General features: G+C 64.6%; 116 protein-coding genes, 2 pseudogenes and 2 riboswitches (1 of these 120 only partly in view). Of the genes and pseudogenes, 32 read left to right on the top strand and 86 right to left on the bottom strand.

Annotated features, from left to right (window positions below):
* The 16 genes from U1839_RS11780 to U1839_RS11705 form a co-directional block, all read right to left on the bottom strand.
* A protein-coding gene (locus U1839_RS11780) for a hydroxymethylglutaryl-CoA lyase-like TIM-barrel protein (protein WP_332803814.1) crosses the window boundary here: on the bottom strand, positions 1-981 show its 5' portion. 486 nt of this gene lie to the left of the window's left edge; 981 of the gene's 1,467 nt are visible here — the first part of the coding sequence; it begins with the start codon at positions 979-981; the stop codon falls past the left edge of the window.
* Positions 981-2,339 (bottom strand): acetyl-CoA carboxylase biotin carboxylase subunit, encoded by a 1,359-nt coding sequence (locus tag U1839_RS11775; protein WP_332803813.1) that lies wholly within the window; start codon positions 2,337-2,339, stop codon positions 981-983. The genes U1839_RS11780 and U1839_RS11775 overlap by 1 nt, the downstream gene beginning before the upstream one ends.
* Positions 2,340-2,343: 4 nt before the next feature.
* Complete coding sequence (locus U1839_RS11770; protein WP_332803812.1) at positions 2,344-2,808, bottom strand: acetyl-CoA carboxylase biotin carboxyl carrier protein; 465 nt, start codon at positions 2,806-2,808, stop codon at positions 2,344-2,346.
* Positions 2,805-3,845: a PEP/pyruvate-binding domain-containing protein gene (locus U1839_RS11765; RefSeq protein WP_332803811.1), complete on the bottom strand. Its 1,041-nt coding sequence runs from the start codon at positions 3,843-3,845 to the stop codon at positions 2,805-2,807. Before U1839_RS11765 ends, U1839_RS11770 begins: the two co-directional genes overlap by 4 nt.
* Positions 3,838-5,679 carry a PEP-utilizing enzyme gene (locus U1839_RS11760; protein WP_332803810.1) on the bottom strand — a complete coding sequence of 614 codons (1,842 nt, stop codon included), beginning with the start codon at positions 5,677-5,679 and terminating at the stop codon, positions 3,838-3,840. Before U1839_RS11760 ends, U1839_RS11765 begins: the two co-directional genes overlap by 8 nt.
* A 116-nt stretch (positions 5,680-5,795) precedes the next feature.
* Positions 5,796-6,761 carry an AraC-like ligand-binding domain-containing protein gene (locus U1839_RS11755; protein ID WP_332803809.1) on the bottom strand — a complete coding sequence of 322 codons (966 nt, stop codon included), beginning with the start codon at positions 6,759-6,761 and terminating at the stop codon, positions 5,796-5,798.
* Between the two features lie 49 nt (positions 6,762-6,810).
* Complete coding sequence (locus U1839_RS11750; protein ID WP_332803808.1) at positions 6,811-7,812, bottom strand: alcohol dehydrogenase catalytic domain-containing protein; 1,002 nt, start codon at positions 7,810-7,812, stop codon at positions 6,811-6,813.
* 51 nt (positions 7,813-7,863) lie between these two features.
* On the bottom strand, positions 7,864-8,712 hold the full coding sequence (locus U1839_RS11745; protein WP_332803807.1) for an SDR family NAD(P)-dependent oxidoreductase: 849 nt from the start codon (positions 8,710-8,712) through the stop codon (positions 7,864-7,866).
* Between the two features lie 7 nt (positions 8,713-8,719).
* Positions 8,720-9,253: a 2,4'-dihydroxyacetophenone dioxygenase family protein gene (locus tag U1839_RS11740; RefSeq protein WP_332803806.1), complete on the bottom strand. Its 534-nt coding sequence runs from the start codon at positions 9,251-9,253 to the stop codon at positions 8,720-8,722.
* An 11-nt stretch (positions 9,254-9,264) separates the two neighbouring features.
* Positions 9,265-9,804 (bottom strand): 2,4'-dihydroxyacetophenone dioxygenase family protein, encoded by a 540-nt coding sequence (locus tag U1839_RS11735; RefSeq protein WP_332803805.1) that lies wholly within the window; start codon positions 9,802-9,804, stop codon positions 9,265-9,267.
* Positions 9,805-9,817: 13 nt separating this feature from the next.
* Entirely contained in the window at positions 9,818-10,351 is a 534-nt protein-coding gene (locus U1839_RS11730; RefSeq protein WP_332803804.1) for a 2,4'-dihydroxyacetophenone dioxygenase family protein, read from the bottom strand.
* A 58-nt stretch (positions 10,352-10,409) separates the two neighbouring features.
* Complete coding sequence (locus tag U1839_RS11725) at positions 10,410-13,001, bottom strand: TonB-dependent receptor (protein ID WP_332803803.1); 2,592 nt, start codon at positions 12,999-13,001, stop codon at positions 10,410-10,412.
* Between the two features lie 187 nt (positions 13,002-13,188).
* A complete protein-coding gene (locus tag U1839_RS11720; protein WP_332803802.1) occupies positions 13,189-14,124 on the bottom strand; it encodes a helix-turn-helix domain-containing protein in 936 nt (311 codons plus the stop codon).
* The gene (locus U1839_RS11715; protein ID WP_332803801.1) at positions 14,121-15,371 is read right to left on the bottom strand and encodes an MFS transporter; all 1,251 of its coding nucleotides are present in this window, start codon (positions 15,369-15,371) and stop codon (positions 14,121-14,123) included. The genes U1839_RS11720 and U1839_RS11715 overlap by 4 nt, the downstream gene beginning before the upstream one ends.
* 102 nt (positions 15,372-15,473) lie before the next feature.
* Positions 15,474-16,037, bottom strand: coding sequence for a VOC family protein (locus U1839_RS11710; protein WP_332803800.1), 564 nt, complete (start codon positions 16,035-16,037; stop codon positions 15,474-15,476).
* Entirely contained in the window at positions 16,027-17,043 is a 1,017-nt protein-coding gene (locus tag U1839_RS11705; RefSeq protein WP_332803799.1) for a zinc-dependent alcohol dehydrogenase family protein, read from the bottom strand. Before U1839_RS11705 ends, U1839_RS11710 begins: the two co-directional genes overlap by 11 nt.
* 101 nt (positions 17,044-17,144) lie before the next feature.
* Here U1839_RS11705 and U1839_RS11700 point away from each other — a divergent pair, with 101 nt between their 5' ends.
* Complete coding sequence (locus U1839_RS11700; RefSeq protein WP_332803798.1) at positions 17,145-17,414, top strand: hypothetical protein; 270 nt, start codon at positions 17,145-17,147, stop codon at positions 17,412-17,414.
* 39 nt (positions 17,415-17,453) lie between these two features.
* On the opposite strand, the gene U1839_RS11695 is transcribed toward U1839_RS11700, so the two are convergent.
* On the bottom strand, positions 17,454-18,584 hold the full coding sequence (locus tag U1839_RS11695; protein WP_332803797.1) for a patatin-like phospholipase family protein: 1,131 nt from the start codon (positions 18,582-18,584) through the stop codon (positions 17,454-17,456).
* A gap of 288 nt (positions 18,585-18,872) precedes the next feature.
* Here U1839_RS11695 and U1839_RS11690 point away from each other — a divergent pair, with 288 nt between their 5' ends.
* The gene (locus U1839_RS11690; protein ID WP_332803796.1) at positions 18,873-19,550 is read left to right on the top strand and encodes an acyl-homoserine-lactone synthase; all 678 of its coding nucleotides are present in this window, start codon (positions 18,873-18,875) and stop codon (positions 19,548-19,550) included.
* Positions 19,551-19,675: 125 nt separating this feature from the next.
* Here the strand turns inward: U1839_RS11690 and U1839_RS11685 are convergent, their stop codons facing one another.
* The 4 genes from U1839_RS11685 to U1839_RS11670 are packed head-to-tail and all read right to left on the bottom strand — an operon-like array spanning position 19,676 to position 23,704.
* Positions 19,676-20,773, bottom strand: a complete 1,098-nt coding sequence (locus tag U1839_RS11685) for a hypothetical protein (RefSeq protein ID WP_332803795.1) — start codon at positions 20,771-20,773, stop codon at positions 19,676-19,678.
* A gap of 40 nt (positions 20,774-20,813) precedes the next feature.
* Positions 20,814-21,329: a hypothetical protein gene (locus tag U1839_RS11680; RefSeq protein WP_332803794.1), complete on the bottom strand. Its 516-nt coding sequence runs from the start codon at positions 21,327-21,329 to the stop codon at positions 20,814-20,816.
* A gap of 51 nt (positions 21,330-21,380) precedes the next feature.
* Entirely contained in the window at positions 21,381-22,301 is a 921-nt protein-coding gene (locus tag U1839_RS11675; RefSeq protein ID WP_332803793.1) for a trypsin-like serine peptidase, read from the bottom strand.
* On the bottom strand, positions 22,298-23,704 hold the full coding sequence (locus U1839_RS11670) for a Dyp-type peroxidase (RefSeq protein ID WP_332803792.1): 1,407 nt from the start codon (positions 23,702-23,704) through the stop codon (positions 22,298-22,300). The genes U1839_RS11675 and U1839_RS11670 overlap by 4 nt, the downstream gene beginning before the upstream one ends.
* A 210-nt stretch (positions 23,705-23,914) precedes the next feature.
* Here U1839_RS11670 and U1839_RS11665 point away from each other — a divergent pair, with 210 nt between their 5' ends.
* The 5 genes from U1839_RS11665 to U1839_RS11645 all read left to right on the top strand — a co-directional run bounded on the left by U1839_RS11665 (position 23,915) and on the right by U1839_RS11645 (position 33,448).
* Positions 23,915-25,588, top strand: a complete 1,674-nt coding sequence (locus U1839_RS11665; RefSeq protein WP_332803791.1) for a hypothetical protein — start codon at positions 23,915-23,917, stop codon at positions 25,586-25,588.
* 32 nt (positions 25,589-25,620) lie between these two features.
* Positions 25,621-30,126, top strand: coding sequence for a hypothetical protein (locus U1839_RS11660; RefSeq protein WP_332803790.1), 4,506 nt, complete (start codon positions 25,621-25,623; stop codon positions 30,124-30,126).
* Positions 30,127-31,073: 947 nt separating this feature from the next.
* Positions 31,074-31,532 carry a FixH family protein gene (locus U1839_RS11655; RefSeq protein WP_332803789.1) on the top strand — a complete coding sequence of 153 codons (459 nt, stop codon included), beginning with the start codon at positions 31,074-31,076 and terminating at the stop codon, positions 31,530-31,532.
* Positions 31,529-32,728 (top strand): cytochrome-c peroxidase, encoded by a 1,200-nt coding sequence (locus tag U1839_RS11650; RefSeq protein WP_332803788.1) that lies wholly within the window; start codon positions 31,529-31,531, stop codon positions 32,726-32,728. The genes U1839_RS11655 and U1839_RS11650 overlap by 4 nt, the downstream gene beginning before the upstream one ends.
* Positions 32,729-32,770: 42 nt before the next feature.
* A complete protein-coding gene (locus U1839_RS11645) occupies positions 32,771-33,448 on the top strand; it encodes a DJ-1/PfpI family protein (protein ID WP_332803787.1) in 678 nt (225 codons plus the stop codon).
* Here U1839_RS11645 and U1839_RS11640 read toward each other — a convergent pair.
* The gene (locus tag U1839_RS11640) at positions 33,445-34,458 is read right to left on the bottom strand and encodes a GlxA family transcriptional regulator (RefSeq protein ID WP_332803786.1); all 1,014 of its coding nucleotides are present in this window, start codon (positions 34,456-34,458) and stop codon (positions 33,445-33,447) included. The genes U1839_RS11645 and U1839_RS11640 overlap by 4 nt on opposite strands.
* A 284-nt stretch (positions 34,459-34,742) precedes the next feature.
* On the opposite strand from U1839_RS11640, the gene U1839_RS11635 reads away from it, so the two are divergent.
* The 6 genes and pseudogenes from U1839_RS11635 to U1839_RS11610 all read left to right on the top strand — a co-directional run.
* Positions 34,743-35,867: a DJ-1/PfpI family protein gene (locus U1839_RS11635; protein WP_332803785.1), complete on the top strand. Its 1,125-nt coding sequence runs from the start codon at positions 34,743-34,745 to the stop codon at positions 35,865-35,867.
* Between the two features lie 171 nt (positions 35,868-36,038).
* Positions 36,039-36,827 (top strand): DUF3703 domain-containing protein, encoded by a 789-nt coding sequence (locus U1839_RS11630; protein WP_332803784.1) that lies wholly within the window; start codon positions 36,039-36,041, stop codon positions 36,825-36,827.
* The gene (locus U1839_RS11625; protein ID WP_332803783.1) at positions 36,824-37,537 is read left to right on the top strand and encodes a phytochelatin synthase family protein; all 714 of its coding nucleotides are present in this window, start codon (positions 36,824-36,826) and stop codon (positions 37,535-37,537) included. Before U1839_RS11630 ends, U1839_RS11625 begins: the two co-directional genes overlap by 4 nt.
* 263 nt (positions 37,538-37,800) lie before the next feature.
* The gene (locus U1839_RS11620; RefSeq protein WP_332803782.1) at positions 37,801-38,418 is read left to right on the top strand and encodes a tyrosine-type recombinase/integrase; all 618 of its coding nucleotides are present in this window, start codon (positions 37,801-37,803) and stop codon (positions 38,416-38,418) included.
* A 343-nt stretch (positions 38,419-38,761) separates the two neighbouring features.
* Positions 38,762-39,328: a carboxymuconolactone decarboxylase family protein gene (locus U1839_RS11615; protein ID WP_332803781.1), complete on the top strand. Its 567-nt coding sequence runs from the start codon at positions 38,762-38,764 to the stop codon at positions 39,326-39,328.
* 62 nt (positions 39,329-39,390) lie between these two features.
* Positions 39,391-39,789, top strand: a pseudogene (locus U1839_RS11610) (MaoC/PaaZ C-terminal domain-containing protein); the annotation flags it as partial.
* Here the strand turns inward: U1839_RS11610 and U1839_RS11605 are convergent.
* From U1839_RS11605 to U1839_RS11595, 3 genes are read right to left on the bottom strand one after another with little or no spacing between them, the layout of a single operon-like run.
* Positions 39,759-40,409 carry an FMN-dependent NADH-azoreductase gene (locus U1839_RS11605; protein ID WP_332803780.1) on the bottom strand — a complete coding sequence of 217 codons (651 nt, stop codon included), beginning with the start codon at positions 40,407-40,409 and terminating at the stop codon, positions 39,759-39,761. The pseudogene U1839_RS11610 and the gene U1839_RS11605 overlap by 31 nt on opposite strands.
* Positions 40,406-40,720, bottom strand: coding sequence for a Rieske (2Fe-2S) protein (locus U1839_RS11600; RefSeq protein WP_332803779.1), 315 nt, complete (start codon positions 40,718-40,720; stop codon positions 40,406-40,408). Before U1839_RS11600 ends, U1839_RS11605 begins: the two co-directional genes overlap by 4 nt.
* 2 nt (positions 40,721-40,722) lie before the next feature.
* Positions 40,723-41,883, bottom strand: a complete 1,161-nt coding sequence (locus U1839_RS11595; RefSeq protein WP_332803778.1) for an acyl-CoA dehydrogenase family protein — start codon at positions 41,881-41,883, stop codon at positions 40,723-40,725.
* Between the two features lie 129 nt (positions 41,884-42,012).
* On the opposite strand from U1839_RS11595, the gene U1839_RS11590 reads away from it, so the two are divergent.
* Positions 42,013-43,227, top strand: a complete 1,215-nt coding sequence (locus U1839_RS11590; protein WP_332803777.1) for an aromatic ring-hydroxylating oxygenase subunit alpha — start codon at positions 42,013-42,015, stop codon at positions 43,225-43,227.
* Positions 43,224-44,123 (top strand): SDR family oxidoreductase, encoded by a 900-nt coding sequence (locus U1839_RS11585; protein ID WP_332803776.1) that lies wholly within the window; start codon positions 43,224-43,226, stop codon positions 44,121-44,123. The genes U1839_RS11590 and U1839_RS11585 overlap by 4 nt, the downstream gene beginning before the upstream one ends.
* 10 nt (positions 44,124-44,133) lie before the next feature.
* Here the strand turns inward: U1839_RS11585 and U1839_RS11580 are convergent, their stop codons facing one another.
* Both U1839_RS11580 and U1839_RS11575 read right to left on the bottom strand, forming a co-directional pair.
* Positions 44,134-45,936: an outer membrane protein assembly factor BamB family protein gene (locus U1839_RS11580; RefSeq protein ID WP_332803775.1), complete on the bottom strand. Its 1,803-nt coding sequence runs from the start codon at positions 45,934-45,936 to the stop codon at positions 44,134-44,136.
* A 113-nt stretch (positions 45,937-46,049) separates the two neighbouring features.
* Positions 46,050-48,464: a TonB-dependent receptor gene (locus tag U1839_RS11575; protein ID WP_332803774.1), complete on the bottom strand. Its 2,415-nt coding sequence runs from the start codon at positions 48,462-48,464 to the stop codon at positions 46,050-46,052.
* A 263-nt stretch (positions 48,465-48,727) separates the two neighbouring features.
* Between U1839_RS11575 and U1839_RS11570 the strand changes: the two genes are divergently transcribed.
* The 5 genes from U1839_RS11570 to U1839_RS11550 are packed head-to-tail and all read left to right on the top strand — an operon-like array spanning position 48,728 to position 52,859.
* Positions 48,728-50,086, top strand: a complete 1,359-nt coding sequence (locus U1839_RS11570) for an aromatic ring-hydroxylating oxygenase subunit alpha (protein ID WP_332803773.1) — start codon at positions 48,728-48,730, stop codon at positions 50,084-50,086.
* 6 nt (positions 50,087-50,092) lie between these two features.
* The gene (locus U1839_RS11565; RefSeq protein WP_332803772.1) at positions 50,093-50,377 is read left to right on the top strand and encodes a putative quinol monooxygenase; all 285 of its coding nucleotides are present in this window, start codon (positions 50,093-50,095) and stop codon (positions 50,375-50,377) included.
* Complete coding sequence (locus tag U1839_RS11560) at positions 50,374-52,017, top strand: class I adenylate-forming enzyme family protein (protein ID WP_332803771.1); 1,644 nt, start codon at positions 50,374-50,376, stop codon at positions 52,015-52,017. The genes U1839_RS11565 and U1839_RS11560 overlap by 4 nt, the downstream gene beginning before the upstream one ends.
* Complete coding sequence (locus tag U1839_RS11555) at positions 52,014-52,313, top strand: putative quinol monooxygenase (RefSeq protein ID WP_332803770.1); 300 nt, start codon at positions 52,014-52,016, stop codon at positions 52,311-52,313. Before U1839_RS11560 ends, U1839_RS11555 begins: the two co-directional genes overlap by 4 nt.
* Before the next feature lie 15 nt (positions 52,314-52,328).
* Positions 52,329-52,859 (top strand): nuclear transport factor 2 family protein, encoded by a 531-nt coding sequence (locus tag U1839_RS11550; RefSeq protein ID WP_332803769.1) that lies wholly within the window; start codon positions 52,329-52,331, stop codon positions 52,857-52,859.
* Between the two features lie 99 nt (positions 52,860-52,958).
* Here U1839_RS11550 and U1839_RS11545 read toward each other — a convergent pair whose 3' ends face one another.
* The 8 genes from U1839_RS11545 to U1839_RS11510 are packed head-to-tail and all read right to left on the bottom strand — an operon-like array spanning position 52,959 to position 60,502.
* Positions 52,959-53,480: a VOC family protein gene (locus U1839_RS11545; RefSeq protein ID WP_332803768.1), complete on the bottom strand. Its 522-nt coding sequence runs from the start codon at positions 53,478-53,480 to the stop codon at positions 52,959-52,961.
* Entirely contained in the window at positions 53,477-54,838 is a 1,362-nt protein-coding gene (locus U1839_RS11540; RefSeq protein WP_332803767.1) for a dihydrolipoamide acetyltransferase family protein, read from the bottom strand. Before U1839_RS11540 ends, U1839_RS11545 begins: the two co-directional genes overlap by 4 nt.
* Positions 54,839-54,847: 9 nt before the next feature.
* A complete protein-coding gene (locus U1839_RS11535; RefSeq protein WP_332803766.1) occupies positions 54,848-55,858 on the bottom strand; it encodes an alpha-ketoacid dehydrogenase subunit beta in 1,011 nt (336 codons plus the stop codon).
* Positions 55,859-55,871: 13 nt separating this feature from the next.
* Positions 55,872-56,843: a thiamine pyrophosphate-dependent dehydrogenase E1 component subunit alpha gene (locus tag U1839_RS11530; RefSeq protein WP_332803765.1), complete on the bottom strand. Its 972-nt coding sequence runs from the start codon at positions 56,841-56,843 to the stop codon at positions 55,872-55,874.
* A complete protein-coding gene (locus U1839_RS11525; RefSeq protein WP_332803764.1) occupies positions 56,843-58,174 on the bottom strand; it encodes an aromatic ring-hydroxylating oxygenase subunit alpha in 1,332 nt (443 codons plus the stop codon). The genes U1839_RS11530 and U1839_RS11525 overlap by 1 nt, the downstream gene beginning before the upstream one ends.
* A gap of 17 nt (positions 58,175-58,191) precedes the next feature.
* Positions 58,192-58,953, bottom strand: coding sequence for an SDR family NAD(P)-dependent oxidoreductase (locus tag U1839_RS11520; protein ID WP_332803763.1), 762 nt, complete (start codon positions 58,951-58,953; stop codon positions 58,192-58,194).
* 9 nt (positions 58,954-58,962) lie between these two features.
* On the bottom strand, positions 58,963-59,715 hold the full coding sequence (locus U1839_RS11515) for an SDR family NAD(P)-dependent oxidoreductase (RefSeq protein ID WP_332803762.1): 753 nt from the start codon (positions 59,713-59,715) through the stop codon (positions 58,963-58,965).
* Positions 59,716-59,773: 58 nt separating this feature from the next.
* Positions 59,774-60,502 carry an SDR family oxidoreductase gene (locus U1839_RS11510; RefSeq protein ID WP_332803874.1) on the bottom strand — a complete coding sequence of 243 codons (729 nt, stop codon included), beginning with the start codon at positions 60,500-60,502 and terminating at the stop codon, positions 59,774-59,776.
* A 117-nt stretch (positions 60,503-60,619) separates the two neighbouring features.
* On the opposite strand from U1839_RS11510, the gene U1839_RS11505 reads away from it, so the two are divergent.
* Positions 60,620-61,282, top strand: coding sequence for a TetR/AcrR family transcriptional regulator (locus tag U1839_RS11505; protein WP_332803761.1), 663 nt, complete (start codon positions 60,620-60,622; stop codon positions 61,280-61,282).
* Here U1839_RS11505 and U1839_RS11500 read toward each other — a convergent pair.
* On the bottom strand, positions 61,279-62,028 hold the full coding sequence (locus U1839_RS11500) for a ThuA domain-containing protein (RefSeq protein ID WP_332803760.1): 750 nt from the start codon (positions 62,026-62,028) through the stop codon (positions 61,279-61,281). The genes U1839_RS11505 and U1839_RS11500 overlap by 4 nt on opposite strands.
* Before the next feature lie 79 nt (positions 62,029-62,107).
* Between U1839_RS11500 and U1839_RS11495 the strand changes: the two genes are divergently transcribed.
* The gene (locus U1839_RS11495; protein ID WP_332803759.1) at positions 62,108-63,319 is read left to right on the top strand and encodes a CaiB/BaiF CoA transferase family protein; all 1,212 of its coding nucleotides are present in this window, start codon (positions 62,108-62,110) and stop codon (positions 63,317-63,319) included.
* Here U1839_RS11495 and U1839_RS11490 read toward each other — a convergent pair.
* Positions 63,316-63,684: a Zn-ribbon domain-containing OB-fold protein gene (locus U1839_RS11490; protein ID WP_332803758.1), complete on the bottom strand. Its 369-nt coding sequence runs from the start codon at positions 63,682-63,684 to the stop codon at positions 63,316-63,318. The genes U1839_RS11495 and U1839_RS11490 overlap by 4 nt on opposite strands.
* 29 nt (positions 63,685-63,713) lie before the next feature.
* Entirely contained in the window at positions 63,714-64,484 is a 771-nt protein-coding gene (locus tag U1839_RS11485) for an SDR family NAD(P)-dependent oxidoreductase (RefSeq protein ID WP_332803757.1), read from the bottom strand.
* A gap of 71 nt (positions 64,485-64,555) precedes the next feature.
* Here U1839_RS11485 and U1839_RS11480 point away from each other — a divergent pair, with 71 nt between their 5' ends.
* Both U1839_RS11480 and U1839_RS11475 read left to right on the top strand, forming a co-directional pair.
* On the top strand, positions 64,556-65,707 hold the full coding sequence (locus U1839_RS11480; RefSeq protein ID WP_332803756.1) for an acetyl-CoA acetyltransferase: 1,152 nt from the start codon (positions 64,556-64,558) through the stop codon (positions 65,705-65,707).
* 71 nt (positions 65,708-65,778) lie between these two features.
* Positions 65,779-66,456 (top strand): annotated as a pseudogene (locus U1839_RS11475) (IS256 family transposase); the annotation flags it as partial.
* A 160-nt stretch (positions 66,457-66,616) separates the two neighbouring features.
* Here the strand turns inward: U1839_RS11475 and istB are convergent.
* The 38 genes from istB to rpsL all read right to left on the bottom strand — a co-directional run bounded on the left by istB (position 66,617) and on the right by rpsL (position 95,608).
* Complete coding sequence (gene istB / locus U1839_RS11470) at positions 66,617-67,351, bottom strand: IS21-like element helper ATPase IstB (RefSeq protein ID WP_332803755.1); 735 nt, start codon at positions 67,349-67,351, stop codon at positions 66,617-66,619.
* Positions 67,284-68,849: an IS21 family transposase gene (gene istA, locus U1839_RS11465; RefSeq protein ID WP_332803754.1), complete on the bottom strand. Its 1,566-nt coding sequence runs from the start codon at positions 68,847-68,849 to the stop codon at positions 67,284-67,286. The genes istB and istA overlap by 68 nt, the downstream gene beginning before the upstream one ends.
* A gap of 459 nt (positions 68,850-69,308) precedes the next feature.
* Positions 69,309-70,865, bottom strand: a complete 1,557-nt coding sequence (gene guaA, locus U1839_RS11460; RefSeq protein WP_332803753.1) for a glutamine-hydrolyzing GMP synthase — start codon at positions 70,863-70,865, stop codon at positions 69,309-69,311.
* A gap of 42 nt (positions 70,866-70,907) precedes the next feature.
* Entirely contained in the window at positions 70,908-72,989 is a 2,082-nt protein-coding gene (locus U1839_RS11455) for a prolyl oligopeptidase family serine peptidase (RefSeq protein WP_332803752.1), read from the bottom strand.
* A 149-nt stretch (positions 72,990-73,138) separates the two neighbouring features.
* Complete coding sequence (gene rplQ / locus U1839_RS11450) at positions 73,139-73,561, bottom strand: 50S ribosomal protein L17 (protein ID WP_281125346.1); 423 nt, start codon at positions 73,559-73,561, stop codon at positions 73,139-73,141.
* A gap of 179 nt (positions 73,562-73,740) precedes the next feature.
* Complete coding sequence (locus tag U1839_RS11445; RefSeq protein ID WP_281125348.1) at positions 73,741-74,805, bottom strand: DNA-directed RNA polymerase subunit alpha; 1,065 nt, start codon at positions 74,803-74,805, stop codon at positions 73,741-73,743.
* 92 nt (positions 74,806-74,897) lie between these two features.
* Positions 74,898-75,287, bottom strand: coding sequence for a 30S ribosomal protein S11 (gene rpsK / locus U1839_RS11440; protein ID WP_281125350.1), 390 nt, complete (start codon positions 75,285-75,287; stop codon positions 74,898-74,900).
* Positions 75,288-75,344: 57 nt separating this feature from the next.
* Positions 75,345-75,713, bottom strand: a complete 369-nt coding sequence (rpsM, locus tag U1839_RS11435) for a 30S ribosomal protein S13 (protein ID WP_281125352.1) — start codon at positions 75,711-75,713, stop codon at positions 75,345-75,347.
* 447 nt (positions 75,714-76,160) lie between these two features.
* The gene (locus tag U1839_RS11430; protein WP_332803751.1) at positions 76,161-77,510 is read right to left on the bottom strand and encodes a sensor histidine kinase; all 1,350 of its coding nucleotides are present in this window, start codon (positions 77,508-77,510) and stop codon (positions 76,161-76,163) included.
* Positions 77,511-77,518: 8 nt separating this feature from the next.
* Entirely contained in the window at positions 77,519-78,211 is a 693-nt protein-coding gene (locus U1839_RS11425) for a winged helix-turn-helix domain-containing protein (protein ID WP_281125355.1), read from the bottom strand.
* Between the two features lie 222 nt (positions 78,212-78,433).
* Positions 78,434-78,973 carry an SRPBCC family protein gene (locus U1839_RS11420; RefSeq protein ID WP_332803750.1) on the bottom strand — a complete coding sequence of 180 codons (540 nt, stop codon included), beginning with the start codon at positions 78,971-78,973 and terminating at the stop codon, positions 78,434-78,436.
* 83 nt (positions 78,974-79,056) lie between these two features.
* Positions 79,057-79,710, bottom strand: a complete 654-nt coding sequence (locus U1839_RS11415) for an adenylate kinase (RefSeq protein WP_332803749.1) — start codon at positions 79,708-79,710, stop codon at positions 79,057-79,059.
* A 30-nt stretch (positions 79,711-79,740) separates the two neighbouring features.
* The gene (secY, locus tag U1839_RS11410) at positions 79,741-81,102 is read right to left on the bottom strand and encodes a preprotein translocase subunit SecY (RefSeq protein WP_332803748.1); all 1,362 of its coding nucleotides are present in this window, start codon (positions 81,100-81,102) and stop codon (positions 79,741-79,743) included.
* 117 nt (positions 81,103-81,219) lie between these two features.
* Positions 81,220-81,798 carry a 50S ribosomal protein L15 gene (gene rplO, locus U1839_RS11405; RefSeq protein ID WP_332803747.1) on the bottom strand — a complete coding sequence of 193 codons (579 nt, stop codon included), beginning with the start codon at positions 81,796-81,798 and terminating at the stop codon, positions 81,220-81,222.
* Between the two features lie 105 nt (positions 81,799-81,903).
* Positions 81,904-82,104, bottom strand: a complete 201-nt coding sequence (rpmD, locus tag U1839_RS11400; protein WP_281125362.1) for a 50S ribosomal protein L30 — start codon at positions 82,102-82,104, stop codon at positions 81,904-81,906.
* 5 nt (positions 82,105-82,109) lie between these two features.
* Positions 82,110-82,847, bottom strand: a complete 738-nt coding sequence (gene rpsE, locus U1839_RS11395; RefSeq protein WP_332803746.1) for a 30S ribosomal protein S5 — start codon at positions 82,845-82,847, stop codon at positions 82,110-82,112.
* Between the two features lie 2 nt (positions 82,848-82,849).
* The gene (rplR, locus tag U1839_RS11390; protein ID WP_281125364.1) at positions 82,850-83,206 is read right to left on the bottom strand and encodes a 50S ribosomal protein L18; all 357 of its coding nucleotides are present in this window, start codon (positions 83,204-83,206) and stop codon (positions 82,850-82,852) included.
* Positions 83,206-83,739 carry a 50S ribosomal protein L6 gene (rplF, locus tag U1839_RS11385; protein WP_332803745.1) on the bottom strand — a complete coding sequence of 178 codons (534 nt, stop codon included), beginning with the start codon at positions 83,737-83,739 and terminating at the stop codon, positions 83,206-83,208. The genes rplR and rplF overlap by 1 nt, the downstream gene beginning before the upstream one ends.
* The gene (gene rpsH, locus U1839_RS11380; RefSeq protein WP_281125366.1) at positions 83,739-84,134 is read right to left on the bottom strand and encodes a 30S ribosomal protein S8; all 396 of its coding nucleotides are present in this window, start codon (positions 84,132-84,134) and stop codon (positions 83,739-83,741) included. Before rpsH ends, rplF begins: the two co-directional genes overlap by 1 nt.
* Positions 84,135-84,144: 10 nt before the next feature.
* On the bottom strand, positions 84,145-84,450 hold the full coding sequence (rpsN, locus tag U1839_RS11375; protein ID WP_281125367.1) for a 30S ribosomal protein S14: 306 nt from the start codon (positions 84,448-84,450) through the stop codon (positions 84,145-84,147).
* 38 nt (positions 84,451-84,488) lie between these two features.
* Positions 84,489-85,082: a 50S ribosomal protein L5 gene (gene rplE, locus U1839_RS11370; protein ID WP_332803744.1), complete on the bottom strand. Its 594-nt coding sequence runs from the start codon at positions 85,080-85,082 to the stop codon at positions 84,489-84,491.
* Positions 85,075-85,395: a 50S ribosomal protein L24 gene (gene rplX / locus U1839_RS11365; protein ID WP_332803743.1), complete on the bottom strand. Its 321-nt coding sequence runs from the start codon at positions 85,393-85,395 to the stop codon at positions 85,075-85,077. Before rplX ends, rplE begins: the two co-directional genes overlap by 8 nt.
* Entirely contained in the window at positions 85,395-85,763 is a 369-nt protein-coding gene (gene rplN, locus U1839_RS11360) for a 50S ribosomal protein L14 (protein ID WP_281125370.1), read from the bottom strand. Before rplN ends, rplX begins: the two co-directional genes overlap by 1 nt.
* A 61-nt stretch (positions 85,764-85,824) precedes the next feature.
* Positions 85,825-86,097 (bottom strand): 30S ribosomal protein S17, encoded by a 273-nt coding sequence (gene rpsQ, locus U1839_RS11355; protein WP_281125371.1) that lies wholly within the window; start codon positions 86,095-86,097, stop codon positions 85,825-85,827.
* Between the two features lie 10 nt (positions 86,098-86,107).
* Entirely contained in the window at positions 86,108-86,311 is a 204-nt protein-coding gene (gene rpmC / locus U1839_RS11350) for a 50S ribosomal protein L29 (protein WP_332803742.1), read from the bottom strand.
* A complete protein-coding gene (gene rplP / locus U1839_RS11345; protein WP_281125374.1) occupies positions 86,311-86,745 on the bottom strand; it encodes a 50S ribosomal protein L16 in 435 nt (144 codons plus the stop codon). The genes rpmC and rplP overlap by 1 nt, the downstream gene beginning before the upstream one ends.
* 12 nt (positions 86,746-86,757) lie before the next feature.
* Entirely contained in the window at positions 86,758-87,453 is a 696-nt protein-coding gene (rpsC, locus tag U1839_RS11340; RefSeq protein WP_281125375.1) for a 30S ribosomal protein S3, read from the bottom strand.
* Positions 87,453-87,830 carry a 50S ribosomal protein L22 gene (rplV, locus tag U1839_RS11335; RefSeq protein ID WP_281125377.1) on the bottom strand — a complete coding sequence of 126 codons (378 nt, stop codon included), beginning with the start codon at positions 87,828-87,830 and terminating at the stop codon, positions 87,453-87,455. Before rplV ends, rpsC begins: the two co-directional genes overlap by 1 nt.
* Positions 87,830-88,105: a 30S ribosomal protein S19 gene (gene rpsS, locus U1839_RS11330; RefSeq protein WP_281125379.1), complete on the bottom strand. Its 276-nt coding sequence runs from the start codon at positions 88,103-88,105 to the stop codon at positions 87,830-87,832. The genes rplV and rpsS overlap by 1 nt, the downstream gene beginning before the upstream one ends.
* A 3-nt stretch (positions 88,106-88,108) precedes the next feature.
* Complete coding sequence (gene rplB / locus U1839_RS11325) at positions 88,109-88,945, bottom strand: 50S ribosomal protein L2 (RefSeq protein ID WP_281125380.1); 837 nt, start codon at positions 88,943-88,945, stop codon at positions 88,109-88,111.
* On the bottom strand, positions 88,945-89,262 hold the full coding sequence (locus U1839_RS11320) for a 50S ribosomal protein L23 (RefSeq protein WP_332803741.1): 318 nt from the start codon (positions 89,260-89,262) through the stop codon (positions 88,945-88,947). Before U1839_RS11320 ends, rplB begins: the two co-directional genes overlap by 1 nt.
* Positions 89,255-89,881, bottom strand: a complete 627-nt coding sequence (gene rplD / locus U1839_RS11315; RefSeq protein WP_332803740.1) for a 50S ribosomal protein L4 — start codon at positions 89,879-89,881, stop codon at positions 89,255-89,257. Before rplD ends, U1839_RS11320 begins: the two co-directional genes overlap by 8 nt.
* Before the next feature lie 2 nt (positions 89,882-89,883).
* Positions 89,884-90,639 carry a 50S ribosomal protein L3 gene (rplC, locus tag U1839_RS11310; protein WP_281125384.1) on the bottom strand — a complete coding sequence of 252 codons (756 nt, stop codon included), beginning with the start codon at positions 90,637-90,639 and terminating at the stop codon, positions 89,884-89,886.
* 206 nt (positions 90,640-90,845) lie between these two features.
* A complete protein-coding gene (gene rpsJ, locus U1839_RS11305; protein ID WP_034161642.1) occupies positions 90,846-91,157 on the bottom strand; it encodes a 30S ribosomal protein S10 in 312 nt (103 codons plus the stop codon).
* A gap of 108 nt (positions 91,158-91,265) precedes the next feature.
* Positions 91,266-92,459, bottom strand: a complete 1,194-nt coding sequence (tuf, locus tag U1839_RS11300; protein ID WP_332803739.1) for an elongation factor Tu — start codon at positions 92,457-92,459, stop codon at positions 91,266-91,268.
* 77 nt (positions 92,460-92,536) lie between these two features.
* Positions 92,537-94,612, bottom strand: coding sequence for an elongation factor G (fusA, locus tag U1839_RS11295; RefSeq protein ID WP_332803738.1), 2,076 nt, complete (start codon positions 94,610-94,612; stop codon positions 92,537-92,539).
* 96 nt (positions 94,613-94,708) lie between these two features.
* On the bottom strand, positions 94,709-95,179 hold the full coding sequence (rpsG, locus tag U1839_RS11290; RefSeq protein ID WP_281125388.1) for a 30S ribosomal protein S7: 471 nt from the start codon (positions 95,177-95,179) through the stop codon (positions 94,709-94,711).
* A gap of 57 nt (positions 95,180-95,236) precedes the next feature.
* Entirely contained in the window at positions 95,237-95,608 is a 372-nt protein-coding gene (gene rpsL / locus U1839_RS11285; protein ID WP_019516007.1) for a 30S ribosomal protein S12, read from the bottom strand.
* Positions 95,609-95,951: 343 nt separating this feature from the next.
* Here rpsL and U1839_RS11280 point away from each other — a divergent pair, with 343 nt between their 5' ends.
* The 4 genes from U1839_RS11280 to U1839_RS11265 all read left to right on the top strand — a co-directional run bounded on the left by U1839_RS11280 (position 95,952) and on the right by U1839_RS11265 (position 99,372).
* Positions 95,952-96,392, top strand: a complete 441-nt coding sequence (locus U1839_RS11280) for an NUDIX domain-containing protein (protein WP_332803737.1) — start codon at positions 95,952-95,954, stop codon at positions 96,390-96,392.
* Positions 96,393-96,455: 63 nt separating this feature from the next.
* On the top strand, positions 96,456-97,916 hold the full coding sequence (gene glpD / locus U1839_RS11275; protein WP_332803736.1) for a glycerol-3-phosphate dehydrogenase: 1,461 nt from the start codon (positions 96,456-96,458) through the stop codon (positions 97,914-97,916).
* Complete coding sequence (trhO, locus tag U1839_RS11270; protein ID WP_443030609.1) at positions 97,898-98,842, top strand: oxygen-dependent tRNA uridine(34) hydroxylase TrhO; 945 nt, start codon at positions 97,898-97,900, stop codon at positions 98,840-98,842. The genes glpD and trhO overlap by 19 nt, the downstream gene beginning before the upstream one ends.
* An 80-nt stretch (positions 98,843-98,922) precedes the next feature.
* Positions 98,923-99,372: a glycine zipper 2TM domain-containing protein gene (locus tag U1839_RS11265; RefSeq protein WP_332803735.1), complete on the top strand. Its 450-nt coding sequence runs from the start codon at positions 98,923-98,925 to the stop codon at positions 99,370-99,372.
* 48 nt (positions 99,373-99,420) lie between these two features.
* On the opposite strand, the gene U1839_RS11260 is transcribed toward U1839_RS11265, so the two are convergent.
* Positions 99,421-100,005 (bottom strand): hypothetical protein, encoded by a 585-nt coding sequence (locus U1839_RS11260; protein ID WP_332803734.1) that lies wholly within the window; start codon positions 100,003-100,005, stop codon positions 99,421-99,423.
* 7 nt (positions 100,006-100,012) lie between these two features.
* A complete protein-coding gene (gene proS, locus U1839_RS11255; protein ID WP_332803733.1) occupies positions 100,013-101,545 on the bottom strand; it encodes a proline--tRNA ligase in 1,533 nt (510 codons plus the stop codon).
* Positions 101,546-101,580: 35 nt separating this feature from the next.
* Between proS and U1839_RS11250 the strand changes: the two genes are divergently transcribed.
* Positions 101,581-102,495: a DMT family transporter gene (locus tag U1839_RS11250; RefSeq protein WP_332803732.1), complete on the top strand. Its 915-nt coding sequence runs from the start codon at positions 101,581-101,583 to the stop codon at positions 102,493-102,495.
* 3 nt (positions 102,496-102,498) lie between these two features.
* Here U1839_RS11250 and U1839_RS11245 read toward each other — a convergent pair whose 3' ends face one another.
* The 7 genes from U1839_RS11245 to U1839_RS11215 all read right to left on the bottom strand — a co-directional run bounded on the left by U1839_RS11245 (position 102,499) and on the right by U1839_RS11215 (position 108,707).
* On the bottom strand, positions 102,499-102,903 hold the full coding sequence (locus tag U1839_RS11245; protein WP_332803731.1) for a CcdC protein domain-containing protein: 405 nt from the start codon (positions 102,901-102,903) through the stop codon (positions 102,499-102,501).
* A 60-nt stretch (positions 102,904-102,963) separates the two neighbouring features.
* Positions 102,964-104,532 (bottom strand): aminomethyl-transferring glycine dehydrogenase subunit GcvPB, encoded by a 1,569-nt coding sequence (gene gcvPB / locus U1839_RS11240; RefSeq protein ID WP_332803730.1) that lies wholly within the window; start codon positions 104,530-104,532, stop codon positions 102,964-102,966.
* The gene (gcvPA, locus tag U1839_RS11235; protein ID WP_332803729.1) at positions 104,529-105,887 is read right to left on the bottom strand and encodes an aminomethyl-transferring glycine dehydrogenase subunit GcvPA; all 1,359 of its coding nucleotides are present in this window, start codon (positions 105,885-105,887) and stop codon (positions 104,529-104,531) included. The genes gcvPB and gcvPA overlap by 4 nt, the downstream gene beginning before the upstream one ends.
* 43 nt (positions 105,888-105,930) lie before the next feature.
* Positions 105,931-106,302 carry a glycine cleavage system protein GcvH gene (gene gcvH / locus U1839_RS11230; RefSeq protein ID WP_332803728.1) on the bottom strand — a complete coding sequence of 124 codons (372 nt, stop codon included), beginning with the start codon at positions 106,300-106,302 and terminating at the stop codon, positions 105,931-105,933.
* Positions 106,302-107,447, bottom strand: coding sequence for a glycine cleavage system aminomethyltransferase GcvT (gcvT, locus tag U1839_RS11225; RefSeq protein ID WP_332803727.1), 1,146 nt, complete (start codon positions 107,445-107,447; stop codon positions 106,302-106,304). Before gcvT ends, gcvH begins: the two co-directional genes overlap by 1 nt.
* A gap of 57 nt (positions 107,448-107,504) precedes the next feature.
* Positions 107,505-107,602: riboswitch (glycine riboswitch) on the bottom strand.
* Positions 107,603-107,697, bottom strand: a riboswitch (glycine riboswitch).
* A 130-nt stretch (positions 107,698-107,827) separates the two neighbouring features.
* The gene (locus U1839_RS11220; RefSeq protein WP_332803726.1) at positions 107,828-108,019 is read right to left on the bottom strand and encodes a hypothetical protein; all 192 of its coding nucleotides are present in this window, start codon (positions 108,017-108,019) and stop codon (positions 107,828-107,830) included.
* 46 nt (positions 108,020-108,065) lie between these two features.
* Positions 108,066-108,707 (bottom strand): hypothetical protein, encoded by a 642-nt coding sequence (locus tag U1839_RS11215; protein ID WP_443030608.1) that lies wholly within the window; start codon positions 108,705-108,707, stop codon positions 108,066-108,068.
* A gap of 120 nt (positions 108,708-108,827) precedes the next feature.
* Here U1839_RS11215 and ispH point away from each other — a divergent pair, with 120 nt between their 5' ends.
* From ispH to rnhA, 3 genes are read left to right on the top strand one after another with little or no spacing between them, the layout of a single operon-like run.
* Positions 108,828-109,784 (top strand): 4-hydroxy-3-methylbut-2-enyl diphosphate reductase, encoded by a 957-nt coding sequence (gene ispH / locus U1839_RS11210; RefSeq protein WP_332803725.1) that lies wholly within the window; start codon positions 108,828-108,830, stop codon positions 109,782-109,784.
* A 4-nt stretch (positions 109,785-109,788) separates the two neighbouring features.
* The gene (thrB, locus tag U1839_RS11205) at positions 109,789-110,745 is read left to right on the top strand and encodes a homoserine kinase (protein WP_332803724.1); all 957 of its coding nucleotides are present in this window, start codon (positions 109,789-109,791) and stop codon (positions 110,743-110,745) included.
* On the top strand, positions 110,742-111,188 hold the full coding sequence (gene rnhA, locus U1839_RS11200; protein ID WP_281125405.1) for a ribonuclease HI: 447 nt from the start codon (positions 110,742-110,744) through the stop codon (positions 111,186-111,188). The genes thrB and rnhA overlap by 4 nt, the downstream gene beginning before the upstream one ends.
* A gap of 179 nt (positions 111,189-111,367) precedes the next feature.
* Here rnhA and U1839_RS11195 read toward each other — a convergent pair whose 3' ends face one another.
* Positions 111,368-111,535 (bottom strand): YegP family protein, encoded by a 168-nt coding sequence (locus U1839_RS11195; protein ID WP_332803723.1) that lies wholly within the window; start codon positions 111,533-111,535, stop codon positions 111,368-111,370.
* Positions 111,536-111,660 lie beyond the last annotated feature (125 nt).

The following is a 111,660-nucleotide window of genomic DNA, read 5'->3' as shown; positions in this document are numbered from 1 at the left end:
TTCCTCGATCACCGCGCCTTCGAGATGCGAGACGCGGTGGTCGGCGAGATGCCGTCGCATCGTGCCGACCATGCCGCCGGGCAACTGATGACGGACATAGCCCGCATCATAGGCCATCGGCGAGCCGGTCGGCAGGCCGTCGGCTGCGGCCAGGTCGGAGAAGTAGCGGCCCACCGCGGCCAGCGCCGCGTCGTCGACATCGACGGTGTGGCCGAGCTCGCGCAGGTTGCGCACGACTCGCTCGATCGGCGGGTTCGAGGTGCCGTCGGCCGCGCCGCCGCTCGCGCATTGCAACGCCGAGACGCCAAGGTCGGCGCCCTCGAGATAGGTGCGGTCGGCCAGGCCGATCGTGCCATGGGCGTGCAGTTCGAGCGGCTTGTCACCGATCTCGGCAAGGATTGCCGGGATCAGCGTGCGCGCTCGCTCCGGGGTCAGCAGGCCGCCCGGATCCTTGATGTAGAGCGCGTCGATGTCGGGGCTCGCCGCCATCGTGCGCGCTGCATCGGCATAATGCGCATCGTCGTGGATCGGGCTCAGCGTGAAGACCAGTGCGCCGACGACCTGCTCGCCGCCAGCCTGCTTGACCATCCGCGCCGCAGCGGCATTGGCGACCGCGTCGTTCATCGGATCGGCGAGCGCAAAGCGACGGATGCCGTTGCGCGCCAGCGTCGCGAAGGCGAGCGCCATGAACTCGGCGCTCGCGGTTTCCCACGAGATGAAGCGGAAGCCGGTCGAGAGGAATTGCAGCGGCGTCGTCGGGCAAGCCTGCGCCATCAGCCGGATCCGCTCCCACGGATCCTGCTGCTTGAAGCGGACGGCCACGCCCATATGCGTCGAGGTCGTAAAGTCGATCGCGCTGTAGCCAACGCGCTCCATCATCGGCGCGATCGCCAGCGTCCGCGCGGTATCGACCCCGAGCGCCCCCCACAGGCACTGGTTGCCGTCGCGCAGCGAGGTTTCGACGAGGCGGATCGCGGCCATCAGGCGGCAACCGCGGCAGCGTCAAGGAACCGCGCGAGAAATCCCGTATCGACGCCACCCGCCGCGAACCCGGGATCGGCGAGAATGCCCGCCTGAAAGGCGCGATTGGTCGCGATTCCCTCGATCCGCGTTTCGGCCAGCGCGGCGCGCAGCGTGGCCAGCGCGCCTGCCCGATCCGCGCCGTGCGCGATGATCTTGGCGATCATCGAATCATAATAAGGCGGGATGCGCGCGCCATCGACGATGTGGGTGTCGACACGAATGCCATTTCCCTTCGGCCAGTGTGCCATGGTGACCGTACCCGGCGACGGCGCGAAGTCGCGCGCCGGGTCTTCGGCGTTGATGCGGCATTCGATCGCCGCGCCGTCGCAGACGACGTCCGACTGGGCGAGGCGCAGCCCCTGCCCTTCGGCGATCGCGATCTGCTCGGCGACGAGGTCGATCCCCGTGACCGCCTCGGTCACGGGGTGCTCGACCTGGATGCGCGCGTTCATCTCCAGGAAGTAAAAGGCGTCGCGCGGCACGTCGTAGAGGAACTCGACCGTCCCGGCGCCGCGGTAAGACAGCCGCGCGGCGAAGCGGACGGCGCTGTCGTGCATCGCCGCCCGTGTGGTCGCCGGCAGATTGGGCGCGGGCGTTTCCTCGATCAGCTTCTGGTAGCGACGTTGCACCGAGCAATCGCGCTCGCCGAGATGGACGACGCCCCCTGCCCCGTCGCCGAGCACCTGCACCTCGATATGCCGTCCGCTGGCGACATAACGTTCGAGATAGACCCGCGCGTCGCCGAAAGCCGCCTCCGCCTCCGCGCTAGCCATGTCCATCGTCGCGACGAGATCGTCTTCATGCTCGACCAGCTTCATTCCGCGTCCGCCGCCGCCGCCCGCCGCCTTGACGAGGATCGGTACCCCGATCGCCGCCGCCAGCGCGCGTGCTTCGTCGCGCGTTGCCGCCGCGCCGCCGGGGATCACTGGGACACCCGCCGCTTCGGCCGCGTCGCGCGCGCGCAACTTGTCGCCGACCGCCTCGATCTGGTCGGCGGTCGGACCAATGAAGATCACCCCTTCCTGCTCGCACAGCCGCGCCAGGTCGGCGCGCTCGGACAGGAAGCCATAACCGGGATGGATCGCGTCGCAGCCCGAGCCAAGCGCGGCCTGCACCACCGTCTCGACGCGCAGATAGCTCAGCGACGGTTGCGCCGGGCCGAGGCACAGCACGCGGTCCGCCAGCTGCGCGCCGAGCGAGCCGCGATCGGCCTCCGACACGCCGAGCACGGTTTCGATCCCGAGCGTCCGGCAGGTCCGCAGGATGCGCACCGCGATTTCGCCGCGATTGGCGATGAAGAGTCGACGGATCGCCATCGCGTCAGCGGTCCGGCCGCACGAGCATCAACAGCTCGCCATGCTCGACCAGTTCGCCGTTGGCGGCGAGGATTTCGACCACCTCGCCCGAGACGCCGGCGCGCGCGGTGTTCATCAGCTTCATGACCTCGACGATCCCAACGATCGTCTCCGCCTCGACGCGCGCGCCGACCTCGACGAACGGCGCCTCACCGGGTCGCGGCGCACGGTAATAGATGCCGAGCAGCGGCGACGTCACCTCGATCAGCCCGACTTCCCGCGCAGCAGCCGGCGGTGGGGGCGCGGGTGCCGGAATCGACGGCTCGGCCACGGGTACAGCAGACTGAAGGCGAACCGGAATCGGGGGTGAACCCGCGCCGGCACGTACCAACTCAAGCTTGAGCCCGTCCATTTCGAGACTGAGCCGGTCGAAGCGCGAGGCCTCGAGCAACGCGATGATGCGGTCGACTTCGGCGGTGGTAATGGTCATCGCCGAACTCCGAACACGCCCATCACATGCGCCAGGGGATTGGCAAGCGGCGTGGCGACGGGCGCGGTGCTTTTCGTCGACCACACGGTTTCCGGCCTGCTCTGCAACAAGAGCACATTCCCCTCATTATCGACCGCCCATTCGATGTCCTGCGCACTGCCGTAATGCCGCTCGACGGCACGACCGATCTCGCGGAGCTTCTGCAGCGTGGCGTCGTCGAGGCACGCCACGCGGCGGCGCTGGTCGACAATGGCGCGTTCCTCGACGCCACCCGTGGCAAGGGGAAGGTGTTCGATATGCTTGTCGGAAATGTCGCGCGTCGAAATCTCGCCGGTGATCTTGCCGATGACCCAGCGATCGGGCGTCACCTCGCCCGACACGACGGCGGAACCGAGCCCCCAGGCGCCCTCGATCGTGATGACCGACTTGTCCCCCGTCGTCGGGCTGCGCGTGAACATCACACCCGCGACCCGCGCGTCCACCATCCGCTGGACGACCACGGCCATCGCAACCCCGGTTTCGGGCAGGCCCTGACGCCGGCGATAGGTGATGCTCTCGACCGAGTAGAGACTGCCCCAGCATTCGCGGACGCGCGCCAGCAGGTCGGCCGGATCGATCACCCACAGGAAGGTATCCTGCAGGCCTGCAAAGCTCGCATCGGCCGCGTCTTCGGTGGTGGCCGAGGATCGCACCGCTACCGGCACGCCGGCGCCGTCGCACAACTCGCGATAAGCAGCGAGCAGCGCGTGTTCGACCTCGTCAGGCAGCGGTTCGGCCTCGACGCGGCCGCGCAACTCGCGCGACAGCGCGGTGACCGCGTCGAGATCGCCGGCATCGCAGGCGTCGATCCGGCTGCGGACGGGCGCGCGCGCTTCCAGCGTGGCGAGGAACAGCTCGAAGGCGCGCGTCGTCACGACGAAGCCCGCCGGCACCGCGATGCCGGCCCCGGTCAGTTCGCCGAGGCTGGCGCCCTTGCCACCGACGGTCGGCCGATCATCGATGCCGACATCGCGAAACCAGGCAATCGCGTCAGGCATTTTCGGGCACCTGCACATCGTCGAGGATCGTGACCACGCCGCGCCCGCCATCGACGCGGATCATCTGGCCGGTGCGGATGCGCTGGGTCGCCGAGCCGGTGCCGACAACCGCCGGCAGGCCATATTCGCGCGCGACGATCGCCATATGGCTCATCGATCCGCCGATATCCGACACCGCGGCGGCGATCTTCTGGAAGATCGGCGCCCAGCTCGGGTTGGTTACCTGGCAGACGAGAATCTCGCCCTGCCGCAGCGTGCCGATCTCGGCCGCCGACGTGACGACGCGCGCGGGCCCCTCGACGACGCCGGAGGATGCGGCGAACCCCTTGAGCTCGCGGCCGTCATCCTCGCCGTCATCGGACAGCCAGCGATCGAGATTGTCGCGCGTGATGCCCCACAGCATCACGATCGCGGGATCGTCGATGACGTCGGGCACGATGCCGAGCGCCGGCGGCACGCGGTGCTGCGCCCAGGTGGCGATCGCCGCCTTGCGCTCGGCGACAATGGCGGGCCAGCGCTTCGGCCCGAGCGGCGTCGATCCGCTCGACCAGGCGAGCGAGAGGTCGACGATCGCGCTTTCCAACTCGTAATGCGTGAGGTGGAACACATCGGCTTCCTCCGCGAAGAAGCCGTTTGCGACGAGCAATGCGCCGAACTCCCTGATCTTGTTGAAGAACAGGTTGGTGTACCAATGCTCGCAATAGAATTTGTGCCCCTCGACATAGGGGAAGACGCGGTGCGCGAGCGTGATCAGCTGATCGTAGGTGGCGCGATCCTCGTCGGTGTCGAGCAGTTCGCGATAGTCGGCGACGAGTTGCTCGCGCTCGCGCACCAGTTGTGCGACCGGCCGCGCAACCTCCTCGCCGGCGCGCAGCTTGGCGATATAGCCGGGCAGCGCCGAGAAGGGCAGCGACAGGTCGTCGTTCCACGACCGGTGATAATGGTAGAAGCCGTCGCCGACATTGACGTTGAACCATGGGTTGCGGCTCGTCTCCAGCTCATCGCGCCAGGCCGCGCCGCTATTGCCGAGCGAATCGAGCCCGGCGAACATCTCCTCGACGGTCATTCCCTCGACGAACGCCTCGTCGACGGACAGATCGAGCGCGCATCGCGCAAGCCGCTTCACTTCCTCGTCGGGGCGGAAGATCTCGGCTTCCATCCCCGCGACCATGCGGCTGACGGTCTGATCGGAGATTTCAGGGAAGGCGCGCTTGCAGAAATCGAAGAAGGTCAAATAGGCGCCATAACCGAGCAGCAGAAACTCGAAATGATGGTGCCACATCCGGTAATAGCCCTCGAGCTGTTTCCGGTAGATGTCGAGCAGGGCATGATTGGCCGCGACGCCCTTGCCGCTGTGCGTCGTCTCGATCGGTTCCCATTCGGGCAGCTCGACCTTGGGCAGCGCTAGCGCCTCCTCGATCAGCAGCTTCATCTTGACCTTCCACTGGTCGTAGAGCCGCTCCCAATGCTCGTAATAATAGAAGGCGCGCTGCTGGAAGAGCGCCTGGCGCTCGGCGATCTCTTCCGGGTCGGTCACCGCAACGCCGCCGATATAAACGCGGCCGTTGATGATCCGGTGGTCGATGCCCTTGGTCGTCGGCAGGACATGGACGCGCGTGTTGAACGCGCCGAGCGCGCAATAGGCGGCCTCCGCCGTCACCATGTCGAAATGGTGCATCGGCTCGGGAAAATGCATCGAATTGTAGAACCAGAAGCGGTCGTCGTCCTCGGGCACGAATTGCGTGTAATAGGGATAGGCGGCCTGCGCTGCTTCGGTCCCCGGCACGACCGCGATCGAACTCGGCAGCGGAAAGCTCTTGATGTCGTCTGCCATCGGTCCTCTTGCCTCACCCGGCGCAGTTTCGCGCTCTGAGCGATGGCTTTAGCGCCGGGGGTGCTCGCCCGAGTAGGATTCGCGCGCACGATCTGTGCGACGAATGCGCATGACGGTCAGGCGCTGGCGCGCCAGTCGCGCGGCGACACGCCGAAGCGCCGGCGGAAACGGCGAGCGAAATAGGCCGGATCGAGGAAGCCGCAGCGGAAGGCAATCTCGGCGATCGCGAGTTGCGCGGAGCGTCGGTCGCGCAGCAGGTCGCCCGCGCGATCGAGCCGCGCCAGCGTCAATTCCTGCACGAAACTCGTGCCCTGTGCGGCAAGCAACGCCTGGAGGTGCCGGGTCGAGATGCCCAAGCTGATCGCGACGTGCCGCGGAGACAGATCGGCATCTGCATAGTCACGGCGGATGCGGCGCAGGATGCGCATCGCCAGTTCGTCGCGATGCCGCGCAGGAACAGTCTCGTGCGGGTTACCGGCCAGCGTCAGCAAGGCGCCGATCCGCTCGGCGAGCAATGGCCGCATTGCCGGACTGTCGTCGAGATGGAGCGCCATCGCCTCGATCAGGCTGCCAAGCGGTGCACCCCAGCCGCTGCGTGCCGACAGCGGTCGCGCGAGTAGTGCATCCGGATCGGGCAGCCAGCGTTCGATCCACGCGCGCGGCATCATCAGGTCGAGCGCCTCATGCGGCTCGGCCATGTCCATCTGGTAGAAGCGGGTATTGTCGAGCAGGACGAATTCGCCGGGGCGCAAGGTAAAGGCGGTGCCGGCGATCTGCGTCTCGAGCGCGCCTCGCCTGGCATAGACCAGCTGGATCGCCGGCGCCGCACGCCCCGCGCTGCCGGTGCCGCGGTGAACGACACGCTGAGCCGGCGCCTGCAAATGGAGGAAGCGCAGTTCGCCCAGGCCGTAGCTGCGCCACCCTGCCTCGAAGCCGTCCGTGTCACTGATGCTGACGTCGATCGGCGCAATCGTTCGCGCTGCCCATTCCTGCCACTGGCCGATCGCGGCGCGACGGGCGAGGCCGCGCGAGGACCATCGCGTGTCGTTACACGGAACCAGGGATTCGGTCGCGGGCAGCATCACTTCTCCTGGCGACGATTGTGCCAGATTCCGCGCCCCAAGGCTAATGTCATGGCGCGATGAGCACCTTGCAGTCATGGCCGCGATGCCGGAGCGCTTCGAAGCGCCCGGGGGTGTCGTCCAGCGCGATCGTATCGGTGACGAGAAGCCGGGGTTCGGCCGCGCCGGCATCGAGTGCGTCGAGCGCCGCCTCATATTCCTGCCGGGTGAAAAAAGCCGAGGTGACGAGCCGGACCTCCTTCGACAGCATCGCGAAGCTGTTGAACGTATCAGGCCGCGTACATAGTCCGAGTAACAGGATGGTACCGCGATTGCGTACCTGCGCGACGGCCTGCGCGATCAACCCCGGTATTCCGACGCATTCGAACACCACGTCCGCCTGGCCGCCAAGCGCGCGCTCGGCCGAGGCGATCGGGTCGGCGGGGTCGACGACGAAGTCCGACGCCCCCATAGCGACCGCACGATCGCGCTGGAATGCGGCGATATCCTGCACCACGACCTTGGCCGCGCCACGCCGCCGCGCCCAGAAGGCGACCGCGAGGCCGATCGGCCCGGCACCCAGGATCAGCACGCGGTCGCCGGTCCGCATGCCGCTCATGTTGACGCCGTGGAGCGCGACCGCGAGCGGCTCGATGATCGCGCCGTCGGCAAGGCTGGCCGATTTCGGCAGTCGGACGCACTGGTTCGGGCGAGTCACGGCATATTCGGCATAGCCCCCGCCCTGGAGTCCGAATTGCGCGCACCACGCCGGCTCCCCCGCCAGGCAAGAGGCGCAATGGCCGCAACTGGCGAGCGGGATCACCGAGACGAGATCGCCGAGCGCCACGCCCTCGACGCCGCGCCCGAGCGCAACGACCTCGCCCGCGAATTCGTGGCCGAGCACGTCGCCGACGCCCTTACCATAGGCCGCGTCCTCGGTCATGTGGAGATCCGACCCGCAGATGCCGCACCGCGCAACGCACACGACGACCTCGCCTGCCTTGGGGGTAGGATCGGGAAGGGTTTCCACCTTCAGCGGCTGGTGCAGCCCCTGCATGACGACGGCGCGCATTGCGTCAGGCCTCCGAGACGAGACATGACAGCGCGCCTGCCGACCACGACATCAGTCGAGCGGCTTGACGGGACCGAGTTGCATCCCGCCGTCGATCATCACGTGGCTGCCGGTCATGTAGCTCGATGCGTCCGACGCCAGCAGCAGGGCTAGCGGCTTGATCTGGTGCGTTTCGGCGACGCGGCCGACCGGCACCAGTTCGTCCCATGCCTTGCGCGCATCGGGATTCTTCTTGAGCCAGCCGCCGCCGATATTGGTGACGAACGGCCCCGGCGCGATCGCGTTGACGCGGATGCCATAGGCGGCAAGTTCGTATGCGGCGTGGCGCATCAGGTGCTTCACCCCGGCCTTGGCCGGCATGTAGGGCAGGCCGACGATCGCCTCGTTGACTTCCGCCGCGTTCGACGAGGTGCAGATGATCGACCCGCCGCAGCGCCCGCTATTCTCCTCGTTGCGCTTCATCACGCGGGCCGCCTCGCGGATGGTGTGGAACACGCCGGTCAAGTTGATGCCGATCGATCGGTACCAGCGTTCGGGATCGTAGACGTCGATCTGCCCCGCCGGGTTGCGGTGGTTGTCGGGGGTCCAGAAACCTTCGCCGGCATCCCAGCCGGCATTGGCAAAGGCGATGTCGCACCCGCCAAAGGCCGCGACGTGACCGTCGAACGCCGCCGCAACCTGCGCGAGATCGGCGACGTCGCAGGCGACCGCGCGCGCCTCATGCCCCTCGGCGCGCAGACGTGCCGCCTCGCGTTCGGCGCCCGCGCTGTCGATGTCGGCCAGGGTCACGCTCGCCCCCGCTTCGGCCATGACCTCGGCATAAGCGAGGCCGATGCCCGAGGCCGCACCGGTGACGAGTGCCGAACGGCCGGCGATGTCGAACTGATCGAGCGTCTTCATCGCGCGCTCACAGATAGAGCTGCTTGTTGATCGCGAGGCCGTGCTCGGCGCAATAAGTCTCGTAGTGGTTCATGAACCACCACACATCGAGCGTCTCGACGTGGTTGCCGTCGGCGTCGTAGAATTCGTTCGCGCCCTGCATCCAGAACAGCGCCTTCATGCCGTTGGGGTCGTCGGTGACGAGCGTGTGCGCGGTGCCCGGCGTCTCGGTGATGAAATCGCCCGGGCGACACACCCAGTCATATTCGAGGTAGCGGAACGAGCCTTCGAGCCCGACCGCCCATACCGGCCCGCGATGCTTGTGCGTGCCGATGACACCGGGCGACTTGATCCACAGGATGTTGCAATAGATGTTCTGCCGCACGTCGAAGGCGAGATGCCGGATCGCGGCGTTGTCGCCGAACGGCACCCAGGGGCTCTCCAGCTCGGATGACCCGACATATGTCCCTTCCTGCCCGCGCGCGCGGATCAGGTTGAGATAGGGTTCGGCGATATCGACGATCTTGTACGCGCTCGACGGCGGCGCGGTCATGGTGGCCATGCTGCGCTTCCTCAGATGTAGAGTTTGGGATTGAGCGGGATGCCGTGCTCGCGGCAATGCGTCTCATAATGGTTGATGAACCACCAGACGTCAGCGGTTTCGATCAGTTTCGCGTTCTCGTCGTAGAATTCGATCGGCCCCTGCATCCAGCCGAACAGCTTGACGCCGTTCGGATGGTCGGTGACGAGCGTATGACTTTCGCCGGGCACCTCGAGGATCAGCCCACCGGGCGAGGCAACCCAGTCATATTCGAGATATTTCACGCTGCCTTCGAGGCAGACCATCATGATCGTGCCGCGGTGGAGATGCGTTCCGATCACCCCCGGCTGCTTGATCCACAGGATGTTCGAGAAGATTCCCTGCCGCACGTCGAACGCCATGTGCTTGATCGCCGCGTTGTCGCCAAAGGGAACCCACGGGCTGTCGTCGTCGGTCTGCGCGTCGATGTAGCGCCCGCCTGGGCTCAGGCGCTGGACGATCTCGCGATAGGCAAAGGGGACGTCGACAATCTCCGCCTTGCTCGACGGCGGGGCTTTCATAATGGTGGCCATGGGGAGATTCCTGTCAGCGGATGAGCGTATCGACGTAATCGGCGCCGATGCCGACCTTGTCGTAATGAGCGCGTGCGGCGGCGATGTAGTCGTAGACATCGTAGTGGCCGGTCGTATTGCCGTCCTCGTCGAGCCACATCAGCGGGCCCGACACGACGAAGAAGACCTTCATCGGATCGGCATGTTCGTAGCAGACCAGCGTGTGGCTCTCGCCCGGCGTTTCGTAGACGAAATCGCCCGCCGTGGCGGTCCAGTCGTGCTCGAGATACGCCCATTTGCCGCTGATCGTGTATGCCCAGATCGGGTGGGGGTGATAATGCCGGTTCACCAGCCCGGCGCTCTTCGACATCAGCACATCGGCCCACATGTTTTTCGAAGGGCTGATCCACACGGGCTTCGACGACACGGTCTCGCTAATCGGCACGCAGTAGCGTTCGTCACCCTCCGCGATCTTGGAGGCGTAGATCTCGGGAAGCCCCCCTTCGCGGAACACCTGCTTGATCGGTTTGATATCGCGCCAGAATTCGGCCTTCGCTTCCTCGGGCATGGAAACCTATTTCTCCGTAAAAAGTGGGGGAGCGGCGCGGAGCCGCTCCCCGCCGGTGTCAGAACTTCACGCCAAGCCGGGCGTACCATTCGGTCGGCCGATTATAGGTGCCGTAGATCTGGCCGCCGGCCAACTGGGCCTGACCGGTTGTGAGATACCGCCCATTGGTGAGGTTGGTCCCGCCCACGGTCAGCGTCCACTTCTCGCCCGGCTCCCGGTATGTCACGCTGCCGTTGAGCATCGTGGTGCTCGGACGATCGAGCAGGAAGGTCCCTTCGGTGTCGTTCTTCATGCTCGAGGTAAAGGTCACGTCACCCAGCAAGATCAGCGTGCCGTGGCTACCCAGGCCCGCCTCATAGCGCGGGCTGAGATTGACCTTCCACTTCGGTGTCTTGGGCAGCGTCGCCCCCTGGAAGACGCCTGCCTGCAATGCCGATGGAGCCACCTGCGCGCCGGTCAGCACGCTGGTATAGTAGGCGTCGGTGTAGCCAACCGAGCCGGTCAGCGTGAAGCCGCCACCCGGCGCGACGGTCGCCTCCAGTTCGAAGCCCTTGATCCTGGCGTTGCCCGCGTTCTGGATGGTCGGCGAGACGCCCTGCTGGAAGTTCAGCTGGATCCCATCATAGTTGGTCAGGAATGCCGCGCCGTTGATTTGCACGTGTCGGCCGAGAAACTGGGATTTGACGCCCGCTTCATAGGTCGTCGCATGCTCTGGCCCGAAGCCGGGGGCATAGGGCAGCGGGTTGGACAGGCGCGTCGTCCAACCGCCGGTTTTGTAGCCCTTCGAATAGCTCACATAGAGCATCACGTCATCCGTCGGATGGTATTGCAGACCTACCTTCGGGGAGAAATTGCTGAAGCTCTTATGCTGCTCCCCGGCAATGTAATAGCGCAGCGGCTGGCCTGCATTGGGGAAGCTGTTGTCGAGCCGACACTGATTGCTGATCGGATTGAGCGAGGCGCAATTCGGATCGCCGAAGAATTGCGCCAGCTTGTAATTCAACCCGTTCGCATCGGATTGGAAGCCCTCGAAGGTCTTGTCCTCATGCGTGTAGCGACCGCCCAGCGTGATGCCCAACTGCTCGGTGAGCGCGAAGTCGACCTGCCCGTAAAAGGCGTAATTCTTGGTCGCGAGATTGTTCGGACCATCGACCTGCAGCAAGCCTTCCGCGAACGTCACATAGTCGTGCAGGTCGCCCGATTCCTTGAAGTAATAGGCGCCGAGCACATACTTCAGGCGCTTGTCGATCGCGCTGCCGGTAAGCTGCAGTTCCTGGCTGAACTGCTTCTGGTTCATCGAGAAGCTGGTGTGCAGGAAGTCGAGCGGCGACCCATCGAGATCCGTCCCGACCTTCCAGTGCAGCTCGCGATGGGCGGTGATGGATTTGATCATGGCGTTGCTGCCCAGATCATATTCCAGTGTCAGCGACGCACCGCCCTGATTCAACTTGTTGAAATTATTACCATTGGCATAGCTGGTGTCGATGCTGTTGGTGACGAACCGGTTGTCATAGGGCAGACGATTGTTGTCGGGGTTGGCGTCGGCGTTGACACCGAAGATCGCCGGCAGGTCGAACAGGCCGGTCAAGCCGCCGCGCCGCGCCGTGAACGCCGCCGAAGGTGGGCCGCCGATGAAGGAATCGCACGGCCCGGTAACACCACCGACGGTCGTCGTCGGGTTGCCGGCAATGGCGCAGTTGTAAGTGCCGGCGAACACGGCAGGAAAAGTCGTAAGCAGCTTGTTGGCGATTTGCGACGTATCGGTGCGGCTATAATCACCGCTGATCGTCATCCGAAAAGCACCGCCATTGTTATAGCGAATCTTGCCGCGCAAATTGTAGGTTTTGTCGCCGCCCTCGGTGCCATAACCGACATTGTCATAGCCCGAGGCCTTCATCGCGGTGATCGGATCCTCGGCATAATTCGTGGCACCAGGATAGGGTACGCGATGGAGATAGCCGCTGCGATTATTGACCGAAAAGCTGAGCGACGACGACAGGCCCTGCGCGATCGGCATGTCGACCGTGCCCTTCACGTTGATCAGATTGTAGCTGCCCGTCATCACGCTGCCGACGAAGCGGAAATGGTCGCCCGGATCGTGAGTCACGATCGAGATCGCGCCGCCGATCGTGTTGCGACCGAACAGCGTGCCCTGCGGTCCCTTGAGGACCTCGACACGCTCCACGTCGGGCAGGTCCTGGTTCGCGCCGACAGACCGCGCAAGATAGACGCCATCGAGATAGATGCCGACACCCGGATCGATGTTGAACGCGAAGTCATTGGCGCCGATTCCGCGGATATAGGCGGACAGGACCTGGCTCGAACCCGAAAAGGGCGTGCCTGCATCGAGCGTCACGTTCGGCGAGATATTCGATAGCGCGGAGACACTGGTGACCGCGCGCTCTTCCAGGGCCACGGCGGTGAACGCCGAGATCGAGATCGGCACGTTCTGGACATTCTCGGAGCGCTTCTGCGCGGTCACGACGATGTCGGGAATACCCCCGGTGTCGGCCTGCTGCGCTGCCTGATCGGCCCCGGCGGCGGGCGCGGGCTTCGCCGCAGGCGTGCCCGCCTGGGCCTGGGCCACGACAGGTGTCAGCAATGCAACGGCAAGTGCCCCCAACGAAACGGTGATGCGCGGATCGACCATGTCGACTTCCTCCCCTAGCGGCCTCGCGGTTATCGCGATGGTCCGTCGCCATCCTGATTAGGTGTCGGGGAGCGCGCGGTCTTGCACTGGAGCGAAATAGGGCCGGACTGGTGCGCAATTGATGGAAGATGCGTAAAACAAGGCGCTTGCGGTCACCCGCGCAAATGCGCGGCGCGACACGGGCCGATCATGTGCCCGCGCGATAGCCGCTGGGTGTCATGCCGTAATGCTGGCGAAAACAACGCGAGAAATAGGCGCTGTCGTTGAACCCGAGATCGAACGCGATTTCGGTCACGCTGAGTTCGGGATTGTTGGCGAGCATCTCGGCGGCGCGTGCCAGCCGCTGTCCAAGGACGTGGCCGACGGGGGTGGTGCCCATCGCGGCGAAGACATTCTGGACGGTGCGCGCGCTGATGCCCAGTTCCTCGGCGATCGTCGCGGTGCGCAGATCGGGATCACCCAGCCGCGCATTGACCAGCGACAGGACGCGGGCACGCATCTGTCCACCCGCCGGCCGCGGCGGCGCCGACCGCGTGACGTTGACGGCGAGCGCTGTCAGGTCGGCAAAGACGGTTGCCACGCCAGCCTGCCAGTCGGGATCTGCCTCGCTGAGATCCGATTGATGCCACAGCGACAGCAGGAAATCGTGGAACACGCGCACGCCTGCACCGGCGCCCGAGATGGCGACGCCGATCCGGTCATCGAGCGCGGGCACCTTGCTCTCGATCAGTCGCCGCGGGAACTGGACGACCAGCATCTCATGCGCGGTCGGAAGATCGATGACATAGGGTCGCGCCGCCGAGAGCAGCACGAAGTCGCCTGGCATCAGCGTCGCCTCATTCCGGTCCTGGCGATGGATCGACGTGCCGCGCCGCTGGAGATGAAGGACGATCTGCTCCTCGTCGGTCGAGCGATCCGCCGCGCGCCCGACCTGCGACGGATCCGACCGCGGCCGGATCATGTTGAGTTCGCCGACCTTCCAGCGCCACATTTCGGCGGAAAAGTCGTCGGTCGCGGTATTGACCCAGGTGCCGGTATAGACCCGATCGACCAGGTCGTTCCAGAACGGCAGGCGTTCGACCGGAGCGAGGCCGAGCGTATCGAACTTCTGCGCCGCGCTCATGCGATCGCCTCCTGCAGCCCGCCCTTGCGGCGCGCGACGATACGCGGCGCCGTTTCGCGCAGGCCGGTCGCGACGAGGCCGGCGAGGATCGTCAGGCCGAGCATCATCCACAGTGGCGCGGCAAGGCTCGTGGCGTCCGCCCAGCGACCCGCGATCCACGGCGCGAGGACACCGCCAAGGACCTCGCCCGAGCCCATGCACAGGCCGAGCGCGGTGGCGGTGCGGCGCGGGTCGACGCTTTCCGACGGCACCGTGGCCATGAACAACGGGAAGATGCCATTGAGGCCCCAGCCGAAGAAGAAGATCACGGCCAGCCCCCAGGGCGAGCCGCCGAAGAACATCGCGCCGAGCGGCAGTATCGCACCGATCAGCGGCATGGCGATCATCACCGGGCGGCGGCCGATGCGGTCGGACAGGCCAGAGATCGCGAAGCTGCCGATCGTCGCGGAGATGCCGAGCGTGCCCATCAGCCATTGCATCGTGCCTGGGGAATAACCGCGCACCTCGGTCAAATAGAGCGGCATGAACACCCAGCAGGTCACCAGATAGGAAACCAGGATCACCGACAGCAGGCAGCACAGCAGGACGTTGCGCTCGCGCAGCACCGTCCAGGGCGATTCCTTGCCGGATGCCGGATCGACCACCGGCGCGGGGACGGCCGGCTCGCGGATCAGGAACCAGATCAGTCCGGCGCTGATCAGGCCGGGGATGCCGGCGAGGTAAAAGGCCTGACGCCAGCCAAAGGCGGCAGCGAAGGATACCAGCAGGACGGGGGCGACGAACGAGCCGAGCAGGTTCGAGCCGAAATTCTGCGCGATCCCTTGCGCCAGACCGCGTCGTTCCGCCGACACTTCGCTCGCGACCATCGCGTGGCTGATCGGCATTACGCCACCCTCCGCCGCACCCATCAGCAGCCGCGCGCCGAGCAGCAGCGCGAAGCCCTGGGCGAGCCCGGTGAGGAACGAACAGACCGAGAAGATCAGCGTCGCGCCGACGAGCAGGAGCTTGCGGTTGCCGGTCTTGTCGGACAGCCGGCCGATGCCGAACGCGGCGAGCGCCCAGGTCAGCGACAAGCCGCTCTGGAAGATGCCGACCTGTTCATTGGTGAGACCGAGTTCGGGCTTCACGAAGGGCATGAGAAAGTTGAGCGAGTTGCGGTCGAAGAAGACGATGCCGAAGTTCAGGCTGAGCAGCCCGACGAGCAGCACCTGGTACGGCGTGGATCGATTGCCGGCCTTGGTCGCCATACTGTCCCTCTCGTGGTTCGACTGTCATCCGGCCTGGGCCGACGCAGTATCTATTGTACGCATGACATACAATACCGACACTTTGCCGACAAGCCCATCGGATCAGATGAAGGATCGGATCGGATCGCGGCCATCCCACCCCACCGACGCCCGCCAGAAGGCGGTGAAGGCAGTGTCCATTCCCGACGTCGCCGGGATCAGCTCGACGAAATGCGGATGGCCTTCCCCGCCATCGAGATAAGCGACATGCCCGCCCGTCGGGACGCCCGCCGTGAAGGCAAGCGTATAACCTCGCGCCAGATAGGCTTCGGTCTCGGCGTCGACATCTTCGCAAGCGATCCCGACATGGTGGAAGCCATAGCCGCGCCGCTCGATCGTCTCGCGGTACACCGATGGGTGGCCGTCCTTGGGCTGGATCAGTTCGATCTGCATATGGCCGGCAAAGGCCATCGCGATGCGCACATCGGCGCGCGACGGGGTTCCGCGGTAGACGTGATCGGCGCCCGTGAAACTCTCGAGCAGGAACCACGGCCCGGTCCCCGTATCGCGCACCCAATGCGCGATCGCGGCCTCCATGTCCTCGACGACATAGGCCATCTGCGTGATGCCGCCGACGCGCTGCCCGAAACCGAGCAGCCGCCCGGGTTGGCGCGGTTCAATTGACACGGATCACGACCTTGCCGAACAGATCGGCCGAGGCCTGATATTCATAGGCCTGCCGCGCCTCATCGAATCCGAAGACGCGGCCGATGACCGGTTTGATCCCGGTCACGTCGATCGCGCGGTTGAGCGCGATCGCCATGGCTGCCGAGCCGACGAAGATGCCGCGCAGGCTGGCGCCCTTGAACATCAGGGCGTGCGGCCCGGTTTCGCCCTCGCGCGTCAGCACCCCGATCAGCGCGACCTCGCCGCCGAAGCCGACCGCCGCCATCGATTGCTGGAGCGTACCCGCGCCGCCGACCTCGACGACGTGATCGACCCCACCGCCGGCAAGCTCCGCCGCCGCGGCACCCCAGTTGGGGGTCGTACGATAGTTGATCGCCGCGTCGGCACCGAGCGCGCGAATGCGGGCGAGCTTCTCGTCGGACGACGAGGTGGCGATGACCCGCGCGCCGGCCGCCTTGGCGATCGCCAGCGCCAGTAGCGAGACACCGCCGGTACCGAGCAGCAGCACGCTGCGGCCCGGCCCAACGGCGCGCGGCCCCTCCATCAGCGCGTTCCACGCGGTGACGCCGGCGCACGGCAATGTCGCAGCTTCCTCGAACGACAGGCTTTCGGCGATCGGCACGATACCATGTTCGGGCAGGACGACATATTCGCTGAGCATGCCCGGCGCCGGCACGGCGCCCAGCGCCACACCGGGATTTGGCACGGGCGGCCCCGCTCGCCAGTTCTGGAAAAAGGTCCCGGCTACCCGATCGCCGGGCTTCGTGCCGACGACGCCCGACCCGACCGCCTCGACGATCCCGGCGCCATCGGACAAGGGCGTGATATCCCGATCGATCGAACCGCCGAAATAATGCCCCTGAACGATCATCTGGTCGCGGTAATTGAGCGAGCAGGCATGGACGCGAATCAGCACCTCGCCCGCGCCCGGGCTCGGCCTGTCCTGCTCGACCATCGTCAGATCATCGAGCGAGTGCGCGCCGGCGCGCAGTTGCCACATCCGCATATGCTCTCCCACTTTTTTGCTTTGTACGGGCCGAATTCTGTCGCTAGATTGTATGTAAAGCAAGCGGTTTGATCAACTGCGCAAAGGGGAAGAATGTCGCGATGAAGACCAATCCGCAGGCGACAGACCCCTCCCGCGATACCGACGAACGGGTGACGCTGCGTCTCGTCACGGACACGCTCGAGGCGCGGCTGGCCCAGGCAATCGCCGAGCTGCGCGCGTCCCCAGCGGACCCGGCAACCCGCGACGACGCCTTTCGCAAGGCTTGTCGCCGGGATGCCATTGCGACGATCGAACGCGCACGCGCGATCGGCCTGTTCCGCAGAACGGGGTCGATCACCAATGTCGCGGCGTGTCAGAAGCGCGCTTGAAGGCGTTGGCGCGGATTTCTTCCTCGGCCATGACACCTCTTAACGCTGTTCCAGTTCGTGGATGACGAGCCCGGCATGCGGCGGGACGGGCTTGAGCCAGGCCTTGTGCCGCAACGCGCGAGCGATATCGGCCTTGCCCGCCGCCCAGCGCGCGTTGACCGTCGCGCGCGTGAAATCGACGTCGCGGAACTGATCGTCCCCCTCGATCGCCTCCATGATGAGCCGGACGACATTCACCGTGCGGTCAGTGCCCTTGGCGGCAAGTTTCGCGATCTCGGGGTCGTCGCGCAGTGCCGCCGGCACTGCCTCGGACAGCAGACGAATGGCCTTTTGCAGATCCTCGATCCGCCTCCTGACCTGGATCTGCGCGGTCGTGCGGCCGGTATATTGGATCGACTTCATGCGATCCATCACCCCCGACATCGAGCTCGGCAGCAGTTCGGTCGGATCCCAGAGATCGACCATGAACACCAGCGCGTCGCGATTGCGCCCCTCGTTGAGCAAAACCTCAAGCGGCGTGTTGGAATAGATCCCACCGTCCCAATAAGCGCGGCTGTCAATCAGGATCGGCGGAAAAGCCGGCGGCAGCGCGCCGCTCGCCATGATATGCTCCGGCCCGATCCGACCATGCGATTTGTCGGTCGTATCGAACACGTGAAATTCGGCCGTCTCGATGTCGACGGCGCAGACGCTGAGGCGCACCGGACCGTCATTGAGATAGTCGAAATCGACATGTTTGAGCAGCGTCCGACGCAGCGGTACCGTATCGTAGAAGCCGGCCTGATTGAGCGGCACCGGCGCGGCGGGATCGAGGCTCGCGCCCGGCCGGGGTTGGAAGAAACCATCAATACCCTGGGTCATCGCCGAGATGATCGCCTGGTTCTTCGAGATCGACGCGAGCAGCGGCGCGAAGGGATTGAACACGCCCGCCCAGCCCCGCGGACCCCATGCGTCGAGCCAGGAGGGGGCGGGCGCCATCGATTGCCAGAAAGCTGTCAGCCGTTCGACACGACGCTCGGGCTCGTTGCCGGCGATGATCGCGCCGATCGAAGTGCCGATGATCCAATCGGGTACGATCTCATGCGCCGCAAGGTTCTCGAACACGCCGGCCTGATAGGCGCCAAGCGCCCCGCCGCCTTGCAAGATGATCGCGATCAACTGGTCGGCCATGGTTGGCCTTTTCGGGCAAAGATCCGCCGCGGGCGGCGCAGGAATGCCCGTGCCGATGCTTGTAGCAGTAATTTGTTGCATCGCAACACGGGCCGACAAAAGAAACGTGAAACGTGATCCTACCTGACGCGACCTGATGGACGCGGGCGAGGCTGCGTCGCGCACCGTCGGCGATCCGCGTCGCCCGCTATCAGCGACCGGTCCCGAGGTCAGCTTGCCTGTCATTGCGGCGGCCCCGGCCGAGGTCTTTCTTGCCGGATCGCGATGCGGCAATCGGCGCTCGAGCGGGTGTTCATCGACCTGCTCAAATGGGACCTCCCGGCGCTCGACGGCACATTTGAGATCGACGGGTTCGACGACGAACATGCCGATTACCTTATCCTGACCGATCGCGCCGGCACGCATCTCACCTCGGCCCGCCTCCTCCCGACGACGCGGTCGCACATCCTCGGCACCGTCTTTCCCGAGCTCTGCGCGGACGGCGTGCCGACGGGCGACACCATCTTCGAGATCACCCGCTTCTGCCTCGACCGCGACCTGAGCGCGGCCGAGCGGCGGACCGCGCGCAATCGCCTTATCACCGCGCTCGTCGAGCACGCGCTGGCGCACGGAATTGTGCGCTACACCGGCGTCGCCGGCATGGCCTGGCTGCAGCAAATCCTGCGCTTCGGCTGGGACTGCCGCCCGCTTGGCGCACCCGTCCGGCACGCCTCGGGCATGATCGGCGGTCTCGACATCCGCATTTCACCCGAGACACCCGGCCTGCTCGAAGCGGCCGGCATCTGGCTGCCCAGCACGATCAAGAGCAAATGCGGCGCCAATTCTTCAATACGCCGCTCGAATGGCAAATTTCGCATTGATAGCAAACACACAATCGCGGCTATAACTCTGTCCGGACATGGGCAGGCGGCCGTCTCGCAAAGGAGGCCCGATTCCTACCGTGTCGGCCAGACCAGAAGGACATGAGAACCTTGCACTTCCTCGAACGGCCGAATTCCCTAAGTCGAGTCGACGGCTCAGCCCTCCAACTTTGCCCGTGATCGGCGAGAAGCTGCTGATCGGATACCCACCTGCGACGTCGCCGCCTCGGCTCAGCAGGCCGTCGGGTCGGCGAGGCACTTGGCGCGGTGGTCCTGTGCCTTGCGCAGCGCGATTTCTGCCTCGATCGCCGCCGCTTGGTCCGCCGCGGTCGGCGGCTTAACCGCGTCGACGCCCGCCTGGCCGGTCGCGATGGCCGCGCCCGCGCCCGTCGACTTGCCATACTTGATCTTGGTGAGGCCCCCGCTTTCGTCGAGCTCCAGCTCGAATGTCTGCTTCCCGAACACGGCGGCACGCGGGATCGGAATCTGGTAGAGGGTACCCAACTGCCCGACGGCGAGCCTGCCCGCCCAGATGAAGCCCGGCCGGCCGTCCACCGGGCAGACGTCGGTGCTGGGGCTGACGGCGATGCGGAGCACGGCCGCGCGAGGCTGCCGGGCTGTGAGCGTCGCGTAGCCACCGGGAGCGACGAGCTCGGAGACCGGCGCCTTCGGCGCGTCCAGCGCATGGAAGCGGGCACATACGCTCCCGAGTAGCGCGGCGAAGCGCCTGCTCCGGTCGAGATCCTGCGGCACCGGCTGCAGCCTGAAGTCCATGCTGCGGTTCGCCGCGATCGCCGCGGCCGTCTTCCCGCTGGTCTCCGGCAGGTCGAGGGAGCCCGCATATGTAATGGTCATCGCTTCAGTGCCGAAGGTCCTGTTGAGGTCCGCGCACTGGCTCTTAATGTCCGCAGCCGTCGGCATGCCCGTCGGATCCGGCGCACGTTCGGAACCAGCCTTGGGGAAGAAGACCGACGATGCGAGCGAGATCGCCGACTTGAGGATGGCCTCGCCCTGCCCGATCGACTCCGTGTTCACTGTCTTCAGACGCTGATCTGCCGTGAAGCCGATGTCGAGGCTTGTGTCCGCGAAGACACCGTCAAGCTTCGAGGTGTTCAGCGTTCCTGTGGCGTTCGGATCGGCGGAGAACGTGACCGCGACCGTCGGGAGGTCGACGACATGCGGCACGTCGTCCTTGTCGCACTTGATCGTTCGGACGACCGAGATGGCCGCGTCGGTGCGGGCCAGCGGATAGCTGATCGTCGCGCGGGGCGTCTGCGCGCAACCCGCGACCACCAGGCTGGCAGCCGCTGCTAAAGGTGCAATCTTCATGCTCGTTCCCCTTTCAAAAACTGTTGCTGGTTTGAAGCGGTCAGTGGAGAAGCGTTATCGACCGTGCGAGCAGGCGCGCTTGGGTGTCCAGGTCACCGGATTCGGCGGTCAGTCCGGCCTTCGCGACATCCGCCTGGAAGGTCTTGATGTTGCCCTCAAGCCTGTCCGCCCGCGCCCTAGCCACGTCGCCCTCGGCCTTGGCGACCACGGCCTGCCCCGCGCTGACGTGCGCGCCGAGCAGCGCCCCTACCGCTGCCGCGACGATCGACTGCACGCTGTTGTAGAGCGCGACGTAGCGATCCCAGTCGTCGGAGGGGACGCCCGTCTTCAGCATGAAGGCGAAGAGCCATGCGAAGAGTCCCAGGATAACGACGGCCGTCACGATCGTCACGAAGTCGACCGGCGGCTTCGGCGTCGCTGCCGTTGTGGGCTGCCCGAGCTGCCCGTCGACCGGGTCGACCTTATCGATCGGATCGAACGCCTGCGCGGCCTCGGGCTGCGCCGGAGGAGGCGCCGCGACGGGCGGATCGTTCGATACGGATTGCAGGTTCCCCACCTCGCGTTCTCCTTTAGCCTCGCGATACCCGGATCGCGGGCGCGGTGAGCCTCACGGGTTCTCATCCACCCACTGCTGGATCAGCGCCTTCACGTCGCTCGTCATCCTGACCGCCCAGTTGCGGGCCTCCTCCTCGCTGCCACCCGTGTGGACGCCAACGACCGAGGGCTGCGTGACACCGGTCCCGCCAAGCCACACCGGCGCGCCGCTCTGGCCACCGAAGGTATCGATCATGTGGTAGAAGAAGGACGGCGACACATCGCCGATCTTGCCGGAACCGCTATACTGGATCTGCGCGTTGTCGCGGTCGGTCGGGTAACCGGAAATCGTCGCGAGCCGGCCGGCGAGCGCGGCGTCGCCGAAGCCGTTCAGGTCGAAGAACTTGGGGAAGTCGAACAGCGCCTCGCCGAGCTGGATGCAACCGATGTCGATCTGCGAGCGGCGCGAGGCTTCATCCGCGCCGCCGTCGACGAAATCCTTCCAGGCGTTTGTGACCCGGAACCGGGCCGAGTTCGCATGGCCGAGCGCCAGCCCCTCGCGGTAGCCGATCCACACGTCCGCCATCGCCCCCCACGCCGGCGTCGTCTCGACGCGCCCGGGCCAGTCGACGTCATACAGCACATGACCGGCGGTGATAATCGTCTTCGGACCGGCGAACCAACCGGTCCCGATGCACGCCGAGCTGACGGGCTGCCCATCTTGGTCGGGGCAGCGCAGGCGGAGGCGGCAGATCCTAACCCATGGATAAACGCTTGCCTCGAGAGCCCCCCGCGCGAAACGGTCGTCGTGCCCGATCAGCTTCTCCTCGTCCGGGGGCCCGAGCGAGCGCATGCCCGCCAGAACCTTGCCCAGCTCCTGCGCGCTCTGGTCGTCGTCGCCGACCACCTTCACCGGAGTGAGCGTCGAGTGCCGGAAATATTCCCGGGCACCTACGCCCAGGTCGCTAAGGACCTTGGACTCCTGCTTGGTCATTGCAACCCCGTGAGGAGGCTGATCGGCGGCGCGTAATAGTATTCGCCCCCGCGAAGGGTGACGAACTGGTCGAACTGAAACGCTACGGTCGCGCCCGCGGCATCGTCCCAGGCTGCCCGCCACTGCTGCGGCTCGCGCTGCCCCTGCCCGATGACGGGATCCAACCCGGGTCGACCGCGCCCGAATATGAAGTCAGGGTTGTCCACCCACGCGGTCTGGGTGAATTCAAACTGCCGTCCGATGTCGCGGTTGAACGCCATGAAGAGGAGGCCGACACCGCGATCAGGCTTGGTGTCGTCGTCGTCATCGGTCCAGTCATCCGAGCGCTCCCCGAACGGAATCCCACGGCGTGGCATCAGGTGGGGGCGCTCGCCAGCGCCATCGCCCGTATCGCCCCGCGGATTGGCCTTGCGGATGTGCGCCTGGAACGGACACTTCCGCCCATCGGGATCGCTCGCGCCCGCCGGCAGGGCGTAGTTGAAGTTGTTCGTGGCATTGGCGGGGGCATCGATGCCTGACAGCGCGACCGGCGTGCCGTTCTCGAACCGGCCCACGACCATCGCTCCCGCCCGCTCCCGCTGGTCGTCGTCGTCAGCGATGGCCAACGCCGTGGCGAGCGCGCGCTCGGCCTTCTTGAAACCGCGGACGTTCTGCTCGAGCTTGCGGTATACCAGGTAGCTGCCGAAGCTGTCTGGCGAGGCGCCGCCGGGATCGCGGACGAGCGCTGCGTCCAGAGGCCCGAAGGCCGGATCCCAACGGTCCGTCCCCATCTGCGCAGCCTCGCGCGCGACGTCGTCGGCGAGCAGTAGCGGCTGACTTATACCATCGACGTAGCCGAAATGCTCGTGTCCCACGCCGCCTGCGTCCTTCAGCGCGCGGCCGACGTCCCTGCCCACGACGACGATACCGCCCGCAGTCAGGATCGGCATGAAGTTGCTCTCCACCGCCGTCGCCTTGGTGTCGGTGGCGTCAGCAATTATCAGCAAAGCGTCCACCTCGGCGGCGTGGTGTTCTTCCCACGTCGCGGGTGGCGGGTCCGAGAGGTTGCCACGATTCCGCATGCCGGCGCGGAAGGCCGGATCGGCCGGAGGCGCTAGGCCGATCTTGGCATAGCCGGTCGCACTCAGATACAGGAACAGGGCGGTTCCGCCGTCCTGCGCGAGCGGCGACTTGTGCGCCTCGACCTGACGCAGCTGGTCGAGCGCGGAAAGGACGTGCTTGCCGATCCGAGCCACCGCAGTCCTCGTCTGCTGCGCGTTCCCTCCGAACCGGAGGAAAAGGTGGTTGGCGTGATCGCGTCCGTGGTGCTTGAGGATGTGCCCCTGCAGGTCCGACAGCATGGGATGGAAACGCGGATCGGTCCAATCGATCGGCGCGCTCAAGTCTGAGTCGGTCAACGGCATGGTGTGCTCCCCGGCCTAAATCGGTTCGCCCAGAAAGCGGACGACAAGGCCGATTACGACAGTCGTGTCCGCCGACCGTGAAAGTCCCGTTCGCCGTCGGTGAAAAATTGCGTGAATAGATCGGCGGCTCGGCTAGACCCCTATTGTTGCGAAGGGGATGACGTCATGGTGGCTCGAACAAACGTCCTGCGGCTTGAACTCATGGGGCCGTTGCGACTGTTTGACCCGAACGGGGTGCGGATCGAGATCAACAGTAGAAAGGGCACGGCACTGCTCGCATTGCTCGCCACGGCGCCGAGCGGCGAAAGATCGCGCAGCTGGCTCGAGGAGCGGCTGTGGGGATCGCGCGCGCCACAGCAGGCGAAAGGCAGCCTCCGGCGCGAGCTCGCCAACCTCCGCGAATCGCTAAGGTCGCACGGCGCGGTACCGATCACCGCCGACCGCGAACGGATCGCGCTCGATCTCACCCAGTTCTCGATCGACGTGCGCGAATGGGAACAATCCGGGCAGCCCTCGTCCTTCCTCGCGCCCGTCCAGTTCCTCGAAGGCCTCGACCTGGCGGGCGAGGACGGATTCGAGGAATGGCTGCGCTTGCAACGCACGCGCTTCTTCGCGCCTGGCATGCCGGCGAGGACGCCGTCGGCCGATCCGCTCCCGACGCGAATTCTCGACGTCTCCAAGCCCACGCCCGGCTTCGGCGGCAGGCCCGCCATCGCCGTCCTCCCGTTCGCGAACATCACCGGCAACGAGTCCACGGACATGTGGGCCGACGGCGTCACACACGACCTGGTCGACCGGCTGTCGCGACTGCGCTGGATTCCGGTCATCGCGATGTCCTCCAAAGGCGACGTCGACGTGGCACGGCTGACCTCGAGCGCCGTGGGTGAGCTTGTGGGAGCAAGCTACGTCGTGCGTGGCCAGCTGGCGAAACGCGACGGATCGCTGATCCTTCAGGTTTCCCTGTTCGACGCGAAGCGCGCACAGCTGCTCTGGTCGATGCAGCGCCCGTTGGAGGGAGGCGTGACCCACGAGGCGCTCGGCGGCCTGGCGCAGGACATCGTTGCGAACCTTGACGCCTACGTCGACACCGCGCAGCAATCGCTCGTCATCAACCGCGCCGTCGCCGATCTGGACATCGACGAGATGGTCTGGCGAGCGCGATGGCACCTGAGCCGCCTCACGCGCGCGGACGCGGCCATCGCGGACGAGCTGCTCGGCCGCTCGATCCAAGCCAAGCCGAACTCGGCGGAGGTGCTCATCCAGTCGGCCCTCGCCAAGGCCTGGTCGATCTGGTCCCGGCGCGAGCCGCCAGCCGCGATCGAAGTCATGCGCGCCCTCGCATTGCGCGCTGTCGCCGCCGACGGGTTCGACGCGCGAGGTTACATGCTGACGGGCATGGCCGAGATGTGGCTCCGCAACCATGCCAGGGCCCAAAGCCTTTTCGACGATGCGATCCACCTCAACCCGAGCCTGGCCTCCGCCTACGCGCAGTCGGGCAGCAACCACTACCTGGCCGGACGCCCGGCGGACGCGATCTTGCCACTGAAGACGGCGCTGCGGCTGAGCCCGCTCGACAACCAAGTGTTCTATATTCTCGGGGAGCTGGCGATCTCGCACTTCATGCTCGGCGCCTACGAACCGGCGCTCGACTTCACCGAGCTGTCGCTCGCCCGGCGGCCGGCATACTCCTTCGCGCACACGATCCGCATCAACTGCCTCGTCGCGGAAGGCAGGCGGCCGGAGGCGAAGCGCGCGCTCGCCGAACTCATGCGCGCGCGGCCGAGGTTCGACCCGTCCGAACTCGAATGGTTGCCGTTCGCAGATCGTGCGTGGATCGAGACGCTCAGGCGTGGCCTCGCCGATGCGGAGGATCCGTCCACGTAACGCCCTTCAAGATCAGAATCGGGGGACAGTCGATGTTCAAGTTTAAGTGGTTCGAGACGATCATCGCCGACCAACGCGCCGACCGCGCGGCACCGCCCCACCCCCTACCTCTCTTCGACTTCCAGAGCCTCGCGTTGAAGTCGCGCTCCGGCCAGTGGGTCTCGCGCCTCGTCTTCCGCCACGCGATGCCCGCGCTGTTCGCGCTGCTGCGGACGCTCTGCCCCAACTTACGCATCGGTCGGCTGGTGATCGTCACACGTGACGCCGACGTCCGCGCCGTCCTGAAAGACAATGAGACGTTCCCGAATGTCTACGCGCCCGAGATGACCGAATTGGGCGGAGACCAGAATTCCGTGCTCGGCATGGAGGGGGATGAGCATAGCGCGCTCCGGGCGGACCTGCACCGGCAAATCAAGGACGAGGACCTCGCGGAGATCGCCCGGCTGACCCGCGATCACGCGACCGCCCTGATCGAGGCGAGCGAGGGTCGCATCGACGTGATGCGCGACTTCGTCACCCGTTGCGCGACGGAGGTATGCTGTACCTACCTCGGCGTGTCGCCGAACGACCCTGACACCTTCGCTGAATGGACGATGGCGGTGTCGGCGATGCTGTTCGGCGACCCTTTCGGCGATCCCAACACGCGTCGCCAGGGCACCATCGCGGCGGCCCACCTGCGCGCCGTATTCGACGACGCGATCGCGAGGGTCGTCGCCAACAACGACGCGCACCCGGGCAGCAGCCGCGAGCATCGGACGCTGACGGACCGCTTCATCACGGTATCCAAGATGTCGCCGCCCCTGGCCCGGGCATCGCTGATCGGCCTCGCGACGGCGCTCATACCGACCAACACGCTCGCGTGCGGAAACATCCTCGAGCAGTTGCTGAGCGATCCGAGCATGATGGCTGCAGCGAAAAAGGCCGCGTCCAGTGGAGACAAGCCGGGACTTGAGAAAGTCCTGCTGCAAGCTGCGCGGCTCAACCCCGCGCTGTCACCTGGACAGTGGCGCAGGGCCGCACATGAGGGCGTGATCGCGAAGGGCGAGTGGCACGCCCGGCGCGTGCGAGAGGGAGACGTCATCCTCGTCGCAGTCATGTCGGCTTTGCGCGACGGACGGGTTGCAGCAAAGGTACGCAACGATCCGCGACAAGCCGCCTGGCTAATGTTCGGCGACGGTCCTCACGCCTGCCTGGGTGCCCGCGTCGCCATGACGCAACTGGTCGAGATCTTCGCCGTGCTGCTGCGTCTCCCGGGCTTGGCGACGGCGCCCGACGCGGATGGCGTGATGTTCCGCACCGGACCGTTCCCGACGCGTCTCGACATGACGTTCGACGATCCGAGCGCGGGGCAGTCGATGATCATCATCGCCTCGTACGTGCGCGACGGGACGAGCGTCGCCGACCTCACCAAACAGATCGATGCTCTCAGGAATCCTGCACGAGCCGATGTCGCGAAGACTCTCACCGACTGCTGCCTCGTCCACTTCGCCTCGCTGTCGGCGATCGAGGCGGGACCGGGTTCCGACGAGGCCATTCTCCTCTTCGAGATCAACGCCGACGGCCGACAGGACCGCGCCATCGCGTCAGTCGCCAAGGAGGGGTTCGAGTGGCTGGCGCCGATCTACGCGCACTGCGCGTCGGACGGCAGGCTGCCCGCCAATGACGGCGCCCTCGCGGACATCCTCCGGGGCGGTGCGCTCGACCTGCACACGTGGCCGTGGGGGGCGACCGGCCTGAATTTCAACGGCACTGCGGAATTCTCTGTCGCGGACATCTCGCGTCAGGAATGCCTCGCAGCCTTTGCGCGCGAGGCCCTCGCGCACTTTTTCGCGAGCAACCTGGGCAGCGCTACCCGGGCGATGGACGCACTGGTCCACGTCAGGCGCTTTCTCAAGCAGGACAGCTTCTACGCTTTGCGCGGCAGCGCGTGGAAGAGACTGTTCGATGAGGCGCGCCCGCTCCGGTACGCCATCGTCCGGCCGAGCAGGAAGCGTCTGAAGATCGCCGACTGGGTAGCACCCAAGTCGATCTGGTCGCCACTGTGGACGATGATAGCGTCGCCTGCGTTCAGACCGTTCCGGGTCGCTATGGCGACGCTGTTCATCGCCGTGGCCGCGTCGATCGTCTCGAACGAATGGCCGACAATCCGCCCCACTGCGCTCGGATGGTTCTGGGTGCTGACGGGCGCCGCAGCAGGCAGCCTTCTGACGATCGCGCTTGGCGGAGCGATCGTGCTCGCCTTGCTGATTGGGCTCCTGCGCTGGCATGAGGTGCACGACACCATCGACGAGCGCGCGCCCGACCTCGACCGCATACGACAGATCGCCGGCCGGGAGGATGAGTCGGGCTACGAGCAGAACCACATCATCGCAGTCATGCCGTTCAAGCCCGGACTCTTCCGTCGGCTCGTGTTCGCGTTCGCGATGTGGGGCATCAAGCAGAGCGTCACCTACTGGTTCCGGCCCGGCTTCGTCGTCACGATGGGGACCATACACAAGGCGAAGTGGTTCCGGGTGCGCGGCACGAACCAGTTCGTCTTTCTCTCCAACTACGACGGCAGCTGGGAGAGCTACCTGGAGGATTTCGTCACGCGAGCGCACCAAGGCCAGTCGGCGGCGTGGAGCAACGGCGTCGGCTTCCCGCGGACGCGCTTCCTGATCTTGGATGGCGCTGCGGACGGCGACCGGTTCAAGCGCTGGGTCCGGCGGCAGCAGCGCCCCACCTCATTCTGGTTCAGCAGATACCCGCACCTGACGACCAAGCGAATACGCAACAATGCGATGATCGAAGACGGCCTCGCGCGCGCCGCTAACGACACCGACGCCCGGCGCTGGCTCACCTGTTTCGGTTCCGCGCAGCGCGAAGACGGCGAACTGGAAGCACAGGAGGTCCAGTCAGTCCTCTTCACCGGCTTCGGAAGGCAGCAATACGCGACGAGCCTATTCATAAAGTTGCCCAAGGACCGCGATGCGCTTCGCACCTGGCTGCAGGCAGTCAGCGGAATCGCGTTCAGCGCGTCGCCCGGCCTGATCGGCCTACCGCCCCATTGGAGAATTCCCGACCAACGTCCGACGGACGCGGAGGGCTTGGCGGCGCTTACGCAATCGGACCGTCCGGACCGCTACCGTCTGCCGCCGGAGGCGCAAATTGTCTTCGGTGACCGGCCGGTCGACGTCGGCGGCCTTACCCTCGGCCTGACGAGTTACGGTCTGCAGCGGTGCGGCGTGAACCACGGTAGCGGCATGGAGTCGTTCCCTCCGGCGTTCCAGATCGGAATGGCCGGTCGGGAACGAATACTGAACGACGGTAGCAACGACGAATGGCCATGGAACGACGGTGGACCGCCCGAAAGGACCGTCGATGCGGCCGTCACCATCTACGGGAGCGAACCGCCCACCGCCGACGAGCCGGAAGGCAGCGATCAAGCCGAGCACCAACGGCTCGTCGCCAATCACAAGCTGTTGCTCGAAGTCCTTGGCGGCCGGCTCATCGAAGCCGTCCCCTGCACACCCATGCCCGGATCGGGCGACGCCGGGGTTGCACGCCGCGAGCATTTCGGCTTCCGCGACGGCGTCTCGCAGCCGGTGATCCGCGGGAGCCAGCGTTCCGGTGCGAAGACGGCTCCGCGGGACCTGATCGCAGCAGGCGAGTTCCTGCTCGGGTATCGCAACGACCAGGGATTCTTCTCACCGCCGATCGCCGTAGGTTCGGAACGCGACATCCACGACTCACTCCCGACGGTGACCGCCATCGATGCAACGCGCTTCCCGCGCTATGGCGACCAGTCCCCCGCGGCGGAGCTTCGCGACTTGGGTCGCAACGGCAGCTTCATGGTGATCCGCCAGCTCGATCAGGATGTCGCAGGATTCGAAAACGCCGTCGAGCGCCACGCGGACGATCTGGCAAGGAAGTATCGCGATCTCTCCGCATTCACCGGTGCGAAGGTCGATGCCGAATGGATCGCGGCCAAGATCATCGGTCGCTGGCGAAACGGTTCGCCACTCGTCGGCAATCCGACGGAGCCGGCGCAGCTGGCCGACGGGGACGTCCCGGAGAACGACTTCGCCTACGGGACGGACGATCCTCGCGGGCTGCAGTGTCCGCTCGGCGCGCACATCCGACGGACCAACCCGCGCGACAGCCTCGAACCCGGCGACGCCGAAGAGCAGCGAATCACAAACCGACATCGACTGCTGCGGCGCGGACGGAGTTACGACTACGCGCGAGAGGGGGGGAAGCTGCAGAAGGGCCTCCTTTTCATCGCGTTGTGCGCCGACATCGAGCGTCAGTTCGAGTTCGTGCAGCGCACCTGGTCGAACGCGACGTCATTCCACGGTCTCACCGGCGAACCGGACCCGCTCCTCGGAAGCCGGCTCATGCCGACAGGCAAATTCACGATCCCGACAGCACCCGGGCCGATACAGATCGATGGCATGAGTTCATATGTCAGGCTGCGCGCTGGCGGTTACTTCTTCCTGCCGAGCCGAGCGGCATTGCAATACCTGATCGGCACGGCTGCGGGACCGACAACGCGTTGAGGCAGGCGAGACTTCGATATCCAGTGCCCCAAGCTACCTGGCCGATCGTCCTCTCAAACGTGCCGCGCGGGCGTGAGCAGCGTTCACGACTCACATCGGCGGCGGCTGTGCCGTTGATGCAATTCCATTCCTTCGGTGAGCATCTTCCAACACCATTTGCGAACGCATCGCCGCCGGCCATCTTTGTTGAATGATAGACGACGCTAAAGGGACTGTGCCGAAAGACCGACGCACCGGCGGCAACTCTGCGCTTCTCTTCGGGCTCGACTGTCGGCGTCCGTCTCGATTTGATTGTGAGCCGCTGGTTCGGAGGGCGGCTGGCAGGATGGGCAGTGCAGCGGCCATTCTGTTCATGGCCGCTGCCATCAGACCGCTTTCAGGTGCGCGGCAAAAGGAGACGAACATCCATTTAGCTAGCGGCCTGACCCGAGGGGACCCAATCCCGGTCGCTCGATCCGGCTTCGCCGCTTCGCAACTACGGACGCCTGTTCATCCAGCCGACAGGCGATGTCTGGGTGTGGAGTATGGCCGATTGAATGACGCGCCATGGTATATCTCGGTCATCCACCACGCTTCGCAAGAACGGCGGCTCGATAACCAAGACCGGACATCCAGTCCGCAAGGAAGCGACGGCCCGGAACGGGAATGACTGGCCGTAAGCAGACGGTCGGCTCATGATGAAAGGCGCGACACCAGACATTAATCTGCTTGGCCGCGACGCATGAGGGCTACGCAACTCACGTTTAGTCGTGCGGTGAGTTTGTTGCGTTCGACATGCCCCTTCCCAGAGCATTCCGAGGCATTGGACGCGATAACGCGTTTCGTGATCCATCTGCTTGCGGCAATGCGCACCGCGAGAATGTGGCCGAGAATGCAATTCCTTTGACGTATCTGCCAACCAGCTTGTCCCCTATTTCGATGCCACAGAAATTTAGGGAATCTGAAAGATGGCTGAGACAAAATTCTTTGCGGGGAGGGCCGCTTCGGCGTGTGGCCTGATCATTGCCGGTATGCTGATTGCTGGCGGTCCGTTACTGGGCGCCGCCGGTGCCCGGCCACGAAATCTGGATCTATCGCTGGAGAGGGTCACCGACCACGGCGTGTTCCGGATCCAGTTGAAAAGCGGGGTTGAGCCGATCCAGACATCCAAAGTGCATCAATGGTCGGTGCATGTCGTCGGCGCGGACGGTGTCCCCGTCACCGGCGCCAGTCTCAAGGTCGACGGTGGCATGCCCGAGCACGGCCATGGCCTCCCGACTGCCCCGCGCGCTGAGCCTTCGAACGGGCCGGGCAATTACGTGATCAATGGGATGAAGTTTTCCATGACCGGGTGGTGGGTGCTGAAGCTTGACGTCAAAGCGCCCGATGGTCGGACGGACAATATCACCTTCAACGTCGTCTTATGATGTGGTGGACGGCGAGCTTCGCTCTGGCCGCCGTGCTGGCAACATGTTCCGCCAGCACGACGCCAGAATGGTCAGCGGAGGAGATCAAGGTTCTGCGAAGCCTGTGGATCGGTACGCTTCCGTCCGCCCCGGCCAATCCGTCCAATCGCTTTGCCGACGATCCGGCTGCCGCCGCACTTGGGCGCTCGCTGTTCTCGGATACGAGGCTGAGCGCCAATAAACAGGTTTCGTGCGCAACCTGCCACAACCCGTCGCGCGGGTTCACCGACGCCGTCCCGACCGGCAGGGGCGTTGGCGTCGGCATTCGGCGCACGATGCCGATTGCACAGGCCGTTTATTCCCCCTGGCAGTTCTGGGATGGCCGGGCCGACAGCCTTTGGTCGCAGGCGTTGGGGCCCGTCGAAAATCCACTCGAACATGGCTCGACGCGGACCCAGGTGGCTCGGCTTCTCGCGACCCATTATCGTGGTCCGTACGAACTGGTGTTCGGACCGTTGCCCGATCTCTCGGACCTGCGCCGCTTCCCGACGCGCGCCAGCCCGGTGGGCGATCGGCCCGCGAAGATAGCATGGGCTGGAATGGCGCTTGCGGACAGGAATGCGGTCGATCACATTTTTGCAAACTTCGGAAAATCGATCGAGGCCTTCGAGCGAACCCTGAAGGTTGGCCCAACGCGCTTCGATGGCTTCGTCGCCGGTGCCGTCGGGGCGCCTGGCCCTCGCGCATCGCTGTCATCCGCCGAGATTGCGGGCCTGCGTCTATTCATCGGCAAAGCGCACTGCTCCACCTGTCACAACGGACCGATGCTTTCGAATGAGGGATTTGCAAATACCGGCGTGCCGGCACGCCCCGGTTTGCCGCTCGATACCGGCCGCATTGCCGGCGCGCGCAGAGCACTTGCCGATCCATTCAATTGCAAAGGGGCATATAGCGATGCCCAGGGTCGCACATGTGATGAGCTTGAGTTCATGGTTGTCGATGATCCGAGCCAGGTTCGCGCGTTCAAGGTACCTTCGCTTCGCGGCGTCGGTCTGCGCGCGCCCTATATGCACGCTGGTCAATTTGCGTCGCTGGCGCAGGTGATCGACCACTATGATCGCGCACCGAAGGCCCCGCGCGGAACTTCAGAGCTGAAGCCGCTGCACCTGAGCGCGCGCGAGCGCCGCAATCTGTTGGCGTTCCTGTTGACGCTTTGATGATCGTCCGGCGCCGGGCATTTAATCACAAAGGAGGATATTTTGACCGCTGATCTGCAGCTTCGTCACTCGGATTCAGGAGCCGGCTCTCAAATTAGGCGGCCCCTGGTAGCGATATTGATTTTCGATGACGTCGAAGTCCTCGATTTCGCCGGCCCCTTCGAAGTGTTCGGGGTGGCGCGTGACGCGTCGGGCGACTTAGCATGCGAGGTTGTCACGGTAGCTTTGGCGGCGGGCGCGATCGTCGCACGCAACGGTCTCAAGCTCGTGCCCCATGGCACCGCCGCCGATCTGGGTGTCGCCGACATATTGGTCGTTCCCGGCGGCATGGGCACCCGGCGCGAATTGACCAATCCAGCGATGCTCGACTTTATCCGGTCCACAAGCAACGCGGCATCCCTGACCCTCTCGGTATGCACCGGCTCGCTCTTGTTAGGCGCCGCAGGCTTGCTGGCCGGTCTCTCGTCGACGACCCATCGGGACGCGATGGATGAGCTTCGCGGCCTCAACTGCGGCGTGAATATCTATCCCGACGCGCGCATTGTGGACAATGGTCGGATCGTAACATCGGCCGGGATCAGCGCCGGTATCGACGCGGCGCTCTACGTCATCGCACGCCTGTTCGGGGACCCGTCGGCTGCGGAAACCGCGCGCTACATGCAATATGACTGGAGCCACCGCAGCATCGACGGCACGTCGGTCATGAAGGTCGATCCCTAATCAGGTTGCTGCACTATCTCCGCTCCAAGCGAAACGTGGCCAAAGCGCTGTCGATATTCGCCGGGTGTGACGAGGACACGCTTGTTGAACGCCCGGTGGAGGGCCTCGACACTGCCGAAACCTGCGCGGTCGGCGACTTTGGCAAGCGGCCAGTCGGACGTCTCCAAGAGCGCCTTTGCCCGGTTCACGCGCGCAAACTCCACAAATGCAGCAGGACTGACCCCGGTTTCCTTCTGAAACACGCGTGAGAAGGTACGTTCGCTCATCATCGCTCGCTCGGCCAATCGCGGGACATTAAGCTCGCCCGACGGATCAGCGCTGATATCGGCAATCAGCTGACGCAAACGGGGAGTGGCGGCGGCCTGGACGTTGAGCCCCGCACTATATTGGGTCTGTCCACCGGGCCGCCGCATGAAGAGCACAAGATTGCGCGCCACGGCCAGCGCCAATTGCGGGCCGCAGTCGGCCTCGACGAACGACAGGCACAGGTCGATGCCTGCGGTCACGCCTGCGGAAGTGTAATAGGGCGGGTCCGCGACAAAGATGGCGTCGGGCTCGACTTGCACTGATGGCCTGAAACTCTGGAGTTCGGTGCAGACTTCCCAATGGGTCGTCGCTCGTCGGCCATCGAGGATTCCGGCAGCCGCCAGCACAAACGCGCCCGAGCACACACTGCCCACCCTGCGTGTGATCCCGGCACGACAATTGAGCCAATCCATCACGCTGGCGTCCCGCATGCCGAGCAGCCCGGCCTCGTCGCCACCGCCGATCAGGATCGTGTCGAGGCACGGCGGCAAATCGTCGAGGGCAACCGATCCGGCAAGCGTGACCCCCGAGTTGCAGACGATGTCCCCGCCTCGGGGCGAAGCTAGAATCACCTCGTAGAAGTGCTGACCGCCAAACCTGTTGGCCATCGAAAACACTTCCAGGGGGCCGACGACGTCGAGCGATTGCACGCCGGGATAACCCACCAAAGCAACCTTGCGCGGTACGGATCCCAGTTCGGACATTGGCGGATAGTGCAATACAAATGACATTTCTGCCACCCCCCACTGCGCCTAGATATCCAGCGTCCGATAGTCGGGCAGCAAAGGAAGAAACCGATGACCAAGCCATGTGAAAAGAAGCAGTGCGCGTGCCAGCCCTGCACCTGCGGCCCCAAGTGCGGCTGCGGCGAAATCTGCGCGTGCAGCGCGCCTGCGCGGAGCTGATGAACGGCGCAAAGCGCCGCTTGCCCCGACTGTCCGGAGCCGTTCTCCCCGGCTCCGGATAATCCTTTCTGAAGGGACTGCCAATGCGCGCCTTATTCGTAACCATCGGCGTGCTGACGCCGGTTTTCGTCGCTGTTTCACTCCTGAGCCCCGGTGCGCCGGTAGCCTCGCCCGCCTATGCGGCTGAGCCCGCGAACGATCACTTCACGCTGCCCGCGCCCAAAGCCGGCCGCAGCCGTCCGCTCGTCGTTATCGTCGCTGAGAATGGCGGTGCTGAGACGACCGATTTCGTGGTGCCCTATGGTGTGCTCAAGGATTCCGGCGTCGCCGATGTCCGCAGCCTTTCGACAGGTGCAGGGCCGATAAAGCTCACCCGTGGCCTCAGCATCATCGCCGATGAAACGATGGCGCAGTTCGATGCCCGAGAGGCGTCGGGAGCAGACATTGTCATAGTGCCTGCGCAAGCCGCGCCCAAGGACACGGCGCTCGGAAAATGGGTGCGCAGCCAGGCATCAAAGGGTGCGACGATCATATCGGTCTGTGAGGGCGCGCGTGTGCTGGCGCATGCCGGATTACTCTCCGGCAAGCGGGCAGTAACCCATTTTTCCGCGATCGAGGGCCTGAGCAAGGCGTACCCCGACACGATTTGGGTCCGGGACCGACGCTATCTGCAGGACGGCGCGATCATTTCCACGACAGGCGTTACCGCTTCGATCCCCATGTCGTTGGCGCTCGTGGAAGCCATTGGCGGACATAGCGTGGCGATGGCCACTGCGCGGAGATTTGGTGTCGAAACCTGGAGTTCGGCACACCGGACGGCAGACTTCGTGCTTGAGAAGACCGACTTCGCCGCTGCCATTCTCGCAATGGGCGAAGTCTGGACCCACGAGACGATAGAAGCGCCGCTCGACGACGGTGTCGACGAAGTGTCGCTCGCGCTCCAGACGGACGCCTGGGGCCGGACCTATCGAACCAAGGTTGTCACGACCCACCCCGGTCGCGCCGCGATCCGTTCGCGTCATGGGCTGGCAATCCTGCCCGACGCCGAGGCGCAAACTGGCCGGTTTCTCATTCGCAGCGGGAGCACGCCAGCCACCGTGCAGCTCAACGAGGCGCTCGCAGAAATGGGTCGTCGCTACGGCCCGAGCGCGACCCGCCTTGCGACGTTGGGAATGGAATATGACGCTCCGCGCTCGGCCGGTGAATGAGGCGCTCGGTTACCGTAGCCAGGTTCGCCCGGCTGAGTAATCGACGGAACGACGCCGACCGTTTTCGAGGATGGCCGGCGACCGCGTAGCCGCTCCGTTCAAGCGCGCCCCGTCGGGCCTGCCTAGATGTTCAGGATACGCAGCCTCCCTGGCTGAGAAAGGAAATTGCTGATGGAATATCTTTTTGGTGTCGCCCTGGCCTTGGGCGTCGGCATCGCAACCACACTCGCCGGGTTCGACCGCGATCGTTCGCTCTATCCGGCGATCCTTGTGGTAGTTGCATCCTATTACGATCTGTTCGCGGTCATGGGCGGCGGCGCGGCTCTGGGTTGGGAAACTGGCGTCACCTTTGCCTTTGCCCTCGCCGCAACCATAGGTTTCAGAACGAATCTCTGGATCGTGGTTGCTGCGTTGGCGGGGCATGGCCTGCTCGATTCGATTCATGGTCAATTGATTGGGAATGCGGGTGTACCGGCCTGGTGGCCGATGTTCTGCCTGACCTATGACGTAGTGGCCGCGGCGTATCTTGCGTGGCGACTCCTTTCCGGAAAGATCGAAGCGGCAAACACCAAGAGCTTCGATCGGCGTGCCCGTTCGCATGTCGATGCAGAGCTTGCCGCCGCGAGTGCCGCTGAGCTTGGCGGCGATCCATTGGCTGGCTTCCGTCGTCTGGAACGCGCGCATGTCTTGGGTCAGCGATCCACGGTGCAACACGTCCGCGTGCACCTGCGCATGTTGATGTGGGGGATCCGCCACCACGACCTGCGTGAAGTGGTGGGTCAGATCTTGCGCGTGATCGGTGCAGCCGCCGGAACATGGGTTGGGTTTGTTCCAGAAGGCAATACCGGTGGGGCCAATGTTGGTGCGTTCAAGTCGATGGCCATTCCCGAAGATCTCGTCCGCCCGATCAGGAGCGCGCGCGTTTCTGTTCCAAATACTCACGGGTTGGGCGCGCAATGAACAAGTCGTTTCACCGGCGCGTGCTGCCCGAATCCGCGATTGAATTCTCTTCGCTTGAAGGCAGATGCGTGTTCTCCGAGGCCTTGGCGACCGCCGGGTTGAACGGATACTTTCCGCTCGCGGAGCAGTTTCACACGCAATCCGATCCGGCATTCTGCGGACTAGGGTCGCTGGTCGTGGCGCTCAATGCGTTGTCGATTGACCCCGGGCGCCTGTGGAAAGGAACATGGCGATGGTATTCGGAGGAGCTGCTCGACTGCTGTGTCCCGCTCGCTGAAGTGCGCGAACGTGGGGTGGACGTCGATCAATTCGCCTGCCTCGCGCGGTGCAATGGCGCCAACGTTGAAGTCCACCGCGGCGACGTTTCAAGCCTGGAGGATTGGCGGGCGGCGCTCCAAATTGCAGCCAGCGGCGAAGCGGTGGTTGTCGCTTCCTACGACCGCGGCGCGATGGGTCAGACCGGGAGCGGCCACTTCTCGCCGGTCGGCGGCTATCACATGGCCAGGGACCTCGCTCTCATTCTCGATGTCGCGCGTTTCAAGTATCCGCCTCATTGGGTCTCGGCGGAACAGCTTTGGCTGGCGATGCAAGTGATAGACTTTGCCACCGGTCTAGCGCGCGGATGGCTGACCATTCGGCGCCAGTCGGGAACACGCCTAGTCGATTTCTCTAACTGTTGCGCTCACGGGGCCCCGGCGGAACTTCACTGACCCGAAGGTCACGAGGGACAGCCCTTGTCGATCAACGAACCTAGCGTCGAAGACGTCCTCCACATCTGCCCGCGGATGGCAGCTTCCGTCAGGACCGGAAGTTTCCCGGAGCGGAAATGAACGACCGGCTGTGGTCGAGATCGACCGGCGGTTCGAGCGGAACTCGGGCATGAACCACAAATGCCAACCATTGCTTCACCGAGCTCCCTTTATATTGGAGCGTTGACCCGGCTCCTTGGAGATGAGCAATGGGGCATTCCTCGATGGATCCCGCGTTCCACGAACTTCGTCCCTGGAACGAAGGCCGCCTGCTCGGCGCCAAGCGTCCGCTCAAACCGCAGCTGGTTTGGGCGATCCGTTTCTGGCTCGACCAGCATCGCCGATTGCGCGATCGGGCGCTCTTCGACTTCGCCATCGACAGCAAGCTTCGCGGCTGCGACGTGGTCAAGGTTCGGATCGGTGACATCGTCGCCGGTGGCCGCATCAGGGATCGCGCCGTCGTGGTGCAGCAGAAGACCAAGCGGCCCGCGCAGTTTGAGCTGGTTGACCCGGCTCGAAGGACCCTGCTCGCCTGGCTTGAGCGCCGTGGCGGCACGCTCAACGACTTCGTCTTCCCGAGCCGGAACGACTACATGGGACACATGAGCACGCGGCAATACGCTCGGTTAGTCCGGGAGTGGGTGGCCGGGATCGGGCTCCAGGCCGAGGACTACGGGACGCACTCGCTCAGGCGCACGAAGGCGTCGATCATCTACAAGGCGACCGGCAATCTGCGGGCCGTTCAGATCCTTCTTGGGCATGCCAAGATCGAGAGCACGGTCCCATACCTAGGCGTTGACGTCGAAGACGCCCTCGAGCTGTCGGAGCGCACGGAAATTTGATCGGTCAGACTCGACCCAAGTCCGGACATTCAAGCCGCCCTTTCCCCTTCCCGCAACTTGACGGTCATTCACCCGACGCAGTGGGATACCGCTATCCGACAAAGACAGCGATTTGGCGCTCCTACATTATACGGCGACAGAAGACGAAGGGACCGAAATATTTTTTAACATGCTGTAAAATATATAAAAAGCGCAACATTTTTTCGGAAGCCTCAAAAAATGCCCTGCAAAATCATTCTTTGATTCCCACCAGCTTGGGGAATAGGTTCGCGTTCGCGACTGTCAGCCGAACTCAGCTAATCGCATGCCAGGCGCTGACTGGTTCAAGAATGGGTGCACGCCAATGCCACGAGTCCATGTCCCCGACGATCATGCGCATGATCCATCGGCCTTTGTCTGGAGTCATTATGCGCCAGAGATCGCCAAAGGCGCAGCCGGCTATATTCAGGCGGTTTACACCAAATCGCTGATGTCGTTACGCGAGTTGGAAGCTGCCCGCATTCGGACCGCGCAGATCAATGGATGCGCGCTGTGCCTGGGCATGCGATCGGCGCGTGATCTTGGCGGCTATCTCCAGAATTCAGGCGTCGATCCGCAGCAGGCGGTAAGCGCGCGCGGCGATCCCGAGCCCGACGAAACATTCTATGCCGAGATCGGTGCGACGCCGACCTGGTCCGGCTTTTCGGCGCGCGAGCGTCTCATCATCGAATATGCCGGGCGAATGGGCGAGGCTCCGCAGGGCATCAAGCATGACGACGCTTTTTGGGAACAGATGCACGCCAGCTTCAGCGACGCCGAAATTGTCGACGTCACCTTCTGCATCGGCGCGTGGATGGCACTCGGCCGGTTGACGCATGTACTCGATCTCGACGGCGGGTGCATGGTGCCGGCCCGCGCCGAGGCCGCTTGATTCGCCCACCGCGATCGTTCGAGGACTTGCAGGTCGGCTAGCGCCGCCTTTCGTCGACGCGGACCGTCACCGAAGACGAGATCGTCGCCTTCGCGCGCCTCTACGATCCGCAATGGTTCCACAGCGACGCCGAGGCCGCGCGCCAATCGCATTTCGGGGAGGTCATCGCCAGCGGTATCCATGTGCTCGCGATCTGGCGACAGCTCGATCATGAGATCAACAACGACATCGACTACGTCTGCGGCGTGGGCTTCGACGACCTACGGCTGAAGAACGCCTTGCGCGCCGGCGACACCGTCTACGTCACGTCGGAAATCACCGCGCTCCAGGCTTCGCGCAGCGGCCATTCGCGCGGCACCGCGATGACGCGGTACGCGATGATCAACCAGGCCGGCGACGAAGTGGTAACCTTCACCAGCATCAACCTTGTCTATACGGTCGACGCGCGCGCCACGAGTTGAGCGACAACGGCATCGGCGTCGCCGGCCGCCTTCGCCATCGCGGCCGCAACCGCGTCATCGGCGCCAAAGGTACCGGCGACACGAACCGGGAAAATATCGGTCACGCCGACAAAGCCGAGCCATGCCTTCAGATAGGCGAGTTGAAAATCGAGCCCGTCGATCGCGGGCTCCGCGCCGAACGGCATGGCGCTCGCCGCCACGACAATCGCGGTGCGGCCGGCTGCCAGTCCCTCGACCCGACCATCGGCGTCGTTGGTGAAGGTCATGCCGGGATGCGTGATCAGATCGATATACTGCTTCAGCCGGTAGGGCAGGCCGAAATTCCACATCGGCACCGACATCAGCCAGGCATCAAAACTCAGGAAATGGTCCGAGATCGCGCGTAGCCGGGACCACGCGGCCGCCTGTTCCGGGTGAACGGGCTGACCGGCGAGCAGCCCGTAGCGCCCCTCGATCGCGTCATGATCGAAGCCCGGCAAGTCGACATCGAACAGGTCGATCGTTTCGACGGCAAGGTTAGGCAGCGCCGCGCGCAACCCATCGAGCATCCGATGGGCGATCATCCCCGAGCGCGACCGGTCGCGTCGCGGGCTAGCATTGATATGCAGCAGGCGCTTCATGTCGCGTCCAGTTCCAGCAGGATCTGACCATCGGCAAGGGTCACCGGCCAGGTCCGGATCGGCTTGTCGGTCAGCGTGCCGGTCGGACAGCCGTCACGCATGTCGAAGCGTACACCGTGCAGCGGGCAGAAGATGTGGACCGCCTTCATCTTGCCACCCTCCAGCGCCTGTTGCGCATGGCTGCAGCGGTTTTCGATCGCGAACAAACCAATATTGGTCCGCGCGACGAGGATCGATTGCCCCCCGACGTCGAACGCCCGGTTGCTGCCGATCGCGATCTCCTCGACCGCGGCGACCCGCACGGCAGGCATCGTCAGCGCCGCTGATCGAAGCGCCGGCCGAGCATGGCGGCGGCGATATTGGTCTTCTGGATGTCGATCGCACCGCCGGCAATGCCCCAGCCCCACGCATCGCGCAGGCGGCGCTCCATTGCGAAGGCCTTTGAATAGCCATAGGCGCCCATCAATTGCAGGGCATCGCCGGTGACTTCGCGCGCGATGCTGTTGGCGAAGCATTTCGCCACCGAGCTGTCGAGGATCGAGGGCAGCCCGTCCTCCGCATTCGAGGCGGCGCGCCAGATCAGCAGCCGTGCCGCTTCGACCTTCATCTGCATCTCGGCGAGCTTCATCTGCACCGCCTGGAACTCGATGATCGGCTTGCCGAACTGGATACGCTCCTGGACATAGGCGCTGACATCCTCGAGCGCGCCCGAGGCCTGGCCGAGCGCCATCGTCGCGTTGCCACAGCGTTCCAGGTCGAACGCCTCCATCAACTGGCGAAAGCCGCCAGCCGGAACGACGATATTGTCGAGCGACACCGCGCAGTCGTCGAAGTTGAGATCCGCCGACGGGATACCCCGAAAGCCCATCAGCTCCTCCGGCGGGCCGAAGCTCAGCCCCGGCGTGCCCTTTTCGACGAGCACCGCGCCGATCGCCTTGGCGCCGGGGTCGTCCGACAAGCGGCAATAGACGAGATAGGCATCGGCATGGCCACCGCCCGAGCACCAACGCTTCGTGCCGTTCAGGATGACGCGATCGCCGTCGATCGTGCCGCGCGCCTTGAGGTCGGTCAGTGCGCTGCCCGCGTCGGGTTCCGACATCGATACGGCAATGACCATGTCGCCGCGGCAAACTGCCGGCACGATCCGGTCGCGCAACGCGGCCGGTGCGAAATGTTCGATCGCGCGCACCGGGCCGACCGAGGATTCGAATACCGGGAAGGCAATTGCTGACGATATCTTGGCAAACTCTTCGAGCACGATCAGCGCATCGACATTGCCGAGCCCCATCCCGCCCAGCGCCTCGGGAACGTTTATGCCCAGAAAGCCGAGCTCCGCGAAACGCTTGATCAGCGCGTGGTCGGGCGGGCTATCGTCACGCTCGAGCCGCGCGGCAATGAGGGGGAGTTCGGCACGGGCAAAAGTGCGTGCCGCCTGTTGCAGGTCGCGTTGGTCGTCGCTCAAAGTGAAATTCATTGGCCCATCCCTGTCTTGCCCGATCGCCAATAGCGGCATTCACGGGTCGCAGCGATAAAAAAGTCAAACATGATTGTTTTTAGTTCGCGGGCTGCTAGACTGGCGGCGGGCCAGAAAAGGGACAGCGCTTTGGACGCCACGACAACCGAACGGATCAAGGCGGGTATGGCGTACGAAACCGCCCGCACCGCGCCACCGGAAGGTTTCCCGAAGCTCGCCGACATCCCCTCCGGTCGTTATATCGATCCCGCGTTTCTGCAGCTCGAGGACGAAAGGCTGTGGAAGCGCAGCTGGCTCTATGCCGGCCATGTCGATCAACTGCCCGAGCCCGGCAGTTGGTTCCTGAATCGCAACACCGGCACTCCGATCCTGATCGTGCGCGACCTGCAAGGCGAGGTTCGGGCCTTCTACAACAGCTGCCGGCATCGCGGCGGACCGCTCGTCAAGGAGGAGGCGGGGACGTCGCGCGGCTTTGTCTGCGGCTATCATGGCTGGAGCTACACGCTGGCGGGCGAACTTACCGCGATTCGCGACAAGCGTGATTTCGTCGAGTTCGACTTTGCCTGCCGCTCGCTGATTTCGGTTCGTTGCGAACGCCTCGGTGGCTGGATATTCATCAACGAGGATCCCGAAGCGGGCCCGCTGATCGACTCGCTCGGGCCGATCGCCGGTGAACTGGCGCAATTCCAGATCGACGACCTCATGCTCGTCGATTCACGCGGCTACGATGTGGCCTGCAACGTGAAGGTACTGCTCGACGCCTTTCTGGAGGTCTATCATCTGAAGTCGATCCACCAGTCGACGGTCAATCGGTTCCTCGATCATCGCGGCACGTCTATCACCCTGTGGCCGGGCGGACATTCGCGCATGACGACGCCCAACCGCCGCCCCGACTGGATCGATCCGGGGACCAAGGGCATGCCCGAGATTCCGACCGTGACCGAAATTCCCCGTGACAATAATGTCAGCTACAACATCTACCCCAACATCGTGATGCCCCCCGCGGCGACCGGCCTGCCGATGCTCGTGTTCTGGCCGCGCTCGGACCGAACGATGCGGATCGAATGCCATTGGTTCTCCCCCCGGGTCGGTAAGGACGACCTCAGTCCGTTGTGGGAGACGCGCGTCAGCAATTTCGAACGCATCTTGTATGAAGACCTTCAATTTGCGCCGCAAATCCAGGAATCGGTCGAAAGCCCCGGCTTCAGGGGTATCCCGTTGAATTACCAGGAACGGCGGATTTACCACTGGCACGAAGAATTGGATCGCCGGATTGGTCTGGATCGGGTGCCGGAACACCTGCGCGTGGTGCCGATGCTGGAAGATTGGATGGAGACGGAATGAACGCGCATGCCGATGTGGAACCCCATAACGAGGACCACCCCCGCTTCGGGTTCACCAATGCCGAACTGGCCGAACACCCGACCGTTTATCGCAATGATCTGCTTGACGGGCAAACCGTCATCATCTCGGGCGGCGGCACCGGCATGGGCAAGGCCATGGCGTTCCTCGCCAGCCGGCTCGGCGCCAACGTCGTGCTGTGCGGCCGTACCGTCGAAAAACTGGCCGCGACGCAGGACGCCATCGAACGTCTCGTCGGTCGGCGCCCGATGGCGGTGCCGATGTCGATCCGCGAACCCGACCAGGTCGAACAGATGCTCGATCAGGTCCTCGATCGTTTCGGTCGCATCGACACTCTGATCAACAATGCCGGCGGGCAATTTCCGCAGGACGCGATCGACTTCAGCCGTAAGGGTTGGCTGGCGGTCATGGATCTCAATCTCAACGGCACCTGGTGGATGATGCAGGAAGCCGCCAAGCGCTGGGTCGCCGCCGGCACAGCGGGCAATATCATCAATATTGTCGCCACGGTCGAGCGCGGCATGCCGCAAAGTGCGCATTGCTGCGCTGCGCGAGCGGGCGTGATCTATCTGTCGAAGACATTGTCCACCGAATGGGCGCCGCACCATATACGCGTCAATTGCGTCGCACCGGGTATCGTCGAGACCGAGGGCTTCGCGGTCTACCCCGATGAGGCACTGGCGCGTTTCCACCTCGCCAATCCGATGCAGAAGCGCGGAGACGCCTGGGACGTGGCGGAGGCGGTCGTCTATCTCGCCGCGCCGAGCGGGAAATTCATCACCGGCGAGGTGATCAATGTCGATGGCGGCCAGAATCAATGGGGCGTCAACTGGCCCGCTGGCATTCCGGACTATTTCAACATCAGCGGGGCAGCCTGATCGTCCGTGGTTATCGACCGTCGGGCGTGAACACCATCAACAGATTGCCGGGCATGTGGTAATATAGGCCGTAGCCGGAATTGACGATCACGTGGCCGCCGACGATCGTCGCGCCAGGCCCGCTCATCCCGCCGCCATTGCCCGTTGCACCACCGATCGCGGTGACCTTGCGGGTGGTGTCGACCGACCAGATGACCTTGCCGTTCAGGCCGTCATAGGCGCGGAAGCGGCCGTCGAGATGTCCGGCGAAAACCACACCCGGAATCGCGCTGACCGCCGAAGAGATGCCCGGATCGCAATTCGCACGGCCGTTGCAAACGTTTTCGGCGGGGGCGTTCCACAACACCCTCCCCGTCGCCGCATCGATGGCGTGCAGGCCGGCGCCGCGTTTTGCGACATCATAGACCCGGCCATCCCGGGTATCGGCCATATCGTTTACGGGAACATAAATGACGCGGCCTTCGGCAGCCATGCCGAAATGGACGCCGCCTTGCGTGCCGCCATGGCCCACCGGCGTGCGCCAGACGATATGACCATTGGCGGGATCCACGCCATAGACCGCTCCGGATTTCTGGCCAACGACCAGCATCGAACGGCCGCCACCGATCGGCACCAGCAGCGGCGATGCCGCGACGTCGAGATCGGGGCCCTTTTCGACCGGGCAGTTTTCGTTGCCCATCATGCAGCCGACATTCCAGGCGTCGCCCTTGGTCAACTGCGTCGTCCACAATCGCTTGCCGCTCGTCGCATCGACCGCGAGCACCGCGTCCGAATTGCCATCTGCCGGGGTCGAATAATTCTCGCCCGATCCGAAATAGAGCCGGTTGCTCGCCGCGTCATAGGTCGGGCTGTTCCACACCGGCGCACCTGACGGGCCCATGATCGGCGTGCCGAGACGGGTCTTGCCATGCACCGCCGGCATTTGGGTGACGGTGTTCTGCTTCCAGCGCTGTCGCCCGGTCGCGGGGTCAAGCGCGATGACCGATCCACGAAAGGTGCAGCATGCGTAGGTCGGGCTTGCCGCCGCCGTCACCTCGAGTGAGGATAGCGGGACAAACAATTGGCCACCCCCCAGTGTCGGCGTGCCGGTGATCGTCGCATTGGGATGCACATCGACCTTGGTCTGCCAGATCAATGTGCCGGTCATCGCATCCACGGCATAGGCGCGTGCCAGCACATCGCCGAAATAGAGCCGCTTGCTGGCGGCATCGGCGACAATCGCCGTGCGAATCTCAGCCGAGGCGCGAAACCGCCAGCGCGTGCATCCGCTATCGAGATCGAGCGCGTAGACAGTACCGTCCTGGCTGCCGACGAAGATCGCACCCCAGCCGACCGCCGGCTGCGACCGCGCGCGCTGTGCGGCGGGATAGGCGAGCGCCCATTTCAGTTTCAGCGTCGGCACCTGCGCCTTGCTCAGACCGGCAATACCGGCCGACGCAAAGCGCCGATTGTCATGCCCCCAGCCGATTGCCGGGGGCGACGCGGCGAGATCGAATCGTGCCTGCTGTGCGCCACACATCGGTGGCGGCGCGGGTGGGCGATAGTCGGCAAGCGGCATGCGCACCAGATATTCGGCAATCTCCCGACGCTGCTGGCCGGAAAGCCCGGCGGCCTGCTGGCTCATGATGCCGCCGTTCAATGCGGCGAGGATCGCGTCCGGTGCCATCATCTCGAGCCAGACCTGCTGCGGCGCCTTGGGTACGCCACCATTGTGGCAGCCGGCGCAGTTCGCTTCGAACAGCGCCTTGCCGGGATGGGTGGCGACATCGATGGTCGGACCGTTGCGAGATTGCAGCTCGTCCGTGGACTTCATCGTCTCGCCTGCGCCGGCGGGCGCCCCCGGCTGACCCTTGGGAGATTTGGAGCACCCCCCAAGGGCCAGCGCGGTGGCAACCACCGCCAGCGACCACCGACCGCCGTGGCGCATCAGTGGACGGCCTGACCCAGCTTTGCGCCGATTTCCACGCCGAAGAAGCGCGGCGGGCCATACTGGCTGTTCGACCAGAGGCCGCCCACGACCTGCGACGCGGTGCGATAACGCTGGTCGGTCAGGTTGCGACCGAACACGCGCAGATAATAACGGTCATCGGCCTGCGCGAGAGTGATCGACGCGTTCACGAGCGTCCGCGCATTCAGATAGGTATTCTCGCTCGGGCTGGTGATCGACTGGGTGAACAGGTTGCGGCCGACATAATTGACGTTGCCATTGAACGACAGCTTGTAGTTGCCGATCGGCACCTCGTAATTGCCATCGATGGTCCATTGCCAATTGGGGAGCCGGTCGAGCGGCGCCGTCGCCAGATCATATCCCGCCGGAATCGGCGTGACGTAGCGATCATATTTGCCGTCCTGATACCCAACCACGCCGCGCAGCGTCAGGCCATCGACCGGCACGGCGGTCGCCTCGACCTCGACGCCCTTCACGTTGGCCGACGCCGCGTTGAAGAAGCGCGTGACCTGGTTCTGCTGCCCGCCGACGACGATCGGCACGACGATCTGCTTCTGCAGGTTGGAATATTTCACATAGAAGCCGGTGAGATTGAACCGCAACCGACGGTCGAAGGCCTCGGCCTTGAGGCCTGCCTCATAACTGTCGGCCCGCTCGGGCTGGGTTGCCTGCGCGGCCTGGGCGAAGGCGACATTGTCGTCGGTGCCATTCGCGTTCACGAACGGGTGAAAGCCGCCGATCTGGTCATTGAACCCGCCGCCCTTGAAGCCTCGCGAATAGGTCGCATAGGCAAAGAGCGTCGGTGTCGCCTGCCAGCCCAGGCTGGCGCGCCATGTCGGCTGGTTGGCACGCGCCTGCACCTGGATGACGCCGGCGGGATAGTCGAACACATTGGCATCGATCGCATCCTGAATCCTGAGATTCGGGTCAAAACCGCCTTTCAACTGCTGCACGAACACCTGCTGGCGGCCGTACCAGGTCTTGCGCTCCCAGGTGTACCGGCCACCGGCCGTCAACGTCAGCGTGGGGGTAATCTTGAACGTGCCTTCCACGAAGGCGGCGGTCGACGACGCCTTTTGCGCATTGCACAACAGGTAGGGGTTCTGGTTCCACGGCCCGAACGGCAGCGGTCCCGAGGCCAGGTCGAGAAAGCCCAGTACCTGCGCCACGCAGAAGCTGGTGCGGTCATTCTGGTAGAAGCCGCCGGCGACGAAATCGAAACTCCCCCCCAGCTTCGAGGCGAAGCGCAGTTCCTGCTGGTAGGTCGTGCGATCATCGGAGCGATTGGCATCGAACAAGGACAGAATCTCGCCGTCCGCCGCAACCGGTGCCTGCCCCGTATAGGTGTTGGGCAAGCGCGACTTCTGCAGTCGTCGTCCCGTGATCGAGGTCAACGTGCCGAAATCGGTGGTATAATCCATATTGAGGTAAAGGCCGTCGACGTTGATCCGCTGGCCTGAACCCATCTTGATCAGCTGATCCTGACGGTTGCTGATCCCTGCATTTTCGAGCGGGTCGGCATGCGCCGGGTTTGAAGCGCCGACGCCGAGCGTGTTGAACAGGAAGGCGGCACTGTTCGGTGTCTCGGACACGGTCGGGATCGAGTCGGAACGATCGCGCAGGATTTCATATTGCAGCAACGCGCTGAACGACGACGACGGCTGCCAGAGCAACTTGACGCGGCCGTTCCAGACGTCGGTGCCGCCCAGCGACGAACCGTCGCCGCAGCCCTTGCGGCCGGCGAACTTCGAGGGCTGAAACGCCACGACCGGACCATAGCAGGCACCATTCTTGTAATAGCCGTCGGACCTTTCATGGCCCACGACGACGCGCAGCGCGAGGCTGCCGGCGACGATCGGCACATTGGCGGCACCCTTGACCTGCACCGTGCCGAAGCTGCCCGCCGTCACCTGCCCTTCCACGCCGATCCGATAGAGATCGGGGCGCTTGGTCCGCACCGTCACCGCACCACCCGTCGTGTTCTTGCCGAACAGCGTGCCCTGCGGCCCGCGCAGCACTTCGACCTGGTTGACGTCGAACGTGTCGAGCAACTGCGTCTGGACGCTGGGCACGACGAAATCATCGACCAACACGGCCACGGGGGGCTCGAAATAGACGATGATGGTGTTCTGACCGACACCGCGGATCGAGAAGGAGGCCGCGTTGAAGCCGGTGATCGTCGCGGCGGAGAAATTGGGTACGAACACCGCCAGGTCGCCGACGTCACGCGGGTTCGACTGAGCGATCAACTTCGTATCGACCGCGGTGACGGCGATCGGGGTGATCTGAAGATTGGAGTCGCGTCGCGTCGCCGTGACGACGATCTCACCCAGCACCGACTCGTCGGCCTTGGGCGGTTCCGTCGCCTGTGCGAAGGCCGGCGATGCCAGCACGATTGCCAGGCACGATGCGACAGAATGAGTCGCGATCCTTCGGATGTTCATTGGAAACCTCCCCTATGACGCGCTCCAAGAATTTTCGATCTCGGTTCCCGCGAGCCCGCAGAGTGACACACGACCTCTAAACAAGCAATCATGTTTGTTTTTTTTATATTCCGTGTATGATCGGGCAGCGACACGGGCAGAAGGCTGGTCAACGGCTCCCCGCGTTGGTGCACAACGGTGGGCAAGGCCGTACCTAGGGAGGATCCGCAGGCATGAATGCCAGATTTCCGGACTGGAACATCCATGTGGGGGCGCCGCATCCGTTCAATGCGGAAGCGCCGCTGATCGACAATGGCAGCGCGCGCGTTGCCCCCGAACGCTATTTCGATCCGGCCTATATGGCCGCCGAATGGGAGCGCATGTGGACCCGGACATGGCTGCTCGCGGGCACCACATCGGACCTACGCGATCCGGGCGACTTCGTCCGCTTCGACCTTGGCGGCGAGAGCTTCATCGTCGCCCGAACCGACGATGGCGGCCTGAAGGCGCATTACAATGTATGCCCGCATCGCGGCAGCCAGCTCGTCCTGGGCGATTTCGGGTCGGTCAACGACTTTGTCTGTCCGTTTCACAGCTGGCGCTTTGCGCTGGACGGAACCTGCACCGAAGTGACCGACGAGCAGACCTTCGACCCTCAGGTCCTGTGCCACGACCACAATCTGACGGCGGTGCGCTGCGCCGAGATCGCCGGGCTGGTCTTCATCACGATGAACGACGCCGCCCCGCCGATCCGTGACTGGCTCGGCCCGGTCGCGGACCAGCTCGAACTCTATGACATCGGCGCGATGAACGTCATCCAGCACAAGAAGTCGGACTGGGCCGCCAACTGGAAGGGCGGTGTCGACGCCTTTTACGAGATCTACCATCTCCATGCGGTTCACCCGCAGACGCAGTGCGTGATGGATGACCGGACACAGATCGACCTCTATCCCAATGGCATGAGCCGGCAATTCGTGCCCTTCGCACAGCCGAGCCCGCGCTTCCCCGATCAGGAGAGCGTCAACCCCGGTATCCAGATGATGCTCGCCGATGCCGGCATCGATCCCGCTGGCTTCGTCGGCACCGCGCAGGACAGTCGCGCCTCGATCCAGCAGGCCAAGCGTGCACGCGCCGCTACCTATGGACTGGACTACGATCGCTTCAGCGACACCCAGCTGAGCGACTCGACCATCTATGGCATTTTTCCCAATGTGCAGATCGGCTGCCACCCCGAGGCGGTGTTCATGCACCGCTTCCTGCCGCATGCCGATGATCCGAACCAGTTCACCTACGATACCTGCATCCTTTTCAAGCATCTCGACGCGCCGGGCTACGCCCCGCCAGCCTGGATGGGCCTGGCGCGCGGCACCGACACGACGGGCATGACCCGACCGGAGATCGTCCGCGTGCCGCTTGGCCAGCCGCCCGAGCTGGGTGAGGTGCTCGACCAGGATTCGGAGCTTCTGCCGGTCGTCCAGAAAGGCGCCCGATCGCGCGGCTTTCGCGGGCCGCTGTGGAGCGAGCAGGAAGCGCGGCTGCGGCACTTCCACACCGAACTCGATCGCTATGTCGACGGCCACAAGGGGGAATAAACGATCATGACCTGGACGTTTCTGTCACGATTTTCGGTCAAGCCCGAGCATGACGCCGATTTTGTCGCGCTGATCCCGCAGATGGAGGCGAATGCGGCCCAAGAACCCGGCACGCTCGCCTATAAATTCTTTCGTCGCAGCGAACCGCACAGCTTCGCCGTGTTCGAAAGCTTCGTCGACGAGGCCGCCGACAAGGCGCACCAGGCCAATCCCCGCAGCGCAGAGATCATCGCGCGGATGATCGACTATATCGATGGCACCTACACGCGCGACTATCTGCTCGCGATATGACCAGCGGTCCGATTGTTACGCTGGGTGCGCTGCTGCGGGATCGTGCGGTGCAATGGCCCGATCAGGATGCGCTGGTTTTCCCCGACCGACGCGAGACCTATGACAGGATGAACCGCGCCGCACGGCGCTGGGCCAAGGCGTTGATCGCCCGCGGCGTGCAACCGGGCGACCATGTCGGCATCCTGCTGACCACGCGCCCGGACTTCATGGAGATCCTTTTCGGCATCGCCATGGCCGGCGCGGTGTGCGTGCCGGTCAACGCGCGCTACCAGCCCGGCGAGCTTGCCTTTCTGGTGCGTGATGCCGACCTGGTCTGCCTGATCACCACCGGTAAGGTCGCCGATTCGCTCGATTTCGGGGAGCGGCTGCTCGGTGCCCTGCCCTCGCTAAGGGCCGCGGCCGATCCCGCCGCGCTGTCGCTGCCCGAGGCGCCGCGACTCGCCTCGATCATCTGCGTCGACGATCCCTGCCCGGCGTCGTTGATCCCCTCGGCCGCCGCGCTGGCCGGCGGGGACAGCGTCTCCGACGCCACGCTCGACGCCGTGATCGACGCCGTCGAACCCGACAGCATCGCGCTGATCCTCTACACGTCGGGGACGACCGCCAATCCCAAGGGCTGCATGATCCGTCACCGGAGCATCGTCGGCAACAGCCGCAACCTCGCGCGGCGCTATGAGATCGGCGCGGGCGATCGCTTCTGGTCGCCGTTGCCGATCTTCCACATCGCCGGCATCCTGCCGATGGTCGCGATCGTCGATGCCGGTGGCGCCTATCTCACCATCCCGAGCTTCGATGCCGGCGTTGCGCTCGACATGCTCGTCTCCGAACGCGCGACGCATGCCTATCCCTGTTTCGTGACCATCATGCAGGACCTGATCGCCCATCCGCGCTTCGCGACCACCGACCTGTCGAGCGTCCGGCTAATGAACGCCAATTTCGCGGTGCAGCCCGATGCGATCAGGACCGCCATGTCGGCGGCAATGCCGCACACGATCATGGTCGGCACCTACGGCCTGACGGAGGGCGCGGGCACGATCTGCACCAGCCGGCCGACCGACAGCTGGGCGGCACGCGGCTGGCGATTGGGCGTGCCGCTCGACGACTGGGACGTGCGCATCGTCGATGTCGAGACAGGACTGGACTGTCCCGTGGGCAGCCAGGGCGAAATCATCGCACGCGGACCCAATATGCTGGCGGGCTATTACAATGCACCCGACAAGACCGCCGAGGTCATCGACGCCGATGGCTGGTTCCATACCGGCGATATCGGCTCGTTCGATGACGAGGGGCAGATCATGTTCCACGGCCGGACCAAGGATATGCTGAAGGTCGGCGGCGAGAATGTCGCGGCGGCCGAGATCGAGGCGGTGCTCCACAGCCATCCGGCGGTGTTGCTGGCCCAGGTCATCGGCATCCCCCACCCGCGCTATGTCGAGGTCCCGGCGGCGTTCGTCGAGTTGCGCGGCGACGCGACCGCCAGCGAAGCGGAACTGATCGAGCATTGCATAGGCAAGCTGGCGAGCTTCAAGCTGCCGCGCCATGTCCGCTTTGTGACGTCCTGGCCGATGTCGACATCGAAGATCCAGAAGTTCCGCCTGCGCGACGTGTTGGTCGCCGAACTGACAAGGGAACACGCATGACCATTGCCCGCAGCTTCATCGCCCGATTGCTGGTCAAGCCGGAACGGCGCGAGGACTTTATCGCGTTGCAGGTCGAATTGAAGGCGCTGGTCTTCGCGCACGAGCCCGACGCACTGGTCTACGAACTGTTGCAGGCCGACGACGACAAAAACCTGTTCCACTGCGTCGGCACCTTTCGCGACCAGGCGGCATTCGACCATCACATGCACATCGATTTCCACGATCGGCTGGTGCCGCCGATCCTCGATTGCCTGGCAGAGGAGATGCAGGTGACCTTCCACGACTCGCTCGGCTGATCGCGGGAGATCGTCATGGCCATTTCGCTCGAGGCGATCGAAGCGCGGCTACAGCGGGTCGAGGCCGAACTCGCGATTACGGCGCTGGTCCATGCCTACAGCTTTGCGATGGACAATCGCGATCTTGCCTCCGCACTTGATCTGTTCACGGAGGATGGCCGGTTCCGCTCAGCCGATGGCGTGATGGACGCCCACGGGCATGACGCCATCGCCGCGCAATATCGCGGCCGCTATGCCGCGCTCGGGTTCAACCTGCACGTCACCCACGACCGGACGCTTGCGTTCGAGGGACCCGACGACGCGACCGGCATGGTATCGGGACATGCCGAGCTGGTCCGGCATGGCGAGACGATGGTCGCGGCAATGCGCTATCACGATCGCTACCGCCGCGGCGCCGATGGCCGGTGGCGCTTCGCCGACCGCTGCCTGCACTTCTTCTATTATCTGCCGGTCACCGACTATGTCGCGGCGCTGAAGCGACGCGACCGGATGCGCGCCTATGGCGAGCCACGCGACGCCGAGCTTCCTGAAGGGGCGTGGCGCTAGAGCAGCGCGCCCGAAATCGGGATCAATTGCGCTGCTCTAGATATTTGTTGTCGCATCGCTTTTTGCTGAAAACCGGTACCCACTTTTCAGCGCGATGCGCTAGGCCATTTCGCGGATCGGATCGATGCCGTCCCAGTTTTCGGCCGCGCGGCGCACCGCGCCGAAGAAGCGACGGATCGTCTCGTTGTCGGGCAGGATTTCGACCATGTGACCCGTTGCCGGCGACGTATCGACATAGGCGAAGTCGGCTTCGCCGAACCGGCCCGTGCTGCCGACCGCGAAGCCCAGCGCACGATAGCGTTCAACCTCCTTGCCGACGTCCGGCACGATCACCGCAACGTGATGGAAACCCTCGATGCCCGGCGCATAGAGGTCGCGGTAGACCGATGGCGTATCGTCATGCTGCTCGACCAGCTCGATCTGAACATCGCCGGCCTGGGTGAGCGCCAGCGAGAAATCGGTCGCCATTGCCAGCCCGCGATGGCGCGGATCGGCCAGCTTGATGTGGCGGTTCATCATGAACGGGCCGCAGCCATAGGCGCGACTGAAGCGGCGCACCGCGGCATCGAGATCGGTGACCACCCATGCCATCTGGACAATGGCGCTGCCCGGCAGGATCACAACGACTCCGGCGCTTCGATGAGCCCGGCCAGCGCCATCATGAAACGCCCGGCATCGGCACCGTCGATCGCGCGGTGATCGCAGCTGAGCGACAGGTGCAGCATCGGCACGATCCGGATTGCGCCCTCGTCGGCGATGGGCTCGGCGCGCGCCGCGCCGACCGCAAGGATCGCGCCGTGCGGCGGATTGATGATCGCGTCGAATTGCTCGACGCCGAACATGCCGAGATTGGACAGGCTGAAACTGCCGCCCTCGAACTCTTCCTGCCGCAGCCGGCCCGAACGCGCCCGAGCGCCGAGATCGCGCATCAGTGCGGCAATATCGGCAACGCTGCGCTGCTCGGCGCCCGCGACGATCGGCGTGATCAGTCCGCCATCGGTGGCGACCGCAACCGCAATATCGCCGCCCGGCAAGCGGTGAATATCGTCGCCATGGACTTGGATGTTGAGCGCGGGCACCTGCTGCAGCGCGAGTGCGCAGGCGCGGATCAGATAATCGTTGAGGCTTGGCCGCGGATCGGCCGCGGCGCGAAGCGCCATCAGACGATCGACCCGGACCCGTTGCCGGACATAGAAATGCGGAATGGTCGATTTGGATAATGTCAGGCGCCGTGCGATCGTGCGGCGCATCTTCGACATCGGCTCGATCACCAGCGCGGCACTGGCAACCGGCGCCGGCGCCGGCGCAATCTCGGCCGCCGCCAGCACATCGGCCTTGCAGATGCGGCCGCGCGGCCCGGTTCCCGTCAGCCCGGTGAGGTCGACGCCGTGCATTGCCGCCAGTCGCCGCGCCATCGGCGATGCGAACGACCCCACCACTGGCATCAGGTCGAACGCCCCCTTCAGTGACAGTGTCGGCGCCTGGCGTGTTGCCTGATGCACATCCTGGAGCGAGATGCGCCCGCCGCGCCCCGTGCCCGTGATCGAGCCGATATCGACACCGGCCGCGACCGCGGCCTCATAGGCCGCCGGGCTGATCATGTGACGGTCGGGCACCGGTGCCACCGCGACCGGCGGCGCGGCAGCCGGCGGCTCGGTGGTTTCGGCGCCGGCAAAGCCGGTATCGGCCGCGCGAAAACTACCCACAAAGGCGTCGATCGCCGCCGGATCGGCATTGGGGTCTCCCAGCACCGCCAGCAACGCACCGACCGGATAGGTCTCACCGGCGCGCGCGATCAGCCGGACAAAGCACCCTTCGGCCTCGGCCTCGACCTCGTTGGTGATCTTGTCGGTCTCGATCAGGGTCAGCACGGTGCCACGGTCGAAGCGCGCGCCTTCCGCCACCATCCATTCGGCGACGGTGCCTTCGCTCATTTCGATGCCCCATTTGGGCATGGTGAAGGCGGTGAGATTGGCCATGGTCCGCACCTACCGGAAGGCCAGCGTGCGGCGAACCGCCGCTTCGATGCCGATCGCCGATGGCAGCCACGCCTTTTCGAGCTCGCGGGCGAAGGGGATCGGGCTGTGCGGCGCGGTGACCATTTCGGGCGGCGCCTTGAGCGCGGTGAACGCCCGCGACGCCACAAGCCCGGCGATATCGGACGCCAGGCTGCATCGCGGCGAGCTCTCGTCGACGATCACGATCCGGCCGGTCGCCTCGACCGAATCGAGGATCGCCTCGTCATCCATTGGGCTGGTCGTGCGCAGGTCGATGACATCGCAGCCGATACCGTCAGCTGCCAGCTTGTCGGCAGCGCGCTCGGAAAAACTCACCATCCGCCCGCAGGTCACGATCGTGACGTCGCCGCCTTCGCGTGCCATTCTCGCCTGGCCGAAGGGGATGCGATAATCCTCGTCGGGCACCTCGCCCTTGGCGCCGAACAGTGCCTTGTGTTCGAAGAACATCACCGGATCGTCGCCGCGCAGCGCCTCGGTCAACAGGCCCTTGGCGTCGGCCGGCGTGGTCGGGAGCACGACCTTCAATCCCGGGATCGCCGTCAGCATCGCATAGACTGACTGGCTGTGCTGCGCCGCCGCGTTCATGCCGGCACCGTAGATCAGCCGCACGACGGCAGGGCAATTGGTCTTGCCGCCGAACATGTAGCGGAACTTGGCCATCTGGTTCCACAGCTGGTCGAGGCTGACGCCCACGAAATCGGCGAACATCAGTTCGGCGATCGGGCGCTTGCCGGCGAGCGCCAGCCCGGCGGCGGCGCCGACGATCGCGCTCTCGGAAATCGGCGTATCGATCACCCGGTCGGGGCCGAACTTGGCATAAAGCCCGCCCGTCGCCCCCCAGATGCCGCCAATCGCCTCCGGCCCGCCGGCCGTGCCGTTGCCGCCGACAATGTCCTCGCCGAGTATGACGACGTCGGGGTTGCGCTCCATTTCGGCATGGATCGTGCGATTGATCGCATCGCGGATCGTCATCACAGTCATGGTCCGCGCTTCCTCAATATTCCGCATAGACATCGGTGGTGACGGTCGCCGGGTCCGGCGGCGGCGCCGCCTTGGCCTCGGCCGTCGCGGTGTCGATCAGGGCGGCAACCTCGGCGTCGATCGCATCGAGTTCGGCGACGGTAAGCAAGCCCGCCTCGCCGACCCGCGTGCGGAACGCCTTCAGGCAATCGCGCTCGTCACGAATGCGGTCGAGTTCGCCGACGCCGCGATAGCGCTGCGGATCACCCTCGAAATGGCCATAAAAGCGCTCGGTATCCAGCTCGATCGCGGCCGGGCCGTGGCCGGCGCGGACATAGTCGAGCAGTTCGCGCATCGTGTCATAGGTATCGAAAAAGTCGCAGCCATTGGCGCGCCACACCCGCATGCCGAACGCCTCGGCGCGGCTGGCGATGTCGCGGCTGGTCCCGACGGCATAGTCGACGCCGGTATGTTCCGAATAATGGTTGTTCTCGAACACGAAGATGCACGGCGCTTTGGTGACGACCGCCATGTTCATCGCTTCGAAGGTTGTCCCCTGGTTGCACGCGCCATCGCCCGAAAAGGCGATCGCGACCTTGCCCTGCCCGTCGATCTTGGCCGACAGCGCGGCGCCGACCGCCTGCGGAGCACCCGCACCGACAATGCCGTTCGCGCCGAGCATGCCGACCGACAGATCGGCGATGTGCATCGACCCCGACTTGCCGTTGCACAGGCCGCCCGCACGTCCGTAAATCTCCTTCATCATGCCCTTCACATCGCAGCCCTTGGCGATGCAATGGCCATGGCCGCGGTGCGTCGACACGATGAAATCGTCATCGGCAAGATGTTCGCACACGCCGACCGCCGCGGCTTCCTGGCCGCAGTAGAGATGCGTGAAGCCGGCGATCTCGCCGGTCTTGATCTCCTCGTGAAGGCGTTCCTCGAACGCCCTGATCACCGCCATCTGGCGATAGGCGCGCAACAACTGATCCCGGCTCAACTGCACTATAGGTCCTCTGGCTGCTTGCCGTGCTCGCCGTAGATGAACTGGTCGAGCACATGGTGGAAATGACGGATGCGCAGTTCCTGGCGGTTGAGCCACAACCCCTTGAAGGCGCTCGACTGCATGCCCTTCTGCACGGTCGGCAGGTTGAATGCGTCCTGGTCGAGCACCTGGCCGATCGACTTGTCACCGTGCTTGAAGTGCTGGTGCCGAACGCGTTCGGGCCATTCGACACCCTCCGGCACCAGCTCGAACAACCACAGATCATAAAGCATCTTGTTGGGGTCGGTCGGATGCGGGCGTTGCCGGAACATCATGATGTCCTCGGCATGGATGTTCATCGAAACGTTGGGGAAGATCGAATAATGGTAATCGTCGGTCAGCTGATCGTCGTTGAGCTCGGAAAAGTCCTTGCCCTGCGCCGTCGCGTGCTGCCGGATGAAGCGCTGCAGATCGTGCCGAATGTCCGACACCCGCCCTTCATATTCGGCCGGGTCCATGCCGGCCTTGCGCATCATATGGTCGATGGCCGGGGGGATCGCCGACGGCAGCGCGACGCGCGGGCTGACCGTGGCGAACGGCACCAGATAGCGCGAATGCTTGTCGTAGCAATCGATCTGGACGTTGACGTCGTCGAGATACCATTGCAGCTGCGGGTGGATGCCCTGGACATGGTAGTTTTCGTGGAACGCATCGACCGACGTCTTCCAGTTGCACTCCCACTCGACGGTGATGTCGCGCGTCCACGCCATCCGTTCGAAATGATAGGGATCGAGATGCGCCGGGATCATGCCCAGATAATCGGCCAACGGCTCGACATCGGGGTTGAGCGAGAACCACACGAAGCCGCCCCATTCGGCGCACGGCAATGCCGGCAGCCGGCCCCCGGGCGGCCCCCCCTGCGGAAAGCTGGCGAGATCGGGAATATGTGTAATCGTGCCGTCGAGCCCATAAGCCCAGTGATGATACATGCAGCGAAAATCGCTGGTGTTGCCTAACCCTTCGGGGCGGAGGCGATTGCCGCGGTGCAGGCAGACATTGGGAAAGGCGCGCAGCGAAGCGTCGGGCTGGCGCACGATCAGCACCGACTCCCGCCCGATATCGGTGCAGATATAGTCGCCGGGCTGCTTCAGGTCGTCTGACCGGCCACCGAGCAGCCAGACCTTGGTCCACACCCGATCCCATTCCATCGCCATGAAATCCGGGGAAAAATAGCGCGCGGCTGGGATCAGGTCATTGCCAAGATCGGGATCGTCGGCCTTTTCGGCTGGCGTTCCGCTGGGCCAGTCCTGCGGATTGACCCGGATGATGTCGACCTGGCGTTTGACGTCCATTGCTTGCGGCCCGCCCGTCAGAAATGGGTGCGGTTGGTATAGCCGCCGTCGACCACCAGATGCGATCCGTTGCACCAGCTTGCCGCCGGGCTGGCCAGAAAGACGATCGCGCGGGCGATTTCCTCGGGCGTGCCCAACCGGCCGAGCGGCTGCTGGCGCAGCGTGCTGGCGTAGAATTTCTCCATTGTGCCCTTGATCATGTCCCAGTTGCCCCCCTCGAACTCGACCGGGCCGGGGGACACGACGTTGACGCGGATGCCATCCTTGCCATGCGCCAGTGCAAGCTGCTTGCCCCAGGTGACGAGCGAGGCTTTCATCGCATTATACGCCTGCGGTCCGCCCATTGCCTCACCGGCCGAGGTGGTCGCGATCAGCACGATCGATCCGGTCTGGCGTTCGGTCATTCCCGGCAACACCGCTTCGACCGCCCGCACCGGACCCAGCACGTCAACCTCGAACGCATTGTGCCAATATTTCTCGCTGCCGATGCCGCCGCCCGACGAGGAGATCGGAATCAGGATATCGCAGCCGCCCAGTTGCTCGATCGCGTCGGCCAGCCACGCCTTGTAGGCGTCTTCCTTTTTCACGTTCACCGCCGAGCCGATGACCTTGGTACCGTATTTGCGCAGATTGGCGACGGCATCCTTCACGCCATCCTCGGAGCGGGCGGTGATCGCCAGATCGCACCCCTCACGCGCCAGAATCTCGGCGACAGCCATGCCGATGCCGCGCGCGGCACCGACGATGATCGCCTTTTTGCCCGTCAAACCGAGGTCCACCTTGCTCTCCTATGCTCGACTGAGTTCTTGGCTGCGCGGCAATCGCCCGAGCTGCGCGCCGCCGCTGACCTGCATGATCTCGCCGGTCATGAAACACTCCGGCGCGCTGAGCCAGGCGACGGCGGCGGCGACCTGCGCCGGCGTGGCCAGCGCGCCCAGCGGACTTTCTCCACGATAGAGATCGAGGAAATACTTATCCTCGAGAAATCCCGCCGTCATCGGCGTCCTGGAAAAGCCCGGCGCGACGGCATTGACCCGGATGCCCCGTGGCCCGAACTCGAGCGCCGCGACCCGGACCAGTTGATTGAGCGCCGCCTTGGCCGAACTATAGGCTGCCAGCCCCACGCCCGCGATCGACGCGGTCAGCGACGAGAACAGCACGATCGACCCGCCCTGCGGCATTGCCCGACAGGCGTGCTTCAGGAAGGAGAAGTTGCCCGTGACATGGATCGCGAACTGGTCCTCGACCTGCGCCGACGTACTTCGCGCAATCGAGAAGGCCGTGCTGGTGCCCGATGCATTGACCGCGATGTCGAGCGGCCCGGCTGCCGCTATCAGCGCCTGGACCTGGCCGTCATCGGTGATGTCGCAGGCGATCGCCGTCCCGCCGATATCCGACGCGAGCGCTTCGAGCGGCGCGATCCGGCGACCGGCGACCACGACATGCGCGCCGCGCGCCGCCAGCAGACGGGCCACTGCCTCGCCGAGCCCCCCTTCGCTCGATGCACCCAGCACCAGCGCACGCTGTCGATCCTCGCCCATGAGCCCTCACTGAACCAATTCTCGCCGGGTCGCAATAAAAACAATCATGATTGCTTTTTTATGGGCTGATCACGAGTGCATTGTCGATCATGATCTCCGTCCCGTTCACGAAGCGCGACTCATCCGATGCGAGGTAGAGGACGAGTGCGGCGACATCCTTCGGCGCCCCGACCGCACCGGCCGGCAACACGCCGTCGGGCACCGTGTTTTCGGCCCCCTCGCGCCCTTCGGCAAACTGGATCATCGGTGTCTCGATCGACGCGGGATGGACCGAATTGCACCGGATGCCATAGCCCTTGGCCTGGCAATGGATCGCGATCGACTTGGTCATCGCCCGCACCGCGCCCTTGGCCGCGGAATAGGCGAAAAACACCGGATAGCCGAGATGGCTTGCCGTCGAGGACATGTTGATGATCGACCCGCCTCCCGATCGCGCCATCAGCGGGATCGCATGCTTGCAGCCCAGAAAAACGCCTTCGGACATCACGGCATTGGCTTTGCGGAACTGTTCGAGCGTGGTCTCCTCGGGATCGGCAACGACGACGATGCCAGCATTGTTGACCAGGATGTGGAGCCCGCCAAAGCGCGCCTCGGTCGCCGCGATCACCCGTTGCCAGTCCGCCTCGCTCGACACGTCATGCTGAACGGCGATCGCGTTCTCGCCAATCTCGTCGGCCACCGCCTGCGCCGTCACGGCATTGATATCGCTAACGACAACCATCGCCCCCTCGGCCGCCAGCATCAGGCAATCGGCCCTGCCGAGCCCCGACCCGGCGCCCGTGACCAACGCGACCTTCCCAACTACCCTTCCCAATGCTCGACTCCCTGCTTATTATTTATTCGCGATAAGGCGCCGCTATCGGTTGCCTGTCAAAGCAAAAACAATCATGATTGTCTTTTATTCATGGAGGCCCCGGATCGGATGGCCGTTAGCGCAGCACAGTCGACCAAACTCAATGCCAGCCACGCGCCCACGCTTCAGGCGTCGAAAAGCGCGGCAACGCGGTCGCGCCTGATCGAAGCGACGATCCGCTGCATCGTCAAGCACGGCTATGCGCGCACCACCACGCCGCGCGTCGCGGACGAGGCGGGGATGTCGCGCGGGGCGATGCTGCATCATTTCGAGAATGGCAGTGCCCTGATGCAGGCGGCGATCGCCGAACTGCACGAGAAGCGCCTCCAGGCGTTCCGGCGCAGCGCGGGATCGACCGTTCACGATGTCCACAATCTGGTGCGCGCCTATTGGAAACAGGTGTCGAGCCAGACCTTCACCGCTTTCCACGAACTCGCCATCGCCGCGCGCACCGACCCGGATCTCGCCAATATCCTGGTTCCCGCCCAGGAGGACTTCCGGAACCGCTGGTACAAGCAGGCCATCGAGCTATTTCCCGAATGGCAGGGTGATCGCGCACGTTTCGATCTCGCACTGGCGCTGTCGCAGAACGTCCTCGAGGGAATGGCGATCAACCGTCTGACCCATGGCATCGACGATGCGATGGTCGAGCCGATCCTGTGCGATCTCGAACGCCAGATCGAGGCGCTGAAACCAGCGGCATCGTCAGCCTAGGCGGAATGGCCGGCTTCCTCATCTCGCGCACCCCAGGCGATCGCCCGGCGCAGCAGTTCGTAGAAGATCGGGTAGTTCCAGCTGCCGCGCTCGGGATGCGGATTGAACGGCCTGATCGGCGCGAGATCATAATGGCCGCGACAATGGCCCAGCGTGAGATAGAGCACCGACCCGCGCCCGAGCCGGCGTTCGTAGAGTACCGGCACCTGCGCCTCGTCCCATTCGCGATCGACGAATTCCGGGCAGCTGCCCGTGAAACTGGTGTGCATCAGCACGTCGATCGGCGCGGTCGGCCGCACCAGATAAAGCTCGTCGATCGTGTTGAAGGCGCGCAGGCCGCGCGTCATCACATGGTCGTCGCGCGTGATGTGTACCTTGTACGCGCCGATCGGCGGATGCGCCGCGAATCGGGTTCCGAGCAGCTCCATGAAGCCCGGCGCATCGTCGGGCGTCGCCACCGTGCCGTCCTCGAGAAACCGCAACAGCGAATTCGTCCCGTGGAGCGCCAGCCAGCGCCCGCCGCGCTCGAGAAAGGCTGCGAGTGCCGCGACCTCATCGTCGCTGGGCGCGAGGTCGCAGGTATAGGTGATCAGAAAATCGGCAGTGGCGAGGTGCCCGGTCGACGCATAGTCGGCCGCGACGCTGGTCCGGATAGCAGGCTTCTCGGCGAGCAGCTTGAGCAACTCGAGCCGCGCAAAATCGATATCGTGATACTTCCCGGCGGCCACCACGTGAACGTGCGTCATGATCGGTGCTCGTGGCTTGAGGGTCGACCGACCCGGTTAGGACAAGGCGTTCAATGAACACCCAAGTGGCGGACCATCGATGAGCGGTCAAGCGAGCGGGCCGCTGGCCGGGGTCACGGTCCTCGATCTCACCAGTGTGCTGATGGGCCCCTATGCGACGCAGATCTTCGCGGATCTCGGCGCGGACGTGGTCAAGATCGAAAGCCCCGAAGGCGATACGACGCGTCGCCTCCCGCCCGTGCTCGCCCCCGGCCAGGGCGCGATGTTCGTCAACATCAACCGTGGCAAACGCAGCATCGCGATCGATCTGAAGACCGCGGCCGGGCGCGACGTCGTGTTGCGGCTGGCCGCGACGGCGGACGTGTTCATCCATTCGATGCGCGGCGCCGCGATCGAGCGGCTGGGACTTGATTATGTGGCACTCAAGGATGCCAATCCGCGAATCATCTACGCCAATCTATACGGATTTGGCCGCGGCGGTCCCTATGCGGATTTCCCCGCTTATGACGATATCGTCCAGGCCGCTTCGGGACTGGCATCGCTGCAGGGTCGATTGACCGGCGGCGACCCCGGTTATGTCGCGAGCGCGGTCGCCGACAAGGTTGCCGGGCTGACCGGGACCTATGCGGTGATCGCGGCGCTGTTCGCGCGCGAACGCAGCGGCAAGGGGCAGGAAATCGAGGTTCCGATGTTCGAGACGATGACGTCGTTCGTCATGGCCGAGCATCTCTGTGGCGCGGTGACCGAGCCGCCCAGCGGCCCGGCGGAATATCCCCGCGTCACCGCCCCCGATCGGCGCCCCTATCGCACGCGCGACGGCCATATCGGGCTGATGATCTACAACGACAAGCAATGGCGCAGCTTCTTTGCGCTGATCGGCGATCCCGACTGGTCGCGCGATGCGATATTCTCGTCGATGACCAGCCGGACGGAGAATATCGGCACCGTGCTTGGCCGGCTCGGCGACGTGATCGCCACGCGGACGACCGATGAATGGATGGAAGCGTTTCGCGAGGCGGAAATCCCCGCAATGCCGATCTTCTCGACCAGCGACCTGCTCGACGATCCGCATCTTGCGGCAACCGGCTTCTGGCATCGCGCCGACAGTGCGCTTGGCCCGGTGCGCATGCCGGGGGTCCCGACGCGCTTTTCCGAAACGCCCGGCGCGGTCGGCGATATCGGCCCGGCACTCGGTGCCCACAATCATGAAGTGCTGGCCGAAGCCGGGTATACGGCGCGCGAGATTACCGCGCTGGAAGGGTCGGGCGCGCTGCGCGCCGTGGCGGGCTAGGCGGGATCGAACACAAGGATCGGCACGCCGTCCTCTTCGGCGATCCGCGCGCGTACCGGCATGCCGATCGTGACTGCGGCGGCGGGCAGCCCCTCGACCCGGCTCATCATCCTCGGCCCCTCATCGAGATCGACGAGCACGACATTATAGGGTTCGGCCGGCGGCTTCGGGCCGATCACGGTCACCGAATGCACCACGCCCCTGCCCGACGCCTCGATCCAGTCCAGCGCATCGCCGCCCGGCGACGGCGCCATCACGCGCGGCGGAAAGAAATGGCGTCCGTCGACGGGTGAGCGCTGCAACAGGAAGCGGCCTTCGGAGAGCGCCTGTCGCCAATGCGCTTCAGGACCGGTTTCGGGACTCATTTCGACGCGTCTCCTCTTGGCCGCCAGCTTCAGGCACTGATCACATAGCCGCCATTGACTGACAAGGTTTGCCCGGTGACGTAGGACGCCGCCCCCGACAGCAGGAACAGTACCGGCTGGACGACTTCCTCGGGCGGCGCGAACCGCCCAAGCGGGATCTGCTGCAAATAGGTGTCGCGGAACCGCTCCTCACGGATGGTTTCGGTCATCGGCGTCTCGACAATGCCAAAGCTGATCGCGTTGACCCGGATGCCGTAGCGCGCCCATTCGCGCGCCGCGCTCATCGTCAGGCCGATCGTGCCGGCCTTGGCCGCACCATAGTTGATCTGGCCGACGGTACCGCGTCGTCCGGCATCCGACGCGATGTTGACGATCGCGCGCTCGCCGGGAATCCCCTGCTTGGCATCCGCCACCATCCGGGCGCCGACCGCCTGCAGCATCAGGAAGCTGCCCGTCAGGTTGACATCGATCACCGCCTGCCACGCCGCCAGCGTCATCCGGTCGGCCATTGACGGTCGCGAGATGCCGGCATTGTTGACCAGGCCGTCAATGCCCCCGAACCGGGCGAGCGCGGCCGCCACCGACGCCTCGACATCGGCCGCGCGGCTGACGTCGCAGGCGATCGGCAGGAGCTGGTCGCTCTCGGCAAGCCCGGAGATATCGACATCGACGGCCGCAACGCGCGCACCCAGCGCGATCGCCAGATCGACGACCGCGCGCCCGATGCCCTGGTTCGCGCCGGTGACGAGAATCACTCTCCCGGCCATCGTCATCGGATTGGTCGGTGCTTGAATCGTCATCGATATTGCTCCTGTGCGCGACTTCGCTAAGCCGCGGACCACGGCAGGGCAACTGCTGGCAGGAGATGAGGATGGCCGAGCAATTTCCCCGCGCGCAGACCGCGATCGTCGGTGCAGCGACCTTCGGGCTGGGCGAGATGCCAGGCTGGAGTTCGATGGAGCTCGCCGCCAAAGCCGCGCAGATCGCCTTGGCGGACGCCGGCGTAGCACTGGGGGATGTCGATGCACTGTTCATCTGCACGCCCGATGATTTCCTCGCCGGCCTGACCTTTGCCCAGGTGCTTGGCTTGCAACCACGCTTCACCGACAATAATCGCACCGGCGGCTCGGCGTTCATCAGCCACGTCGTCACCGCCGCCGCCATGCTCGACGCCGGGATGATCGATGTGGCGCTGATCGCGCATGGATCGAACCAGCGTAGTGGTGCCGGCGGCAAGCTCGTTTCCGCCGCGCGCAGTTCGACATGGGAAGCGCCCTATCGTCCGCTCTTTCCGGTCAGCAGCTATGCGCTCGCGGCGGCGCGCCACATGCACCAATATGGCACCACGCGCGCGCAACTCGCCGAGGTCGCCGTCGCCGCGCGCGGCTGGGCCAACCGCAACCCGGAGGCATTCGCCAAGGGACCGCTGAGCATCGACGACTGCCTGAACGCGCGGCTGATCAGCAGCCCGTTGTCGGCGCGCGATTGCTGCCTCGTGACGGACGGCGCGGCGGCGATCGTCATGACGCGCGCCGATCGCGCGCGCGATCTGCGGCGCGCGCCGGTCTATGTGCTCGGCGCCGCCGCGGCGACGACGCACAACGACATTTCCGCAATGGCCGATCTCACCACGACCGCCGCCGCCGAATCGGGCCGCCGTGCCTATGCGATGGCGGGCATCGGGCCGCGGGATATCGACGTCGTCTCGCTCTATGACGCCTTCACGATCAACACGATCCTGTTCCTCGAGGACCTAGGCTTTTGTCCAAAGGGCGAGGGCGGCAATTTCGTCGCGGGCGGCGCGATCGGACCGGGCGGCGTGCTGCCGGTCAATACCAATGGCGGAGGTCTCTCCTGCGCACATCCCGGCATGTACGGGCTGCTCGCGATCACCGAGGCGGTCCGCCAGCTCCGTGGCGAGGCAGCATCGCAGATCGACGGCGCCACGCTGGCACTGGCACATGGCAATGGCGGCGCATTGTCGAGCCAGGCGACGCTGATTCTGGGATCGTCCGCCGATTGAGGTGTCGGGCCATGGGACTGTCAGGATTTCCGTGTGTGGGCGGGCATAATGGGTAAAAAAGGAGCCCCAGTATGTCCCGACGCAAAGAGCCTGCGATACCGAACGAGCTTCTCGACCAGTTGCTGGCGGGAGGCGCGGCGAGTGCCGCGTTTGAGCAGGGCGGCCTGCTTGATTCTCTGAAGAAGGCTCTGACCGAACGCGCCTTGAACGCAGAGATGGATCACCACCTGGCCGGCGATGATGGCGCCGGCAACACGCGCAACGGCTACGGCCGGAAGACCGTGATGACCGAGACGGGCAGGCTGGCGATCGACGTGCCGCGCGATCGTCAGTCGAGCTTCGATCCGCAGCTGATCGCCAAGTATCAGCGGCGCTTCCCCGGCTTCGATGACAAGATCGTGTCGATGTATGCGCGCGGCATGAGCACGCGGGAGATCACCGGGCATTTGCGCGATCTGTACGGCATCGACGTCTCGCCCGACCTGATCAGCACGGTGACGGACGCGGTGCTCGATGAGGTTGCTACCTGGCAACAGCGGCCGCTCGATGCCTGTTACCCGCTCGTTTTCTTCGACGCGATCCGGGTCAAGATCCGCGACGAGGGTATGGTGCGCAACAAGGCGATCCACATCGCGCTGGGCGTCCGCGCCGATGGCGCCAAGGAAGTGCTCGGCCTGTGGCTCGAACAGAATGAGGGCGCCAAGTTCTGGCTCAGGGTGATGAACGAGCTCAAGAACCGCGGCACGGAGTGTCAACCGGCGTGGGATCTTGACCCCCGAACGGCGTCCAACATTGACCCCGCTGCTTCGATCCTACCGATGGGCGTAAGGAAGGTCGGCATGGGTGTGCGGCGGCGGAGGGCGTAGCCCGGAGCCGGCGCACACCCATGCCGATTGCATCTTTTCGCCGTCAGGCAGCTTCGCGGCTTTTGAACCGCCAGCTCTCGTTGCCGGTCTCGACGATGTCGCAGTGGTGGGTCAGCCGATCGAGCAGCGCGGTGGTCATTTTCGCGTCGCCGAACACGCTGGGCCATTCGCCGAACGCGAGGTTGGTGGTGACCACGATCGAGGTCTGCTCGTAAAGGCGGCTGACCAGGTGGAACAGTAGCTGCCCGCCCGACAGCGCGAACGGCAGATAGCCGAGCTCGTCGAGGATCACGAGATCGAGCCGCGAGAGATGCTCGGCGATCCGCCCGGCACGACCGGCGCGGCTTTCGGCCTCGAGCCGGTTCACCAGGTCGATCGTATTGTAATATCTGACCCTGGCGCCGGTGCGCACGCAGGATCGCCCGATCGCGATGGCAAGGTGCGTCTTGCCGGTGCCGGTCCCGCCGACCAGCACGGCGTTGCGCTGACTGGCCAGGAACGCTCCGGTGGCAAGGTCGCGGACCAGCCCTTCGTTGATCGGCGTCGCGGTAAAATCGAAGCCGGTAATGTCTTTGGCCAGCGGCAGCTTGGCGATCGTCATCTGATATTTGATCGAGCGCGCCTGCTTTTCGTCGATCTCGGCTTTCAGCAGATCACCGACCACGCGGCCGGGGGCGTGCTGCCGCTTCACCGCGTCGGTGATCACCTCGTCATAGGCGTGCCGCATGCCGGCAAGCTTCAGCGTTCCCATCATCTCCAGGATCTCGTGGCGTTCCATAAAAGCTCCTCAGGCTGTCGTATCGGGCGCAGTCGGCGACCGGCTCATGGACAAGCCGCAGCGCCTCGGGCGTGGCGATGGTCAGCGGCGCTGATGGCTCGCGCTGACGGGTCAGGATGTTGAGCACGACGTCGCGGCTGACCGTACCGCCCGCCAGGGCCTCGGCGCAGGCGGCCTCGACCGCATCAAGCCCATCGGTCGTTACCGCGCTCAGGATGCCGACCATCTGGCGACCGCCATCGGCATGGCCGCCGAGGCGTCGCCGTACCCGCTCGATCGCGGGCGGAAGCGGCCAGTCCTTGAACGGCGCGCCGTTGCGCAACGCGCCGGGCTTCCTCGCCAGTACCGGCACGTAATGCCAGGGATCATAGATCGTCTGGTCGCGACCGAACCGGCGAGCATGTTCGCCAACGATCTCGCCATCCTGGCGGACGACGATCCGGTCAGCATAGGCGTGGATCTCGACCGGTCGCCCGGCAGCAGCTGCATGGACCGAGTATTTGTTGTAATCGAACCGCACCAGCAGGGTCTTCGATACCGACGCCGGCAGCGCATGGAAGCCGTCGAACGGCCCGCGATAGGCGATCAGCGTAGGGCGGTCGGCCGCCTCGAACACCTCCCAGACGGTGCGATCCTTCAACTCGGGATGCGCCGCCTGCTTCGATCGCGCGACGCAGCGATCCTCCAGCCAAGCGTTCATCTCGGCGTAGCTCTTGAACCGCAACCGCGGCGTGAAGAAGCGTTCGCGCAGCAGGCCGACCTGATTCTCGACCTGTCCCTTCTCCCAGCCCGACGCCGGCGTGCACGCCACTGGTTCGACCAGATAGTGCCCGCACATCTGCTCGAAGCGGCGGTTATAGCGCCGCTCGCGCCCGACGAAGATTGTATCGACCGCCGTCTTCATATTGTCGTAGATACCGCGCTGGCAGGCGCCGCCGAAGAACGCGAACGCCCTGTCATGAGTGTCGAACACCATCTCCTGGCTCTCGCGCGGATAGGCCCGCACGTAAAACATCCGGCTGTGGCAAAGCCGCATGTGTGCAACCTTCACCGTCGTCGTGGCGCCAGCGATGACGACGATCTCATGGCTCCAGTCGAACTGGTAAGCCTCGCCTGGCGCGAAGCTCAGCGGCACGTAGGCTGCTGCGGTTGCCACCGATCGCTCGCGGTGCCACGCCCCCGCATAGCGCCGGACCGCGTCGTAACCGCCGCGATAGCCGAGCCCCTGCAACTCCTCGAAGACGCGGATCATCGTCAGCCGCTCGCGCCGCGTCTTGCGATCGTTCGTCTCCAGCAGCCGATCCAGATCGGCGGTCCATGGCCCCAGCTTCGGCAGTGGTTGCACGCTGCGCTCGTACGCGAACGCCGTCTCGCCCGAGCGCAGCACCTTCCTGACCGTGTTCCGCGACACGCCGAGGTCGCGCACGATCTCCTTGATCGACTTGCCCTTGACGAAAAACTCGCGCCGGATGCGCGCCACTGTCTCCACGACCAGCATCTCCCACGCGCCTCCGCCGCAAAGCGACGAGGCGTGAACCGCATCCGTTAAGGGGGTCAATTTTGGAAGCCGATCAGCCCCGAAAGGGGTCAATATTGCAGGCCGATTCACACCTTGTACGGCTTATCCCTTGGTTTCAGTGATTTAAGTGCAGCATCCGTCAGCATCTTGCCCTTCTCCGCGAAAAAGGCCGTCACTCTCAAAACATACGTCTCCCGCAAGGAAATCACTTTCCTTTCAGGAGGTTATGCGGCCAAAAAGACCGTCGCCTGTGTTTGAGAGCCTGACGGTACTTCGAAAAGCGACGCCGTCAACAGGGGGGCGCAACCGTCAGCACCGCCGTCAGGCGCGAATGCTGCCTACCGAACGTCCTCGAACGCACTCGAAGAGAAATAATTATTTTAGAAACACTTACGAGCACAACCCCGATCGTAGTCGGAGGTCTTCAAACGCTCCGAATCATTCCCACTCGATCGTGCCCGGCGGCTTCGAGGTATAGTCGTAGGTTACCCGATTAATACCGCGCACTTCATTGACGAGTCGCGTCGCGACGCGCGGCAGGAAGTCGCCGAGGAACTGGAACGCCTGCGCGGTCATGCCGTCGGTCGAGGTGACCGCGCGGAGCGCGAGGACATTGTCATAGGTCCTGCCATCGCCCATTACGCCGACGCTACGCACCGGGAGCAGTACGGCGAACGCCTGCCAGATCGTGTCGTACAGGCCCGCGGCACGGATCTCCTCGAGATAGATCGCGTCGGCCTTGCGCAGGATGTCGCAGCGTTCCTTGGTGACCTCACCGGGGATGCGGATGGCGAGGCCCGGCCCCGGAAAGGGGTGACGACCGACAAAGATTTCGGGCAAGCCGAGCTCGCGGCCGAGCACTCGGACTTCGTCCTTGAACAACTCGCGCAGCGGCTCGACCAGGGTCATGTTCATGCGCGCCGGCAGCCCGCCGACATTGTGGTGGCTCTTGATCGTCACAGACGGGCCGCCGGTGAAGCTGACGCTCTCGATCACGTCCGGATAGAGCGTGCCCTGGGCGAGGAATTCGGCACCACCGATCTTGCGTGCTTCCTCCTCGAATATCTCGATGAAGGCGCCGCCAATGAATTTGCGTTTGGCCTCGGGGTCGGTGACGCCGGCAAGGCCGCCGAGGAACTTCTCCGACGCGTCGACATGGACCAGCGGGATATTATAATGGTTGCGGAACAGGCTGACGACCTGATCGGCCTCGCCGGCGCGCATCAGGCCGTGGTCGACGAAGACGCAGGTCAGCTGCTCGCCGATCGCCTCGTGGATCAGCACCGCCGCCACTGCGCTGTCGACACCGCCCGACAAGCCGCAGATCACCCGGCCCTTGCCGACCTGCGCGCGGATGTCGGCAATCTTGGCGGCACGGTACCCGGCCATCGTCCAGTCGCCCTTGAGACCGCAGACATGGCGCGCGAAATTGGCGATCAGCTTTGCGCCATCGGGGGTGTGCGCCACCTCCATGTGGAACTGGGTGGCGTAATAGCGCCGTGCATCGTCGGCGACGACGGCGATCGGTGAGCCCGGGCTGACCGCGACCGGCCGAAAACCCGGCGCGAGCTGGACGACCTTGTCGCCGTGGCTCATCCACACCTGGTGGCGTTCGCCGATCGACCACAGTCCGTCGAACAGCACACAATTGTCCTGCACCTCGATAAAGGCTTCGCCGAACTCGCCGGCTTCGCCGAGCACGACCTTGCCACCGAGTTGCGCCATCATGACCTGCTGGCCGTAACAGATGCCGAGCACCGGCACGCCCGAATCGAAGATCGCCTGCGGCACGCGCGGGCTACCCTCGTCATGCACCGAGGCCGGGCTGCCCGACAGGATCACGCCTGCCGGCTTCATCCGCGCAAACACCTCGGCGGCGGTCGTGAACGGGGCGATTTCGCTATAGACCCCCGCCTCGCGCACGCGGCGCGCGATGAGCTGGGTCACCTGGCTTCCGAAATCGACGATGAGGATCGAGTCGCTGTGCTGGGTCATGCTGCCGGATAGCAGATGCCGCGCGACGCGGAAGTCCCCGCGCTATCGAATCGGCTTTACCTTCATGCCGGTCCAGTGCGCGGCAAAGGCCCAGTTGTCGGCGGCTTCGGCAATGATCTTGTCGGTCGGCTTGCCCGAGCCGTGGCCGGCACGGGTCTCGATCCGAATGAGGCGCGGTTTCGGGCCGAGGTCGAGCGACTGGAGCATCGCGGCATATTTGAAGCTGTGCCCGGGAACGACACGATCATCGGTATCGGCGGTCTCGACGAGGATCGCCGGATAGTCGCGGCCCGCACGAACATTATGATAGGGCGAATAGGCAAACAGCGTGCGAAAATCGGCCTCCCGCGACGGATGACCATAATCGTCGACCCAATAGCGGCCGGCGGTGAAGCGATCGAAGCGCAGCATGTCCATCACGCCGACCTGCGGGATCGCGGCGGCGAAAAGGTCCGGGCGCTGGTTGACCACCGCACCGACCAGCAGCCCGCCGTTCGAGCCGCCCTGGATGACCAGCTTGTCCTGCGTGGTGACACCCTGCGCGATCATATTCTCGGCCGCGGCGATGAAATCGTCGAAGACATTCTGCTTGTTGGCGAGGCGACCGCCGTCATGCCAATCCTGGCCATATTCGCCGCCGCCGCGCAGATTGGCGATGGCGAGCACCCCGCCCTGTTCGAGCCAGGCAAGCCGCGTCGCCGAGAAGCCCGGCGGCAACGACACGTTGAAGCCGCCATAGCCATAAAGCAGGGTCGGCGCCGGCCCGGCGGGAAGATCATTCCGGCTGACGATGAACATTGGAACCCGGGTGCCGTCGCGCGACGCGTAGAAGCGCTGTGTCACGACGTAGCGCGCGGGGTCGAAGGCCATCTTTGGCGCAGCCCAGGGCATCGTCGTGCCGGTCTCGACATCGTAGCGATAGATCGTCGCCGGCATGGCGAAGCTGGTGAAGGCAAAGAAGGTTTCGGGATCGCGGTCATCACCGCCGAAGCCGCTCGCGCTGCCGATGCCCGGGAGCGGGACCAGCGCCTCGAGCGTACCGTCGAGCGCATAGCGGCGAACCTCGCTTTTCACGTCGACGAGGTAGCTGGCGAGCAGCTTGCCACCGACGATCGACGCACCGTCGAGCACGGCCACGTCTTCGGGCACGATCACCTCGAGCGACGCCACCACGTCGGACGCCCCCAGGTCGGTCGCGACGATCCGCGGCCGGGGTGCATCCTTGTTGGTGACCCAGTAGAATTTCGCCCCGATATTGCCAGCCAGGCTCCACTGGTTCTCGAGCCCGGCGAAGATCGTGCGCGGTTTCGTATCGGCACGCGTCAGATCGACGACGGTGACCTCATAGCGATTGTCGGTGCCCTCATGCGTGGTGATGACCAGCCAGTCGCCATCATCGGTGACCTGCGCGCTATGGCCGCGCCGCGGCGCCTCGGGCGTGGCATAGACCAACCGGTCAAGCGTCTGCGCCGTCCCGATGCAGTGGAAATGGATTTCCTGATTCTCGTTGAGCGCCTGAAAGGCGGCACCCTCGGCCGGCGCGGCAAAGCGCGAGTAATAGAAACCCGACCCATCCTTCGCCCAGGCGAGATGGGAGAACTTCACCCATTCGACGGTGTCAGGCAGGATTTCGCCGGTGACGACGTCCATGACCTTGACCGTCCGCCAGTCGCTACCACCGTCCTGCACGGCATAGAGGATCTTGCCGCCATCCTCCGACGGAACCCATTCCGCCAACGCCATGGCGCCATCCGACGACCAGCCATTGGGATCGATCAACAGCCGCGCGGCCATATCATCGCGCGACTCTCGCACGACGAGCACCGCCTGATTCTGCAACCCGCTGTTGCGCGCATAGAAATAGCGCCCGCCCTTCTTCACCGGCACGCCGACGCGCTCATAATCGATCAATGCGGTCAGCCGGCCCGCGAAGATGTCGCGACCGGGGAGCGTCGCGAGATAAGTCTCGGTGACGGCATTCTCGGCTTCGACCCAGCTCCGCACCTCCCTATCGGTGCGGACGTCGTTCTCGAGCCAGCGATAGGGATCGGCAACGGCCGTGCCGAAATGCTTCTCGACCACGTCATCGCGGCGCGTTTCGGGATAGGCGATCGAGTCAGACATGGAAGGCGCGGCCTTTGCATTGATCCGCGGCGCGATGGGCAACGGCGATGCCCTTCATATCGAGCGCGGCACGTTGACGGACAAGCGCCACCCACGAAAAAGGGCCCCGCTTTCGCGAGGCCCCGTCAAGATCGGCGATGCCGCGGCGTTCAGGCCGCGTCTTCGTAATCCTCGTCGTTCATCACCGGGCCCGAATCCTGGCCCTTGGCGGTGACATCACGATCGACGAATTCGATGATCGCCATCGGCGAAGCGTCCGACTGGCGGATGCCGGCCTTGATGATGCGGGTGTAGCCGCCGTTGCGGTCGGCGTAGCGCGCCGCCAGCACGTCGAACAGCTTCACGAGCTGGGCATCGTCGAGCAACCGCGCATGCGCCAGACGGCGGTTGGACAGGCCGCCCTTCTTGGCGAGCGTGATCAGCTTCTCGACATAGGGGCGAAGCTCCTTCGCCTTGGCGACGGTGGTGGTGATCTGCTCGTGCTTGATCAGTGCGGCCGACATGTTGCGGAACAACGCAATGCGATGGGCCGAGGTACGCTGCAGCTTACGGCCGCCTACGCGATGACGCATGGTAACTTCCTTCGTTCGTTCGGGGGCCGTGTCAGGTACCCGGGACCAGGTGGCGACGGAGAGGCCACCCAAAAAAAACCGTCATCCCGGCAAAAGCCGGGATCTCCCTGAGGAAAGCGTCCGGCCCGAACCACGAGATCCCAGCTTTCGCCGGGATGACGCGGAACGGGCCGAGCGGCTTACCCCATGATTTCCTGCTCGAGCTTCTTCGCCATCTCTTCGATGTTCTCGGGCGGCCAGCCGGGGATTTCCATGCCCAGGCGGAGACCCATGCTCGACAGCACTTCCTTGATCTCGTTGAGCGACTTGCGGCCGAAATTCGGCGTGCGCAGCATCTCGGCTTCGGTCTTCTGGACCAGATCGCCGATATAGATGATGTTGTCGTTCTTGAGGCAGTTGGCGCTGCGCACCGACAGCTCGAGCTCGTCGACCTTCTTGAGCAGATAGCGGTTGATCTGCTGCGTGTCGCCCGACACCTCGCCGGCAGCGGCCGGGGCGGCATGGCCGACCGGTGCAGCGCGCGAGACGAGCGAATCGTCGAAGTGAACGAACAGCGCGAGCTGGTCCTGCAGGATGCGACCGGCATAGCCGACCGCGTCATCAGGCGTGATCGTGCCGTCGGTCTCGACGGTCAGCGTGAGCTTGTCGTAATCGAGTTCCTGCCCGACGCGGGTGTTCTCGACCTTGTACGACACCTGACGCACCGGCGAGTACAGCGCATCGACCGGGATCAGGCCGATCGGCGCATCGGCCGGGCGGTTGGCGATCGCCGCGACATAGCCCTTACCGACATCGGCGGTGAGCTCCATGTTGAGCGTCGCGCCGTCGTCGAGATGGCAGATCACCAGCTCCGGGTTCATCACTTCGATGTCGCCCGAGACGGCGATGTCGCCGGCCTTCACTTCAGCAGGACCGGTCGCGGAGAGCTGGAGGCGCTTGGGCCCCTCGCCCTGCATCTTGAGCGCGATCTGCTTCACGTTGAGCACGATGTCGGTAACGTCCTCGCGGACACCCGCCAGCGACGAGAATTCGTGCAGCACATTCTCGATCTTGATCGAGGTGACGGCGGCACCCTGCAACGACGAAAGCAACACGCGACGTAGCGCGTTGCCGAGCGTCAGGCCGAAGCCACGCTCCAGCGGCTCGGCGACGAAGGTCGCCTTGCGCTTCTGATCGCCGCCCGGCTTCTTTTCGAGGCCGCTCGGCTTCTTCAATTCCTGCCAGTTCTTAGCGTTGACGGACACGGGCTTCCCCTATCTAGGGCCGGAGCGGGGGCTTGCTCTGGCCGTGAAAATCGCCCGCGCAGCGTGATCAATCGCGCGCGGGCCGACGAAAATCAGACGCGACGGCGCTTGGACGGACGAACGCCGTTGTGGGGGATCGAGGTCACGTCGCGGATCGACGTGATCTGGAAACCGACCGCCTGCAGCGCACGAAGCGCCGACTCGCGACCCGAACCCGGACCCTTGACCTCGACCTCGAGCGTGCGGACGCCGTGCTCGGCGGCCTTCTTGCCCGCGTCTTCCGCAGCGACCTGCGCCGCGTACGGCGTCGACTTGCGGCTGCCCTTGAACCCCATCGTGCCGGCGGACGACCATGAAATGGCGTTGCCCTGGGCATCGGTGATGGTGATCATAGTGTTGTTGAAACTGGCGTTCACATGCGCGACGCCGGACGTGATATTCTTGCGTTCACGGCGCCGGATGCGCTGAGGTTCGCGTGCCATAGTGGAATTCCTGACCTGTTTGCTGGAAGAGCGAGCGGCGCGCGGCCGCCCAGCGTCTTACTTCTTCTTACCGGCGATCGGCTTGGCCTTGCCCTTGCGGGTGCGCGCATTGGTGTGCGTGCGCTGGCCACGAACCGGCAAACCCTTGCGATGGCGCAGGCCGCGGTAGCAGGCGAGATCCATCAAGCGCTTGATGTTCATCGCGGTCTCGCGACGCAGATCACCTTCGACGGTGTGATCGGCATCGATCGCTTCGCGAATCTGCAGCACTTCCTGATCGGTCAGGTCCTGCACGCGGCGCTCGGCGGCGATGTTCAGCTTGTCGGTGATCTGCTTCGCCTTGGCGGGGCCGATACCGTGGATGTAGGTCAGCGCGATAACGACGCGCTTATTGGTCGGGATATTGACCCCGGCGATACGTGCCATGAAACTTGTTCTCCTAGCTCCACAGGGTGCATGGCAGCGCACCCCATCTCAACGCGTTGCAAACCGAAACGCAAGATACCGGCGAGCGCAAACAAGCGCCGCCGGAAACCGGTGTTTCGGAATAATAGTCAATTAGGAGCCGGCAGGGCTCCTGTCAAGCGGCGTGCGGCGCGCGGACACGACAGGGTGACCAATTCCTTATCCGGACGGCCGAATAGCTTCTCGTAGCTCAGGCTATTATAGCAGCGACCGGCACCGTGTCACGCCGATCGCATATGAGAGCCGCTTTGATGAGCAATATCGCCCAAGCCTCAAATAAGCGCGCGAGCCCCGCAAAGCGGCGATAAGCCACAGAACTTCGCGTACCGCTGATGGTGAAAACCACCCAATCTTGCGATGTACCGTCGGCGGGACGACAATGACATAGCCTCGCCCAGCTCTGCCGGTTCAGGCCGGAATGATGATCGCCGCCTTCAGGCCCGGCGCATTGTCGCCAAGTTCAAAGCGCCCGCCATGCAACCGCGCGACTGCGGCAATCAGCGACAGGCCCAGGCCTGCACCCGGGGTGCTGCGCGCATTATCGAGGCGCCCGAAGCGACTGAGCGCGTGCCCGCGATCGCTGTCCGCGATACCCGGACCGCGATCCTCGACCTGAAAGCGAACATCGCCATGCTCGCTCGACAGCCGCAGCGTCACTTCCCGGCCCACCGCACCGTGTCGCAGGGCATTGTCGATCAAATTGGTGATCGCCTGCGTCATCAACTCGCGGTGGAGCGTGATGCGAAGCGGATGGAGTTCGATCACCGTGGTGAAGGTCAACCCCGCTTCCTCGGCGACGGGCTCGTAAAGCTCGGCGATTTCCTCGACCAGCGCGGCCGGATCGACGGTCGCGAAGCGATCACGCGAAACCGACTCGGCGCGACTGATCTCGATGAGCATGGTCAGCATGCGCATCACGAGATCGGTCTCGACCAACAGCCCGCCGAGCGCGGCATCGCGTTGCCCCGGGTCGGTTAGCAACACCGCGGTCTCGGTCTTGGTGCGCAGCCGCGCTAGGGGCGACCGCAAGTCATGCGCCAGACTGTCGGTCACCACGCGAAGTTCGGTCATCAGCCGCTCGACCTTGTCCAGCATGCCGTTGAGCCGGGTCGCCAGCCGGTCGAACGCGTCGCCGCCGCCCGGAGCACCGACCACGCGGCGCGACAGGTCGCCGCCGGCGACACCCTCGATCGCATCGGCGACGCTGTTCAGGCGACGACCGACATAGCGCGTCACCACCAGGCCGCCGCCGATGCCGAGCGCCAGCGACAGCAAGGTCGCGGCGAGCATCGCGCTGGCAATGTCGCGCTGCTCCTGTTCCCAGTCGTCGAGCAGGCGCCCGCTGACAAGCCAGTTCGGGCCGATCGGGCGGACCGAATATCCCGCCTCGCGCTCGGACCAGGGCGGCGCAGCGCCCATCATGCCCATGCGGAAGGTGGTCGGTGCCGGCGAGCCCGAAACGGTGATATCGTCAGGCCCCACACCGGCGAGCCGTTGTCCGCTGTTGTCGACGATGGCGATCACCAGCGAACGATCACCGGGCGCGCGCGCCTCATCGATCGCGCGGGTCAGCGCGCCGATGCCGCCCGAACGGTACACCGCCACCAGCGCGTCGGATTGTTCGATCGTGTCGCGGCGCAGCGCATCGAGCGCGTGATCGTGGACCTGTTGCCAGACAAACGCCACCAGGACGAGGTTGGAAATCAGGGCCAGGCCGATCGCCAGCAGCGCGATGCGCGCGGTAACCGACAGGCGCATTGGCCGAGTTATGCCTCGACCGACAGGCGATAACCGGCGCCGCGCACGGTGTGCAGGATCGGCGCGCCAAAGCCTTCTTCGATCTTGCGGCGGAGCCGGCCGATATGGACATCGACGACGTTCGACCCCGGATCGAAGTGATAGTTCCAGATCTTCTCCAGCATCATCGTGCGCGTCACGACCTGGCCGGCATGGCGCGCGAGATATTCCAGCAAGTTGAACTCGCGTGCGCCGAGCGCGATCGAGCGCCCTTCGCGCGTCACGGTACGTCCGAGCAGGTCGATTTCGAGGTCGCCGACGACGAGCCGCGTCGGCTGGGCATTGACCGGGACATGCTCGGACCGGCGCAACAGCGCCTCGACCCGCGCGGACAGCTCGGCGAAGGAGAAGGGTTTGACGAGATAATCATCGGCGCCGGCGCGAAGCCCGTCGATGCGGTCGTCGACCGTTGCCAGCGCGGACAGGATCATCACCGGCGTGCGGATGCCGGCGGCGCGGATCGCACCGATCATCGCCACCCCGTTGAGGCCGGGCAACATGCGATCGGCGATGATCAGGTCGAAGATGCCCTCGGTGGCGAGGAAAAGACCATCGCGGCCATCGGCGCAGGTCTCGACCGAGAAGCCGGCTTCGCCCAAACCCTTGGCGAGATAACTCGCCGTGGCGGCATCATCCTCGACGATCAACAGCTTGCGGGTCATGGGTGACATTTCCGAAAAGAACGGCAAGCCTATAAGGAAATGAGGCCGGCGGAAAGCGAACTCCCCGCCGGCCTTCGGTGTCCCCGGGAGTGCGGACACCGAACTGACAATTTCTTCCACCGCGTGCATCGGCGATGCGCCCTCTTTAGGGCGACGCGGCGCGCCCGGCGATGAAGCCGGCATGAAGAAATTGTCATCGCCTCGCGTTCGGGGCGGCGCGCATTATTTTGCAGTCGGCGGCGGGGCCTCGGCGGCCTTTTTCAGATTGATCATCTGCAAGGCCAGCACCTCGTCGACCTTGGGCGCCAGCGTGTCTGCGCCGGCGCGTACATAGCCACCGACGACATAGGTCATGGTGATCCGCGTCGCATTGGCCCCTTCCTGATCGAGCTTGAAGGTCAAGGTACCATTGACCGCCTCGGCCTGGAGCGGACCGAGACCGCCCACGAGGCGCATCATGCGCGGCGGCTGGATATAGACGATATGGGCATGCTCGATGCTGCCCTTTCCGGGAAGGCGCTCGCAGAAACACCCCGTGGCCTGACTGTCGAGATAGAGGTTCGCGCTATCGCCGGAATAGGTATGTTCCTTGTCCCACCAGCGTTGCGGGGCGCGCAGCGTCTCCCACACTTGCGCGATCGGTGCGTCGGCGGTGACGGCCTGTGTAATCTCGAACCCCGCGGCGCTCGACTGGGTGACTTCGGCCGGCGCAGCGGGGCCCAGCGCGAGAAGCGGGGCGGCAAGCAAGGCGTAGCGGTACATTCGAACCTCCCCGTGATTCAACGAGGGCATACTACCGCCGACACAGCCGCTTCGTCATCCCCCGCAGACGATTTTCCGCGCGCTTATTTCGCCGCGTCAAGAATCGCCGCGATGGCCTGTGTCACGACATCGATATCGGCCATGCCGTCGACACGCGCGAGCAGCCCGCGCTGCTGGTAGATCGGAATGATCGGCTCGGTCTTGGCGCGATATTCGGCCATGCGCGTGCGCACGGTTTCCTCATTGTCGTCGGGGCGCCGCTTGAAATCGCTCGATCCGCAGACATCGCAGACACCGGCGACCTTGGTCTGCTTGAAAGTGTCGTGATAGCCCGCGCCGCACTTGGCGCAGGTGAACCGACCGACGATGCGTGCGACCAGCGCGTCCTCGTTGACTTCGAGTTCGATCACCTTGTCGAGCGTCCGACCGCGCTCCGCGAGCAGCGCGTCGAGCTGCTCGGCCTGCGCCGCCGTGCGGGGGTAACCGTCGAAGATCACGCCCTGCTTGGTGTCGGGCTGGTCGAGCCGCTCGCCGATGATGCCCGAGACGATCGCGTCGGAGACGAGTTCGCCCGCAGCCATAACGGCCTTGGCTTGAAGCCCGACCGGCGTCCCCACATTGACGGCCGCGCGCAACATGTCGCCCGTCGACAGCTGGACCATGCCGCGATCGGCTTCCAACCGGCTCGCCTGCGTGCCCTTACCGGCACCAGGCGGACCCAAGAGAATGATGTTCAAGCCCCTGCTCCCTTGCGGCGCGCGTCGCTCTTAGCGGAGACGCCCACCCTTCAATTTCGCCTTCTTGATCAGGTCACCATATTGGTGCGCAAGCAAGTGGCTCTGGATCTGCGTGACCGTGTCCATCGTCACATTGACGACGATGAGCAGGCTGGTCCCGCCGAGATAGAATGGGATCGCCAGCGCCGAGACGAGATATTCCGGCACCAGACAGATGACGGCGAGATAGGCCGCCCCGATCACGGTGATGCGCGTCAGCACATAGTCGAAATAATTCTCGGTCGCCTTGCCCGGGCGAATGCCGGGGATGAACCCGCCATAGCGCTTGAGATTCTCGGCGGTCTCTTCCGGATTGAACACCACGGCGGTGTAGAAAAACGAGAAGAACAGGATGCCGCCACCATAGAGCAGCATGTACACCAGCGAGCCGTGCTGGAGATACTGGTTGAGCGAGATCACCAGGTCGTTCCACCAGCCCGTGCCGCCGGGCTTGCCGGCGAACTGGGTGATCGTCACCGGCATCAGCAACAGCGACGAGGCGAAGATCGGCGGGATGACCCCGGCGGTGTTGAGCTTCAACGGCAGATGGCTGCGATCGGCCTGCATGCCGCGCTGCGTCTGTCGCTTCGGATACTGGATCAGGATCCGGCGCTGCGCGCGCTCCATGAAGCAGATGAACAGAACCAGCCCGACGACCGCGACGACAATGCCGATGAAGCGCGTGGTATCGAGCGAACCCGAACGGCCACCTTCGGCAAGGTTGTAGAGGTTGGTCGGCAGATTGGCGACGATCCCCGACATGATGATCAGCGACATGCCGTTGCCGATGCCGCGGCTGGTGATCTGCTCACCGATCCACATCAGGAACATGGTGCCGCCGACGAGCGAGATGACCGCGACGATGCGGAACAGCATGCCGGGATCGACGACCGCCGGATGGCCCTCGTTGACGCCATAGGCCTCAAGCCCGGCGACGAGGAAATAGCCCTGCACCGCGGTCAGCGCGACCGTGCCATAGCGGGTATATTGGTTGAGCCGCTTGCGCCCGCTCTCGCCTTCCTTCTTGATCGCGGCGAGCTGCGGCGACAAGGACGTGGCGAGCTGCACGACGATCGAAGCGGTGATGTACGGCATCACGCCCAGCGCGATGATGCTCATCCGCTTGAGCGAACCGCCCGAAAAATTGTTGAAGAAGTCGAGCACGCCGCCATTGGTCTTGTCGGCGAGGAAGCTCAGCTGCGTCGCGTCGATGCCCGGCAGCGGGACATAGGACAGCAGCCGGAACACGATCAGCGCGCCGATGGTAAACCATAGGCGCTTCTTGAGATCGGTCGCCTGCGCGAATTTTGACAGGTTGAGCCCGGAGGCCATCTGGTCGGCTGCGGATGCCATTATGGTGTTGGTCCTGAAACGAGAACGGCGGAGATGCGTTGTCCGCGCCCCCGCCGCTCATATAGGCGCCCATTCGGCCTTGTCTAACCCCGGCGACAAAAAGGCAGGGACGAAAAGTTACTTCGCCTTGGCTGCCTTGGCAGCGCTGGCCGCGTCGGCCGACTTCTCGGCCTTGACGGCGATGCGCGCGAGACGGGCCTTGCCCTTCTTGGCAGCCGCCTTTTCAGCCGCCGGCACGTGCGGGATCACCGCGACCGAACCGCCGGCCTTCACGACTGCCTCGATCGCGCCCTTCGACGCGCCGTTGACCGAGAAGCTCAGCTTGGCGGTCAGCGTACCCTTGCCGAGCAGCCGCACGCCGTCCTTGCCGCCACGCGCCAGGCCCGCGGCCTTCAGCGTCGCGTGATCGATCGTGGCGTTGACGTCGAGCTTGCCGGCGTCGATCACCTTCTGGATCGCACCGAGATTCACTTCGGCGAAATCGCTGGCGAAGACGTTGTTGAAGCCGCGCTTCGGCAGACGCATGTGGAGCGGCATCTGGCCACCCTCGAAGCCGGCGATCGAAACGCCCTCACGGCTCTTCTGACCCTTGTGACCACGGCCACCGGTCTTGCCCTTGCCCGAGCCGATGCCGCGTCCGACGCGCATACGGGATTTACGGGCGCCCGCATTGTCGCGGATTTCGTTCAATTTCATGTCGTGCACTCGCTTTCGCTTTTGTCGCGCATCCCCCGCGTGCGGGAGAAAATGTTGGGAGATTACCACCCTGCCCTCTCCCGCGAACGGGAAAGGACCGGAGGATTATTCGGAGACCGACACCATGTGCGCAACCTTGCGGATCATGCCCCGAACCTCGGGGGTATCCTGCAGCTCGCGCGTGCGGTTCATCTTGTTGAGGCCGAGACCGATCAGCGTCGCGCGCTGATCCTTCTCGCGACGGATCGGCGACCCGGTCTGGGTCACCGTCACCGTCTTACCGGCGGCTTCCTGCTTCTTCGCCATCTGTCTTACTCCACGATCGCTTCGGCGTCGGCCTGGGCGGTCTGTGAACCACCACGGCCGAGCAGGTCGGCGATCTTCTTGCCACGGCGCTGTGCCACGGCCTTGGGCGAGGTCTGCGAGGTCAGTGCCTCGAAGGTCGCCCGGATCATGTTGTACGGGTTGGACGTACCGACCGACTTGGTCACCACGTCCGCCACGCCAAGGCTCTCGAACACGGCGCGCATCGGGCCGCCGGCGATGATGCCGGTACCCTGCGGCGCCGAGCGCAGCGTCACGCGGCCGGCACCGAAGTGGCCATTGCCGTCATGATGCAGCGTGCGACCCTCGCGCAGCGGAACGCGTACCATCGCCTTCTTGGCAGCGGCCGTCGCCTTGGAAATAGCTTCCGGCACTTCGCGTGCCTTGCCATGACCGAAGCCGACCCGGCCCTTGCCGTCGCCGACGACGACGAGCGCCGCAAAGCCAAAGCGCTTGCCGCCCTTCACCGTCTTGGAGACGCGGTTGATGTGGACGAGCTTTTCGATCAGCTCTTCGCCGCCATCATCGCTGCCGCCACGACGATCGTCGCGACGCCCGCCGCGGTTGCCGTCACGGCCACCGCGATTGCCGCCGCCGGGACCGCCGCCCGGGCCACCACGACCACGACCGCCACGCGGGCCACGACCCGGACCGCCCTGCGGCGCATCCATCGGCGCGCCGTCGGGAGCAGCCTGGACTTCCGGCTGGTTGGTTTCGTCGGCCATTCTTAGAACTCCAATCCGGCTTCACGCGCGGCTTCCGCCAGCGCTTTGACGCGACCGTGGAACAGGAAACCGCCGCGGTCGAACACGACCTGCGTCACGCCGGCCGCCTTGGCTGCTTCCGCAACACGCTTGCCCACCTCGGTGGCCGCGGCGACGTTCGAGCCGGCCGTGCCGCGCACGTCCTTCTCCAGCGTCGATGCCGAAGCGACCGTCGTGCCCTGCGCATCGTCGATCACCTGGGCATAGATATGCTTGCCCGAGCGATGCACCGAAAGGCGCGGACGCTGGCCACCCCGCGCGCGGAGCGCGGTGCGATTGCGGCGGCGCCGCTTCTCGAACAGTGACATTCCCTTGGTCATTATTTCTTCTTCCCTTCCTTGCGGAAGATGAACTCGCCTTCGTACTTGATGCCCTTGCCCTTGTAGGGCTCGGGCTTACGCCAGCGGCGGATTTCGGCGGCCAGCTGGCCGACCTTCTGCTTGTCGGCGCCCGAAATCTCGACCGTCGTGTTGTCCGGGGTCTTTACGTCGAGATCGGCCGGCACGTCGATGTTGACGTCATGGCTGTAGCCGAGCTTCAGGTTGAGCACCTTGCCCTTGGAGTCGGCGCGATAACCGACGCCGGTGATCAGCAGCTTCTTGGTGAAGCCATCGCTGACACCCGTCACCAGGTTCTGCACCAGCGTCCGCTGCATGCCCCAGAACGCGCGAGCGCGCTTGGTGTCGTTGGCCGGAACCACCGAAATGCCGCCGTCTTCCAGCGTGTAGCTGATCTCGTCGCGCATATTGAGTGCCAGGGTGCCCTTGGGGCCCTTCACGCTCAGCACGCCGGCGTCGATCGAAGCGGTGACACCGCTCGGGATCGCGACCGGTTTTTTACCGATGCGGCTCATCAGAATACCTCCGCGAGCACTTCGCCGCCGACATTCTGCTCGCGCGCTTCCGCGTCGGACAGAACACCCTTGGGCGTCGAAACGATGGTGATGCCGAGGCCATTCATGACGCGCGGGAGTTCCTGCGAGCCGGAATAGACACGACGGCCGGGCTTCGAAACGCGCGCGACGTGCTTGATCGCCGGCTGCCCTTCGAAATATTTCAGCTCGATGCGGATGCCCTTTGCAGGACCCATCTCTTCTTCGCTGTAGCCACGGATATAGCCCTCGCGCTGCAGCACGTCGAGGACGCGAGCGCGCAGCTTCGACGCGGGCGAAAGGACGGAGTCCTTGCGCGCACGCTGGCCGTTGCGGATGCGGGTGAGCATGTCACCCAGGGGATCGGTCAATGCCATCTCGTGATCCTTACCAGCTCGACTTCGTAACGCCGGGGATCAGGCCCTTGTTGGCCAGATCGCGCAGCTGAATACGGCAGAGGCGGAACTTGCGGTAATAAGCGCGCGGGCGGCCGGTCAGCTCGCAGCGATTGCGGATGCGGGTCGGGTTACCGTTGCGCGGAATTTCCGCCATCTTGAGGCGCGCGATCAGACGCTCGCCCTCATCGAGCGAGGCATCCTTTGCCTGCGCCTTCAGCTTCGCATAGCGGCCGGCATATTTCTTCACCAGCAGCTTGCGACGCTCGTTCTTGTTAATCGAACTCAGTTTCGCCATCGACTTAAGCTCTCTTCCTGTCTTAGGAAATCAGCAGCTTACGCTGCCTTCTTCTCTTCGGTTTCGCTAACAACCTCGGGCGGGAACGGGAAGCCGAACAGACGGAGCAGCTCGCGCGCCTCGTCGTCGGTCTTCGCGGTCGTCGCCACGATCACATCCATGCCGCGCATCTGGTCGACCTGGTCATAGCTGATCTCCGGGAAGATCAGCTGCTCTTTCAGGCCGCAGGCATAATTGCCGCGCCCATCGAAGCTCTTCGGGTTCAGCCCGCGGAAATCGCGAACGCGCGGCAGCGCGATCGTGATGAAGCGGTCGAGGAACTCGTACATGCGCTCGCGGCGAAGGGTAACCTTCACGCCGATCGGCATGCCCTCGCGCAGCTTGAACTGTGCGATCGACTTCTTCGCCTTGGTGACGACAGGCTTCTGGCCGGCGATCAGCTGCATTTCCACAGCTGCCTTCTCGACCTTCTTCTTGTCTTGCGTCGCTTCGCCCACGCCCATGTTGAGCACGATCTTGTCGATCCGCGGCACTTCGAGCGCGTTCTTGTAGCCGAACTTCTCGGTCATCGCCTTGATGATCGTGTCGTCGTAAAGGCCCTTCATCCGGGGCTTGTAGCTGGCATCAGCCATCGATCTTCTCCCCGGTCTTGACCGCAACGCGGACCTTCTTGCCGTCGGCGGTCGTCTCGAAACGAACGCGGGTCGGCTTGCCGTCCGCGGTCACGTGCGCGACCTTGGAAATGTGCATCGGCGCTTCCGCGCGCTTCAGGCCACCCTGCGGGTCGCCCTGGGTAGGCTTGGTGTGGCGGATCGCGACGTTCACGCCCGACACGACGACCTTGCCGTCCTTGGGCATGGCGCGGGTCACTTCACCGGTCTTGCCCTTGTCCTTGCCGGACAGAACGATCACCTTGTCGCCCTTCTTGATCTTTGCGGCACCCATCACAGCACCTCCGGCGCGAGCGAAATGATCTTCATGTGCTTCTTGCCGCGCAGTTCGCGCACGACCGGCCCGAAGATACGGGTGCCGATCGGCTCCTCGTTCTTGTTGACCAGCACTGCCGCGTTCGAATCGAAGCGGATGACCGAGCCATCGGCGCGACGAATGTCTTTGCGCGTGCGAACGATGACAGCACGGTGCACGTCGCCCTTCTTCACGCGGCCGCGTGGCTGTGCTTCCTTGACGCTGACGACGATGATGTCGCCGACGCCGGCCGTGCGACGCTTCGAGCCGCCCAGCACCTTGATGCACTGCACCCGCTTCGCGCCGCTGTTGTCAGCGACGTCGAGATTGGACTGCATCTGGATCATCGATCCGCTTCCTTCTCACTCTGGGGCCGATTGCTGACCGGCACCCGCCTAAAATGGACGCTTACGCGTCGACGTCGACCCGCTCCGGCGTCGCATGGGTGTTAACCCGATCGATCACCTTCCAGGTCTTCAGCTTGGAAATCGGGGCGGTCTCTTCGATCCGCACCGTCTCACCGGCCTTGTACTCGTTGCCCTCGTCATGGGCATGATACTTCTTCGAACGACGGATGATCTTGCCGTAGAGCGCATGCTTGACCTTGCGCTCCACGTTCACGACCACCGTCTTTTCGCCCTTGTCGGAGACGATCACTCCGGTCAGCACGCGCTTCGGCATGTCTCGTTCCTTACTTCGTGGCCGAACGCGTACGAGCGTTCTGCACGGTCTTGATGCGGGCGATGTCGCGACGGACCTCACGCACCCGGCTCGGCTTTTCGAGCTGGTTGGTGGCGGCCTGGAAACGGAGGTTGAAGGCCTCGCGCTTCAGATTGCTGAGCTCGTCGCCCAGCTGGTCGTCGGTCTTCGCGGTAATGTCGTCGATGCGGCTCACTATTCGCCTCCCAGGTGCGAGGTGTCGCCGAGACGCGCCACCACCTTGGTCTTGATCGGCAGCTTCATCGCCGCGCGGCTGAAGGCTTCGGCGGCCAGCGGGCCGTCGACACCGTCGAGCTCGAACAGGATGCGGCCCGGCTTGACCCGTGCAGCCCAGAATTCCGGCGAACCCTTGCCCTTGCCCATGCGGACTTCGGCAGGCTTGGCGGAAACCGGAACGTCCGGGAAGATGCGGATCCACAAGCGGCCCTGGCGCTTGATGTGGCGGGTGATCGCACGACGCGCGGCCTCGATCTGGCGCGCGGTGATACGATCAGGCTCCATCGCCTTCAGCCCGTAGGAACCGAAGTTGAGCGCCGCGCCACCCTTGGCATCGCCATGGATGCGGCCCTTGAAGGCCTTGCGGAACTTGGTGCGTTTTGGTTGCAGCATGTCTCGTGTTCCTTAGCGGGCCGGACGGACGCCGGAGGTTTGCGCCTCCATCATCAGCCGGTCCTGCGCCATTGGGTCATGGCCGAGAATCTCGCCCTTGAAGACCCAAACCTTCACGCCGCACACCCCATAGGATGTGTGTGCGGTGGCTTCGGCATAATCGATGTTCGCGCGCAGCGTATGGAGCGGCACGCGACCTTCGCGATAGCTCTCCGAACGCGCGATCTCGGCGCCGCCGAGACGACCGCCACAAGCGACGCGGATACCCTCGGCTCCGAGCCGCAGCGCCGACTGCACCGCACGCTTCATGGCGCGGCGGAAGGCAATACGACGCTCGAGCTGATCGGCAATGCCCTGCGCGACGAGCTTGGCGTCGACTTCGGGCTTGCGGATCTCGACGATGTTCAGCGACACGTCGGACGACGTCATCGAACCGAGCTTCCTGCGAAGCTTCTCGATGTCGGTGCCCTTCTTGCCGATGATCACGCCGGGGCGCGCGGCATAGATGGAGACGCGGCACAGCTTGGCCGGACGCTCGATGACGACCTTCGAGATGGCGGCCTGCGGCAGCGTCTCGACGATGTACTTGCGGATCCGCAGATCCTCGAGCAGCAGGCGACCATAGTCAGCACCGTCGGCGTACCAACGGCTGTCCCAGGTGCGGTTGATCTGCAGGCGCAGGCCGATCGGATTGCTCTTCTGACCCATTATGCTTCTTCCTGCTCGCGCACGACGATGCGCAGACGGCTGAACGGCTTGAGGATGCGGGTCGACTTGCCGCGACCACGCGTGGCGAAACGCTTCATCGTGATCGACTTGCCGACCGACGCCTCGGCGACGACGAGCGCGTCGACGTCGAGATTGTGGTTGTTTTCCGCATTGGCGATCGCCGAGGCGAGAACCTTGCGCGCGTCGATCGCCATGCCCTTGGTCGAGAAGGCCAGGATGTTCATCGCGTCGCCGACCTTCTTGCCGCGGATCAGGCCCGCAACGAGGTTAAGCTTCTGCGCCGAACCACGGATCTGCGTGCCGACCGACAAGGCTTCCTTGTCACCGACCTTGCGGGGGGATGCTGGTTTAGACATCAGCGCTTGCCCTTCTTGTCCGACGCATGACCCGGGAAGAACCGGGTCGGCGCGAATTCGCCGAGCTTCATGCCGACCATGTCCTCGTTGACCGAGACGGGCACGAACTTGCGGCCGTTGTAGACGCTGAACGTGAGACCGACGAACTGCGGCAGGATGGTGGAGCGACGCGACCAGGTCTTGATCGGAGCGCGGCCACCGGCGTCCTGCGCGGCTTCTGCCTTCTTGAGCAGGTGAAGGTCCACGAACGGACCCTTCCAGACGGAGCGAGCCATGGGTTAGCCCTTCTTCTTGGCGTGACGCGACCGGATGATCATCTTGTCGGTCGACTTGTTGTGACGGGTGCGTGCACCCTTGGTCGGCTTGCCCCATGGGGTGACCGGATGACGGCCGCCCGAGGTCCGGCCTTCACCACCGCCATGCGGATGGTCGACCGGGTTCTTGGCGACGCCGCGGGTCAGCGGGCGCTTGCCCATCCAGCGGCTGCGTCCGGCCTTGCCGAGGTTCTGGTTCTGGTTGTCGGGGTTCGACACCGCGCCCACCGTCGCCATGCAATTGGCGTGGATGTAACGCTGCTCGCCCGAATTGAGGCGAACCATAACCATGCCCTTGTCGCGGCCGACGATCTGCACATAGGTACCGGCCGAACGTGCGAGCTGACCACCCTTGCCGGGCTTCATCTCGACATTGTGGACGATCGTGCCGACGGGCATCTGGCCCAGTTCCATCGCGTTGCCCGGCTTCACGTCGGTCTTCTTGCTGGCGATGACCTTGTCACCGACGGCGAGACGCTGCGGCGCGACGATATAGGCGAGCTCTTCGTCCGGATACTTGATCAGGGCGATGAACGCGGTGCGGTTCGGATCATATTCCAGCCGCTCGACGGTGCCTTCGACGTCCCACTTGCGGCGCTTGAAATCGACGATGCGATAACGCTGCTTGTGGCCGCCGGCGATGCCGCGCGAGGTCACGTGACCCTTGTTGTTGCGCCCGCCGGTCTTGCGCTTGCCTTCGGTCAGCGCCTTGATCGGGCCGCCCTTGTGCAGGCTCGACTTGTCGACGAGGATAAGTCCGCGTCGTGCCGGGCTGGTCGGATTATAATGCTTGAGAGCCATTACTGAATCCCCGTCGTCACGTCGATGGACTGGCCATCCTTGAGGGTGACGATCGCCTTCTTGATGTCAGAGCGGCGATACGGCGCGCCCTTCCACTTCTTGGTCTTGCCCTTCTGGACGATCGTATTGACGTTCGTGACGTTGACCCCGAACAATGCCTCGACCGCAGCCTTGATCTCAGGCTTGGTGGCGTCGTTCGCGACCTTGAACACGACCGCGTTCTGCTCGGAAAGCAACGTGGCCTTCTCGGTGATGTGCGGTGCGACGATCACGTCATAATGACGGATGTCGACCGACGTCTTTGCTTTCTTAGCCATGGAAGCGCGCCTCCAGCTTCTCGACCGCAGCGCGCGTCAGCACCAGCGTGTCATGCTTCAGGATGTCGTAGACATTGGCGCCGGCGGCCGGCAGCACATTGATCTGCGACAGGTTGCCCGCGGCGAGCGCGAAGCTGTTCTCGACCATATCGCCGTCGATCACCAGCGCCTTGCCGAAGCCGAGCCGGGCGAGATCGGCGGTGAGCGCCTTGGTCTTGCCGTCCTTGACCGTCAGGCTGTCCATGATGATCAGCGAGCCAGCCTTGGCATGGCTCGACAGTGCCATCTTCAGACCCAGCGCGCGGATCTTCTTGTTCAGCGACGGATTAAAGTCACGGACGCGCGCGCCATGTGCTTTACCACCACCGATGAACACCGGAGCGCGACGATCGCCATGACGCGCGGTACCGCCGCCCTTTTGGCGACCGAACTTCTTGCCGGTGCGGGCAACGTCGGCGCGCTCACGCGTGCCACGTGCGGTCGCACGACGCTTTTCGAGCTGCCAGGTGACAACGCGGTGCAGAATGTCGGCGCGGGGATCGAGGCCGAAGACCTCGTCGCTGAGCTCGACATCGGCAGCGGCTGCCTTGGCGTCGAAGGATTGAACCTTGACCTTCACGTTCAGCCCTCCTGGCCTTCGGCCGCTTCGGGAGCATCCACCGTCTCGGCGGGTGTCTCGGCGGGTGCGTTGTTGCTGTTCGCAGCGGCCTTCAGGCCGGCGGGATACGGAGCCTCGGCATGGCGCGCGATCTTCACCGCGTCCTTGACGATCAGCCAGCCACCCTTCGAGCCGGGCACGGAGCCCTTCACGAAGATCAGGCCGCGCTCGACGTCGGTGCCGACGATCTCGAGATTCTGCTGGGTGCGGTTCTTGTCGCCCATATGGCCGGCCATCTTCTTGTTCTTGAAGACCTTGCCCGGATCCTGGCGCTGACCGGTCGAACCGAGCGAACGGTGCGAGACCGAGACGCCGTGGGTGGCGCGAAGACCACCGAAGCCCCAGCGCTTCATGCCGCCCTGGAAACCCTTACCCTGGGTGACGCCCTGGATGTCGACGATCTGGCCGGCAACATAATGGTCGGCTGAAATTTCCGCGCCGACATCGAGAATCGCATCCTCGGAAACGCGGAATTCGACCAGCTTCGCCTTGGGCTCCACTTCGGCCTTGCCGAAATGGCCACGCTGCGGCTTCGAAACATTCTTGGCCTTGGCGGTGCCAGCGCCAAGCTGGACGGCGGTGTAGCCGTCACGTTCATTCTCGCGGACGGAGACAACCTGCAAGCCTTCCAGGGAAAGGACGGTAACCGGCACATGCCGACCATCATCCCGGAAAAGGCGGGTCATCCCCATTTTCTTCGCGATCACGCCGGTTCGCATGATCCATTCTCCTCACAGAGGCACCAGCAGGACATCCCCAGGTGCATGTCAGCCCGGTAAAGCGAAGCGAGCCCCCGTCCCGGGCTGGGTGTCCCTGCAATGCAGAAACGTGACGGGAGACGCTGTCCTGGCTGCCGAAGCCGCCAGCGGTATCTCAAATTGTCGTGCGTCGCAGGACCGCAAGGTCGACCGCGTCGCGTTGCCCCTTAGGCGAGCTTGATCTCCACGTCAACGCCTGCGGCGAGATCGAGCTTCATCAGCGCATCGACCGTCTGCGGCGTCGGCTGAACGATGTCCAGCATACGCTTGTAGGTGCGCACCTCGAACTGCTCGCGCGACTTCTTGTCGATGTGCGGGCCGCGGTTGACGGTGAACTTTTCGATGCGCGTCGGCAAGGGGATAGGACCGCGAATGAGCGCTCCGGTACGGCGTGCCGTATCGGCGATATCGCCGGTGGCCTGATCGAGCACACGATGATCGAATGCCTTCAGACGAATCCGAATATTCTGCGTTTCCATAACCCTACCGATGCGAAAGAGCGGGCCGCCTGATGACGGCTCTTGCTGTGTACATAAAATGGCAACCGCCCGACTCCCTACAGGGAATCGGGCGAAGGCAGTCCTTTATTACTTCGAGATCGCGCTGACAACCCCTGCGCCGACGGTACGACCGCCTTCGCGAATGGTGAAGCGCTGGCCCACGTCCATCGCGATCGGTGCGATAAGCTTGATGCCCAGTGCGACGTTGTCGCCCGGCATCACCATCTCGGTGCCCTCGGGCAGCTCGATCGTGCCGGTCACGTCGGTCGTACGGAAGTAGAACTGCGGGCGATAGTTGGCGAAGAACGGCGTGTGACGGCCACCCTCGTCCTTCGACAGCACGTACACTTCCGACGAGAAGTCGGTGTGCGGCTTGATCGAGCCGGGCTTGCACAGCACCTGGCCGCGCTCGACCTCTTCACGGCCCACGCCGCGGATCAGTGCGCCGACGTTGTCGCCAGCCTGGCCCTGATCGAGCAGCTTGCGGAACATTTCGACACCGGTGACCGTGGTCTTGCGCACGGTCGGATGGATGCCGACGATCTCGACTTCCTCGCCGACCTTGACGATGCCGGTCTCGACGCGGCCGGTGACGACGGTGCCACGACCCGAAATCGAGAACACGTCCTCGATCGGCATCATGAACGGCTTGTCGAGCGGACGCTCGGGCTGCGGGATATATTCGTCAACCGCCTTCATCAGCGCCAGGATCGCTTCCTTGCCGAGCTTGTCGTCGGAGCCGGACAGCGCAGCCGTTGCCGAGCCACGGATGATCGGAATGTTGTCGCCGTCGAATTCACGCTTCGACAGTTCCTCGCGGATTTCCATCTCGACCAGCTCGAGGATTTCCTCGTCATCGACGAGATCGACCTTGTTGAGGAAGACGACCATCGTCGGAACGCCGACCTGCTTGGCGAGCAGGATGTGCTCCTTGGTCTGCGGCATCGGGCCATCGGTGGCCGCGACGACGAGGATCGCGCCGTCCATCTGGGCAGCACCGGTGATCATGTTCTTCACATAATCGGCGTGGCCCGGGCAATCGACGTGCGCATAGTGGCGTGCAGCCGTCTCATACTCGACGTGCGCGGTCGAGATGGTGATGCCGCGCTCGCGCTCTTCCGGCGCCTTGTCGATGTTGGCGAAGTCGACGGCCGTACCGCCGGTCGTCTCGGCCAGAACCTTCGTGATCGCAGCGGTCAGCGACGTCTTGCCATGATCGACGTGGCCGATCGTGCCGATGTTGAGGTGCGGCTTGTTCCGCTCAAACTTTGCCTTCGCCATTTTTCCTACCTTCTTGATCGAATACCGGGGGCGCTATGGCACCGCACGGACGCGGCGCCATAACGAGTGTTTTCAGGTTACGCCAGCTTTGCCTTCACTTCATCGGCAACGTTGGCAGGCACTTCATCATAATGCGAGAATTGCATGCTGTACTGCGCGCGCCCCTGGGTGAACGAACGGAGCTGGTTCACATAGCCGAACATGTTGGCCAGCGGCACGATCGCGTCGACGGTCTGCGCGTTGCCGCGGCTGTCGGTTCCCTGGATCTGGCCACGACGGCTGTTCATGTCGCCGATCACGTCGCCGAGATAATCTTCCGGCGTCACGACCTCGACCTTCATGATCGGCTCGAGCAGCTTGATGCCAGCCTTCTGGGCGGCTTCGCGCATGCAACCACGCGCGCAGATTTCGAACGCGAGCGCCGAAGAGTCGACGTCATGGTATTTGCCGTCGAGCAATTCGACCGAGAAATCGATGATCGGGAAGCCGATCAGCGATCCGGTCAGCGCCGTCTCGCGCATGCCCTTCTCGACCGACGGGATATATTCCTTCGGGACGTTACCGCCCTTGACCGAGTCGATGAACACGAAGCCCGTGCCGCGCTCGCCCGGCGTGACCTTGACCTTCACTTCGGCGAACTGGCCCGAACCACCCGACTGCTTCTTGTGGGTGTAGCTAAGCTCGACCGGCTTGGCGAGATATTCGCGATACGCCACCTGCGGCGCGCCGACATTGGCCTCGACCTTGAACTCGCGACGCATGCGGTCGACGAGAATCTCGAGATGGAGCTCGCCCATGCCCTTGATGATGGTCTGGCCGCTCTCGGCATCCGACGACACGCGGAACGACGGATCCTCGCGGGCGAGGCGATTGAGCGCGATGCCCATCTTCTCCTGGTCGGCCTTGGTCTTCGGCTCCACCGACAGCTCGATCACGGGCTCGGGGAATTCCATCCGCTCGAGGATGATCGGCAGGTTGGCCGCGCACAGCGTGTCGCCCGTCGTGGTATCCTTGAGACCCGCCAGTGCGACGATGTCGCCGGCGAATGCCTCCTGGATATCCTCGCGGCTGTTGGCATGCATCAACAGCATGCGGCCGACCTTTTCCTTCTTGTCCTTGACCGAGTTCAAGACCTGCGACGCGGTCTCGAGCTTGCCCGAATAGATGCGCGCAAAGGTCAGCGTGCCGACGAACGGATCGTTCATGATCTTGAACGCCAGCGCCGAGAAGGGCGCATTGTCGTCGGCCGGACGCGAATCCTCGGTCTTGCCGTCGAGGCTCAGGCCCTTGATCGCGGGCACGTCGAGCGGGCTAGGCAGATAATCGACCACGGCGTCGAGCAGCGGCTGCACGCCCTTGTTCTTGAACGCGGAACCGCACAGCACCGGCACGAACGAGAAGTTCAGCGTGCCCTTGCGGATCAGCTTCTTCAACGTCGCGGCATCAGGCTCATTGCCTTCGAGATAGGCTTCCATGATGTCGTCGTCCTGCTCGACGGCCATCTCGATCAGATCGGAACGAGCAGACGCGGCGGCATCGGCCAGGTCGGCGGGAATGTCCTGATATTCGAACTTCGCACCCAGCGACTCTTCGAGCCAGATGATCGCGCGATTCTCAACCAGATCGACCAGGCCCTTGAAATCGCTCTCAAGGCCGATCGGGAGATACAGTACCGCCGGACGCGCGCCGAGGCGGTCCTTGATCATCTCGACGCACATGTTGAAGTTCGCGCCGGTGCGGTCGAGCTTGTTGACGAAGCACATGCGCGGCACGTGATACTTCTCGGCCTGACGCCACACCGTCTCGGACTGCGGCTCGACGCCGGCAACGCCATCGAAACATGCCACGGCGCCGTCGAGCACGCGCAGCGAACGCTCGACTTCGATCGTGAAGTCGACGTGCCCGGGGGTGTCGATGATGTTGATGCGGTGATCGTTCCAGAAACACGTCGTCGCGGCGGACGTGATCGTGATCCCGCGCTCCTGCTCCTGCTCCATCCAGTCCATCGTCGCGGTGCCCTCATGGACCTCGCCGATCTTGTAGGACTTGCCGGTGTAGTAAAGGATGCGCTCGGTCGTGGTCGTCTTGCCGGCATCGATATGGGCCATGATGCCGATGTTACGATACATGTCGAGCGGATGGCTGCGGGCCATGGTCGGTGTTTCCTTGAGAATGTGGAGAGCCGGGATCGCCGGCCCTCCACTATATAGCTATGATAACCGTCGGCAAAAGGGCCGGCGATCGAGCTCCTACCAGCGGTAGTGGCTGAACGCGCGGTTGGCTTCGGCCATGCGGTGCGTGTCTTCGCGCTTCTTCACCGCGTTGCCGCGATTGTTCGACGCGTCGAGCAGTTCGCCCGACAGGCGGGCCGCCATGGTGTTCTCGCTGCGCGCACGGGCGGCCGTGATCAGCCAGCGGATCGCCAGAGCCTGGGCGCGCTCGGGGCGCACCTCGACCGGGACCTGGTAGGTCGCACCACCGACGCGGCGGCTGCGCACTTCGATGCCCGGCTTCACATTGGCCAGTGCCTCGTGGAACACGCCGATCGGATCCTTCTTGGCGCGCTGCTCGACGGTCGAGAGCGCACCATAGACGATCAGCTCGGCGACGGACTTCTTGCCGTCGAGCATGACGCTGTTCATGAATTTCGAGAGAACCTCATCCCCGTACTGGGGATCAGGCAGGATGACCCGCTTTTCGGGCCGACGACGACGTGCCATTTCAATCTTCCTTCTAAACTTCAGCCATATTGAGGTCGGCTATCAGAGCCGACCGGCTTACTTCGGACGCTTGGCGCCGTACTTGGAACGCGACTGGCGACGATCCTTGACACCCTGTGTGTCGAGCACGCCGCGGAGAACGTGGTAGCGAACGCCGGGAAGATCGCGAACGCGACCGCCACGGATCAGTACCACCGAGTGCTCCTGCAGGTTATGCCCTTCACCCGGGATGTAGCTGATGACTTCGCGCTGGTTGGTCAGGCGAACCTTGGCCACCTTGCGCAGAGCCGAGTTCGGCTTCTTCGGGGTCGTCGTATAGACGCGGGTGCAGACACCGCGCTTTTGCGGGTTCTGTTCCATCGCAGGGACCTTGGACTTGGCCTTCTGCGGATCGCGGCCCTTGCGGACCAGCTGGTTAATCGTCGGCATGAAGCCCTTCACCTTTCACGTGGTTACTTTGCTGGAGCCAAACAACGGGAATAGCAAAAGGACCACGGCGGCCTTTCGACCCCCCGGGTCCGGGTGCATCCAGCAATGTTCAAGCGCGTCTGGACAAGGAACGAGCCCTGTCTGGACGGGCGCGCCTATATAGCGTGACTCGGGCGTGGTCAATGGCGGCACGGGACTTGATCTCGGGCCGCGTCGGTAAGATGGGTCGCGCGGGATCGTCACGCATCCCGTGGACGAACCCTGTCATGCACCACCCTGCCCCTGCCGCCAACGATTCTTCGCGACGATGAGACCATGGCTCACCTTCGGGCGCCGTCTTGGGATGACGCTGGCCTACCGCACGCTCAGTGGAGTCGCGCGGATCACGGGCAATGGCGGCGTGGGCGTCAAGGCGCTGGTGGTCACTCCGGACGGTCGCATCGTGCTCGTGCGGCATTCTTATATGGCGGGCTGGCATTTTCCCGGCGGCGGCCTCAAGCGCGGCGAGACACCCGAGCAGGGCATCATCCGTGAATTGCGCGAGGAAATCGGCCTCGTTGGCTGGGCAACGATCGGCCAGAGCGACGAGCCCAACGACCATGCCGACCCGAACTGCACAGGCCCGGCCCTCTTCATCGTCACCGGCGCGGACTATCGTTTCCGACAGAGCCTGGAAATCGAGGCCGCCAGTGAGTTTTCACCCGAGACACTTCCCCATGACTGCCCGCAATCGGTACGGCGCCATGTCGCATGGTGGCGGGCTGGCAAGGCGCTTACACCGTGAGCGGCCACCCCGTTGGTGCAGCCTTGGCCATGCCGCTTGGCTTTGCTTGAACGCGAAGGATATATGACAGCGGTGACATACGATCTCCTTATTATCGGCGGCGGCATCAACGGCTGCGCGATCGCGCGCGAAGCGTCGTTGCTCGGTCTCAAGGTCCTACTGGTGGAACGCGACGACCTCGCGGCGCATACCTCCTCGGCCTCGACCAAGCTCATTCACGGCGGGCTGCGTTATCTCGAATATTATGAGTTCAAGCTCGTTGCCGAGGCGCTACGCGAGCGCGAGCGGCTGGTGAACGCCGCACCGCATATCATCTGTCCGCTCACCTTCGTCCTGCCGCAGGAAAATTCGCTGCGGCCATGGTGGATGCTGCGCATCGGCCTGTACCTTTATGACTTCCTCGGCGGGAAGATGTCGCTCGCGCGTTCGCGTGGGCTGCGGCGGAGCGACACCGCCTACACCGCGCCGCTGAAGGGCGGCAGCAGCGGCTTCGTCTATTCCGACGCACAGGTCGACGATTCGCGCCTGACCGTGCTCAATGCGATGGACGCGCGCGACAATGGTGCCGAGATCATCACCGGCATTGCGCTGGAGAGCGCCCGACGCGAGGACGGCATCTGGCGTGCGAGCCTTTCCGACGGTCGGACGGTAGAAGCCCGCGCGATGGTCAATGCCGCGGGCCCGTGGGTGCATTTGCTGCTTGAACGGCTCGGCGTGAATGCGAAGAGCAACGTGCGGCTGGTCAAGGGCAGCCATATCGTCGTGCCCAAACTCTATGAGGGCGACCACGCCTATATCCTGCAACTGCCTGATCGCCGCATCATCTTCGCGATTCCGTGGCAGGGCCAGACCGAGATCGGCACCACCGACATTCCGGTCGAGGCGCCCGAAGACGCGAAAATCGATGCCGGCGAGATTTCCTATCTCTGCGATGCGATCAACACGCACTTCATCAAACAGATCAGCCCGGCCGACGTCACCGCGACCTGGTCCGGCGTCCGCCCGCTCTATGACGACGGCGCGAGCGAAGCCAAGGAAGTGACGCGCGATTACGTCCTCGAACTCGACACCAGCGGCCCGCCGCTGCTCAGCGTGTTCGGCGGCAAGATCACCACCGCCCGCCACCTCGCCGAAGAGGCGATGGGCAAGCTCGGCCCGGCAATCGGCGTGCAGCCGCATCAGGTAACGCGGATGCGGGTCTTTCCGGGCGGAGCAATCGCCGATTTCGATCATTTCCTTGAGCAGGTTCGCCTGACCTGGCCGTTCCTCGGCGATGCACGCTCGGCGCGCATGGCGCACGCTTACGGGTCGATGCTCGGAGACATGCTGCATGACGCGAAGGACGAAGCCGGCATGGGCAACGACCTGGGCGGCGGGCTGACGGAGATCGAGGCGCGCTGGATGCGCGACCGCGAATGGGCGCGCAGCGCGGCAGACGCGCTCGATCGCCGCAGCAAGGTAGGCCTGACACTCAGCACCGCCGAGCGCGGCGCCTTCGAACAGGCATGGACGGCCCTGGCATGATCCGCGTCGCGGCGCTCTACCGTTTCGCGCGCTTCGACGACCCCGCGGCATTGCGCGATCGCCTCGCCATCCTGTGCACCGAAAGGGAGATCAGGGGCACGCTGCTGGTCGCCCATGAGGGTATCAACGGCACCATCGCCGGCGCGCCCGACGCGATCGAGCATGTCGTCGCCGCGCTGCGCGCCCTGCCCGGTTGCGCCGATCTCGACGTCAAATGGTCGCAGGCGGCGACGATGCCGTTCCTGCGCATGAAGGTGCGCGTGAAGCGCGAGATCGTGACGATGGGTGTGCCCGACCTCGACCCGCTCGAGGGCACCGGCGACTATGTCGCGCCGGCCGAATGGAATGCGCTTATTGCCCAGCCCGGCACGCTGCTGATCGACACGCGCAACGACTACGAGGTGCGGGTCGGGACCTTTGCCGGCGCGGTCGACCCCGCCACGTCGAGCTTTCGCGACTTTCCGGCCTGGGTCGAGCAGCATCGCGACGAGATCGCCGCAGCGGACCGCGTCGCGATGTTCTGCACCGGCGGCATACGCTGCGAAAAGTCTACCGCCCTGCTCAAGGCCGAGGGCATCGCCGAGGTCCTCCATCTCAAGGGCGGCATCCTCGCCTATCTGGAACAGGTGCCGGCAAGCGACAGCCGCTGGGAGGGCGAGTGCTTCGTGTTCGACGAGCGCGTCGCGATCGGCCACGGCCTGACCCAGGGGTCGCACAGCCTGTGCCGCGCCTGCCGCATGCCGGTCAGCCCCGAAGACCGCGCCTCGCCGCTTTATGTCGAAGGTATATCCTGCCCCGCCTGCCACGCCGAACGCGACGACGCCCGCCGCGCCGGCTATGCCGAGCGCCATCGCCAGGTGAAACTCGCCGAAGCGCGCGGCACTGCCCATGTCGGCGCCCGACCGCAAACGACGAGCGATCGGTAAACCAACCCCGATGTAATGCCGGCGCCGTGCAACTGTTCCGCCCACCCAGCGTTGGGCTGATGTAGATCAAGGAACATTTCATGAAAAAGCAGATTCTCGCGGCCCTGCTGGCCGTAGCCGTCATCACGCCAGCGGCGGTCGTTCCGTCTGCCGCCGTCGCGCAACGCCATCACGACGATCGGCGCGGCGACGACAGGCGCGGCGATGACCGGCGCGGGAATGACGGTCGTGGGTACGACAATCGCTGGGATGGCGATCGCAACGACCGCAACTGGAACCCATCCGACCATTACCGCAACGGCAATTACCGCGAGCGTCGCCTCAGCCGCAACGACCGCATCTATCGCGGCAATGACGGTCGCTATTATTGCCGTCGCAACGACGGCACGACCGGTCTCGTGATCGGCGCGGTTGCCGGCGGCGTGCTCGGCAATGCCATCGGCGGCAACACGCTCAGCACGCTGCTCGGCGGCGCGGGCGGTGCGCTGCTTGGCCGCTCGATCGATCGCGGCAACATGCGCTGCCGCTGAGCCGCAACACGGCGCGGACCGCAAGGTCCGCGCCGCCTTCCGTCGACTTCAGCGGCTCGCGCGCCATTTGAACCAGGCGAGGGCGGCCATGCCCGTCAGCCCCACGGCCGCGACCGCATAATAGCCCCATTGCTGTCGCCCCCAGGGATCTGGTTCGAAACAGGCGACGCGCACGACCAACGCGATCTGGAACAGCGCTGCGACGGCGGGTAGCGACCACGGCATCGCCACCAATGACGCTCGCCGGAAATCGGCACCCGATACACCCTGATCGATCTGCACCCGGCGATCCAGCGCGCGTGCCGGCGCAGCGCGGATCCACCACCATGACGACATGAAGAAAACGATCAGCACCGTCGTCGCCACGCCTTCTTCGGCGCCGTTCAGGGGGCCCGGCAGCGAGATCGGGAACAGCGCCAATCCACCGAGGGTGACGATGGTCGCGAGCACCATGCCCCAAGCCCATCTAACAATGGCGCGATCGAACGCCGCGACGAAGCGATCGCGCTCGGCAACCGTCACCCGGATTCCCGGCCCCCGCTGCCCGCGTCGATAGACGTAACCGTCACGCTCAGGCGTAAACTGTGCCGCAAAGGCCTGTTTGACCCGCGCGAGATGAACCTCGGCGAACACGCCGCAATCAGTAAGCCCGCGCGATCAGCACGCGCTCGACCGCGGCTTCACCGGTGAACACGCACCGACCATCTGCCGGCGCCGCATCGACCGGCACGTTGCGCACGGTCAGCTTGAGCGCCTTGAGCCGCTCGACCACCGCATCGAGCGCCGCGCCGGTCGGCTTCGACCATTGCACTTCGAGCCATCCGGGATTCTTCACCCCTTCCGCGAAATGCTGCTCCACCGCCGCGAAATCCTCGGCCTGGGCGATGTTGGCACGCAGCCGCTTACCCGCCTCGGCGTGCAATGCCGCCTGGATATCGCCCAGCATCGCAGCCGCATCGGCGACGAAATCGCTGCGCGCGACGATCGCGCTGTCGAGCTTGCCGTCCTCGCGGTACAGCCGGTCGCGGCGCACCACCGAGACATTGCCGCCCGCGACATCGCGGCCACCGACCTCGACGATGATCGGCGCGCCCTTCTTGACCCAGCCCCAGCGCTTGGTCGCCGCCTTGGCCGGCTTGAGATCGAGCAGCGCGCGCACCGGTTCGCCCAGCGCCGACTGCGCGGCGAGCTCGGCTTGCAGCCCCTTGCAATATTCGACGATCGCCGCGTCCTCGGGCTGGTCGCGCAGCATCGGCACGATCACGATCTGCCACGGCGCCACCCGCGGCGGCACGCGCAGGCCGTCGTCGTCGCCATGCACCATGATCACGCCGCCGATCATCCGCGTCGACACGCCCCAGCTCGTCGTATTGGCGAGTTCGAATTCGCCGCTCGTGTTCTGAAATTTGATATTCTGCGCCGACGCGAAATTGGTGCCGAGGAAATGCGAGGTGCCCGCCTGGAGCGCCTTGCCGTCCTGCATCATCGCCTCGATCGAATAGGTCGCGACGGCACCCGGGAAGCGCTCATTCTCGGGCTTTTCGCCAGCGACCACCGGCAGCGCGAGGCAATCCTCCGCGAAGCTGCGATAGACTTCGAGCATCTTGAGCGTCTCTTCGCGCGCCTCCTCAGCCGAGGCATGCGCGGTATGGCCTTCCTGCCACAGAAACTCGCTGGTGCGCAGGAACATGCGCGTGCGCATCTCCCAGCGCACAACGTTTGCCCATTGGTTGATCAGCACCGGCAGGTCGCGCCACGACTGCACCCAGCGCGCGAACGCCGCGCCGATCACCGTCTCCGACGTCGGCCGAACGACCAGCGGCTCCTCCAGCTTTGCGGAAGGGTCGGGCACCAGCCCGCCCTTGCCGTCGCTGATCAGCCGGTGGTGCGTGACCACCGCCATCTCCTTGGCGAAGCCCTCGACATGCTCCGCTTCCTTTTCGAAATAGGACAGCGGGATGAACAGCGGGAAATAGCAATTCTCATGGCCAGTGGCCTTGATGCGATCGTCGAGCAGACGCTGGATCCGCTCCCAGATGCCATAACCCCATGGCCGGATGACCATGCACCCGCGCACGCCGCTCTCCTCGGCGAGGTCGGCCTCAGCGATGACGGCTTGGTACCAGGCGGCGAAATCGGCTTCGCGGGTGACGTTGAGGGCGTGCTTGATCATTTGACGAGCGCTTAGCGACAACCCAAGGCGGGTCAATGGGTGGCACAGCGCACAATGAAGACCGAATCCTGTTCGCGGTGACGATCCGACTCGTCTCGGCGGCAATCTTCGCCGGCATGAACGCGCTGATCAAACTCGCCGAAGGTGGCGGTGCACATCTCGCAGAGGTGATGTTCTTTCGTCAGGCTTTTGCGCTGCCGGTGGTGACCTTGTGGATCGTGATGGGACCCGGATTGGGCTCGATTCGCACGGCGCGAATCGGCGCGCATCTGTCGCGCACCGCACTGGGGCTGGTCAGCATGGCCTTCATGTTCTCGACCATCCTGCTGCTGCCGCTGGCCGAAGCGACGACATTGCAGTTTACTTTGCCGATCTTCGCGACAATCCTCGGCGCGCTGCTACTGCGCGAGCCGACCGGTTGGCATCGTTGGGGCGCCGTGATCGCCGGTTTTATCGGCGTGGTGATCGTGACGCAGCCGGGCACCGGCCACATCGCCAGCCTCGGCATCGTCACCGGCCTGCTCGCCGGCCTGCTCAGCGCCGGCGTGTCGATCCTGCTGCGCCAGATCGGCCGCACCGAGAGCGCCGCGACGACCGTCTTCTGGTTTTCCGCGCTTTCCGTACCCCCGCTGGGGATCATCTTCGCCTTTTACGCCCAGCCACACGCGCTATCGACCTGGCTGCTGCTCATCGGCGTCGGCATGACGGGGGGGGCCGCGCAATTGTGCATGACGGCCGCTTTGCGCGCCGGGCCCGTCTCGCTGGTCGTGCCGATGGACTATACCGGGCTGGTCTGGGCCGCGCTGTTCGGCTGGCTGCTGTTCGGCGCGCTGCCCGACACCGCGACCTGGTTCGGCGCGCCGGTGATCATCGCCAGCGGCCTCTACATCGTGTGGCGCGAGCACCGCCTCCACCGCGAACGCATCGATCTCGCCTCCGCGCAGGGCTGATGTTCAGGCGCGCGCGGCGTCCAGCAGACGTTTGGCGCGCAGATACATTTCGACCCGGGTCATGGTGAACAAGCCGACGAGAAAGACCATCGCCGCGTACGAGCCCTTCTGATTGATCGCATGGGTTTCAGGATCGACGTGGATTTCCATCAGCTTGCCGCGCTGCCAGCCGATCGCACCGCCAACGACGAGCATCGCGACGCAGATCGCCCAGCCGATCGGGCTTGGCGGCCCCTTGATGTAAAGAAAGGCGACGAGCAGCAGGTAGATCGCCGGCACGATCCACAGCCGCTCGATCTTCAATGGCCGCATCTGGGTCATGCGCCGCGCGCGAAACGCCAGGATGACGCCGGCAATGACGATCGGGATGATGTACTGCCAGATACCCGGCGCCTGATGAACCTGCATGCAATCTGCCCCCTGTCCTACAGGGGTGTGATAGCAGCCTAACCCACCGGCATTCCAGCCCTATTCTGCGGCGACCGCGAGGTCGGGATCCTTCCACACCAGCACCGGTTTGCGCGCCGCGAGCGTCTCGTCGAGCCGGCTGCGCGGCGCGAAATGCGGTGCCGACTTGAGGCTCACATCGCCCGCCTTGGCACGCTCCGCCACCGAGCGCAGTGCGCCGATGAACTGGTCGAGCGCCGCCTTGCTTTCGGTCTCGGTCGGCTCGACCAGCATCGCGCCGTGCACGACGAGCGGGAAATACATCGTCATCGGATGATAACCCTCGTCGATCAGCCCCTTGGCGACGTCGATCGTCGAGAAGCCCTCGGCGAGATTCTCGTCCGAGAACAGCGCCTCGTGCATGCACGGTCCCGCCGCCCCGAACGGTGCATCGAGCGTCTTGTCGAGCGAGCGCAGGATGTAATTGGCGTTGAGCACCGCATCCTCGGCCACCTGACGCAGGCCATCCGCGCCGTGGCTCAGAATATAGGTCAGGGCGCGTGTGAACATGCCCATCTGGCCGTGAAAGGCGACCATGCGGCCAAAGCTCTGGCCGTGATGTTCGCCCGCCGTCTCTTCCTCGATCAGCACGAAGCGGTCGCCCTGCCGTTCGACGACCGGCAGCGGCGCGAACGGCGTCAGCGCGGCGGAGAACACCACCGGCCCCGACCCCGGCCCGCCGCCGCCATGCGGGGTCGAGAAGGTCTTGTGCAGGTTGATGTGCATCGCATCGACGCCGAGATCGCCCGGCCGAACGCGCCCGACGATCGCGTTGAAATTCGCCCCGTCGCAATAGACGAATCCGCCAACCGAATGAACCGCGTCCGAGATCGTCTTGAGGTCGCGTTCGAACAGCCCGCAGGTATTGGGGTTGGTGATCATCACGCCCGCGACATCCGGCCCGAGCCGCGCGAGCAGCGTGGCGGTATCGATCCGGCCATCGGCATTGGCGGGAATGTCCTCGACCGCATAACCGGCGAACGCCGCCGTCGCGGGATTGGTGCCGTGGGCGCTCTCGGGCACGAGGATGGTCTTGCGATGCCCCTCGCCGCGCGCCGCCAGCGCTGCCTTGATCGCAAGGATACCGCACAGTTCGCCATGCGCCCCGGCCTTGGGACTCATCGCCACCGAGGTCATGCCGGTCAGCGTGACCAGCCAGTGCGCCAGCTGGTGGATCACCTCCAGCGCGCCCTGCACCGTATCGATCGGCTGGAGCGGATGAACGTCCGCGAACCCCGGCAGCCGCGCCATCTTCTCATTCAGCCGTGGATTGTGCTTCATCGTGCACGAGCCGAGCGGGAACAGCCCGAGATCGATCGCATAATTCTGCCGCGACAGACGCGTATAATGCCGCACCGTCTCGGGCTCCGACAGGCCGGGCAGGCCGATCGGCGCGCTGCGCGCAAGCGCACCCAGTCGCGACGCCGTCGACGCCGGGGCCGCCACCTCGACGCCGCTGGTGTCGGTCGAGCCGATCTCGAAGATCAGCGCCTCTTCGAGCATCAGCGCCTTGTTGCCGGTAAAGGTCGGCGCAACTTGCTGGCCGGATTCGGGGCGCTCCGGGCGCCAGCCGCTCGGATTGACGGTCATGGCAGCACCACCTCGAGCGCGACGGCAAGCGTTTCGATATCCTCCGGCGTCACCGTCTCGGTGACCGCGACGACCAGCCCGTTGGCCAACCCCGCCTCACCCGGATAGAGCCGGCCGAGCGATACGCCCGCCAGGATGCCGCTTCGCGCCAACTGCTGCACTACCGGCCGTGCCTCGACCGGCAGTTCGAGCGTGAACTCGTTGAAGAAGCCGTCATTGACCAGACGGACACCAGGCACCCGGGCCAGCCGTTCGGCCGCAGCCACCGCATTGTGATGATTGGTCGTCGCCAGCGCGCGCAACCCGGCCTCGCCGAGCAACGTCATGTGGATCGAAAAGGCCAGCGCGCACAGGCCGCTATTGGTGCAGATGTTAGACGTCGCCTTTTCGCGACGGATATGCTGCTCGCGCGTCGACAGCGTCAGCACGAACCCGCGCCGGCCATCGGCATCGACCGTCTCGCCGCACAGCCGTCCGGGCATCTGGCGCAGATATTTCTCCTTGCAGCCGAACAGCCCGACATAAGGGCCGCCAAACTGCAACCCGACGCCGATCGACTGCCCCTCGCCGACCACGATATCGGCATCCATCTCGCCCGGCGATCGCAGCGCGCCCAAGGCGACCGGCTCGGTGACGACCGCGATGAGCAGCGCCTTCTTCGCATGGCAGGCATCGGCCAGCGGCTTCAGGTCGGCGATCCGCCCGAGGATGTCGGGATATTGCACCACGACGCACGACGTATCGTCGTCGATCGCCGCGATCAGCCCGTCGATATCGGTCTCGGCGCCCAGCGTCGGCGCGGCAGTGTCCAGGCGGTCGCCGGTGAACTTCGCCATCGTCTGCGCGACCGAGACATAATGCGGGTGAAGCCCTGATGACAAAATTGCCTTGCCGCGCTTCGTCACCCGGCGCGCCATGCCGATCGCCTCCCAGCAGGCGGTCGAGCCGTCATACATCGAGGCATTGGCGACATCGGTGCCGAGCAGCCGCGCGACCTGCGTCTGGAACTCGAACAGCATCTGCAGCGTGCCCTGCGCGATCTCGGGCTGGTAAGGCGTATAGGCGGTGAGGAACTCGCCGCGCTGGATCAGATGATCGACGCTCGCCGGTACATGATGCTTGTATGCGCCACAGCCGAGAAAGAAGGGCGCGTCGCCCGCCGCGAGATTCTTGCGCGCCAATGTCGTCATATGGCGTTCGACCGACAATTCACTGGCATGCATCGGCAGTTCGCGGATCGGCCCGTCGAGCCGCGCCGCGGCAGGCACATCGACGAACAGATCATCGATCGACGCGGCGCCGATGACGGACAGCATTGCCGAGCGATCGGCATCGGTGAGGGGCAGGTAGCGCATTCGATACACTCCTCCCCTCCCGCAAGCGGGAGGGGAAAAAATGTCAAAGCTTTGCGACGAACGCCTCATAGGCGGCTTCGTCCATCAGCTCCTCGACCTCGCTCGGGTCGCTCAAGGTCAGCTTGAAGAGCCAGCCATCGCCCTCGGCATCCTCATTGACGAGCCCTGGCGTGTCGGCGAGCGCGGCATTGCCTTCGAGCACGCTGCCGGACACCGGCGCATAGACCTCGGACGCGGCCTTCACCGATTCAACCACCGCGGCCTCGTCGCCCTTGGTCAGCGCCTTGCCGTCCTCGGGCACCTCGACGAACACGATGTCGCCGAGTTGGCCCTGCGCATATTCGGAAATGCCGACGGTCCCGATATCGCCGTCGACATCGACCCATTCATGATCTTCGGTGTAATAACGGCTCATCACTTGCCTCCTGTGCGGACGTAGCGGTGGGGAATGAAGGGCATCGCGGTGACGGTCGCCTGGTGGACCTTGCCGCGTTGCGTCAGCTGGATCTTGCTGCCCGGTGTGGCCAGCGCCGCCGGGACATAGGCCATGGCGATCGCCGCCCCGACGCTCGGCGCGAAGCCGCCCGAGGTGACCTTGCCGACATCGGAGCCGTCGTGGTCGAGCACGGCGGCGCCCTCGCGCACCGGCTGGCGCCCCTCGATCAGCAGCCCGACACGCTTGATCACCGCGCCCTGTTCACGCTCGATCATGATGCGCTCATGCCCGGGGAAACCGCCCCCGTCGCGGCGCCGCTTCGACAGTGCAAAACCGAGATCGGCCATCACCGGCGTGATGTCGGCGTCGAGATCGTGGCCATAAAGCGGCAAGCCCGCCTCAAGCCGCAACGAATCGCGCGCGCCCAGACCGATCGGCTTCACCTCGGGCTCGCCGCACAACAGGTCGGCGATCCGCTCGACCTCGCTCGCGTCGATCGAAATCTCGAACCCGTCCTCGCCGGTATAGCCCGAGCGGCTGATCCAGGCCTCGGCCCCGGCAAGTTCGAAACGACCACCCATCATGAAACTGAGCGCCTCGAGCGGCCATTCGCCCGTCACATGCCGCTTCAGCGCATCGAACGCCTTCGGGCCCTGCAGGGCGAGGAGCGCGCGCTCATCGAGCTGGTTGATGGTAATTTCGTCGGGCAGTTCCTCACGCAGATGCGCAATGTCGTCATATTTCACCGCGCCATTGACGACCATGTAGATCCCGCCAGGCCAGCGGCTGATCATGAGGTCGTCGAGAATGCCGCCATTGTCGGCGAGCAGCAGCGAATAGCGCATCCGCCCGAGCGCCAGGCCCTTCACATGGGCCGGCAGCACCGCTTCCAGCGCCGCGTCGAGCCCGTCGCCGCTGATCAGCAACTGGCCCATATGGCTGACATCGAACAGGCCGGCCGAGTCGCGCGTCCACAGATGCTCGGCCATGATGCCTTCATACTGCACCGGCATATGATAGCCGGCGAACGGCACCATCCGCGCGCCACGCGCACGATGCCAGGCATCGAGCGGCAGCGTCTCGGTTTCGATGTCGATATAGCCGTCGGTTGCGTCGTCGCTCATGCCGTCTCCGTGTCGAGGGTGCCACGGCGGAGAACGGCCCCGAAAGGCCTTTGATCCACCGCCCCCTCTGTCACGGAACCTGAGAGCTTTGACCGCCTGCGCGGCTTACACCTTCGGTGGCCCCGCCGTGGCGGAGCGCTTTCCAGAGTGTCGATTCGGCGCGCGCGGTCCGGGTTGCCTGAGAGATTCCGGGGCGGTTGCTCCTTCGGCGCCCTGGCTCCAAGTCCAGGGTCTCTCCCGCGCGTGCCCATGACGGTTGCCCGCCATCGACGCACCCGGTTTGACGCGCCGCAGCATGCGAGTCAATCGCCCGTTCCTGCCTTTCGCAAGAAATACGCTGTTGACGAGTTCGCCCGAAAATGATCGCCCGATCGTTGCGCTCAGCGCCCCGTGTTGATCGGCAGATCCATCTTCACGGCGTGGGTCTGCACGGGCACGAAAAGCAAGATAAGGGCGCTGCCAATACCGGCGATTCCCCACAGGTATTTTTTGCCTAGCAGGTCGACGACACCGCGCGCGAAGCAATAAACGACCGCAACAAACGCCGCTAAACTCCACACGAGCATCGTCATTCCGACCTATCCTCGGGCTTGGCAGACGAACCGATGCGCGAGCGGATCACCGCGTCGCGTTATACTTCAGCTGTGCCTCGGTGAGCTGGAAACCGACCAGCGCCTCGAAGGTCGCGCGCAGCACCGCCTGGCGGATTTCCGGGCGCGTCAGCGGGTCGGTCGCGGCATCTTGGTCGCCGGCCTTGCGCTTCTCGGTCAGCTTGCGGCGGACGTCGTCGGGCAAGGTTGCGGCAGCGCGCGACACGACCGAGGTTGCCGTGCCGCTTGCCGTGGCGCGATCGCGTCCGGCATCGAAATGCACCACGACATGGCCGATGCGCTTGGCGACGACGGCGCTGTCGCCCTGCACGACGCTGATGAAATAAGGGAAGCTGACGTCGCGCGGCGCGTCGCTGCGAGTCCGTCGCGCCTGGATGTCGAACGTCACCACCGTCTGGATGTCCGGCCCGGACGCATCATAGCAGGTCGAGCGCACATGGGTCATCGTCGCCGACACGTCGATCGCCGACGCATCGACGCTGCCGGCCGGATCGAACAGCGTGATATCGCCGGTCGCCGCGGGAATCGCGACCGCGGGGCAGGCCGAACGGACCGCGGTGATACCGCCCGTTTCGTCGAGCTCGCCGGCATGCCGACACCCCGCCGCCAGCAGAAGCACGAGGGGAAGGGCTGATTTCCAGGCTGTCACGGGCACACGCACCTTATCACACAGGAAGGGGCCGCAAGCATATCGCATCGGCCCCGGAACGATGGTCACCATAGGAAGCGCCTTTCACGGGCGCAAGCAATCGCGTAGGGGCGTCGCGCAATGACCGACGCTCCCAAGCCCCCGCTGACCCTGCTGATCGCCGCGCCGCGCGGCTTTTGCGCCGGCGTCGACCGCGCCATCCAGATCGTCGAGCTGGCGATCGAGAAATATGGTGCGCCGGTCTATGTCCGCCATGAGATCGTCCACAACAAGTTCGTCGTCGACACGCTGAAAGCGAAAGGCGCGATCTTCGTCGAGGAGCTCGACGAGGTGCCGGAGGGCGTGACCGTGGTGTTTTCGGCGCATGGCGTTCCCAAGGCAATTCCGGCCGAAGCAGCGGGTCGCGGCCTCGCCTATCTTGATGCAACCTGCCCGCTGGTCTCCAAAGTTCATCGCCAGGCGGAGCGTCTCGTCGCGGCGGGTCGTCACATCCTCTTCATCGGTCATGCCGGCCATCCCGAGGTTATCGGCACCTTCGGCCAGGTGCCGGCCGGCTCCATGACGCTGATCGAAACGCTGGAGGATGTCGCGCACCTCGCGCCCACCGACGTCGCCAACCTCGCCTTTCTTACCCAGACGACGCTGTCGGTCGACGACACTGCCGATATGGTCGCCGCCTTGCAGCGCCGTTTCCCGTCGATCGAGGCGCCGCGCGGCGAGGACATCTGCTACGCGACGTCGAACCGCCAGGCCGCGGTCAAGGCGATCGCAAGCCGGTGCGACGCCATGCTGGTGATTGGCGCGCCCAATTCGTCGAATTCGCTGCGCCTCGCCGAAGTCGCCGAACGACAGGGCACCCGGGCGCGCTTGATCGAACGCGCTGGCGACCTGGACCCTGCGTTCCTCGACGGTGTGAGGACGCTCGGCATTACCGCCGGCGCTTCCGCACCGGAATTGCTGGTGCGCGAGCTGGTGACCAAGCTCGCCGAGCGCTTCACGATCAACGAGCAGGAGGTCGAGGCGACCCGCGAGACGATCTCGTTCAAGCTGCCGCGCGGCCTCGAAATCGCCGCCTGAGCCGATGGCCGTCTACACGCAGGTATCGGCGGAGGCGCTGGCGCGCTTCCTGGCGGGCTTCGATCATGGCGAACTCGTCTCGGCGAAGGGCATCGCCGAGGGCGTCGAGAACAGCAATTATCTCGTCGACACGACGACCGGGCGGTTTATCCTCACGCTCTACGAAAAGCGCGTATCGGCCGCCGACCTGCCCTTCTTCATGGCCATGCTCGATCACCTTGCCGTAAGGGGCAATCCGGTGCCGCGCGCCCTGCCTGACCGCGATGGCGTGGTCATTCACACGCTGGAAGGCCGGCCCGCCTGTCTGATCGAATTCCTCACCGGTGTTTCGGTGTCGCATCCGACCCCGGCCCAGGCGCACGCTGCCGGCGCCTCGATGGGGCGGATGCATACCGGGCTCGCCGATTTCACCGGCGAACGACCCAACACGCTCGGCCCTGACGGCTGGACCGAGCTGCTCGGGCGCTGCGGGCGCGATCTCGACTCGATCGAACCCGGCCTGTTCGATCGTGTCTCGTCGTCACTGCGCCGTGTACTGGCGGTCTGGCCGACCAGCCTCCCCCACGCGGCGATCCATGCCGATCTCTTCCCCGACAATGTCCTGATGCTCGGCGATCGCGTCACCGGGCTGATCGACTTCTATTTCGCCTGCACCGATATCCGCGCTTACGACCTCGCCGTGATGCATTCGGCCTGGGCATTCGATGCACTCGGCGTACCATGCGACCCTGCGGTCGGCGCCGCGCTCATTGCCGGCTATGATGCGAGCTTCGGCCTGGCCGACGAAGAACGTGCAGCGCTCGCCACACTGGCGCAGGGCGCCTGCATCCGCTTCCTGCTGACCCGCGCCTGGGACTGGCTCAACACCCCCGCCGATGCGCTGGTGACGCGGAAGGATCCGCTCGCCTATCTGCGCCGTCTCGACCATTATGAACGCTACGGATCGACGCTTTTCGCATGACCGAACTGACCAAAGTCGAAATCTTCACCGATGGTGCCTGCAAGGGCAATCCCGGACCGGGCGGCTGGGGTGTCGTGATTCGTTCGGGCACGACCGAACGCGAACTGTCGGGCGGTGAGAAGCTCACCACCAACAACCGCATGGAAATGACGGCGGCGATCGAGGGGCTCAACGCGCTCAAGCGACCGTGCCATGTGACGTTGTCGACCGACAGCCGCTACGTGATGGATGGGCTGACCAAATGGATCAAGGGGTGGCAGCGCAACGGCTGGCGCACCGCCGACAAGAAGCCGGTCAAGAATGCCGAACTGTGGCAGGCGCTGCTCGAAGCAGCCAAGCCGCACCGCATCGACTGGCAATGGGTCAAGGGCCATGCCGGCCATCCCGAGAATGAACGGGCTGACCGGCTGGCAAGCAACGCGGCGGACGCCGCGCGCGGTTAGAGCCTGAACCGAAACTCCGCGGTTGAGGGCTGGCGAGGGATTTTTCGTGCTTCGCGAGGAGCGGTCGCCGCCGCGATGTGGTTACATCGCGGCAAGATCGCGACGAAGCGAGCGCGGAAAAGAACCGTCAGGCCGACCCGCTGAGTTTCGGTTCAGGCTCTTGGATCGGGCTTTTCAGATCATTCCTGCGGCGCGCCGGGGCCGTTCTTCAGGATCGAATCGATCGCATTCTGTGCCGAGGCCTTGCTCGAATAACCTTCGGTCCACCAGATCAACTCGCTGTTATATTTGAACTTGGCGACATACTCGCCCGCCTTGTTCTGCTCGATGACGAATTTGTGTGCCATGATTCATCTCCCTTAGAGCCCGAGCGGAAAGTGGTTGAGCGATATCAGTAGGTTGTGATTCACCGTCGTTGTCGAGACGATAGGAGAAGCAGATGGCCTGGACTGATACCGCCCGCCGGCAACAT

The organism is Parasphingomonas halimpatiens (genome assembly GCF_036663795.1).
In the GTDB taxonomy this organism is placed as follows: Bacteria; Pseudomonadota; Alphaproteobacteria; order Sphingomonadales; family Sphingomonadaceae; genus Sphingomonas.
Note: the sequence above shows the minus strand (reverse complement) of the source record. Positions and strands in the feature narration are given on the sequence as shown.

Bases quoted from the DNA above. Each gene is read 5' to 3' on its own strand.
- U1839_RS11775 (WP_332803813.1), bottom strand. From the start codon at position 2,339: ATGGCGATCCGTCGACTCTTCATCGCCAATCGCGGCGAAATCGCGGTG.
- U1839_RS11770 (WP_332803812.1), bottom strand. From the start codon at position 2,808: ATGACCATTACCACCGCCGAAGTCGACCGCATCATCGCGTTGCTCGAG.
- U1839_RS11765 (WP_332803811.1), bottom strand. From the start codon at position 3,845: ATGCCTGACGCGATTGCCTGGTTTCGCGATGTCGGCATCGATGATCGG.
- U1839_RS11760 (WP_332803810.1), bottom strand. From the start codon at position 5,679: ATGGCAGACGACATCAAGAGCTTTCCGCTGCCGAGTTCGATCGCGGTC.
- U1839_RS11755 (WP_332803809.1), bottom strand. From the start codon at position 6,761: ATGCTGCCCGCGACCGAATCCCTGGTTCCGTGTAACGACACGCGATGG.
- U1839_RS11750 (WP_332803808.1), bottom strand. From the start codon at position 7,812: ATGCGCGCCGTCGTCATGCAGGGGCTGCACCAGCCGCTGAAGGTGGAA.
- U1839_RS11745 (WP_332803807.1), bottom strand. From the start codon at position 8,712: ATGAAGACGCTCGATCAGTTCGACATCGCCGGCCGTTCGGCACTCGTC.
- U1839_RS11740 (WP_332803806.1), bottom strand. From the start codon at position 9,253: ATGGCCACCATGACCGCGCCGCCGTCGAGCGCGTACAAGATCGTCGAT.
- U1839_RS11735 (WP_332803805.1), bottom strand. From the start codon at position 9,804: ATGGCCACCATTATGAAAGCCCCGCCGTCGAGCAAGGCGGAGATTGTC.
- U1839_RS11730 (WP_332803804.1), bottom strand. From the start codon at position 10,351: ATGCCCGAGGAAGCGAAGGCCGAATTCTGGCGCGATATCAAACCGATC.
- U1839_RS11725 (WP_332803803.1), bottom strand. From the start codon at position 13,001: ATGGTCGATCCGCGCATCACCGTTTCGTTGGGGGCACTTGCCGTTGCA.
- U1839_RS11720 (WP_332803802.1), bottom strand. From the start codon at position 14,124: ATGAGCGCGGCGCAGAAGTTCGATACGCTCGGCCTCGCTCCGGTCGAA.
- U1839_RS11715 (WP_332803801.1), bottom strand. From the start codon at position 15,371: ATGGCGACCAAGGCCGGCAATCGATCCACGCCGTACCAGGTGCTGCTC.
- U1839_RS11705 (WP_332803799.1), bottom strand. From the start codon at position 17,043: ATGCGGATGTGGCAACTGCGCGCCGGCGCGCACTCGCTCGATGATCTG.
- U1839_RS11700 (WP_332803798.1), top strand. From the start codon at position 17,145: ATGAAGACCAATCCGCAGGCGACAGACCCCTCCCGCGATACCGACGAA.
- U1839_RS11695 (WP_332803797.1), bottom strand. From the start codon at position 18,584: ATGGCCGACCAGTTGATCGCGATCATCTTGCAAGGCGGCGGGGCGCTT.
- U1839_RS11685 (WP_332803795.1), bottom strand. From the start codon at position 20,773: ATGAAGATTGCACCTTTAGCAGCGGCTGCCAGCCTGGTGGTCGCGGGT.
- U1839_RS11675 (WP_332803793.1), bottom strand. From the start codon at position 22,301: ATGACCAAGCAGGAGTCCAAGGTCCTTAGCGACCTGGGCGTAGGTGCC.
- U1839_RS11670 (WP_332803792.1), bottom strand. From the start codon at position 23,704: ATGCCGTTGACCGACTCAGACTTGAGCGCGCCGATCGATTGGACCGAT.
- U1839_RS11660 (WP_332803790.1), top strand. From the start codon at position 25,621: ATGTTCAAGTTTAAGTGGTTCGAGACGATCATCGCCGACCAACGCGCC.
- U1839_RS11655 (WP_332803789.1), top strand. From the start codon at position 31,074: ATGGCTGAGACAAAATTCTTTGCGGGGAGGGCCGCTTCGGCGTGTGGC.
- U1839_RS11650 (WP_332803788.1), top strand. From the start codon at position 31,529: ATGATGTGGTGGACGGCGAGCTTCGCTCTGGCCGCCGTGCTGGCAACA.
- U1839_RS11640 (WP_332803786.1), bottom strand. From the start codon at position 34,458: ATGTCCGAACTGGGATCCGTACCGCGCAAGGTTGCTTTGGTGGGTTAT.
- U1839_RS11635 (WP_332803785.1), top strand. From the start codon at position 34,743: ATGCGCGCCTTATTCGTAACCATCGGCGTGCTGACGCCGGTTTTCGTC.
- U1839_RS11630 (WP_332803784.1), top strand. From the start codon at position 36,039: ATGGAATATCTTTTTGGTGTCGCCCTGGCCTTGGGCGTCGGCATCGCA.
- U1839_RS11625 (WP_332803783.1), top strand. From the start codon at position 36,824: ATGAACAAGTCGTTTCACCGGCGCGTGCTGCCCGAATCCGCGATTGAA.
- U1839_RS11620 (WP_332803782.1), top strand. From the start codon at position 37,801: ATGGATCCCGCGTTCCACGAACTTCGTCCCTGGAACGAAGGCCGCCTG.
- U1839_RS11615 (WP_332803781.1), top strand. From the start codon at position 38,762: ATGCCACGAGTCCATGTCCCCGACGATCATGCGCATGATCCATCGGCC.
- U1839_RS11605 (WP_332803780.1), bottom strand. From the start codon at position 40,409: ATGAAGCGCCTGCTGCATATCAATGCTAGCCCGCGACGCGACCGGTCG.
- U1839_RS11600 (WP_332803779.1), bottom strand. From the start codon at position 40,720: ATGCCTGCCGTGCGGGTCGCCGCGGTCGAGGAGATCGCGATCGGCAGC.
- U1839_RS11595 (WP_332803778.1), bottom strand. From the start codon at position 41,883: ATGAATTTCACTTTGAGCGACGACCAACGCGACCTGCAACAGGCGGCA.
- U1839_RS11585 (WP_332803776.1), top strand. From the start codon at position 43,224: ATGAACGCGCATGCCGATGTGGAACCCCATAACGAGGACCACCCCCGC.
- U1839_RS11580 (WP_332803775.1), bottom strand. From the start codon at position 45,936: ATGAAGTCCACGGACGAGCTGCAATCTCGCAACGGTCCGACCATCGAT.
- U1839_RS11570 (WP_332803773.1), top strand. From the start codon at position 48,728: ATGAATGCCAGATTTCCGGACTGGAACATCCATGTGGGGGCGCCGCAT.
- U1839_RS11565 (WP_332803772.1), top strand. From the start codon at position 50,093: ATGACCTGGACGTTTCTGTCACGATTTTCGGTCAAGCCCGAGCATGAC.
- U1839_RS11560 (WP_332803771.1), top strand. From the start codon at position 50,374: ATGACCAGCGGTCCGATTGTTACGCTGGGTGCGCTGCTGCGGGATCGT.
- U1839_RS11555 (WP_332803770.1), top strand. From the start codon at position 52,014: ATGACCATTGCCCGCAGCTTCATCGCCCGATTGCTGGTCAAGCCGGAA.
- U1839_RS11550 (WP_332803769.1), top strand. From the start codon at position 52,329: ATGGCCATTTCGCTCGAGGCGATCGAAGCGCGGCTACAGCGGGTCGAG.
- U1839_RS11540 (WP_332803767.1), bottom strand. From the start codon at position 54,838: ATGGCCAATCTCACCGCCTTCACCATGCCCAAATGGGGCATCGAAATG.
- U1839_RS11535 (WP_332803766.1), bottom strand. From the start codon at position 55,858: ATGACTGTGATGACGATCCGCGATGCGATCAATCGCACGATCCATGCC.
- U1839_RS11525 (WP_332803764.1), bottom strand. From the start codon at position 58,174: ATGGACGTCAAACGCCAGGTCGACATCATCCGGGTCAATCCGCAGGAC.
- U1839_RS11515 (WP_332803762.1), bottom strand. From the start codon at position 59,715: ATGGGCGAGGATCGACAGCGTGCGCTGGTGCTGGGTGCATCGAGCGAA.
- U1839_RS11505 (WP_332803761.1), top strand. From the start codon at position 60,620: ATGGAGGCCCCGGATCGGATGGCCGTTAGCGCAGCACAGTCGACCAAA.
- U1839_RS11500 (WP_332803760.1), bottom strand. From the start codon at position 62,028: ATGACGCACGTTCACGTGGTGGCCGCCGGGAAGTATCACGATATCGAT.
- U1839_RS11495 (WP_332803759.1), top strand. From the start codon at position 62,108: ATGAGCGGTCAAGCGAGCGGGCCGCTGGCCGGGGTCACGGTCCTCGAT.
- U1839_RS11490 (WP_332803758.1), bottom strand. From the start codon at position 63,684: ATGAGTCCCGAAACCGGTCCTGAAGCGCATTGGCGACAGGCGCTCTCC.
- U1839_RS11485 (WP_332803757.1), bottom strand. From the start codon at position 64,484: ATGACGATTCAAGCACCGACCAATCCGATGACGATGGCCGGGAGAGTG.
- U1839_RS11480 (WP_332803756.1), top strand. From the start codon at position 64,556: ATGGCCGAGCAATTTCCCCGCGCGCAGACCGCGATCGTCGGTGCAGCG.
- istB (WP_332803755.1), bottom strand. From the start codon at position 67,351: ATGGAACGCCACGAGATCCTGGAGATGATGGGAACGCTGAAGCTTGCC.
- istA (WP_332803754.1), bottom strand. From the start codon at position 68,849: ATGCTGGTCGTGGAGACAGTGGCGCGCATCCGGCGCGAGTTTTTCGTC.
- guaA (WP_332803753.1), bottom strand. From the start codon at position 70,865: ATGACCCAGCACAGCGACTCGATCCTCATCGTCGATTTCGGAAGCCAG.
- U1839_RS11455 (WP_332803752.1), bottom strand. From the start codon at position 72,989: ATGTCTGACTCGATCGCCTATCCCGAAACGCGCCGCGATGACGTGGTC.
- rplQ (WP_281125346.1), bottom strand. From the start codon at position 73,561: ATGCGTCATCGCGTAGGCGGCCGTAAGCTGCAGCGTACCTCGGCCCAT.
- rpsK (WP_281125350.1), bottom strand. From the start codon at position 75,287: ATGGCACGCGAACCTCAGCGCATCCGGCGCCGTGAACGCAAGAATATC.
- rpsM (WP_281125352.1), bottom strand. From the start codon at position 75,713: ATGGCACGTATCGCCGGGGTCAATATCCCGACCAATAAGCGCGTCGTT.
- U1839_RS11430 (WP_332803751.1), bottom strand. From the start codon at position 77,510: ATGCGCCTGTCGGTTACCGCGCGCATCGCGCTGCTGGCGATCGGCCTG.
- U1839_RS11425 (WP_281125355.1), bottom strand. From the start codon at position 78,211: ATGACCCGCAAGCTGTTGATCGTCGAGGATGATGCCGCCACGGCGAGT.
- U1839_RS11420 (WP_332803750.1), bottom strand. From the start codon at position 78,973: ATGTACCGCTACGCCTTGCTTGCCGCCCCGCTTCTCGCGCTGGGCCCC.
- secY (WP_332803748.1), bottom strand. From the start codon at position 81,102: ATGGCATCCGCAGCCGACCAGATGGCCTCCGGGCTCAACCTGTCAAAA.
- rplO (WP_332803747.1), bottom strand. From the start codon at position 81,798: ATGAAATTGAACGAAATCCGCGACAATGCGGGCGCCCGTAAATCCCGT.
- rpmD (WP_281125362.1), bottom strand. From the start codon at position 82,104: ATGGCGAAGAAGCAGGAAGCCGCCGGTAAGACGGTGACGGTGACCCAG.
- rpsE (WP_332803746.1), bottom strand. From the start codon at position 82,847: ATGGCCGACGAAACCAACCAGCCGGAAGTCCAGGCTGCTCCCGACGGC.
- rplR (WP_281125364.1), bottom strand. From the start codon at position 83,206: ATGACCAAGGGAATGTCACTGTTCGAGAAGCGGCGCCGCCGCAATCGC.
- rplF (WP_332803745.1), bottom strand. From the start codon at position 83,739: ATGAGCCGCATCGGTAAAAAACCGGTCGCGATCCCGAGCGGTGTCACC.
- rpsH (WP_281125366.1), bottom strand. From the start codon at position 84,134: ATGGCATTGACCGATCCCCTGGGTGACATGCTCACCCGCATCCGCAAC.
- rpsN (WP_281125367.1), bottom strand. From the start codon at position 84,450: ATGGCGAAACTGAGTTCGATTAACAAGAACGAGCGTCGCAAGCTGCTG.
- rplE (WP_332803744.1), bottom strand. From the start codon at position 85,082: ATGGCTGATGCCAGCTACAAGCCCCGGATGAAGGGCCTTTACGACGAC.
- rplX (WP_332803743.1), bottom strand. From the start codon at position 85,395: ATGGGTGCCGCAAAGATCAAGAAGGGCGACAAGGTGATCGTTCTGTCC.
- rplN (WP_281125370.1), bottom strand. From the start codon at position 85,763: ATGATCCAGATGCAGTCCAATCTCGACGTCGCTGACAACAGCGGCGCG.
- rpsQ (WP_281125371.1), bottom strand. From the start codon at position 86,097: ATGCCGAAGCGCGTGCTGACCGGAGTGATCGTCTCCGACAAGGGCGAA.
- rplP (WP_281125374.1), bottom strand. From the start codon at position 86,745: ATGCTGCAACCAAAACGCACCAAGTTCCGCAAGGCCTTCAAGGGCCGC.
- rpsC (WP_281125375.1), bottom strand. From the start codon at position 87,453: ATGGGTCAGAAGAGCAATCCGATCGGCCTGCGCCTGCAGATCAACCGC.
- rplV (WP_281125377.1), bottom strand. From the start codon at position 87,830: ATGTCTAAACCAGCATCCCCCCGCAAGGTCGGTGACAAGGAAGCCTTG.
- rpsS (WP_281125379.1), bottom strand. From the start codon at position 88,105: ATGGCTCGCTCCGTCTGGAAGGGTCCGTTCGTGGACCTTCACCTGCTC.
- rplB (WP_281125380.1), bottom strand. From the start codon at position 88,945: ATGGCTCTCAAGCATTATAATCCGACCAGCCCGGCACGACGCGGACTT.
- U1839_RS11320 (WP_332803741.1), bottom strand. From the start codon at position 89,262: ATGGCTAAGAAAGCAAAGACGTCGGTCGACATCCGTCATTATGACGTG.
- rplC (WP_281125384.1), bottom strand. From the start codon at position 90,639: ATGCGAACCGGCGTGATCGCGAAGAAAATGGGGATGACCCGCCTTTTC.
- rpsJ (WP_034161642.1), bottom strand. From the start codon at position 91,157: ATGGAAACGCAGAATATTCGGATTCGTCTGAAGGCATTCGATCATCGT.
- tuf (WP_332803739.1), bottom strand. From the start codon at position 92,459: ATGGCGAAGGCAAAGTTTGAGCGGAACAAGCCGCACCTCAACATCGGC.
- fusA (WP_332803738.1), bottom strand. From the start codon at position 94,612: ATGGCCCGCAGCCATCCGCTCGACATGTATCGTAACATCGGCATCATG.
- rpsG (WP_281125388.1), bottom strand. From the start codon at position 95,179: ATGGCACGTCGTCGTCGGCCCGAAAAGCGGGTCATCCTGCCTGATCCC.
- rpsL (WP_019516007.1), bottom strand. From the start codon at position 95,608: ATGCCGACGATTAACCAGCTGGTCCGCAAGGGCCGCGATCCGCAGAAG.
- U1839_RS11280 (WP_332803737.1), top strand. From the start codon at position 95,952: ATGACGCTGGCCTACCGCACGCTCAGTGGAGTCGCGCGGATCACGGGC.
- glpD (WP_332803736.1), top strand. From the start codon at position 96,456: ATGACAGCGGTGACATACGATCTCCTTATTATCGGCGGCGGCATCAAC.
- trhO (WP_443030609.1), top strand. From the start codon at position 97,898: ATGGACGGCCCTGGCATGATCCGCGTCGCGGCGCTCTACCGTTTCGCG.
- U1839_RS11265 (WP_332803735.1), top strand. From the start codon at position 98,923: ATGAAAAAGCAGATTCTCGCGGCCCTGCTGGCCGTAGCCGTCATCACG.
- proS (WP_332803733.1), bottom strand. From the start codon at position 101,545: ATGATCAAGCACGCCCTCAACGTCACCCGCGAAGCCGATTTCGCCGCC.
- U1839_RS11250 (WP_332803732.1), top strand. From the start codon at position 101,581: ATGGGTGGCACAGCGCACAATGAAGACCGAATCCTGTTCGCGGTGACG.
- U1839_RS11245 (WP_332803731.1), bottom strand. From the start codon at position 102,903: ATGCAGGTTCATCAGGCGCCGGGTATCTGGCAGTACATCATCCCGATC.
- gcvPB (WP_332803730.1), bottom strand. From the start codon at position 104,532: ATGACCGTCAATCCGAGCGGCTGGCGCCCGGAGCGCCCCGAATCCGGC.
- gcvPA (WP_332803729.1), bottom strand. From the start codon at position 105,887: ATGCGCTACCTGCCCCTCACCGATGCCGATCGCTCGGCAATGCTGTCC.
- gcvH (WP_332803728.1), bottom strand. From the start codon at position 106,302: ATGAGCCGTTATTACACCGAAGATCATGAATGGGTCGATGTCGACGGC.
- gcvT (WP_332803727.1), bottom strand. From the start codon at position 107,447: ATGAGCGACGACGCAACCGACGGCTATATCGACATCGAAACCGAGACG.
- U1839_RS11220 (WP_332803726.1), bottom strand. From the start codon at position 108,019: ATGACGATGCTCGTGTGGAGTTTAGCGGCGTTTGTTGCGGTCGTTTAT.
- ispH (WP_332803725.1), top strand. From the start codon at position 108,828: ATGACCGACGCTCCCAAGCCCCCGCTGACCCTGCTGATCGCCGCGCCG.
- thrB (WP_332803724.1), top strand. From the start codon at position 109,789: ATGGCCGTCTACACGCAGGTATCGGCGGAGGCGCTGGCGCGCTTCCTG.
- rnhA (WP_281125405.1), top strand. From the start codon at position 110,742: ATGACCGAACTGACCAAAGTCGAAATCTTCACCGATGGTGCCTGCAAG.
- U1839_RS11195 (WP_332803723.1), bottom strand. From the start codon at position 111,535: ATGGCACACAAATTCGTCATCGAGCAGAACAAGGCGGGCGAGTATGTC.